Source organism: Flexivirga oryzae (assembly GCF_014190805.1).
GTDB lineage: Bacteria > Actinomycetota > Actinomycetes > Actinomycetales > Dermatophilaceae > Flexivirga > Flexivirga oryzae.
This window is the reverse complement of sequence record NZ_JACHVQ010000004.1, coordinates 224,320-336,488: the sequence shown is the minus strand read 5'-3', so window position 1 is coordinate 336,488 and position 112,169 is coordinate 224,320. Positions and strand designations below refer to the sequence as shown.

The 112,169-nt window shown below is 69.5% G+C and carries 108 protein-coding genes, 3 tRNA genes and 1 pseudogene (1 of these 112 running past the window's edge); 45 read left to right on the top strand and 67 right to left on the bottom strand.

The annotated features are described in order from the left end of the window. Positions 1 to 288: 288 nt before the first annotated feature. The 4 genes from FHU39_RS20845 to FHU39_RS20830 all read left to right on the top strand — a co-directional run bounded on the left by FHU39_RS20845 (position 289) and on the right by FHU39_RS20830 (position 3,411). The gene (locus tag FHU39_RS20845; RefSeq protein WP_183322638.1) at positions 289 to 1,554 is read left to right on the top strand and encodes an MFS transporter; all 1,266 of its coding nucleotides are present in this window, start codon (positions 289 to 291) and stop codon (positions 1,552 to 1,554) included. A gap of 60 nt (positions 1,555 to 1,614) precedes the next feature. Then, positions 1,615 to 1,824, top strand: a complete 210-nt coding sequence (locus FHU39_RS20840; RefSeq protein WP_183322637.1) for a hypothetical protein — start codon at positions 1,615 to 1,617, stop codon at positions 1,822 to 1,824. Between the two features lie 70 nt (positions 1,825 to 1,894). Beyond that, positions 1,895 to 2,437 carry a hypothetical protein gene (locus tag FHU39_RS20835; protein ID WP_183322636.1) on the top strand — a complete coding sequence of 181 codons (543 nt, stop codon included), beginning with the start codon at positions 1,895 to 1,897 and terminating at the stop codon, positions 2,435 to 2,437. Then, positions 2,434 to 3,411, top strand: a complete 978-nt coding sequence (locus FHU39_RS20830) for a threo-3-hydroxy-L-aspartate ammonia-lyase (RefSeq protein WP_183322635.1) — start codon at positions 2,434 to 2,436, stop codon at positions 3,409 to 3,411. The genes FHU39_RS20835 and FHU39_RS20830 overlap by 4 nt, the downstream gene beginning before the upstream one ends. On the opposite strand, the gene FHU39_RS20825 is transcribed toward FHU39_RS20830, so the two are convergent. Further along, positions 3,380 to 3,847, bottom strand: a complete 468-nt coding sequence (locus FHU39_RS20825; RefSeq protein ID WP_183322634.1) for a hypothetical protein — start codon at positions 3,845 to 3,847, stop codon at positions 3,380 to 3,382. The genes FHU39_RS20830 and FHU39_RS20825 overlap by 32 nt on opposite strands. A gap of 41 nt (positions 3,848 to 3,888) precedes the next feature. Here FHU39_RS20825 and FHU39_RS20820 point away from each other — a divergent pair, with 41 nt between their 5' ends. The 5 genes from FHU39_RS20820 to FHU39_RS20800 all read left to right on the top strand — a co-directional run bounded on the left by FHU39_RS20820 (position 3,889) and on the right by FHU39_RS20800 (position 6,045). After that, on the top strand, positions 3,889 to 4,935 hold the full coding sequence (locus FHU39_RS20820) for a PHP domain-containing protein (protein ID WP_183322633.1): 1,047 nt from the start codon (positions 3,889 to 3,891) through the stop codon (positions 4,933 to 4,935). A gap of 101 nt (positions 4,936 to 5,036) precedes the next feature. Beyond that, a tRNA-Glu gene (locus tag FHU39_RS20815) sits at positions 5,037 to 5,109 on the top strand. A 42-nt stretch (positions 5,110 to 5,151) separates the two neighbouring features. Continuing rightward, positions 5,152 to 5,228 (top strand) — tRNA-Asp (locus FHU39_RS20810). Positions 5,229 to 5,241: 13 nt separating this feature from the next. Beyond that, positions 5,242 to 5,317: transfer RNA gene (locus FHU39_RS20805), tRNA-Phe, on the top strand. A gap of 188 nt (positions 5,318 to 5,505) precedes the next feature. Continuing rightward, positions 5,506 to 6,045, top strand: coding sequence for a hypothetical protein (locus tag FHU39_RS20800; protein WP_183322632.1), 540 nt, complete (start codon positions 5,506 to 5,508; stop codon positions 6,043 to 6,045). Between the two features lie 104 nt (positions 6,046 to 6,149). Here the strand turns inward: FHU39_RS20800 and FHU39_RS20795 are convergent, their stop codons facing one another. Together FHU39_RS20795 and FHU39_RS20790 are read right to left on the bottom strand one after the other, a co-directional pair. Further along, the gene (locus tag FHU39_RS20795) at positions 6,150 to 6,815 is read right to left on the bottom strand and encodes a response regulator transcription factor (RefSeq protein WP_183322631.1); all 666 of its coding nucleotides are present in this window, start codon (positions 6,813 to 6,815) and stop codon (positions 6,150 to 6,152) included. After that, positions 6,808 to 8,070, bottom strand: coding sequence for a sensor histidine kinase (locus FHU39_RS20790; RefSeq protein WP_183322630.1), 1,263 nt, complete (start codon positions 8,068 to 8,070; stop codon positions 6,808 to 6,810). Before FHU39_RS20790 ends, FHU39_RS20795 begins: the two co-directional genes overlap by 8 nt. A gap of 162 nt (positions 8,071 to 8,232) precedes the next feature. Here FHU39_RS20790 and FHU39_RS20785 point away from each other — a divergent pair, with 162 nt between their 5' ends. From FHU39_RS20785 to FHU39_RS20775, 3 genes are all read left to right on the top strand, one after another. Further along, entirely contained in the window at positions 8,233 to 8,985 is a 753-nt protein-coding gene (locus FHU39_RS20785; protein ID WP_183322629.1) for a DUF4352 domain-containing protein, read from the top strand. Positions 8,986 to 9,083: 98 nt separating this feature from the next. Beyond that, complete coding sequence (locus FHU39_RS20780) at positions 9,084 to 9,398, top strand: hypothetical protein (RefSeq protein WP_183322628.1); 315 nt, start codon at positions 9,084 to 9,086, stop codon at positions 9,396 to 9,398. Between the two features lie 154 nt (positions 9,399 to 9,552). Further along, entirely contained in the window at positions 9,553 to 9,747 is a 195-nt protein-coding gene (locus FHU39_RS20775; protein ID WP_183322627.1) for a DUF3073 domain-containing protein, read from the top strand. A gap of 22 nt (positions 9,748 to 9,769) precedes the next feature. Here FHU39_RS20775 and purM read toward each other — a convergent pair whose 3' ends face one another. From purM to FHU39_RS20760, 3 genes are read right to left on the bottom strand one after another with little or no spacing between them, the layout of a single operon-like run. After that, positions 9,770 to 10,879 (bottom strand): phosphoribosylformylglycinamidine cyclo-ligase, encoded by a 1,110-nt coding sequence (gene purM / locus FHU39_RS20770; RefSeq protein ID WP_183322626.1) that lies wholly within the window; start codon positions 10,877 to 10,879, stop codon positions 9,770 to 9,772. Positions 10,880 to 10,907: 28 nt separating this feature from the next. Next, positions 10,908 to 12,497 carry an amidophosphoribosyltransferase gene (gene purF / locus FHU39_RS20765; protein WP_183322625.1) on the bottom strand — a complete coding sequence of 530 codons (1,590 nt, stop codon included), beginning with the start codon at positions 12,495 to 12,497 and terminating at the stop codon, positions 10,908 to 10,910. 34 nt (positions 12,498 to 12,531) lie between these two features. Next, entirely contained in the window at positions 12,532 to 12,816 is a 285-nt protein-coding gene (locus FHU39_RS20760) for a hypothetical protein (RefSeq protein ID WP_221185761.1), read from the bottom strand. A gap of 152 nt (positions 12,817 to 12,968) precedes the next feature. Between FHU39_RS20760 and FHU39_RS20755 the strand changes: the two genes are divergently transcribed. Beyond that, positions 12,969 to 14,582: a sunset domain-containing protein gene (locus FHU39_RS20755; RefSeq protein ID WP_183322624.1), complete on the top strand. Its 1,614-nt coding sequence runs from the start codon at positions 12,969 to 12,971 to the stop codon at positions 14,580 to 14,582. Between the two features lie 67 nt (positions 14,583 to 14,649). Here the strand turns inward: FHU39_RS20755 and FHU39_RS20750 are convergent, their stop codons facing one another. The 3 genes from FHU39_RS20750 to FHU39_RS20740 are packed head-to-tail and all read right to left on the bottom strand — an operon-like array spanning position 14,650 to position 16,884. Beyond that, on the bottom strand, positions 14,650 to 15,519 hold the full coding sequence (locus FHU39_RS20750) for an LLM class flavin-dependent oxidoreductase (protein WP_183322623.1): 870 nt from the start codon (positions 15,517 to 15,519) through the stop codon (positions 14,650 to 14,652). A 9-nt stretch (positions 15,520 to 15,528) separates the two neighbouring features. After that, a complete protein-coding gene (locus FHU39_RS20745) occupies positions 15,529 to 15,891 on the bottom strand; it encodes a sterol carrier family protein (RefSeq protein WP_183322622.1) in 363 nt (120 codons plus the stop codon). An 18-nt stretch (positions 15,892 to 15,909) separates the two neighbouring features. Continuing rightward, positions 15,910 to 16,884, bottom strand: coding sequence for an LLM class flavin-dependent oxidoreductase (locus tag FHU39_RS20740; RefSeq protein ID WP_221185760.1), 975 nt, complete (start codon positions 16,882 to 16,884; stop codon positions 15,910 to 15,912). Positions 16,885 to 17,049: 165 nt separating this feature from the next. Here FHU39_RS20740 and FHU39_RS20735 point away from each other — a divergent pair, with 165 nt between their 5' ends. Continuing rightward, the gene (locus FHU39_RS20735) at positions 17,050 to 18,573 is read left to right on the top strand and encodes an HNH endonuclease (RefSeq protein WP_183322621.1); all 1,524 of its coding nucleotides are present in this window, start codon (positions 17,050 to 17,052) and stop codon (positions 18,571 to 18,573) included. 6 nt (positions 18,574 to 18,579) lie between these two features. Here the strand turns inward: FHU39_RS20735 and FHU39_RS20730 are convergent, their stop codons facing one another. Next, positions 18,580 to 18,816, bottom strand: coding sequence for a DUF2283 domain-containing protein (locus FHU39_RS20730; RefSeq protein WP_221185759.1), 237 nt, complete (start codon positions 18,814 to 18,816; stop codon positions 18,580 to 18,582). Positions 18,817 to 19,246: 430 nt separating this feature from the next. Between FHU39_RS20730 and FHU39_RS20725 the strand changes: the two genes are divergently transcribed. The 3 genes from FHU39_RS20725 to FHU39_RS20715 are packed head-to-tail and all read left to right on the top strand — an operon-like array spanning position 19,247 to position 21,638. Further along, the gene (locus FHU39_RS20725; RefSeq protein ID WP_183322619.1) at positions 19,247 to 20,173 is read left to right on the top strand and encodes a transglutaminase domain-containing protein; all 927 of its coding nucleotides are present in this window, start codon (positions 19,247 to 19,249) and stop codon (positions 20,171 to 20,173) included. After that, positions 20,170 to 20,796, top strand: a complete 627-nt coding sequence (locus tag FHU39_RS20720) for a DUF4241 domain-containing protein (protein WP_183322618.1) — start codon at positions 20,170 to 20,172, stop codon at positions 20,794 to 20,796. Before FHU39_RS20725 ends, FHU39_RS20720 begins: the two co-directional genes overlap by 4 nt. A 41-nt stretch (positions 20,797 to 20,837) precedes the next feature. Beyond that, positions 20,838 to 21,638: a fused MFS/spermidine synthase gene (locus FHU39_RS20715; protein WP_183322617.1), complete on the top strand. Its 801-nt coding sequence runs from the start codon at positions 20,838 to 20,840 to the stop codon at positions 21,636 to 21,638. A 49-nt stretch (positions 21,639 to 21,687) separates the two neighbouring features. Here the strand turns inward: FHU39_RS20715 and FHU39_RS20710 are convergent, their stop codons facing one another. Both FHU39_RS20710 and FHU39_RS20705 read right to left on the bottom strand, forming a co-directional pair. Then, positions 21,688 to 22,350 carry a response regulator gene (locus FHU39_RS20710; RefSeq protein ID WP_183322616.1) on the bottom strand — a complete coding sequence of 221 codons (663 nt, stop codon included), beginning with the start codon at positions 22,348 to 22,350 and terminating at the stop codon, positions 21,688 to 21,690. Next, entirely contained in the window at positions 22,347 to 23,981 is a 1,635-nt protein-coding gene (locus FHU39_RS20705) for an ATP-binding protein (protein ID WP_221185758.1), read from the bottom strand. The genes FHU39_RS20710 and FHU39_RS20705 overlap by 4 nt, the downstream gene beginning before the upstream one ends. Before the next feature lie 189 nt (positions 23,982 to 24,170). Between FHU39_RS20705 and FHU39_RS20700 the strand changes: the two genes are divergently transcribed. The 6 genes from FHU39_RS20700 (at position 24,171) to FHU39_RS20675 (ending at position 28,845) form a co-directional block, all read left to right on the top strand. Further along, positions 24,171 to 24,974, top strand: coding sequence for an ABC transporter ATP-binding protein (locus FHU39_RS20700; protein WP_183322615.1), 804 nt, complete (start codon positions 24,171 to 24,173; stop codon positions 24,972 to 24,974). Next, positions 24,964 to 25,860 carry an ABC transporter permease subunit gene (locus tag FHU39_RS20695; protein WP_221185757.1) on the top strand — a complete coding sequence of 299 codons (897 nt, stop codon included), beginning with the start codon at positions 24,964 to 24,966 and terminating at the stop codon, positions 25,858 to 25,860. Before FHU39_RS20700 ends, FHU39_RS20695 begins: the two co-directional genes overlap by 11 nt. A 44-nt stretch (positions 25,861 to 25,904) precedes the next feature. Then, on the top strand, positions 25,905 to 26,957 hold the full coding sequence (locus FHU39_RS20690; protein WP_221185756.1) for an ABC transporter substrate-binding protein: 1,053 nt from the start codon (positions 25,905 to 25,907) through the stop codon (positions 26,955 to 26,957). A 169-nt stretch (positions 26,958 to 27,126) separates the two neighbouring features. After that, complete coding sequence (gene panD, locus FHU39_RS20685) at positions 27,127 to 27,540, top strand: aspartate 1-decarboxylase (protein ID WP_183322614.1); 414 nt, start codon at positions 27,127 to 27,129, stop codon at positions 27,538 to 27,540. 3 nt (positions 27,541 to 27,543) lie between these two features. Continuing rightward, positions 27,544 to 28,380, top strand: a complete 837-nt coding sequence (locus FHU39_RS20680) for an Fpg/Nei family DNA glycosylase (RefSeq protein WP_183322613.1) — start codon at positions 27,544 to 27,546, stop codon at positions 28,378 to 28,380. Between the two features lie 39 nt (positions 28,381 to 28,419). Then, positions 28,420 to 28,845: a PPOX class F420-dependent oxidoreductase gene (locus tag FHU39_RS20675; protein WP_183322612.1), complete on the top strand. Its 426-nt coding sequence runs from the start codon at positions 28,420 to 28,422 to the stop codon at positions 28,843 to 28,845. Between the two features lie 6 nt (positions 28,846 to 28,851). On the opposite strand, the gene FHU39_RS20670 is transcribed toward FHU39_RS20675, so the two are convergent. The 8 genes from FHU39_RS20670 to FHU39_RS20635 all read right to left on the bottom strand — a co-directional run bounded on the left by FHU39_RS20670 (position 28,852) and on the right by FHU39_RS20635 (position 38,495). Then, a complete protein-coding gene (locus tag FHU39_RS20670) occupies positions 28,852 to 30,099 on the bottom strand; it encodes a flavin-containing monooxygenase (protein ID WP_183322672.1) in 1,248 nt (415 codons plus the stop codon). 11 nt (positions 30,100 to 30,110) lie between these two features. Next, positions 30,111 to 31,643 (bottom strand): amino acid permease, encoded by a 1,533-nt coding sequence (locus FHU39_RS20665; RefSeq protein WP_221185754.1) that lies wholly within the window; start codon positions 31,641 to 31,643, stop codon positions 30,111 to 30,113. Further along, the gene (locus FHU39_RS20660) at positions 31,640 to 33,745 is read right to left on the bottom strand and encodes an oxidoreductase (protein WP_183322611.1); all 2,106 of its coding nucleotides are present in this window, start codon (positions 33,743 to 33,745) and stop codon (positions 31,640 to 31,642) included. The genes FHU39_RS20665 and FHU39_RS20660 overlap by 4 nt, the downstream gene beginning before the upstream one ends. Then, the gene (locus FHU39_RS20655; RefSeq protein WP_183322610.1) at positions 33,745 to 34,872 is read right to left on the bottom strand and encodes a M20 family metallopeptidase; all 1,128 of its coding nucleotides are present in this window, start codon (positions 34,870 to 34,872) and stop codon (positions 33,745 to 33,747) included. The genes FHU39_RS20660 and FHU39_RS20655 overlap by 1 nt, the downstream gene beginning before the upstream one ends. Then, the gene (locus FHU39_RS20650; protein WP_183322609.1) at positions 34,865 to 35,539 is read right to left on the bottom strand and encodes a DUF1028 domain-containing protein; all 675 of its coding nucleotides are present in this window, start codon (positions 35,537 to 35,539) and stop codon (positions 34,865 to 34,867) included. The genes FHU39_RS20655 and FHU39_RS20650 overlap by 8 nt, the downstream gene beginning before the upstream one ends. Continuing rightward, the gene (locus FHU39_RS20645; protein ID WP_183322608.1) at positions 35,536 to 35,967 is read right to left on the bottom strand and encodes a RidA family protein; all 432 of its coding nucleotides are present in this window, start codon (positions 35,965 to 35,967) and stop codon (positions 35,536 to 35,538) included. The genes FHU39_RS20650 and FHU39_RS20645 overlap by 4 nt, the downstream gene beginning before the upstream one ends. Positions 35,968 to 35,978: 11 nt before the next feature. Continuing rightward, the gene (locus tag FHU39_RS20640) at positions 35,979 to 37,469 is read right to left on the bottom strand and encodes an aldehyde dehydrogenase (protein ID WP_221185753.1); all 1,491 of its coding nucleotides are present in this window, start codon (positions 37,467 to 37,469) and stop codon (positions 35,979 to 35,981) included. A 90-nt stretch (positions 37,470 to 37,559) separates the two neighbouring features. Continuing rightward, positions 37,560 to 38,495: a LysR substrate-binding domain-containing protein gene (locus FHU39_RS20635; RefSeq protein WP_183322607.1), complete on the bottom strand. Its 936-nt coding sequence runs from the start codon at positions 38,493 to 38,495 to the stop codon at positions 37,560 to 37,562. A gap of 120 nt (positions 38,496 to 38,615) precedes the next feature. Between FHU39_RS20635 and purL the strand changes: the two genes are divergently transcribed. Continuing rightward, a complete protein-coding gene (purL, locus tag FHU39_RS20630) occupies positions 38,616 to 42,527 on the top strand; it encodes a phosphoribosylformylglycinamidine synthase (RefSeq protein ID WP_183322606.1) in 3,912 nt (1,303 codons plus the stop codon). Between the two features lie 83 nt (positions 42,528 to 42,610). Here purL and FHU39_RS20625 read toward each other — a convergent pair whose 3' ends face one another. Together FHU39_RS20625 and purD are read right to left on the bottom strand one after the other, a co-directional pair. After that, the gene (locus FHU39_RS20625; protein WP_183322605.1) at positions 42,611 to 43,567 is read right to left on the bottom strand and encodes a phosphoribosylaminoimidazolesuccinocarboxamide synthase; all 957 of its coding nucleotides are present in this window, start codon (positions 43,565 to 43,567) and stop codon (positions 42,611 to 42,613) included. A 177-nt stretch (positions 43,568 to 43,744) separates the two neighbouring features. Then, a complete protein-coding gene (gene purD, locus FHU39_RS20620) occupies positions 43,745 to 45,019 on the bottom strand; it encodes a phosphoribosylamine--glycine ligase (RefSeq protein WP_183322604.1) in 1,275 nt (424 codons plus the stop codon). Positions 45,020 to 45,368: 349 nt separating this feature from the next. Here purD and FHU39_RS25130 point away from each other — a divergent pair, with 349 nt between their 5' ends. From FHU39_RS25130 to FHU39_RS20600, 4 genes are all read left to right on the top strand, one after another. Next, positions 45,369 to 46,385, top strand: coding sequence for a LuxR C-terminal-related transcriptional regulator (locus FHU39_RS25130; RefSeq protein ID WP_183322603.1), 1,017 nt, complete (start codon positions 45,369 to 45,371; stop codon positions 46,383 to 46,385). Between the two features lie 70 nt (positions 46,386 to 46,455). Next, positions 46,456 to 48,675 carry an AAA family ATPase gene (locus tag FHU39_RS20610; protein WP_183322602.1) on the top strand — a complete coding sequence of 740 codons (2,220 nt, stop codon included), beginning with the start codon at positions 46,456 to 46,458 and terminating at the stop codon, positions 48,673 to 48,675. 50 nt (positions 48,676 to 48,725) lie between these two features. Continuing rightward, positions 48,726 to 49,034, top strand: a complete 309-nt coding sequence (locus FHU39_RS20605) for a chorismate mutase (RefSeq protein ID WP_183322669.1) — start codon at positions 48,726 to 48,728, stop codon at positions 49,032 to 49,034. Then, positions 49,031 to 49,951: a cation diffusion facilitator family transporter gene (locus FHU39_RS20600; protein WP_183322601.1), complete on the top strand. Its 921-nt coding sequence runs from the start codon at positions 49,031 to 49,033 to the stop codon at positions 49,949 to 49,951. Before FHU39_RS20605 ends, FHU39_RS20600 begins: the two co-directional genes overlap by 4 nt. A 41-nt stretch (positions 49,952 to 49,992) precedes the next feature. Here the strand turns inward: FHU39_RS20600 and FHU39_RS20595 are convergent, their stop codons facing one another. The 14 genes from FHU39_RS20595 to FHU39_RS20530 form a co-directional block, all read right to left on the bottom strand. Next, a complete protein-coding gene (locus FHU39_RS20595) occupies positions 49,993 to 50,412 on the bottom strand; it encodes a type II toxin-antitoxin system VapC family toxin (RefSeq protein ID WP_221185752.1) in 420 nt (139 codons plus the stop codon). A 9-nt stretch (positions 50,413 to 50,421) separates the two neighbouring features. Beyond that, positions 50,422 to 50,652, bottom strand: coding sequence for a ribbon-helix-helix domain-containing protein (locus FHU39_RS20590; RefSeq protein WP_183322599.1), 231 nt, complete (start codon positions 50,650 to 50,652; stop codon positions 50,422 to 50,424). Positions 50,653 to 50,695: 43 nt separating this feature from the next. After that, positions 50,696 to 52,453 (bottom strand): lysine--tRNA ligase, encoded by a 1,758-nt coding sequence (gene lysS, locus FHU39_RS20585; RefSeq protein ID WP_183322598.1) that lies wholly within the window; start codon positions 52,451 to 52,453, stop codon positions 50,696 to 50,698. 48 nt (positions 52,454 to 52,501) lie between these two features. Continuing rightward, entirely contained in the window at positions 52,502 to 52,771 is a 270-nt protein-coding gene (locus FHU39_RS20580) for a hypothetical protein (RefSeq protein WP_183322597.1), read from the bottom strand. Position 52,772: 1 nt separating this feature from the next. After that, entirely contained in the window at positions 52,773 to 54,077 is a 1,305-nt protein-coding gene (locus FHU39_RS20575) for an adenylosuccinate synthase (protein ID WP_183322595.1), read from the bottom strand. A 164-nt stretch (positions 54,078 to 54,241) separates the two neighbouring features. Continuing rightward, positions 54,242 to 54,874: a dihydroxyacetone kinase subunit DhaL gene (dhaL, locus tag FHU39_RS20570; RefSeq protein WP_183322594.1), complete on the bottom strand. Its 633-nt coding sequence runs from the start codon at positions 54,872 to 54,874 to the stop codon at positions 54,242 to 54,244. Beyond that, on the bottom strand, positions 54,874 to 55,872 hold the full coding sequence (dhaK, locus tag FHU39_RS20565; RefSeq protein ID WP_183322593.1) for a dihydroxyacetone kinase subunit DhaK: 999 nt from the start codon (positions 55,870 to 55,872) through the stop codon (positions 54,874 to 54,876). The genes dhaL and dhaK overlap by 1 nt, the downstream gene beginning before the upstream one ends. 42 nt (positions 55,873 to 55,914) lie before the next feature. After that, positions 55,915 to 57,240 (bottom strand): TerD family protein, encoded by a 1,326-nt coding sequence (locus tag FHU39_RS20560; protein WP_183322592.1) that lies wholly within the window; start codon positions 57,238 to 57,240, stop codon positions 55,915 to 55,917. A 54-nt stretch (positions 57,241 to 57,294) separates the two neighbouring features. Further along, a complete protein-coding gene (locus FHU39_RS20555) occupies positions 57,295 to 58,248 on the bottom strand; it encodes a helix-turn-helix domain-containing protein (RefSeq protein WP_183322590.1) in 954 nt (317 codons plus the stop codon). 12 nt (positions 58,249 to 58,260) lie between these two features. Then, positions 58,261 to 58,665 (bottom strand): DUF3151 family protein, encoded by a 405-nt coding sequence (locus FHU39_RS20550; RefSeq protein WP_183322588.1) that lies wholly within the window; start codon positions 58,663 to 58,665, stop codon positions 58,261 to 58,263. Between the two features lie 11 nt (positions 58,666 to 58,676). Continuing rightward, complete coding sequence (fbaA, locus tag FHU39_RS20545; protein ID WP_183322587.1) at positions 58,677 to 59,702, bottom strand: class II fructose-bisphosphate aldolase; 1,026 nt, start codon at positions 59,700 to 59,702, stop codon at positions 58,677 to 58,679. 82 nt (positions 59,703 to 59,784) lie between these two features. Continuing rightward, entirely contained in the window at positions 59,785 to 61,104 is a 1,320-nt protein-coding gene (locus FHU39_RS20540; protein ID WP_221185751.1) for an RNA polymerase sigma factor, read from the bottom strand. Continuing rightward, positions 61,101 to 61,454, bottom strand: a complete 354-nt coding sequence (locus FHU39_RS20535) for a YciI family protein (RefSeq protein WP_183322586.1) — start codon at positions 61,452 to 61,454, stop codon at positions 61,101 to 61,103. Before FHU39_RS20535 ends, FHU39_RS20540 begins: the two co-directional genes overlap by 4 nt. Continuing rightward, on the bottom strand, positions 61,451 to 61,813 hold the full coding sequence (locus FHU39_RS20530) for a YciI family protein (RefSeq protein ID WP_183322585.1): 363 nt from the start codon (positions 61,811 to 61,813) through the stop codon (positions 61,451 to 61,453). Before FHU39_RS20530 ends, FHU39_RS20535 begins: the two co-directional genes overlap by 4 nt. A gap of 179 nt (positions 61,814 to 61,992) precedes the next feature. On the opposite strand from FHU39_RS20530, the gene FHU39_RS20525 reads away from it, so the two are divergent. Continuing rightward, positions 61,993 to 62,583, top strand: a complete 591-nt coding sequence (locus FHU39_RS20525; RefSeq protein WP_183322584.1) for a dihydrofolate reductase family protein — start codon at positions 61,993 to 61,995, stop codon at positions 62,581 to 62,583. Positions 62,584 to 62,637: 54 nt separating this feature from the next. Here the strand turns inward: FHU39_RS20525 and FHU39_RS20520 are convergent, their stop codons facing one another. Both FHU39_RS20520 and FHU39_RS20515 read right to left on the bottom strand, forming a co-directional pair. Further along, on the bottom strand, positions 62,638 to 63,306 hold the full coding sequence (locus tag FHU39_RS20520; protein WP_183322667.1) for a TrmH family RNA methyltransferase: 669 nt from the start codon (positions 63,304 to 63,306) through the stop codon (positions 62,638 to 62,640). A gap of 30 nt (positions 63,307 to 63,336) precedes the next feature. Then, on the bottom strand, positions 63,337 to 64,287 hold the full coding sequence (locus tag FHU39_RS20515; RefSeq protein WP_183322583.1) for a helix-turn-helix transcriptional regulator: 951 nt from the start codon (positions 64,285 to 64,287) through the stop codon (positions 63,337 to 63,339). Positions 64,288 to 64,374: 87 nt separating this feature from the next. On the opposite strand from FHU39_RS20515, the gene FHU39_RS20510 reads away from it, so the two are divergent. Next, positions 64,375 to 64,992, top strand: coding sequence for a mycothiol transferase (locus tag FHU39_RS20510; protein WP_183322582.1), 618 nt, complete (start codon positions 64,375 to 64,377; stop codon positions 64,990 to 64,992). A 363-nt stretch (positions 64,993 to 65,355) separates the two neighbouring features. On the opposite strand, the gene FHU39_RS20505 is transcribed toward FHU39_RS20510, so the two are convergent. From FHU39_RS20505 to FHU39_RS20495, 3 genes and pseudogenes are all read right to left on the bottom strand, one after another. Further along, positions 65,356 to 66,087, bottom strand: a complete 732-nt coding sequence (locus tag FHU39_RS20505) for an amino acid ABC transporter ATP-binding protein (RefSeq protein WP_343066046.1) — start codon at positions 66,085 to 66,087, stop codon at positions 65,356 to 65,358. Positions 66,088 to 66,243: 156 nt separating this feature from the next. After that, positions 66,244 to 66,696: pseudogene (locus FHU39_RS25125) on the bottom strand (ABC transporter permease subunit); the annotation flags it as partial. Positions 66,697 to 66,950: 254 nt separating this feature from the next. Further along, positions 66,951 to 67,445 (bottom strand): transporter substrate-binding domain-containing protein, encoded by a 495-nt coding sequence (locus FHU39_RS20495; protein WP_425484799.1) that lies wholly within the window; start codon positions 67,443 to 67,445, stop codon positions 66,951 to 66,953. 141 nt (positions 67,446 to 67,586) lie between these two features. Here FHU39_RS20495 and FHU39_RS20490 point away from each other — a divergent pair, with 141 nt between their 5' ends. Continuing rightward, a complete protein-coding gene (locus FHU39_RS20490) occupies positions 67,587 to 68,240 on the top strand; it encodes a DedA family protein (RefSeq protein WP_183322664.1) in 654 nt (217 codons plus the stop codon). Here the strand turns inward: FHU39_RS20490 and FHU39_RS20485 are convergent. The 4 genes from FHU39_RS20485 to macS form a co-directional block, all read right to left on the bottom strand. Further along, entirely contained in the window at positions 68,155 to 69,429 is a 1,275-nt protein-coding gene (locus FHU39_RS20485; protein ID WP_183322581.1) for an MFS transporter, read from the bottom strand. The two genes, FHU39_RS20490 and FHU39_RS20485, sit on opposite strands and share 86 nt — an antisense overlap. Before the next feature lie 107 nt (positions 69,430 to 69,536). Next, on the bottom strand, positions 69,537 to 71,216 hold the full coding sequence (locus FHU39_RS20480) for a DUF2339 domain-containing protein (RefSeq protein WP_183322580.1): 1,680 nt from the start codon (positions 71,214 to 71,216) through the stop codon (positions 69,537 to 69,539). Positions 71,217 to 71,339: 123 nt separating this feature from the next. Next, positions 71,340 to 72,008, bottom strand: coding sequence for a response regulator (locus FHU39_RS20475; RefSeq protein WP_183322579.1), 669 nt, complete (start codon positions 72,006 to 72,008; stop codon positions 71,340 to 71,342). Beyond that, on the bottom strand, positions 71,992 to 73,182 hold the full coding sequence (gene macS, locus FHU39_RS20470; protein ID WP_221185750.1) for a MacS family sensor histidine kinase: 1,191 nt from the start codon (positions 73,180 to 73,182) through the stop codon (positions 71,992 to 71,994). The genes FHU39_RS20475 and macS overlap by 17 nt, the downstream gene beginning before the upstream one ends. Before the next feature lie 48 nt (positions 73,183 to 73,230). Here macS and FHU39_RS20465 point away from each other — a divergent pair, with 48 nt between their 5' ends. Then, a complete protein-coding gene (locus tag FHU39_RS20465; protein ID WP_183322577.1) occupies positions 73,231 to 73,782 on the top strand; it encodes a winged helix-turn-helix domain-containing protein in 552 nt (183 codons plus the stop codon). Here the strand turns inward: FHU39_RS20465 and FHU39_RS25120 are convergent. From FHU39_RS25120 to FHU39_RS20410, 11 genes are all read right to left on the bottom strand, one after another. After that, a complete protein-coding gene (locus FHU39_RS25120) occupies positions 73,755 to 74,480 on the bottom strand; it encodes a CbiX/SirB N-terminal domain-containing protein (protein WP_183322575.1) in 726 nt (241 codons plus the stop codon). The two genes, FHU39_RS20465 and FHU39_RS25120, sit on opposite strands and share 28 nt — an antisense overlap. After that, positions 74,458 to 75,570, bottom strand: a complete 1,113-nt coding sequence (locus FHU39_RS20455; RefSeq protein WP_183322574.1) for a uroporphyrinogen-III synthase — start codon at positions 75,568 to 75,570, stop codon at positions 74,458 to 74,460. The genes FHU39_RS25120 and FHU39_RS20455 overlap by 23 nt, the downstream gene beginning before the upstream one ends. Continuing rightward, on the bottom strand, positions 75,567 to 76,661 hold the full coding sequence (gene cobA / locus FHU39_RS20450) for a uroporphyrinogen-III C-methyltransferase (RefSeq protein WP_183322573.1): 1,095 nt from the start codon (positions 76,659 to 76,661) through the stop codon (positions 75,567 to 75,569). Before cobA ends, FHU39_RS20455 begins: the two co-directional genes overlap by 4 nt. A gap of 64 nt (positions 76,662 to 76,725) precedes the next feature. After that, entirely contained in the window at positions 76,726 to 77,154 is a 429-nt protein-coding gene (gene nirD / locus FHU39_RS20445; RefSeq protein ID WP_183322572.1) for a nitrite reductase small subunit NirD, read from the bottom strand. Between the two features lie 120 nt (positions 77,155 to 77,274). Further along, the gene (gene nirB / locus FHU39_RS20440; RefSeq protein ID WP_183322570.1) at positions 77,275 to 79,827 is read right to left on the bottom strand and encodes a nitrite reductase large subunit NirB; all 2,553 of its coding nucleotides are present in this window, start codon (positions 79,825 to 79,827) and stop codon (positions 77,275 to 77,277) included. Beyond that, positions 79,824 to 81,380, bottom strand: coding sequence for an FAD-dependent oxidoreductase (locus tag FHU39_RS25115; RefSeq protein ID WP_343066044.1), 1,557 nt, complete (start codon positions 81,378 to 81,380; stop codon positions 79,824 to 79,826). Before FHU39_RS25115 ends, nirB begins: the two co-directional genes overlap by 4 nt. Next, a complete protein-coding gene (locus FHU39_RS20430) occupies positions 81,377 to 83,491 on the bottom strand; it encodes a molybdopterin oxidoreductase family protein (RefSeq protein ID WP_183322569.1) in 2,115 nt (704 codons plus the stop codon). The genes FHU39_RS25115 and FHU39_RS20430 overlap by 4 nt, the downstream gene beginning before the upstream one ends. Continuing rightward, complete coding sequence (locus FHU39_RS20425; RefSeq protein WP_183322568.1) at positions 83,488 to 84,909, bottom strand: MFS transporter; 1,422 nt, start codon at positions 84,907 to 84,909, stop codon at positions 83,488 to 83,490. The genes FHU39_RS20430 and FHU39_RS20425 overlap by 4 nt, the downstream gene beginning before the upstream one ends. A 187-nt stretch (positions 84,910 to 85,096) precedes the next feature. Continuing rightward, entirely contained in the window at positions 85,097 to 85,654 is a 558-nt protein-coding gene (gene pyrE, locus FHU39_RS20420) for an orotate phosphoribosyltransferase (protein WP_343066043.1), read from the bottom strand. After that, a complete protein-coding gene (locus tag FHU39_RS20415) occupies positions 85,651 to 86,418 on the bottom strand; it encodes an SDR family NAD(P)-dependent oxidoreductase (protein ID WP_183322567.1) in 768 nt (255 codons plus the stop codon). The genes pyrE and FHU39_RS20415 overlap by 4 nt, the downstream gene beginning before the upstream one ends. An 11-nt stretch (positions 86,419 to 86,429) precedes the next feature. Then, on the bottom strand, positions 86,430 to 86,813 hold the full coding sequence (locus tag FHU39_RS20410; protein ID WP_183322565.1) for a winged helix-turn-helix transcriptional regulator: 384 nt from the start codon (positions 86,811 to 86,813) through the stop codon (positions 86,430 to 86,432). A 94-nt stretch (positions 86,814 to 86,907) separates the two neighbouring features. Here FHU39_RS20410 and FHU39_RS20405 point away from each other — a divergent pair, with 94 nt between their 5' ends. The 4 genes from FHU39_RS20405 (at position 86,908) to FHU39_RS20390 (ending at position 90,561) form a co-directional block, all read left to right on the top strand. After that, positions 86,908 to 87,513, top strand: a complete 606-nt coding sequence (locus tag FHU39_RS20405) for an NAD(P)-dependent oxidoreductase (protein ID WP_183322564.1) — start codon at positions 86,908 to 86,910, stop codon at positions 87,511 to 87,513. 108 nt (positions 87,514 to 87,621) lie between these two features. After that, positions 87,622 to 88,413, top strand: coding sequence for an exodeoxyribonuclease III (locus FHU39_RS20400; protein WP_183322563.1), 792 nt, complete (start codon positions 87,622 to 87,624; stop codon positions 88,411 to 88,413). A 75-nt stretch (positions 88,414 to 88,488) separates the two neighbouring features. Further along, on the top strand, positions 88,489 to 89,019 hold the full coding sequence (locus FHU39_RS24450) for a superinfection immunity protein (RefSeq protein ID WP_246336774.1): 531 nt from the start codon (positions 88,489 to 88,491) through the stop codon (positions 89,017 to 89,019). Positions 89,020 to 89,076: 57 nt separating this feature from the next. Continuing rightward, positions 89,077 to 90,561 (top strand): flavin-containing monooxygenase, encoded by a 1,485-nt coding sequence (locus tag FHU39_RS20390; RefSeq protein WP_183322561.1) that lies wholly within the window; start codon positions 89,077 to 89,079, stop codon positions 90,559 to 90,561. Here FHU39_RS20390 and FHU39_RS20385 read toward each other — a convergent pair. Then, positions 90,534 to 92,255: an MFS transporter gene (locus FHU39_RS20385; RefSeq protein ID WP_246336773.1), complete on the bottom strand. Its 1,722-nt coding sequence runs from the start codon at positions 92,253 to 92,255 to the stop codon at positions 90,534 to 90,536. The genes FHU39_RS20390 and FHU39_RS20385 overlap by 28 nt on opposite strands. After that, on the bottom strand, positions 92,236 to 92,961 hold the full coding sequence (locus FHU39_RS20380) for an LppX_LprAFG lipoprotein (RefSeq protein WP_183322559.1): 726 nt from the start codon (positions 92,959 to 92,961) through the stop codon (positions 92,236 to 92,238). The genes FHU39_RS20385 and FHU39_RS20380 overlap by 20 nt, the downstream gene beginning before the upstream one ends. Before the next feature lie 118 nt (positions 92,962 to 93,079). On the opposite strand from FHU39_RS20380, the gene FHU39_RS20375 reads away from it, so the two are divergent. Next, complete coding sequence (locus FHU39_RS20375) at positions 93,080 to 94,333, top strand: AGE family epimerase/isomerase (RefSeq protein WP_183322558.1); 1,254 nt, start codon at positions 93,080 to 93,082, stop codon at positions 94,331 to 94,333. A gap of 129 nt (positions 94,334 to 94,462) precedes the next feature. Here FHU39_RS20375 and clpB read toward each other — a convergent pair whose 3' ends face one another. Beyond that, positions 94,463 to 97,072: an ATP-dependent chaperone ClpB gene (gene clpB / locus FHU39_RS20370; protein ID WP_183322557.1), complete on the bottom strand. Its 2,610-nt coding sequence runs from the start codon at positions 97,070 to 97,072 to the stop codon at positions 94,463 to 94,465. 698 nt (positions 97,073 to 97,770) lie between these two features. Here clpB and istA point away from each other — a divergent pair. Further along, positions 97,771 to 99,288, top strand: coding sequence for an IS21 family transposase (gene istA / locus FHU39_RS20365; RefSeq protein WP_246336362.1), 1,518 nt, complete (start codon positions 97,771 to 97,773; stop codon positions 99,286 to 99,288). Next, positions 99,285 to 100,016, top strand: coding sequence for an IS21-like element helper ATPase IstB (istB, locus tag FHU39_RS20360; RefSeq protein ID WP_343065740.1), 732 nt, complete (start codon positions 99,285 to 99,287; stop codon positions 100,014 to 100,016). The genes istA and istB overlap by 4 nt, the downstream gene beginning before the upstream one ends. Before the next feature lie 347 nt (positions 100,017 to 100,363). Here istB and FHU39_RS20355 read toward each other — a convergent pair whose 3' ends face one another. After that, on the bottom strand, positions 100,364 to 100,516 hold the full coding sequence (locus tag FHU39_RS20355; protein WP_183322552.1) for a hypothetical protein: 153 nt from the start codon (positions 100,514 to 100,516) through the stop codon (positions 100,364 to 100,366). Between the two features lie 82 nt (positions 100,517 to 100,598). On the opposite strand from FHU39_RS20355, the gene FHU39_RS20350 reads away from it, so the two are divergent. Further along, positions 100,599 to 101,495, top strand: a complete 897-nt coding sequence (locus FHU39_RS20350) for a LysR family transcriptional regulator (RefSeq protein WP_183322556.1) — start codon at positions 100,599 to 100,601, stop codon at positions 101,493 to 101,495. A 9-nt stretch (positions 101,496 to 101,504) separates the two neighbouring features. On the opposite strand, the gene FHU39_RS20345 is transcribed toward FHU39_RS20350, so the two are convergent. After that, entirely contained in the window at positions 101,505 to 102,554 is a 1,050-nt protein-coding gene (locus FHU39_RS20345) for a GNAT family N-acetyltransferase (protein WP_183322555.1), read from the bottom strand. Between the two features lie 132 nt (positions 102,555 to 102,686). Here FHU39_RS20345 and FHU39_RS20340 point away from each other — a divergent pair, with 132 nt between their 5' ends. Beyond that, positions 102,687 to 103,643 carry a lipase family alpha/beta hydrolase gene (locus FHU39_RS20340; RefSeq protein ID WP_183322553.1) on the top strand — a complete coding sequence of 319 codons (957 nt, stop codon included), beginning with the start codon at positions 102,687 to 102,689 and terminating at the stop codon, positions 103,641 to 103,643. Between the two features lie 101 nt (positions 103,644 to 103,744). On the opposite strand, the gene FHU39_RS20335 is transcribed toward FHU39_RS20340, so the two are convergent. Further along, positions 103,745 to 103,897, bottom strand: a complete 153-nt coding sequence (locus FHU39_RS20335) for a hypothetical protein (protein WP_183322552.1) — start codon at positions 103,895 to 103,897, stop codon at positions 103,745 to 103,747. A 409-nt stretch (positions 103,898 to 104,306) separates the two neighbouring features. Here FHU39_RS20335 and FHU39_RS20330 point away from each other — a divergent pair, with 409 nt between their 5' ends. From FHU39_RS20330 to FHU39_RS20315, 4 genes are read left to right on the top strand one after another with little or no spacing between them, the layout of a single operon-like run. Further along, positions 104,307 to 104,987 (top strand): RNA polymerase sigma factor, encoded by a 681-nt coding sequence (locus tag FHU39_RS20330; RefSeq protein ID WP_221185749.1) that lies wholly within the window; start codon positions 104,307 to 104,309, stop codon positions 104,985 to 104,987. Positions 104,988 to 104,998: 11 nt separating this feature from the next. Beyond that, positions 104,999 to 105,472 (top strand): hypothetical protein, encoded by a 474-nt coding sequence (locus FHU39_RS20325; RefSeq protein ID WP_183322551.1) that lies wholly within the window; start codon positions 104,999 to 105,001, stop codon positions 105,470 to 105,472. 21 nt (positions 105,473 to 105,493) lie between these two features. After that, entirely contained in the window at positions 105,494 to 107,080 is a 1,587-nt protein-coding gene (locus FHU39_RS20320) for a S8/S53 family peptidase (protein ID WP_183322549.1), read from the top strand. A gap of 7 nt (positions 107,081 to 107,087) precedes the next feature. Further along, the gene (locus FHU39_RS20315) at positions 107,088 to 109,535 is read left to right on the top strand and encodes a CHAT domain-containing protein (RefSeq protein ID WP_183322548.1); all 2,448 of its coding nucleotides are present in this window, start codon (positions 107,088 to 107,090) and stop codon (positions 109,533 to 109,535) included. On the opposite strand, the gene FHU39_RS20310 is transcribed toward FHU39_RS20315, so the two are convergent. The 5 genes from FHU39_RS20310 to dnaK all read right to left on the bottom strand — a co-directional run. Then, positions 109,517 to 109,807 carry a hypothetical protein gene (locus FHU39_RS20310; RefSeq protein ID WP_183322547.1) on the bottom strand — a complete coding sequence of 97 codons (291 nt, stop codon included), beginning with the start codon at positions 109,805 to 109,807 and terminating at the stop codon, positions 109,517 to 109,519. The genes FHU39_RS20315 and FHU39_RS20310 overlap by 19 nt on opposite strands. Before the next feature lie 9 nt (positions 109,808 to 109,816). Further along, the gene (locus FHU39_RS20305; RefSeq protein WP_183322546.1) at positions 109,817 to 110,269 is read right to left on the bottom strand and encodes a heat shock protein transcriptional repressor HspR; all 453 of its coding nucleotides are present in this window, start codon (positions 110,267 to 110,269) and stop codon (positions 109,817 to 109,819) included. Continuing rightward, complete coding sequence (locus FHU39_RS20300; RefSeq protein WP_183322545.1) at positions 110,269 to 111,273, bottom strand: DnaJ C-terminal domain-containing protein; 1,005 nt, start codon at positions 111,271 to 111,273, stop codon at positions 110,269 to 110,271. The genes FHU39_RS20305 and FHU39_RS20300 overlap by 1 nt, the downstream gene beginning before the upstream one ends. Positions 111,274 to 111,357: 84 nt before the next feature. Then, on the bottom strand, positions 111,358 to 112,023 hold the full coding sequence (locus FHU39_RS25110; RefSeq protein ID WP_343066042.1) for a nucleotide exchange factor GrpE: 666 nt from the start codon (positions 112,021 to 112,023) through the stop codon (positions 111,358 to 111,360). Further along, positions 112,020 to 112,169: the end of a molecular chaperone DnaK gene (dnaK, locus tag FHU39_RS20290; RefSeq protein ID WP_183322544.1), read on the bottom strand. Its footprint extends 1,737 nt past the window's final position; the window shows 150 of its 1,887 coding nt (coding positions 1,738–1,887); its start codon lies off the right edge, out of view; the stop codon is at positions 112,020 to 112,022. The genes FHU39_RS25110 and dnaK overlap by 4 nt, the downstream gene beginning before the upstream one ends.

The window sequence follows — 112,169 nt, the reverse complement described above, 5'->3', positions numbered from 1 at the left end:
CCGCGACCCCTGCCGTCAGAACCTCCCGCCGCGACACCGCCACAGCGCCCCACTCCCCTCGGGGTTGCCGGTGGGCCCTGCCCCGATGCCGGACCCACCACTCCCCACGGTGACAAAAGGATCGGCCGAACCCAAGCCACCACGCGGTGACGTAGCACACTCGTGATCTGGCCGGATCCGGCCGGTCACAGCGCTAGAATGGAGACACTACGTATTAGGGAACGCGCGCGACTGGTGGTGGGAAGTCGCGCCCGACGTGAGCCTTGTGCTCGAAAGGCGTTCCATCTCGTGTCACCTGCTGCGTCATACCGGCACCTCTTCGGATTGACCGGTCGCACCTACATCGTCGTGGCGTTCCTCGCCCGACTGCCCCTGGCCATGAGCCAGATGGGCGTCCTCCTCCTCATCGCCCACACCACCGGCAGCTTCGGCGCCGGCGGCGCGAGCGCCGGTGCGCTCGCCGTCGCGAACGCCGTCGGTGCGCCCCTGCTCGGCGCCGCCTCCGACCGGTTCGGTCAGCGCCCTGTCGTGCTGGTCCAGTCCTGGCTGAGCTCGCTCGGCCTGCTGGCCGTGGTGCTCGCCGCCGAGAGCGGCGTCTCCTGGCTGTGGGCTGCCGCCGCGGCCGCGTTCGGCGGCTTCTTCATCCCGCAGGCCGGGCCGCTCGCCCGGGTCCGCTGGCGCCCGATCATCAGCTCCCGGGACCGCACCGGCACGTCGGCGCGGTTGATCGACACCGCGTTCTCCTACGAGGGCTCCGCCGACGAGGCGTCGTTCGTGCTCGGCCCCGCACTCGTCGGCACGATTGCCTCGATCGTCGACCCCGGTGTCGGCATCTGCACCGCTGCGGTCCTGCTCGCGATCTTCGGCACCTGGTTCGCCATCCACCCGACGGCGCGGCTGCGCACGGCTCACGCCGCGACCGCCGGCACCGGTCGTCTGCTGACCCCTGCGCTCGCGACCTTGATGGCCGCCCAGTTCATCATCGGGATGATCTTCGGGTCCGTGCAGAACGGCACCACGGTGCTCGCCACCGAGGCCGGTCACGACGGACTGGCCGGGCTCGTGCAGGCGCTGCTCGGCATCGGCAGCGTCCTGGCCGGGCTGAGTATGGCGGCACTGCCTGCCCGGATCGGCTATGTCACCAGGTGGCGGGCGACCGCGGCCGGGTTGCTCGTGCTCACCACGCCGCTGCTGCTCGTCGGGTCGCTGGCCGCGCTCTGCCCGGTGCTGATCGTGCTGGGATGCTGCGTTGCGCCATACATGATCACGACGTTCACGCTCGGCGAGCAGATCACGCCACCGTCACGCACCGGCGCGGCGATGACGCTGCTCGCCGCCGCCACCGGCCTCGGGTATGCCGTGGGCGCCGCCGTCGCCGGCCACTTCGCCGACCTGTCCGGCGCCACCGCGGCGTTCGGCGTGACGGTTGCCGCGGGCGCGCTCGCCTGTGCCCTCGCCGTCGGCGCGGGTCCGCTGCTGCGGCGCGCCCACGCCGGGTCGGCGGCAATGGCCGCCACCCCCGAGACCCCCACCCCCTCCGCGAGCGCCGCCTGACCGGGCGGCGCGCTGCCGACGACGGCCGCCATCGGCCCATCGGACGGAGACGTCACGCTGATGCTCGACGTCTCGACCGACGGGTCGACGAAGACCGGACCCCTGCTCACCGTCGACGACGTCAGGGGCTGGATCGAGGGACGACGTGACCGGGTGTCGGTTGCGATGGCACCCGCCCAGATCCCCGGCGGCTGGTGGGCGGCCGTCACCGATCCGTTCGGCAACCCGACGTACGTGATCGACCAGAGCACCGCCGACCGGCCCGGGTGAGATCCGGGCAGTGGACGCGACAACCTTCGCCCTCGAGACACCGCCGAGACCCACCATCTAGGGTCGTGTCATGGCCCAGAAGCGCTCCCCTGCCCTCAACCTCGCCTCCGCCGCCGTCGCGGGTGCCATCACCCTGGTCCGCCCGACGCGCTTCCCCCGGTGGGCGCGCCGCGGACTCAGCCTCGCGAACACCGCCGGCACCGCCGGCGCCGTCTTCTTCGCGATCCGCGGTGAGGACGAGCTGCCGGAGGACCACCCACTGCACCGGGCGCTCACGGTCAGCGACCTCACCGCCGCCACGACCGGCGGCCTGATGCTGGTCACCTCCGGCCTCGGGGTGAAGGCCGACGCCAAGATCGAGCAGTTCCTCGTGCGGCACGGCGTGCGGCACCCGCGTGTGGTGATGGCCGTCGGTGTGGTCACGGTGCTCTTCATCGTCAAGACCGTGCAGGACAGGGCGAGCAAGCACGCGCCCGAACCCGTGGCCGGCACCCCGAAGCCGCCGGTGAGTGACAAACCGGCCAACAAGACCCTGCCGACGACCGGATCCGCCGGCGCGGCCCCGACCGAGCAAGCCGCGCAGCCCGAGGCCCAGGAGGATCCCGGTCAGTGAACGCGGTGACGCTCGCCGACGTCCAGGACGCGGCCACCGGGCTGGCGGGCGTCGCCCACCGCACACCGGTCGTCACGTCGTCACGGCTGGACGACGAACTCGGCATCCGGTTGCACCTGAAGTGCGAGAACCTCCAGCGGATGGGCGCGTTCAAGTTTCGCGGCGCCTACAACGCCCTGAGCAGGCTGGATGACGCGGCACGCGCTGCCGGGGTGGTCGCGTTCTCGTCCGGCAATCACGCCCAGGCGGTCGCGTTGGCCGCGCGGCTGCTCGGCATACCGGCCACGATCGTCATGCCGACCGATGCGCCGCAGATCAAACTCACCGCCACCGAGGGGTATGGCGCCCGCGTCGTGACCTACGACCGGATGACCGAGGACCGCGAGGCGATCGCCCGGGAGCTGGCGGACCGGGAGGGGCGCACCGTCATACCGCCCTTCGACAACGCGCACATCGCCGCCGGGCAGGGCACCGCCGCGCTCGAGTTGCTGCAGGACGTGCCCGACCTCGACGTCGTCATCGCGCCGCTCGGCGGCGGTGGCCTGCTCAGTGGCACCGCGGTCGCGACGCGCGGAACCCGGCCCGAGGCAAGGGTTTTCGGCGCGGAACCGGCGGCCGGGGACGACGGCAAGCAGTCGTTCGACGCGGGCGAGATCGTCACGATCCCGGTGCCCGAGACCCTCGCGGACGGTGCGCAGACGGCGGCGCTGGGCCGGCTGACGTTCCCGATCATCCGGGAGCTGGTCGAGGACATCGTGCGGGTCACCGACGACGAGCTGGTGGCCGGGATGCGCGCGCTCGCGCAAACCTGCAAGCTGGTCGTCGAGCCGACCGGTGCGCTCGCCTTCGCGGCAGCGATCTCGCTGGCGCCTTCCATGCCGGGTGCCAAGGTGGGAGTCATACTCTCCGGCGGCAACGTCGACCTGGACCGCTACGCGCGGCTCATCGGACGTGGTGCCACGCCAGGACGGTGACCGCAGCCAGGAGGATCAGCGAGCCGACGAACGCGAACGGCCGGCCAGCCCCCGCGATGGCCTCGGCGACCGGCGGTCGGGCACCGAGCTCGACGAGGCGGTCCTGGGGTGAGCGGCGCAGCTTCCCGATCCGCACCCGGATCGGGGCGAGCTGTGTGGCGAACGGCACGTAGAGCGTGATTACCAGCGCTGCGAACGGGATTCGCACCCAGAAGAGTCGGTGCGCCTGCTCGGCCCAGATCGCGACGGCGAGCACGACGACGGCCCCGACCGCGGCGAGCGCCTGACTGGACATGGTCACCGCCCGCGCCCGGCCGATGCTCTGCCGGGAACGCTGGATCAGCCAGGCCAGCTGGGCGCGCTGCATCCGGCGGCGGACCCACCAGGCCCAGACGACGCCGAGCACCAGGAGGGGCACCTCGATCCAGATCCGCACGGGTGGAGCGTACGGGAGACCGATCCGGCAAGCTGGGTCGTATGCCGCACGACGAGCCCATCGAGCCGATCGACGCGCTGCGCCGGATCGCCTTCCTGCTGGAGCGGTCCCGCGCGGGCACCTATCGGGTCAAGGCGTTCCGCCAGGCAGCCGACACCGTTGTCGCGACATCGCGCGAGGAACTCGACCAGCGCGCCGAGGACGGGACACTGCACGACCTGCCCGGCATCGGGAAGTCGACCGAGGCGGTCATCCGGGAGTCGCTGGCCGGCGAGCGCCCGGCGTACCTGACCAGCCTGGAGGCCAAGTCGCCCGAGCGGCTCGTCGAAGGCGGCGAGCGCTACCGCGCCGCGCTGCGCGGTGACTGTCACAGCCATTCGGACTGGAGCGACGGAGGTTCACCGATCCCCGAGATGGTCGCGACCGCGATGGAGCTCGGCCACGAATACCTGGTACTCACCGACCACTCCCCGAGCCTGCGTGTCGCGAACGGCCTCAGTGCCGAACGGCTCACCAAACAGCTGAAGCTGATCGACCGGATCAACGAACACACCGGCGACTTCACGCTGCTCAAGGGCATCGAGGTCGACATCCTCGAGGACGGCAGCCTCGACCAGCGCGCCGAGCTGCTCGAGAAACTCGACGTCCGGGTGGCGTCCGTCCACTCGAAACTGAGGATGGCCAAGGGCCCGATGACCACGCGGATGATCGCCGCCGTTCGCGACCCGCACACCAACATCCTCGGTCACTGCACCGGCCGGATGGTCGACGGCGAGCGCCGCGGCAAGGTGCTTCGCCGGGAGCAGTCCGCCTTCGACGCGGAGGCCGTCTTCGCCGAGTGCGCCGCGCACGACGTCGCGGTCGAGATCAATTCCCGGCCGGAGCGGGTGGATCCCCCGGACGAGCTGATCGCCGCCGCACTCGACGCCGGGTGCCTGTTCTCCATCGACAGCGACGCCCACGCACCCGGCCAACTGGACTTCGTGGAGTACGGCTGCGAGCGCGCCCAGCGCCTCGGCGTTCCCCTCGATCGCATCGTCGACACGTGGCCGAAGGACCGGCTGCTGGAGTGGTCGGGAGCACACTGAAGAACTCGTTTTGGTGGATTGCCCGATGCTCCCCTATAGTCATCTAGTCCTCGACACCAGCCGAGGTGGCTAACGCTTGAGGACTGGTCGTCGAAGATGAAGTCCCCATCGTCTAGCGGCCTAGGACCCCGCCCTTTCACGGCGGTAGCACGGGTTCGAATCCCGTTGGGGATACGCATCGCACATGCGATGATGCAGGTTGCAAGAAGGCCGCAAGGCCCCGTAGCGCAGTTGGTTAGCGCGCCGCCCTGTCACGGCGGAGGTCGCGGGTTCGAGTCCCGTCGGGGTCGCCATCCCTTTCCGAAGGGCCAGATAGCTCAGTTGGTAGAGCGAGCGACTGAAAATCGCTAGGTCGGCGGTTCGACCCCGTCTCTGGCCACCACGGTCGCACTGGCCGCACGAACGGACTCGCCCACGGGCGGGTCCGTTTTGGTATGTCGGGGCGTATGTCGCATCGGTAGGTCGCGCGCCGCTCGCCGAGAGTGCAGTTGGTGCCGCTTCCAGCGCCGCACACCGACCACAAGTGCACTCTGAGCGCGACTCCGGACCTTGCTGGTATTGGTAGGTCTCATGGACGTCCGGATCGAGACGGCTTCGGGCCTGCCGACGGAGGTTGCGACGGCTGCCGAGCTGTGTGCGCTGCTCGCGTCATACGACCTCCACGGGCTCGAATGGACCGACCACGTGATGGTCCAGGAAGGCGTCCGCTCGCACTCACACCCGAAACTCACGCTCAACACGCGACGCACCGGCGATTCGCTCCTGGCGTCGTACCTGCACGAACAACTGCATTGGTGGCTGGCCGAGCACGACCGGGTGGCGGCAGCCATCGACGCCACCCGCCAGGGATGGTCGACGACTCCGGGCCGGACCGAGGGTGGCGCACGAAACGACTGGTCCTCGCGGCTGCATCTGTTCGTCTGCTTCCTGGAGGACCGTGCGGTGCGACTCCTGACGACGCCACAGCGCGCGGCAGCCGTGCTCGACGCGCAGATCGAGGCCGGGATCTATCCCTGGGTCCGGCAGGAGATCCGAGATCAAGGGTCGACCCTCAGCACCCTCTGCGACCGCTACCAACTCTGGCCGCCGCGGTTACGCTCCCCACTCTGAAGCGGGGCGGTATGACGGCGCGCCGCTCGCCGAGAGTGCAGTTGGTGCCGTTTCCAGCGCCGCAAACCGACCACAACTGCACTCTCGGCGCGGCTTCGTGACAATCAGATCAGGCCGGCCTTGGAGGCGAGGACGGCCACCTGGACCCGGTTCGCGAGACCGAGCTTGCGCTGGGCCGAGGCGAGGTGGGTCTTGACGGTCGCCTCGCCGAGGAAGAGCCGGGTGCCGATCTCCTGATTGCTCAGCCCCTGGCCCATCAGCCGGACGACTTCCCGCTCGCGGTCGCTGAGCGTCCCGATCGCCTCGAGAGCGGCGGACCGCTGGGCCCCGTTGTCACCGACCTGTTCGAAGACCCGCCGTGCGCTGCGCGGCGACAATGCGCCGTCGCCGCCGTGGACGTTGCGGATCCCGTCGATGATGTCCTGTGCCGACGCGGTCTTGAGCAGGAACCCGGCAGCTCCCGCACCGATCGCCCGCATGACGATGTCGTCGGCGTCGAAGGTCGTCATCACGATCACCCGGGGCGGGTTGGGCAGCGCGCGCAACGCCTTGGTGGCAGCGATGCCGTCCAACCGTGCCATCCGGACGTCGAGCAGGACCACGTCCGGGAAGTGCTGGTGCACGGCTGCCACCGCTTCATCGCCGTCACCGGCCGTGCCGACGATCTGGATGTCGTCGGACCTGGACAGGATCAGCTCCAGCCCCGAGCACACCAGCGGGTCGTCGTCGATCAGCAGCACCCGGATCGGCTGCACCTGCGAGTCAGTCATCTGCGGTTCCTCTCGATCGCCACGGCAGCCGCACCAGCGTGCGGAACGCGCCGTCGTCGTCCACCCACACCCACGACTCGCCGCCGGCCTGCTGCACCCGCTCGTGCATGCCGGTCAGCCCGTTCCCGGGGCGGATGGTGTGATCGGCCGGGTCGGGTGCCCGGTTCGCGGTGCCGATCTGCAGGCCGCGGTCCGGGCCGCCCTCGATCTGCAGCCGCACCGGCGCACCCGGTGCGTGCTTGCGGGCATTGGTCAGCAGCTCCTGGGTGATCCGGTAGGCGCTGCGACCGACCTGGTCGTGCAGCTCGGCCCCGCGATCGAGGAAGACCGTCGCGGTCACCGGGCTGCCGGCCGCGAGCGACTCGTCGATCAGCTGCGGCAGATCGACCAGGGTCGGCAGTGCCTGACTGATGTCGGGGTCCCCCGGTTGCCGCAGCACCGCGAGCAACGAGCGCAGGTCGGCCATCGACTCCTGGGCGCCCTCCCGGACCAGGGCCGCGCTCTTGGCCAGCTTCGGGTCGTCGGCGGCCAGCTCCAGCCCCGAGGCGTGCAGGGACAGCAGCGACAGGCGGTGCCCCAGCACGTCGTGCACCTCGCGGGCGATCCGCTCCCGTTCGGCCTGCCGGGCCACCTCCTCGCCGAGGGCGTGCAGCTTGGTCTCGCTGCGACCTTCCTTGACCTTGCTGTCCCGCAACGCCTTGCGGCTGCGGACCAGCATCGCGAGTCCGACGGTCGCGCCGACGAGGATCACCGTCTCCAGCACCACCAGCCACCACGGGAAGTGGGTGCCGTCGTGCACCGAGAAGATCCCCCGGCTCCACGAGGAGAACTGTGGGCCGCTGCTGTCCCGCCATACGCTCACGAACTCCGCCACGGCAGCCAGCGTGACGCTCGCCCACAGCCACGGACCCGTGGTGACCAGCAGCACGGCATACAGCGCGAACAGCGGCGTGATCGCGCCGAGCGGTAGCGCGATCGTCACCGCGCTGATCCCCAGCGAGATCCACACCGGCCAGCGATGCCGCCAGACGAGCGAGGCCGCCAGCACGAAACCGACCAGCATGATCACGGCGAACCCGTTGGACAGCTCCATCGCATCCGCCGCCGCCTGATCGGTGATGCCGTCGTGCCGGTATTGCGCGAGGAGGGCCGAAACCCCCTCGAAACAGACGCACACCACCACGATCAGCCCGGTCACAACACCCCGCCGCAGGCGCGACGAACGCCACCACGGCGGGGCGAGATCGATGGGCATGACCGAACTGTAGAGCCGCGCACCGACGCGCCGGGTCCACCGGTCGGTGAGCGGCCGGTCCCCCGTTCGGTGGAGGTATGACGAGCCGCTCGCGGGAAGTCCCAGGACGGTCCCGGGCGGTCTGCTGAGGGCATCGCGAACAACAACGACGGAGGAGCAGCGATGACTCACTACAACGGACCGCAGGACCCCACCCAGTGGGGTGGACAACCGCCGCAGGGCGGCCCCTACCCGCCGGTGCCGCCCGGGCCGGCACCCAAGAAGAACTGGTTCGCGCGGCACAAGATCCTCACCGGACTGTTCGGGCTCGTCGCGCTGATCGTGGTCGTGAGCATCGCGACGAGCGCCGGGTCGTCCGGGAACTCCTCGGACGCCGCCGGCCAACCGGTGACCTCACCCGCGGCGACGAGTGCGGCGGCCGCACCCAACGCGGCCGTCAAGGACACACCCGCCGCACGGCAGACGAAGACGAAGGCGGCCGAGAAGACCACGTCGAAGCCGGCGCCCGCGAAGGACACCGCACCACACATCGGCACCCCGGTGCGGTCCGGCGACCTGCAGTTCACCGTCACCAAGGTCGTCCGCGACCAGACCTCCGTGGGCGAGGACTTCATGGCGGAGAAGGCGCAGGGTCGGTACACCCTGGTCTACGTCACCGTCCGGAACGTCGGTGACGACTCCGAGACGTTCTTCGACGACGACCAGAAGATCAAGGACGCCGACAGCAAGACGTACTCGCCCGACTCCGCCGCGGAGCTCGCGATGAAGAACAACGACGTCTGGCTGTCCGACATCAACCCCGGCAACGCCGTCGACGGAGTGCTCGTCTACGACATGCCGGTCGGGGTGAAGGCGACCGCGATCGACTTCAGCGGCGGGCTCTTCGACGACGCGAAGACGGTGCAACTGCACTGACCACGCAGCGCTGCCGGTGGCACGCCCGACACGGGTGCGTCACCGGCGCGGCAGCGCGTTGCCCGGCACGCCATACCCGGTGAGTAATAATCGGGCCCATGCGTGCCCGCCTCGGCCTCCTGGTCCTGCCCATGCTCCTCGTGGCCTTCCTGGGTATGGCGACCCCGGCGTTCGCGGCGCACGGGACGTCCGGGACTGCCACGGCATCCGCGACGGGTCTGCAACGCAGCAGCACCAACACCGACGACGGCACCAGCTGGGCCACGTCGGTGCCGAGCTTCCAGCAGCCGACCAATCGCACCAACAACGAACCGGTGCTGATCATCGGTGTCGCGGTGCTCGCCGTCGTCGTGATCGGCGGACTTGCGGCGTTGGTGCGGCTTCGCGCGCGGGGCGACAACGACGATCTGTGACGGCTCGCCCGGTCGATGCATGGAATGTCCGGCGGCTGAGGTACCGTTGACCTCACGACATATACCGAGGATCCCGGGGTCCGAGGGCGGTGACGTGCACGCACGTTCCCACCGCTTGATCGCACCCCGGCAACACACACGAGGGGGTCTCGCCATGGGGCGCGGCCGGGCCAAGGCAAAGCAGACCAAGGTTGCCCGGGAGTTGAAGTACTTCTCTCCCGACACCGATCTGAATGCACTCGAGCGCGAACTTCGCTCGAAGTCGCACGACCGGGCGGAGGACGCCGAGGAGTCGCGCGACGACGACGACTACGGCGACTACGCCGACTGGGCATCCCACAGGGGTTGAGCCGACGGCGCTGATCCGTCGATCAGGAAGCGTGCGCACCGATCAGCTGCGCGCCACCGGAGTGTGCTCCCTTGGCACCGCTGACGATTTCCGCGACACTCGCGTCGACCTCGTGTGTCGGCCGGACACCACCCATCACCCAACTGGGTAGCCCGCATTCGGCGAGCATCGCCAGCGCGTCGTCGACGGCAGTCTCCGGCAGCACCGCCGCGAACCCGACACCCTGGTTGAGGGTGCGTTCGAGGTCCTCCTGCGGGACGTTGCCGAGCTCGCCGATCACCGAGAACACCGGCGGCGGTGTCCAGCTGCCGCGGTCCAGCACCGCGGTCAGCCCGGTCGGCAGCACCCGCGCCAGGTTCGCGGCGAGGCCACCGCCGGTCACGTGCGACAGCGCGTGCACCGGGAGCGCCCGGATCAGCCGGAGCAGGTCGGCGGCATACACCCGGGTCGGGGTGAGCAGCTCCTCGCCCAGCGTGCGGCCGAACTCCGGCACGGTACGGTCCAGCTGCCAGCCGGCCGAGGCGATCACGCGGCGGACCAGCGAGAAGCCGTTGGAGTGCAGCCCGCTGGAGGGTATGCCGAGCACGACGTCGCCCGCCTGCACCAGCTCCGGCGTGAGCAGCTGCGACCGTTCGGCGGCGCCGGTGGCGGCACCGGCCACGTCATACTCGCTCGGCTCCAGCAGCCCCGGGTGTTCGGCGGTCTCGCCGCCGACGAGGGCGACGTTCGCCTGCTCGCAGGCGGCGGCGATGCCCTGCACGATCGCGGCGATCCGCTCCGGTACGACCTTGCCGGTGGCGATGTAGTCGGTCATGAACAGCGGCTCGGCGCCGCAGACGACGATGTCGTCGACGACCATGCCGACCAGGTCGAAGCCGATGGTGTGGTGCACGTCCATCGCCTGCGCGATGGCGACCTTGGTGCCGACGCCGTCGGTCGAGGTCGCGAGGACCGGGTGGGTGAAGCGGGCGATCGCGGACGCGTCGAACAGCCCGGCGAAACCGCCCAGCCCGCCGATCACCTCGGGCCGGGTGGCGCGCCGCACCGACGCCTTCATCAGCTCGACGGCCTTGTCACCCGCCTCGACGTCGACGCCGGCTGCGGCATACGTGATCTGCGGGGAGTCGGGCATCGGAGTCCTTCGGGTATGACGAGGCGGGTCAGGGATGCAGCAGGGAGTTCTCGGCGCCGCCGGACACACCGATCGACACGCCTTCGGCGTCCTGCCGGCGGTCCCGCTCGGCCAGGTCCACCGAGGTGTCGTGCCCGGTGCGCAACTCGATCGGCAGCGTCTCCAGGACGTGCTTGCCGATCCGGCCGTCCTCGGGCAGCGCGATGGGGTAGTCGCCGCTGAAGCAGGCGCTGCACAGTTGCGACTTCGGCTGCGCGGTGGCGGCGATCATGCCGTCCTCGGAGATGTAGCCGAGAGTGTCGGCGCCGATGGAGGCGCAGATCTCCTCGACCCCGAGGCCGTTGGCGATCAGTTCGGCGCGGGTGGCGAAGTCGATGCCGTAGAAGCACGGCCACTTCACCGGCGGTGAGGAGATCCGCACGTGCACCTCGGCCGCCCCGGCCTCGCGGAGCATCCGGATCTGGGCGCGCTGGGTGTTGCCGCGCACCACCGAGTCGTCGACGACGACCAGCCGCTTGCCCTTCACCGCGTGCTCGAGGGCGTTGAGCTTCAGCCGGATGCCCAGCTGGCGCAGGGTCTGACTGGGCTGGATGAAGGTGCGGCCGACGTAGGCGTTCTTCACGAACCCCTGGCCGAACGGTATGCCGGACTCCTGCGCGTAGCCGGTCGCGGCCGGCACCCCGGACTCGGGGACGCCGATCACCAGGTCGGCGTCGACCGGGTGCTCGCGGGCGAGTGCACGGCCCATCTCGACCCGGGCCTCGTGGACGACGCGGCCGCGGATCACCGCGTCCGGGCGCGCCAGATAGACGTATTCGAACACGCAACCCTTGGGCGTCGGCTCGGCGAACTTGTGGCTGCGCAGGCCGTATTCGTCGATGGCGATGAGCTCACCGGGTTCGACCTCGCGGACCACGCTGGCACCGATGGTCTGCAGCGCGGCGGTCTCGGAGGCCACCACCCAGCCGCGTTCGAGCCGGCCGAGGGCGAGCGGCCGGACACCGTAAGGGTCGCGCGCGGCATACAGGGTGTGCTCGTCCATGAAGACGAAGCAGAAGGCGCCGCGCAGCTTGGGCAGCACCTCCAGCGCCGTCTCTTCGAGCGGCTTGTCGGGGTTCTCCGAGAGCAGCGCGGTGACGAGCGCGGTGTCGGAGGTGTTGCCGCGGGCCAGCTCACCCCGGGCGGCGCGGCCGTCCAGCTGCTGATCGACCAGGTCACGCAGTTCGGCCGAATTGATGAGGTTGCCGTTGTGGGCCAGGGCCACGGTGCCGCGGTCACTGCCGCCGAGCGTGGGCTGGGCGTTCTCCCAGGTGCTGCCGCCGGTCGTGGAGTAGCGGGTGTGGCCGATCGCGAGGTGCCCGCGCAACGAGGTCAGGCTCGACTCGTCGAAGACCTGGGAGACCAGGCCCATGTCCTTGTAGACCAGGATGCTGTGGCCGTCGCTGGTCGCGATACCGGCCGACTCCTGCCCGCGGTGCTGCAGGGCGTAGAGCCCGAAGTAGGTGAGTTTGGCGACTTCCTCGCCGGGGGCCCAGACACCGAAGACACCGCATTCGTCCTGGGGTGCCTTCTCACCGGGATAGAGATCGTGCGTCAGCCGTCCATCTCCACGCGCCACGACACCAGTGTGTCATGTCCGGGAGGGTGCTCCGTCACTGCCGGTTGAGGAGGCGTTCCAACAGCAGGGCGACGATTGCCGCCAGGAGCGCACCGCCGGCGGCGAGGATCGCGCCGATGAGCACGATTCCGGTCTGCGCGGAGTAGCCGTCGGCATCTGCTCCGGAGGTGGCGATGATCGCTCCGACGATGAAACCGAGCACGGCGCCGGTGATGATGAAGCGGAGGAAGTTGGGCGTGCGGCGCACCGGGTAGCGCACGACGCGCTCCCGCGCGTCGTCCTGCTCGTCGGGTTTGCCCTGCTCTGTCACGTCCAGCACGGTAGCCGGTGTTCCTTCCGCTGTATGACGCCGCTCGCGCGAGCGGCTCGGCGACGTCGATTTTACCGACCCGTAGACGGTTCCTCGCTGCCTGCAGTCCACTGGCTAGGGTGATGCGCTAGTTCCGGTTTGCCCGTTCGAAGGTGTTGGACATGGTTTGGCTGATCCTGGTCTTGCTCGCCGTGGTGCTCGCGGTGGGCCTGTGGTTGTATCTGCGTGACCCCGAGAAGGGTGGCTCGGTCGGCATTCACGGCGTGACCGGGGCCCAGAAGGTCGGCGCCGCTGACGAGGCGGCGATCGAGGGCACCACACAGGAGACCACCGCGCAGCAAGACAGCGGTGGCCGAGTCGCGGAGGAGCGAAGCGGAGGAGCGGATCGAGGTCCCGCCTCGCATGACAGCGGTGGCCGAGTTGCGGAGGAGCGAAGCGGAGGAGCGGATCGAGGTCCCGCACAACCGGCCGCACCCGCCGCCGACGACTGGGACGCTCCCCCGCCCGCTCTGGACGACACCCCCACCGCGCAAGCCAGCGGTGGCCGAGTCGCGGAGGAGCGAAGCGGAGGAGCGGATCGAGGTCCCGCACAACCGGCCGCACCCGCCGCCGACGACTGGGACGCACCCCCGCCCGCTCTGGACGACACCCCCACCACGCAAAGCAGCGGTGGCCGAGTCGCGGAGGAGCGAAGCGGAGGAGCGGATCGAGGTCCCGCCGCACCAGCCTCCACCGGCGACGACTGGGACACCCCGCCACCCGCTCTGGACGACACCCCCACCGCGCAAGACAGCGGTGGCCGAGTTGCGGAGGAGCGAAGCGGAGGAGCGGATCGAGGTCCCGCCGCACCAGCCTCCACCGGCGACGACTGGGACACCCCGCCACCCGCTCTGGACGACACCCCCACCGCGCAAGCCAGCGGCGGCCGAGTCGCGGAGGAGCGAAGCGGAGGAGCGGATCGAGGTCCCGCCGCACCAGCCTCCACCGGCGACGACTGGGACACCCCACCACCGGCCTTGGACGACACCCCCACCGCGCAAGCCATCGGCGGCCCAGTCGCGGAGGAGCGAAGCGGAGGAGCGGATCGAGGTCCCGCCGCACCAGCCCCATCCGGCGACGACTGGGACACCCCACCACCGGCCTTGGACGACACCCCCACCGCGCAAAACAACGGTGGCCGAGTCGCGGAGGAGCGCCCCACCGCTCAAGACGGCGGTGGCCGAGTCGCGGAGGAGCGAAGCGGAGGAGCGGATCGAGGTCCCGCACAACCAGCCTCCACCGGCGACCACTGGGACACCCCACCCCCGCCGCTCGACGACGCCTCGGCGACACCAGCGGCCGCAGCCACCGCTCCCGAGCCAGTCGCCGAACCCACCCCCGAGCCGGTCGCCGAACCCGAACCTGAGCCGGCCACCGAACCAGAACCCGCCGCCAAGACCCCCGCTGCCTCCACCGGCGACGACTGGGATACCCCGCCGCTGCCTCTGGAGGCGTTCGGCGGTCAGCCGGAGTCCGCAGCCGCCGAGCCCGCAACCGCTGCGCCTGCATCGGCCGTCGACGTGTCCGAGGATGACGGTCCGCTCGGCCCAGGTTCTGCGGCACCTCACGACGACGGCACCGGTCCCGCCGGTTGGCTCAAGGGCAATGCCGACACGATGACATTCCACGGAACGGACTCTCCCGACTACGAATCCGTCGAGGCCGAGGTCTACTTCCGCGACGAGTCAGTAGCTGCCGCCGCAGGATTCCGGCACTGGGACCCGAGCAAGCGCTAGACGCGATCCGCCCAGCCCTGCGGGTCGATTAGGGCGAGCCCGCAAGGGCAAGTCAGTGTCGGGACTGCTATCGGTGGAGCTTCGGGAGCACCTGCGCGGCAACGGTTTCCAGCACCTCGACCGTTGCTTTGAATGGCGCGTCGGGACGCGGCCAGTGCGTGATGAGGTCGGTGAAACCAGCCTCTTGCGCACGGCCGATCGCATCCTCGAAGCGGTCGACACTCTCGTAGACCGAGCCGTGCCCGTCCGCGTTGAGGTGTCGCTCGAAGGTTGTCGTGTCCCGGCCGGCGGCTTCGAGCACTTCGGTCATCCGTGCGCCGGACTCACGCAAGCCACGCCACCAATCTTCTTCACCACCAGTCGGATTGCCGTAGGTCACCCATCCTTCACCCATCTCCGCGGCGAGCCGCATACCCTTGGGCGCGTTCGCGGCGATGATGAACGGGACACGCGGCTGTTGGACACAACCGGGCACGTTCCGCGAGTCGCGTGCGGAGAAGAACGTTCCGTCATACGTGACGTGATCCTCGGTGAGCACCTTGTCGAGCAGCCGTGCGAATTCGGCGAACCTGCCGGTGCGCTCCCCGACGGTGGGCGAGTCACCGAGCAACTCGGAGTCGAGGTCACCGCCTCGCCCCATGCCGCAGATGAACCGGCCGCCGGAGATGTCGTCGAGCGCGAGGACGTCACGTGCGAATGCGACCGGGTGGCGGAAGTTCGGTGATGTCACGAAGGTGCCGAGACGGATAGTCGATGTGACCATCGCCGCCGCCGTCAGCGTGGGGGTGGTACCGAACCACGGCGCGTCCGGGAGCCCGGCCCACACCAGGTGGTCGTAGGTCCAGGCGTGGTCGAAACCGAGTTGCTCGGCGGCCCGCCATTTGGGTGCGGCTTGGGGCCAGCGTTCTTCGGGCAGGATCGTGATACCAACGCGCATAGCTCAAGCCTACGGGCGTCGCAGCAGCGGCAGGTATGGCGACAGATCAGCACGCGAACCGGACGCCGACACCTGTCCGGCTTCCTCGGCCGCGTCCCAGGCGAGGTCACCGACAACGAGTTTCAACCACGAATCTGGAGAGAGCTCAACGACATTCGGTGGCGTGCCGCGTCGATGCGTTGGGCCTTCGATCACCTGGACCGCTCCGTACGGTGGCACGCGGACCTCGACGCTTCGTCCCGGTGCTTGCAGTTCGAGCTCCTGCAGGCTGAACCGCACCGCCATCGCCCGCATCGCACGTCCGACGTTGGGGTCGGCGCACCACGCCAGCACCGCCGCTCGACCCTGCTCCGGATCGATCTTCCGCGCCATCGATCACTCCTCTCGGAGTCATCCTCCCGCACGCAGCTCCCGCGCGATCGTGCCGGCCCTCTCCACCTGAGCATGCGCGATCTCGAGCTCGTCGGCAGGGAAGAAGCTGATGCCACGCACCCCGGCTTCGGTCATCGCACCGACATACTCCATCGCATCGTCGACGTTGCCGATGGCGCCGATGCGGGACCACCACTCCTCGGGCGCGTGATCGGCCCAGTCCGCGCCGTGCCGCTCCGTCAACTCGCGCAACTCGTCGTGGAAGTCCAATGCGGCGAGACCGGCGTGACCGTAGCCGACCATCTCCGCGAGGATTGGCGCGACGATGCGGCGTGCTTCCCGGCGGTCGGGCAGTACGCACAGGACGGCGAAACAGCGGTAGTCGAAAGAATCGACGTCACGACCGCACAACTCCTTGGCGCGAAGCACGTAGTCGACCGTGCACGGTGAGTCGAGCAGGACACCGTCAGCACTCCTGCCCGCGATCGCGAGGGACTTCGGACCGCGCACGCCCGCGACGACCGGCGGCGTCGGATCCGGGACATGCTCGAGCGTGATGTTCTTTGCGGTGACGTATTCGCCTGTGGTGTCGAGGGTTTCGCCGTTCAGCAGCGTCTGCACAGCGATCAGAACCTCCTCGAGGGCAGCCACCGGGGATGCTGGCCGCACTCCCATCTGCCGCATCCAGGGCTGGACCCCGTGACCGATGCCGCCGATGAGGCGTCCGGGCGCCATGCTGGCCAGGGTCGCGATCTCCATCGCGGTGAGTGCTGCGGTTCTGACGACGGCGGGCAGGATGCCGAGACCGACCCGCAGGGTCGTCGTGCTCGCCAGTGCTGCGGCGGCGAGTGGTGGTGCCGTCGTGAAGAAGCAGTCCTCGATGAGCCACAACTCCTCCAATCCGGCCGCCTCGGCACGTCGCGCATAGTCGGATGCCGCCGACGCGGGGAAAGTGCGGTCGAAGCAGATGCCGATAGCCGGTGCGTCACTCATGATCGTGAGCGTATGCCGCCCCACCGACAACCCATTCTGCCGACGCCGTTGTGCACATCCCCCTGGCGTGACCTGTGGACGATGAGCCGGTTTGCAGGGGATGTGGATAACAACTTGTTCCGAAAATGCTTGTGTTGCAGTAGTATTCGTGACATACTCGAACACATGGACGAGGAACCGCGGGACAACGGGCCGGGCGCCGGTGGCGTACTGGACGTGGCCGCGGTGCGCGCCTTCCACGACCGCCTCGACGCACCCCTGACCGCCGGTGACGGCGCCGACGTGGAGGCGCTGGTGGAGGAGTTACGGGTGCTGGACGAGTTGCGCAACGCGATCACCGCCCGGCAGGCGCGGGCGGTCGTGGCAGTGCACGACGCCCAAGCCGCCCGGGACGTCCCGCGCGGGATCGACCCGGCGGACACGACCCGGGTGGTCGGCTCGCAGGTCGGGTTCGCCCGCCGGTGCACCCCACACCAAGGTGCCGCGTTCGTCCACCTCGCGCACGCACTGGTGGGGCACATGCCGCACACCCTGGCCGCGCTGGCCGCCGGGGTCATCAGTGAGTGGGACGCGACCCGGATCGTGCGGGAAACCACCGGCCTGACCGGTGACCAACAATCCGGCGTCGACGCCGGGATCCGCGACCACCTCGGCACCGCCGCCAGCACCCGCCTGGCCGCCCTGGCGAAGGAGCAAGCGATGCTGGTGGCCGCCGAGGCGGTCGCGGCCCGCCGCCGCGCCGCTCACGCCCGGCGTGGGGTGAGCCTGCGACCCGCCGGCGACACCATGGCCTACCTGACCGCCCTGTTACCGGTCAAGGACGCCCTGGCCTGCATGACCGCCCTGGAAGACGCCGTCACCACAGCGCGTGAAGCCGCCGCCGACGCCGGGGCAGACCCCGGCAGTGTGCACCGGGGGCAGGTGATGGCCGACACCCTGGTCGAACGCGTCACCGGCAGGGCGAAAGCGCACGACGTGTTCGGGGTGACGGTGAACCTGCTCATGCCCCTGGACACGCTGCTGGGCGACACGCCCGCGCACGTGCCCGGGTACGGGCCGGTCCCGGCGGACCTGGTGCGTGAATGGGTGGCCACCGGGGACCCGACCGGTCCGCGGCTACGCCGGTTGTTCACCCACCCCGGCACTGGCGACATCATCGGCATGGAGTCTCGTGCCCGCCGCTACCCGGGGTTGCTGGCCCGGCTGATCCTGTTCCGGGACCAGACCTGCCGCACGCCCTGGTGCTCGGCTCCGGTGCGGCACACCGACCACGTCACCAGGCACACCGACGGTGGCGCCACCAGTGAGCGCAACGGGCAAGGACTGTGCGCCCGGTGTAACTACGCCAAAGAACACCCCGACTACCAGGTCACCGGCCACGCCGGACACACGAGCACCACGATCGGCGGGCTCACCGCAGCCAGCAGGCCACCGGCACCACCAGGCATGCCACCACCCACCGACTCCCACCCCGAACACACCCTGATGACCATCATCTGGGACCACAACCTGTCCCAACGCGACCAGCAGATCCGGCACCAACAGGACAAGCAAGACCGCGAGAAACGCCGACCCGAACCAGGCAGCGACACCAACACCGACACCGACCATCAACCAGGCACCGACCCGACACCAGACGACTGGGCATCCGACGACTGGGAAACCGACGACGAAAACGACGACGGCTGAAGCAGCTCAGCGCCTGCGGTCGATGCGTTCCGCACCCTGCAAGGTCTCCTCCTTCAGCGCCCGACCGGCACCGAGCACCTCGATGCCGAGCAGGCGACCGTCGGCGTCGAAGTCGAGGTTGATCGAGTTCAGAGCCGGCGATCCGTGCCCGGCGACGGAAGTCTTCGCGACCTCGCCCTGCCCGATCCGGTCAATGAGATAGATGTACGCCGCGTCCGCGTTCCCGTCGTAGGTGATCCGCATGATCGACATTCTGCGCGCTCACGGATGCGCGTATGACTGACTTCCCCGCTTCCGCTCGATCACAGTGTGATAATCCCCTTGTGAGTGGGGAACTGATCTGTGACATCGGTGCAAGGGACGAACATCAGGTGCCCGACTGATGCGCCCCGCTGACCGTGACTTGGCCGAACTTCGCCTGAAGGCGGAGACCGCCCTCCGTACCGACGATTGGCCACAACTCGTGGCTCTCACGAGGGACCTTCGTGCGCATGATCGCGAGTGGTGGCCGCACCTCTGGGCACCTTCCGTGGCGCTGGGAGTCCAGAAGTCGGGTGGCGACGGTTGGCCCGATCTTGTGGCGGCCGTAGATGCGGGTTTCCGACAGCCCGAATTGCTCCCTATCGCAGAGACTTTCGGCTCGCATGAAGGCTGGTCCGAGCTGTGTGCCCGAATGTCGACACCCGCTCCGCCCGATCGTTGGACAGTCTGCACCTGGCCGTCCGTCGACTACGGGCCGCCGCTGGTCCTCGACACCATCACAGAGGATCGAGCGGAAGGTCTTCGCGCACTCATCCCAGCAGCACGGACGAGCGCCTGGGAGACCGCGGTCCAACTTCTCGAGTGGACGACGACTCGGTGGGAGCATGCCAACGACCACGTCGACAACGGTGACGCGACCGACGTTCTCGAAGGAGTTGCGGCCGGCCGCCGGTTCGCTTGTGTCGAGTACTCGATCGTCCTCTCGCAGGCGTTGAACGCTCTCGGCATACCAGCACGGCGACTTGCGTTGCGCAGCCGCGACTCGCATGTCGGCTTCGGCAGGGGACACGTCGTCTCCGAGGCGTGGATCGACGACCTCGGCAAATGGGTCCTGCTGGACGGCCAGAACGGCGCATGGTGGGGCTCCGAGTCCGGACCGCTCGGTTATTCCGAACTGCACGCGCTCTTCTCGAGCGGCGACGAGCGGCCCCGGATGGTCCCGACAGCTCGCGCAATCTCGGCGCAGGACGAGAACATCTGGTGGCTCTACTTCGACTCGGCGATCTCATCCGGTATGGCATGGTCGAAGCCATACGTCGCCACCTTCCAGGGCAACCCAGCGCCCGTGCGGCTGCTCGCTGCACCCGATGCGATCGTCTACCCGGATCTGAGCCAGCTGGCGACCGCGATCGTCGAGCTTCCCGATGGTTGCGGTGCCGCCTTCACCCCGATCCATCCGTACGCCAATGCGGTTCAGGCGGGGCCGGACCGCCTCGCCATCGGCGAATCTGTCGAGTTCGCCTACCTGTTCGGTGAAACGGCAGTCGCAGACATCGCGACTGTCACGCCATACGGCACCCTGGACGCACATCTGCTGAGCTTGGAGACCACCTCATGACCACGTTGCCGGCCACTCAGTACCGTGCCGACCCATCCGATCTCTGGTGGAAGAAACGGGCGCAGTGGATCTACGAGTCGATTCTGTCCGAAGAGATCGTCGATCACGACGACGTCGAGCCGACGACCCACCGAGTCGTTATCGAACAGATCGGTCGCCTCTCGTTGCCCGGTGGCCGGTTCGTCGCAGCCGACCCGTACATCATGGATGTCGAGACCAACGCCGTTCGAGCAGACTCTGCCGACCGAATCGGCGGAGGTCGTCGCGGCGCGCGCCCAGATCGGGCCCGACCACGACCGGACGGCCGCGCTGATGCTGCGCTCGGAACGAACGCCACCATCAGCTCCTGGTCCATGGCCACCACTCGCGGCCAGGACGTCACGACACTCGCTGGCGAGGGCTCCTTCGGCTACGGGGTCGACGCAGGTACCGGCTCGTTCGGCGGAGTCGATGCGATGGCCGTCGCCTGTCGCGTCCTCGCCGAGGACGCGGGCATGCTCGAGGACCCGATTTCGCTGGCAGTTGAAGCCGAGGAGACAGGTCCGGCGCACGCTCTGTGTATCGCGCCCGAGGCCGGTGCCGTGCCGATTGCGGTCTGCGGCTCCGGATTCGGACGCCGCTAGGACGCCGACGGCGGCGCGATGCTCCCACATACGCTGATCCCGTGACCGACGAGCCGCACTTCGAATTCCGACCTGACGACCGAGGTGGCGTCACCGTGCTCCGTGACGGCCACCCGCAGTCACACGTCGACCTGCACGACCCGGAGTTGCTCGCCTTCGAGTACGTCGCACAACTCGCGATCGGCATCGACCTGCTGCCACCGGGACCGGCCGGTGTCACGCACATCGGCGGTGCCGGACTGACCCTCCCGCGCTATGTGCAGCACGCCCGCCCGGGTTCGCCCCAGATCGTCCTGGAGCCCGACACCGCACTCACCGAGGCCGTCCGCCGCGAGCTGCCGCTCCCCCGCAACCACCGCATCCGCGTGCGCCCGCAGGACGGGGCAACCGGGGTCCGCGCGTTGCGGGAGGACTCCGCGGACGCCGTCGTCGTCGATGCGTACGACGTGGGCCGCGTCCCCGCCGATCTGATCTCACCGGCAACGATCGTCCACTACCGGCGCGTCCTGAAACCCGCAGGACTGCTGCTCCTCAACCTTGCCGACGAACCGAACCGGCGGCACCTTGCACGCGTGTTGGCAACGCTCGCAATGGTTTTCGCCGATGCTGCGGTGCTCGCTCTCGCCGACGTCATGAAGGGCCGACGCTTCGGCAACTACGTCGTCCTTGCGGCCGACCAGGCCCTCAACATCGACGAGATCCGCCGCCGTGCAACGCGGTTGGCCGCTACCACGAGCGTCCGGGCAGCGAAAACGCTGCAAGGCACCGCGAAGCCCTTCACCGACGACGACGTCATCCCCTCTCCGACGCCGCCGGACCTCGGCGCCTGGCGCGTGCGTTGAAGTTCAACGGCGCCATCCTTCAATACGCCCTCCGCAAGCTCCGGGCTACTCAGCGGCGCCATTCGTATTCGTGCTCCGGGCGGCCCGTACCGCCATACCGGAGCCGCATCACCGCAACCCCTTCATCCACCAGACCTGCCAGGTAACGCTGCGCCGTGGCACGAGCGATGCCGAGGGTTGTGCCGAGGTCGGCCGCCGACAGGGGTTCGTCGGATGCCTCGAGCGCGTCCCGCACCAGCGAAGCAGTCACCGGCGACTGGCCTTTGGGCATCTGTGGTCGGTCACCCTCGTGCAGCGCCCGCATCGCCGTGTCGATCTGGTCCTGATCGAGCAGCCCGTGCCCCACCCGACCCCGGTACCGCTGCCACGCCTTCAGCCGGCGGGTGAGCTGTTCGGCGCGGAACGGTTTCACGACGTAGTTGACCGCACCGGCCGACAGCGCCGCGTGCACCGACTCGGCCGCCCCGTCCGCGGTGATCATCATGACGTCGCACGACTCCCCGGCCAGCTGCGCGCACAGCTCGAGTCCGGGCTGATCCGGCAGATAGTTGTCCAGCAGCACCAGGTCCGGCTGCAGCTCCGTCACCGCACGCAGTGCATCAACCGCGGTGTGCGCGACGGCCACGACCTCGAGACCATCGACCTCCGAGACGTATGACGCGTGCACGGATGCCACTCTGAAGTCGTCGTCGACGACCAGGACGCTTCTCATAGATCTTCCTGAATCTCGCCAGTTTCCAGCACGTTCGGCAACGTCGCCACGAAGACCGTGTCCGAGTCCTCCGCCCCGAGCGAGGTTAGTCGCACTTCTCCACCGAGTCCTTCGGCAGTGGCTCGCGCGATCGCCAGTCCCATTCCACGTCCGGTTCCCCGGGAGCTGACGCCGCCGACGAAGATCGACTCTGCGCGGTGCTCCGGAATGCCGTCGCCGGTGTTCGCCACGGAGATCACCAAATCGTTCCTGTCGGTGAGCAGGTCGACCTCGACCCTGGCCGGCCGTGCCGCCGAACTGCGGGCCGCCTCGATCGCGTTGTCGACCAGGTTGCCGAGCACCGTGATGACCTCGACCGGTGCAACCAGCTTCTGCGGCACCCAACTCTGCTCCGAGAGCGTCAGCGTGACACCGGACTCGGCGGCCGCAGACTGCTTTCCTGCGAAGAACGCCCGAATGGTGCTCGATCGCACCGCAGGGTTCTCGCTGATCTCTTCGTTCGTCGCGAATTTCACACTGTCCGAGAGGTATTCGATCGCGTCATCGACGCTCGCCGTATGCAGCAACCCCATCACCGTGTGCATCCGGTTGGCGAATTCGTGGCGTTGCGCACGCAGTGCGCTCGTCATACTCCGCACGCCCGCCAGCTCACTGGTCAACTCCTCGAGCTCGGTCCGGTCCTGCACCGTCAGGACGCCACCCAGATCGGTGCCGTCCGCGAGCGCCACCGGCCGGTGGGTGGCCACGAGCACCCGGCTGCCGGAGACTGCGGTGACCGCCCGTCGGTCCTCCTGCGGGTGGCTCATGAGGCGTTGCAGATCCGGTGCGAGCGCTAACTCGTCCAAGTCGCTGCCGATCGGAATCTCCTTACCCAGCAAGCGAATCGCCTCCGAGTTGCACATCGTCACGCGGTGGTCGGGGTCGACCGCGAGCACGCCTTCGGAGATGCCGTGCAGCACCGCCTCACGCTCTCGCACCAGGTCTGCCACCTCGGACGGCTCCAATCCCAGCGTCAGCCGCTTGAGACGGCGCCCCAGTAACGCCGTCAGCAGCACCGCGATCAGCACGGCCGCAAGCGCCCACGGCAGCACGATGAACACCACCCGCCAGAGTGCGTCGCTGATGTCGGTGGCCGCGAAGCCGACACTGACCTCGCCGACGATGCGGCCGTTCGAGTCGCGCAACGGGACCTTGCCTCGTGCGGACAGCCCGAGCGTCCCGCGCTCGATGGACACGTTGTCCTTGCCGGCGAGCGCCTCGTCCGGATCGGTGCTGACCACCTTGCCGATCTCGTCCGGGTTCGGGTGCGCGAGCCGGACGCCCCGGTCGTTGGTCACCACGACGAAGAGCGCCCGGGTCGCGTGTTCCTGCGCCGCGGCGATGGCCTCCACCTGCGGCTGCTTGCCCTTCACCACGAGATCACCGAGGCCCTGGTCGGCGGCGATGCCTCGCGCGACCGCCAGCGCCCGCTGTTCGTACTGGTGCTGCAGCGAGGCCCGCAGGAAGAAGCCGGCGACGAGCAGGCTGACCACACCGAGAGCTGCCACGACGGCAACCTGCAGCAGCATCATCTGGCGGGTGAAGGGCAGCCGCCGCAACCCGCGGCCGCCGCGCCGCTGTGCACGGGTCATGGCCGACAACGATAGGGCGTCGGCCTGCATTCGCGCCCTGGATGCAAAACGCGCAAAACGCGCTCAGCGCGCGAAAACCGGGCAACGCACGCAAGGCAGACAGCCGCTCCCCGTGACCCATAGCGTCCTGCACCGTGCCTCGCTCGATGTGAGCGCAGTCACAGCACTCCCATCAGAGAAAGGACGCGTATGTCGCATCTCGTCGAACTTTCACACGCGACGAAGCGCTTCGTGAAAGCCGGTGGCGGCACCCACACCGCCGTCTCCGACATCACCATGACCGTCGACCCCGGTGAGTTCGTCGCCGTGGTCGGCCCGACCGGTTGCGGGAAGTCCACCACGCTGTCCCTGGTCTCCGGGTTGGAGCCACCATCCGAGGGCAGCGTGCAGGTGAACGGCACTCCGGTCCAAGGCATCCCGGACGGCGTCGGCTACATGTTCCAGGCGGACGCGATGCTGCCCTGGCGCAACGTGCTCGCCAACGTGGCGGCCGGGCCGATGTGGCGCGGCACCCCCAAGTCAGCAGCGCACGCCATGGCGATGGACTGGATCAGCCGCGTCGGCCTCGCCGGATTCGAGAAGTCCTACATGCACCAGTTGTCCGGCGGCATGCGCAAGCGTGTCGCGCTGGCCCAGACCCTCGTCAACGAGCCGAAGATCCTGCTGATGGACGAGCCGTTCTCCGCACTCGACGTCCAGACCCGGGCGCTGATGCAGAACGAACTGCTCGACCTGTGGTCCGGCACGGGGACCGCGGTCATCTTCGTGACCCACGACCTCGAGGAAGCCATCGCCCTCGCCGACCGGGTCGTCGTCATGACGGCCAGCCCCGCCCGGATCAAGGACGACTTCCGCATCAACCTGCCGCGGCCCCGCAACGTCGAGGAGCTGCGCCTCACCCCCGAATTCATCGAAACCTATTCCAAGATCTGGCAGTCGCTGTCCTCCGAGGTCGAGACTGCCCGAGCACAAGGAGCATCCCGTGTCGCCTGACACCCTCGACGCGCCCGGCACCGCGACGTCCGGCGCCATGACCGGCGCAGTCCCCGCACCGGCCGAGCAGGCCCACGACCCACGTGCCCGCCTGCGCAAGCACAAGGCTCTCGTCTACAGCCTGCGGGTGCTCGTGCTCGTCGGTGTGCTGGCCTTCTGGGAGTTCTCGGTCCGCCTCTGGCTGGACCCGTTCTTCTACTCGCAGCCCAGCCTGATCTGGAAGAAGCTGGTCACCTGGTTCACCGACGGCACCGCGCAGGGACCCATCTGGGAGCAGATCTCGGTGACCCTGCAGGAGGCCGTCTACGGCTTCCTGATCGGTGCGGTCGCGGGCGTCGTGCTCGGCATACTCCTCGGCCGTGCCCGGTTGCTCGCCGAGGTGCTCTCGCCGTTCATCCAGGCGGCGAACGCGGTGCCGCGCATCGTGCTCGCGGCGATCTTCATCATCTGGTTCGGCCTGGGCATGGAGTCCAAGATCGCGACCGCGACCGTGCTGGTCTTCTTCCCGGTCTTCTTCAACGCCTTCCAGGGAGCACGGGAGGTGGACCGCAACCTGGTCGACAACGCCCGCATCCTCGGCGCCGGGCGGTTGCAGGTGTTGCGATCGATCGTCGTGCCGAGCGCCACGTCCTGGATCCTCGCGTCGCTGCACACCGCCTTCGGGTTCGCGCTGATCGGCGCGATCGTCGGTGAGTTCGCCGGTTCCACCAAGGGCATCGGCCTGCTGATCTCCACCGGCCTGGCCGCGTTCGACTCGGCCGCCATCTACGGCGGCATGGTCATCAGCACCGTCCTCGCCCTCATCGCCGAGCTGTTGCTCGGCTACCTGGAGCGCCGACTGCTCAAGTGGCGTCCCCCGTCGCAGATCGAGACCGTCGCGGTCTGACCGCCACCACCCACATTCATTTCGCAGAGTCAGGAAATCCATTGATGCACAAGAAATTCGCCGGAATCGCCGCCCTTGGTATGGCGGGTGCGCTCGCCCTCACCGGCTGCGCGACCAAGAAGGACAACGCCACGGGCGCCGACGGCGGCGGCTCGTCCGGCACCGTGAAGATCATGGTCGGCGGCATGAGCAAGGTCATCTACCTGCCCGCCGCGCTCACCCAGCAACTCGGCTACTTCAAGGACCAGGGCCTGGACGTCCAGCTCATCGACACCCCGGCCGGCGTCACCGCGGAGACCTCGCTGATCGCCGGCAAGGCGCAGGGCGTCGTCGGGTTCTACGACCACACCATCGACATGCAGTCCAAGGGCAAGTGCCTGGAGAGCGTCGTGCAGTTCGCCAACGTCCCCGGCGAGGTCGAGATGGTGTCGAAGAAGGACGCCGCGACCATCACCAGCGCCAAGGACCTCAAGGGCAAGAAGCTCGGTGTGACCAGCCAGGGCAGCTCGACGGACTTCCTCACGCAGTACCTCACCGGCAACGCGGGCATTTCCACCAAGCAGTACACGACCGTCAAGGCGGGGGCGGACGCCACCTTCATCGCCGCGATGAAGTCCGGTGGCATCGATGCGGGTATGACGACAGACCCCACCGTCGCGCAACTCACCAAGACCGATGAGGGCAAGGTGCTGTTCGACATGCGCACCGAGGCCGGCACGCGCAAGGCGCTCGGTGGCCTCTACCCGGCCAGTTCCTTGTACATGTCGTGCGACTACGTCAAGAAGAACCCCGAGACGGTGCAGAAGGTCGCCAACGCGTTCGTGAAGACGCTGAAGTGGATCAACAGTCACAGCGCGCAGCAGATCTCCGACAAGATGCCCAACGACTACAAGGGCAGCGACCCGGCGCTCTACGTGCAGGCGCTGCAGGGCACGAAGGGCATCTTCAACGACACCGGTGTGATGGACGCGGCCGGCGCCAAGAACGCCCTCAATGTGCTCGGTTCGTTCTCTCCGTCGGTCAAGCCGAAGAAGGACCAGATCGACATCAGCAAGACCTACACCACCCAGTTCGCCAAGAAGGCGGACGCCAGCTGAGTCTTCTGGCTCCGCTCCTCACGGGGCTGGTGGGGAAGCACGTCACTGCGTTCGTGTGCTTCCTCACCAGTCCTGATCGTCGCTGCGCCGGGCCGTCGGCTTGTCGTTCGGTCGCCAGATCCGGGCCGCCGCCCTTCGGCGAACCGCTTGCCCTCGGTACCCTTCTCCCATGCTCCGGACGATGATGAAGTCCAAGATCCACCGTGCGACGGTGACCCAGGCCGACCTCGACTACGTCGGGTCCATCACGATCGACGCGGACCTGCTGCAGGCGGCCGACCTGCTGGAGGGCGAGAAGGTCGACGTCGTGGACATCACCAACGGCAACCGGCTGTCGACATACGTCATCACCGGCGAGGCGGGTAGCGGGATCATCGGCATCAACGGCGCGGCAGCGCACCTGGTCAAGCCCGACGACCTGGTGATCATCATCGGCTACGGCCAGGTCGAGGACGCCGAGGCACGCGATTTCAAGGGATCGGTCGTCTTCGTCGACGCCGCCAACCGCCAGGTCTCCATCGGCGACGACCCCGGCTTCGCACCCGCCGGAAGCGGCCTGAAGTCGGCGCGCGCCGCGTCCTGACGTATGCCGGAGGGACATGTTACCCACCGGATCAGCGGTGAGTTGAACCGTGAGTTCGGGCACCGGGAGGTCCGCTCGACGTCACCGCAGGGCAAGTTCACCGGGGCCGACGTCCTCGACGGCCGGGTGTTCGAAACGGCGCAGGCCTTCGGCAAGCACATGTTCATCGGCTTCGAGGAGCTTCCGGAGCAGGTGCACATCCACCTCGGCCTGATCGGCAAATTCTTCTTCTTCCCCGAGGCCGACCCACCCACCGAGAACGCCCGATGGCGGCTCACCGCCTTCTCCCCCGACGTGACGATGGAGTTGCGCGGCCCGAACATCTGCGAGCTGAGCACGCCGGAGCAGATCGACACGATCGTCGCCAAGCTCGGCCCCGACCCGCTGCGACCGGACGCCGACCCGGAGGTCGCCCGAGCCCGGATCCGCAGGTCCAGCAGCCCGATCGGGGTGCTGATGATGGACCAGCAGATCTTCGCCGGCGTCGGCAACATCTACCGCGCCGAGACGCTCTACCGACACCACATCGACCCGTTCATGCCCGGCAAGTTCCTGCGTGGCGCGGAGTTCGACCTGCTGTGGGACGACCTGGTCGAGCTGATGCCGCTGGGCGTCCGCGACGGCCGCATCGACACCGTCTATCCGGAGCACATGCCGGAGGCGATGGGCCGTGACCCGCGCGTGGACAAGCACGGCGGGGAGGTCTACGTCTACCGCCGCGACGGTCAGGCATGCCTGGTCTGTGGCACTCCGGTCAGCACCCAGGTACTCACCGGCCGGAACCTCTTCTGGTGCAAGAAGTGTCAACCCCGTTCGCGACGCCGGACGGTCAAGGACTGATTGCCCGGCATACCCTGGAGGCGACCCGTAGGAGGCCCCATGACCGACGACACCGCACTCCGCGACCTCATCGCCGGAAGCCATCTGGCGACCCTCGCCACGATCAGGCGCGACGGCCGACCGCAGCTGTCGAACATCAGCTACACCTACGACCCGGAGCAGGACCTGATCCGCGTCTCGGTGACCGACGGTCGCGCGAAAACCGCCAACCTGCGCCGTGATCCGCGGGCGACCGTTCTCGTCAACGGCAGCTCCGGCTGGTCGTATGCCGCCGCCGACGTGACCGCCACCGTGCTGCCGGTGGCCACGGCGGAGGACGACGCCAGCGTCGAGGAACTGATCTCGATCTACCGCGCCATCTCCGGGGAGCACCCCGACTGGGACGACTACCGGCGGGCGATGGTCGCCGACCGGCGGGTGCCGCTGCACCTGCATGTCGACCACCTCTACGGCCTGGTGCGGTGAACCCTCTCAGCTGGTCCCGTACAGGGCGTAGCTGCGCTGGATGCCGATCTGGTCGGCGATGAAACGCGCGTCGTGCCAGACGCCCCAGATGAAGCTGGAGCCGCGACGCGACAGCCACGGCAGGCCGAGGAAGTAGACGCCGGGCTCGCTGGACACGCCCCGGCGGTGCCGTGGGCGACCCTGCTCGTCCAGCGCGTCGACCTTCAACCAGCTGTAGTCCGTGGTGAATCCGGTCGCCCACAGCACGGTCGTGATGCCGGCGTCCGCGAGATCCAACTCGGACAACGGATGCGTGATGCACTCCGGGTCCGGCAACAGCGCACGTGCCTCCGGCTCGGGCGGCAGATCCAGGCGGTTGCGCTCGATGTACGCGTCCGCCGCGTCCATCAGCGCGAGCATGTTGGCGTCGCCGCCCCGGATGTTGTCGGCCAGGTCGGACGCGAAACGCAGCACGCCGTCCTGGTACGACGCGGTCCGCCCGACCAGGGTGATGCCGCTCTGCGCAAGTGCCCGGAAGTCGACCGTCCGGCCACCGCCCGCACCGCTCACCGCGATGGTGACGTGCTCGGCGCCGTGCGGCGGCGTCTCCATGTCCCAGAGCCCGAGAACACCCAGCCACCAACAGAAATCGCGGTCCCGGTAGCTCCGCGGCGGGCGGTCGTGCGGACCGACGGACAGGTAGACCTGGCGACCCGACCGGCGCAGTTCGTCGGCGATCTGCACACCGGACGATCCGGCGCCGACGACCAGCACATTGCCGTCGGGCAGCTGGCCCGGATTGTGGTAGTCACTCGAGTGCAGCTGATGTATCCCGGTGTCCGACGGCAGGATCGGCGGGATCGACGGATTCTGGAACGGTCCCGTCGCGGCGACCACGAACTGCGCATCGATCGTGCCGTCCGAGGTCTCCACCCGGAAGCCGGGGCCGTCGGTTCGCCGCTCCACCGAGAGCACCTCGACACCGGTGCGGATCGGCGCCTCGATCTGCTTGGCGAAGGTCTCGAAGTAGTGCGCCATCTGGTCCTTGGACGCGAAACCGTCCGGGTCGGCGCCCTCGATCTCCATCGTCGGGAAGCGGTCGTGCCAGGCGGGGCCGTTGGCGACCAGCGAGTCCCACCGTCCGGTGCGCCACTTCTCGGCGATCCGGTCACGCTCCAGCACCAGGTGGCCGATACCGGCATTACCCAGGTGTTCACTCATCGCCAGGCCCGCCTGGCCGCCACCGACCACCAGGACCTCAACGTTGTCGTTCATCTCAATTCCCATCAGCCTTGCGCCTTTTCGTTTGCTTCCAGCTCGGCGATGATCGCCGCGCTGAAGTCGCCTGCACCGGTGTCGGTCCTGCGTCCCACCAGGTAACCGGCGAGGCAGCAGATCGTGATGACGGCCAGCGTGCCGAGCGTGAAGACCTCGAAGGTCAGCCTGCTGACGCCCCAGCTGTCCTCGAAGTCGTAGCCGACCCCGAAGAGCCGCTCGATGGTGTCCGGGAAGACCGTCGTCCACGATCCGACAGCCACCCAGGCGTAGATGACGAAGGTCGCGACGCCCATCCCGATCCGCCCACCGGGCACCCGGTAGGGCCGCTCGGCGTGCGGGTACTTCCGCCGCAGGATCCACGCCGCCAGGAAGATCCACAGATAGCTGAGCAGCAGGGTGCTGACGGCCACGTTGAGGACGACTTCGAAGGCGGCGCCGGCGGATCCGCTGGTCACCTTGGTGGCCACGATTGTGAAGACGGTCGCGACGACGCCGGAGAGGATGTTCACCCGCAGCGGTGTCCCGAGGTTCTTGCTGAAGACCCCGAAGTAGCGCGGGAACGTCCCGTCCGCACCGGCGATCGCCTGCACCCGGTCGGACGCGATCATCCATGCCGCGCCCTGGGTGAACAACACGAAGATGAACAGGATCGCGACCAGCTTCAACAACCCGGTGGAGGCACCGCCATACACCGAGAACACGGTCCGGATCGCGTCCATGAAGCCGGCAGCACCGCTGATCTTGTTACTGGGCAACACCATCAGGATCCCGAAAATGGGCACCAGGTAACACAATGCGGACACCAGGGCGGAGGAACCGATCCCGACCGGCACATCCCGCTTCGGGTTGCGCATCTCTTCGGCGGCGCCGTTCTGCGCCTCGAATCCGACCACCGCGAACAGGATCACCGGGGCACTGGCGAGGAAGCCGCCCGTCGTCGGTGAGAAGTCGCCGGCGGCGTACCCGTGCACGCCGTGCTGGCTCGCGTAGACGATGAGCGTGACGACGAAGACCACCACGAGGCCGACCTTGACGATCGCACCGATGTTGAGCAGCCACTTGCCGTAGCGCAGGCTGCTGATCGCGGCCACGATGGCGGCCCAGATGAAGATCAGTTTGAAGGCGTAGTCGCCGAAGCTGCCCGAGCCGGTCTTGACGATGAAGTCACTCCAGGTCGCCATCGCGAGGAACGCCAGCGAGCCACCCAGCCACACCGGGTTCGTGACCCAGTAGAGCATCGTCGAGAGTGCGGCGTGGAATCGCCCCATTGCCAGTCGAACCCAGACATATGGGCCACCCTCCTGCGGGAACGAGCTGCCCAGCTCGGCCATGATCAGCCCGTAGGGCAGCATGAACGTCAGCGCGATGACGGCGGTCCAGGTGAACGCCTGGGCGCCACCGTTCGCGGCGATCTGGCCGATCGTGTCGATCGACAGGGTGGCCGCGATCGACATCAGGATGATGTCGAACCGCCCCAGGCTCGGCCGGAAGCGCGAGTCGTGCTCGCTGACGGCTTCCTCCTGCTCGACGACGGTGCTCACTTCCCGGCTCCGGTTGCCTGCAGGGTGACACCCGGCCAGATCGGGTCGAGCGCGGTCACCTCGCGCCGGAACTGCACCTCGTCATTGGGTTTCAGGTCCATCTCGAACTCCTCTGCTGCTCGGCGGCCGGACCAGACGGCGGCCGCGATGGTGCCCGGTGCCCAGGCGTCGCCGATGCCTCGGACGGTCAGCAGGTCGCTGTCGCCGATGCGTGCCTCGAGCTGGGTGAACAGCTCGTCCTTCGGCAGCCGCGCAGTCACCATGACCAGCGCGTCGGCCTCGAGTTGCGTTGTCTGCTCGGTGTATACGCTCGAGATCGTCACCCCGCCGGCAGCGGCCGAGACTACTGCGTGGTCGGTGTGGCGGACGATGCCCGCCTCGATCAGCCGGCGCTGGATCTTGCCCACCTCGAAGGTGTGCACCGTCCATTGCGACACCTGCGCGGACGGCGTCACGATGCTCACGTCCTTGCCGGCGGCACGCAGCGCCTCGGCGATGACGCCGCCCATGTAGTAGTAGTCGTCGTCGTACACGACCACGCGCTGACCGGTCGGCAGTCTGCCGGCGAGTACGTCGGTGGGTGTGCAGACCTCGATACCGTCGACCGGGATCGGCGTCGTGTGGAAGCGACCGACGCCGTCGGCCCGCCAGGTGGATCCCGTTGCGACCAGCACGTGTTCGAAGCCGAACTCCAGGACATCCTCGGCCGTCACCGGGCTCTCCCGGAAGACCTCGACGTTCGGCATGGCCTCGATAGCCAGCACCCGGTAGTCACGCACCCGGTTCCATGCGGACAGTCCGGGCAGCTTCGACTCCAGGGTCACCCGGCCACCGAGCTCACGGCCGGCCTCCAGCAGGTTGACGTCGTAGCCGCGGACACCGAGGGCGCGCGCCGCTTCCAGCCCGGCCGGTCCGGCACCGATCACAGCGACCCGTGCGTCCGACGTCTTGGGCTTGACCCGCTCCGGGTGCCACCCACGGCGGTACTCCTCGCCCATGCTCGGGTTCTGGGTGCAGCGGATGATCGACATCGTCTGATCGCCGGTGACGCAGATATTGCAGCCGATGCACTCGCGGATGCTCTCCAGCTGCCGGTCCCGGATCTTGTTGGGCAGGAACGGGTCCGCGATCGAGGGACGCGCAGCGCCGATCAGATCGAGCAGGCCCTTGCGGATCTGCCGGACCATCGCGTCCGGTGACGTGAAACGGCCGACGCCGACGACCGGCTTGCTGGTCAGTGCCTTCAGGCCGGCGACGTGCTCCTCCTGGCTGCCCTCCGGCCCGAAGCGGGAGGTCAGCGAGTCCTCCTCCCAGGAGCCCATCGCGAAGTCCCACAGATCGGGCAGCTCGCCGAGCTCGGTCAGCACGCCCTGGATGTCCTCGCGGTGCACGCCGTTCGGGCCGTACTCCCCTTCGACCGCGATACGACAGGCGATGGCCGCCTTGCCGTCGGCGATCTCCATGGTGTCCTCGAGCACCTCGCGCAGCAGCCGCATCCGATTGGCCAGCGAGCCGCCGTATTCGTCGGTGCGCTGGTTGTAGCGTGGGGACAGGAAGTGGTGCAGGCCCGAATAGCCGTGGGCGGCATACACATAGACCAGGTCGTAGCCGATGTCGATGGAGCGGCGCACGGCGGTGCGGTGCCACCGACGCAGATCGGCGATGTCGCGCTTGGTCATCGCCCGGGCCTGGATCGGGGCGATGGTGTCGGGTGCCACCGGCAGGTGCATGGGGCCGAGCGGGATCTCGCGGCTGTAGAGGTTGGGCGCGTTCATCCCGTTGTGCGCCAGCTCGATCCCCGCGAGCGCCCCGCCTTCGTGGATGGCCTCGGCGATCCGCGCCAGGTGCGGCAGGTCCTGGTCGTCCCAGATCCGCAGCTCGATGAACGGTGCGATATCGGAGGTCGGGTGGATCTCGACCTGCTCGGTGTTGACGACCGACCAGCCGCCCTCCGCCTTGATGCGCCGCATCGCGGCCTGCGCGCTCGGGTCGCGGTAGCCCATGCCGTTGCAGTGCGGCACCTGGTAGAAGCGGTTCTTGGTGGTGACCGGCCCGATCTGCACGGGCTCGAAAAGGATGTCGTACGGCGATGATTCGGTCATCAGTTGCTCCTCGCGAATCGGTCGATGGCGGTCCAGGCGAGCGCAGTTGCCCCGTCCAGGAGCGCACGCTCTGCGGTGGGTCCGACGCACGCGGCGGCGAACTCTTTCTGATGGTTGACGGCGGGCAGCGACCCGATCCCGATGTAGGGGTGGATCGCGTCGACGACCTGCGAGACATTCGCGAAATCGGTGGACGCCCGGCTCATGGTGCCGGGGCCGTCGGGTATGACGCGCCCGAGCTTCTCCAGGTTCGCCGTGTAGAGCGCCAGGGTGCGCTGATCCGTGCGCATCTCGCTGTACGGCTGGCTCTCCGGCGTGATCTCCAGGGTGCAGCCGGTCGCCAGCGCACCGGCCTCGAAGCATTTCCAGACGCGTTCCTCGGTCCGGTGCAGCTCCTCGAGGGTCTCGGCACGGACGTACCAGCGGCCCTCGGTGTGTTCGGCTATCGCGTTGGGCGCCTCACCGGCATTGGTGACCACGCCGTGCACCCGCACCGAGGCGGGGAGTTGTTGCCGCAGGAGTCCGATGGCGGTCTGCGCGATGGTGAAGGCGTCCGCGGCGTTGACGCCCTCCTGCGGTGCACCTGCGGCATGGGCGGCCTTGCCCCGGTAGCTGATGCGCGAGTGCGACACCGCGAGGGCGGCCGGGTCGGGATCGTCCTCGGGTGCGGGGTGGGCCATCATCGCCAGATCCAGCTCGGTGAACGCGCCGCGGTCCAGCAGCTCGCACTTTCCGCCGAGCCCTTCCTCCGCGGGTGTCCCATAGACCACGACCGTGAGCCCGACCTCGTCGGCCACCGCGGCGAGCGCGAGCGCGGCACCCACGGTCATGGCGGAGATGAGGTTGTGGCCGCAGGCGTGGCCGAGACCGGGCAGGGCGTCATACTCCGCACAGAGGCCGACCGTGTGCGGTCCGCTGCCGAAGCCGGCCCGCAGCGCGGTGTCGAGGCCGAGATAGGGACGCTCGACGGTGAACCCTGCGTCAGCGAGCGCGTCGGCGACCCAGCCGCTGGCCAGGTGCTCCTGCCAGCCGAGCTCGGGGGTGGCGTGGATCCGCTCGGACAGCTCGACGAGTTGAGCTTTTCGGCGCGAGATTGCCTCGGCCGCAACAAATTTCGGGTCACTCATCGCCGGGCACCCCGTAGGCGGGCGCGAGGCGCGGGTCCAGCCCGCGGGTGATGTAGTCGGCGGCCTGCGGCGCCCACAGCTCCCACAGCCGCCCGAGCTCGCCGATCGGGTCGTCGTGGAAGTCCACGCGCAGGTCGGTCACCGGCCAGGGCGCGTCCCCGATGACCAGCAGGCCGACGGAGTGCACGGGGCCGGCCTCACCGCCGGCATCCAGTGCCACGCGCAGCACCGACAGCAACCGCTCCTCCAGCGGCAGCGCTCCGGTGTGTGCGAAGTCGTCGACCATCGACTGCGGGATCTGCGCCGACGACAACAGATTTCCTGCGGCCGCCACATTCGGCCCGGTGGCGCTGCCGTGGATCCCGAGGGTCTTGTCACCGCTGAAGGTCGCGGCACGACCGGATGCATCGACGACGGTGAGTTGCCGATAGGCGCTGAACTCCTCGCCGGCCACGACCGCGTCGAGGGCCCCCTGTGCGTTGTCACCCGCCGCGAGCCGGTCCAGCATCGCGGGCCCCAACTGCGGGTTGGTGATGTTCTGGCTGCACGCGGCGCCGACCCCGCCACGGACGAAGGCGCACCGGGCGGCGACGGCGGGGCTGGATGAGCTGACCGCGACGCCGAAGGCTCCGGTCCGCTCGCAGCGCGCGGCGATCGAGAAGGTCACGGGAGCACCGCCGTGACCTGGACCTCGACGAGCCACTCGGGCCGTGCCAGACCTGCCACGGTGATCCCGGTGGACACGTAGAAGACGCCGGCGAGGCGCTCACCGAGCACGCGGTAGATGGCTTCGCGGTAGCGGATGTCGACGAGGTAGATGTTGCAGGAGACGATGTGCTCCGGTTTCGCCCCGGCTTCGTCCAGCAGCATCAGGATGTTGTCGGCGACCTTGTGTGCCTGCCCGACCGGATCGCCGACGGCGACGTTCTCGCGGGTGTCCAGGTCCTGGGCGATCTGTCCACGCAGGTAGACGGTGTTGCCCGCGACGACCGCCTGGCACAGGTCGTTCGCCAGCTTCTGCTCCGGGTAGGTGTCTCGGGTGTTGAACGGGCGGATCCGGGTGTGTCCGCCGACCACGATGGGTGCGCTTGCCATGTCGATCTCCGTCAGTTGTGGTGGTGCCAGGTCGTTTTCAGCCCGGTGAACTTGTCGAGTGCGTGCAGCGAGAGGTCCCGTCCGAAACCCGACAGCCCGAAGCCGCCGAACGGTGTCGTCACGTCGAGTGCGTCGACACAGTTGACCGAGACGGTGCCGGCGCGCAGGCGCTGCGCCACTCGGTGCACCCGCGAGTGGCTGTCGGACCAGACCGAGGCGGCGAGCGCGTATGACGAGCCGTTCGCCAATGTGACCGCCTCCCGTTCGTCGCCGAATCCGAACACCGCGAGGACCGGCCCGAAGACCTCCTCCTGCGCGATCCGTGCGTCCGGTGCGATGTCGTCCACGACGGTGGGCTGCAGGAACGCGCTGGTCGGGCTGCCGGCAACCCGGTCCCCGCCAGTGCGGATCCGGCCCTCGCCGCGCGCGACCTCGATCAGGCCCATGACCCGATCGGCGTGCTCGGCGCTGACCATCGGGCCCATCTGGCTGCTCTCGTCGAGCGGGTCACCGACGCGGATCGCCTCGGCACGGGCGACGACCCGCTCGAGCAGTGCGTCCTTGATGCTCTCGTGCACCAGGAGTCGTGAGTTGGCGGAGCAGACCTGTCCGCCGCAGGTGAAGATCCCGGCGCACACCGCCTCGGCCGCCGCGTCCAGGTCGGCGACGTCCGGGAAGACCAGGTTCGCGCTCTTGCCGCCGCACTCCAGCCAGACCTGCTTCATGTTGGAGGCGCCGGCGTACTGCAGGAACAGCTTGCCGACCTCGGTGGAGCCGGTGAAGGTCAGTGCGTCGACATCCGGGTGCAGTCCCAGGGCGCGACCGGCCGTCGGCCCGTCGCCCGGCACGACGTTGAGAACGCCCTCGGGCAGGCCCGCCTCCAGGGCGAGCTGACCGAGCCGGAGCGCCGAGAGCGGAGAGTTCTCAGCGGGTTTGAGCACGACACTGTTTCCTGCGGCGAGCGCCGGCGCGAGCTTCCAGACCGCCATCTCCAGCGGGTAGTTCCAGGGAACGACGGCGCCGACCACGCCGAGCGGCTCCCGTGTCACCAGCGCCAGCTCCGTGCTCGCGGTCGGCGCGATCTCGCCATACAGCTTGTCGATGGCCTCGGCATACCACTGGATGATCGCGGCGGAGCCCGGGACGTCGACCTGGGTGGTGTCGCTGATCAGCTTGCCCGCGTCCAGGGTGTCCAGCAGGGCCAATTCGTCGGCGTTCGCAACGATGAGTTCGGCCAGGCGTTGCAGCACCCGCTTGCGGCTACCCGGGTCGGCCTGTGACCAGCTGCCGGACTCGAATGCTGCACGGCCGGCGAGCACTGCTGCGTCGATGTCCTCGGCACCGCATTCGGAGACCTGCGCGAGCACCGTGCCGGTGGCGGGGTTGATCGAGTCACGTCGGCGCCCGCTGCGGGCAGCGGCCAGCTCGCCGCCGATCACCGCGTCCGTCACCGGACGCACCGCGCCGGCCCGGGCGGCCCAGGTCAGTTCCTGCGTTGTCACTCTCACACCTCATGGAAGTCGCCTGCGTCTGTAGGCAACTATGAGGGCGTTCGCGGTGGGGTGGGTAACACCGTTTTCCGGTCGCTTGGATCAGTTTTTCTGATGCAAGCTGGTCATGTTGGCGAATTCACCGGTGACCGTGTGCCGGAACGCACGCGCTCGGCGGGACAGGCGGGTGCTCTTCATCCAGGCCAGCACGATCTCCAGGTCACGGACCTGGTCCTGGATCCGCAGCGGCACGACGCGGCCCCCGTCATACGTGACGTCGTCGGCCGGCAACTGGTTGAGCAACGCGAAACCGTGCCCGTGCGCGACGAACGAGCGCACCGTCTCGAACCCGGGCGTGCTGTGGCGGACCTGCGGGCGGATCCCGGTGGCGTCGACGACCGTGCCGAGGAAGTAGTCGCGTGTGTGTGGCAGGTCGAGCAGGATGAGTTGGTCGGTTTCGACCAACTCCGCGAGCCGGACCCGTTTGCGGCGTGCGAGCCGGTGCTCCGACGAGACGATCACATAGGGACGCAACCGGTGCACGACGACGCGCTCGATGTCGTCCTCCAGGTCGTAGCCGTACATCAGTGACAGCTCACACTCCCCGGAGCGCAGCGCCGCCTTCAGGCCGGAGTGTTCGCCTTCGGCCACCTGCAGTGTGGTCGCCGGATGCGCTTTCTCGAAGGCGGTGATCAGCCCGGGCAGGAAGAAGGGCGCCAGGGTCGCGAAGCAGCCGACATACAGCTCACCGGCCAGGTCTCCACCGGCCCCACGCGCGACGTTCTCGAGATCTGCTGCGTGGCTGAGGAATTCGCGAGCTTCGCGGAGGAAGGCCGTTCCGGCCCGCGTCGGGGTCAGGCCGCGGGCATGGTGCCGCAGGAAGAGCTGCACGCCGAGATCGTGCTCCAGCCCGGCGATCGCGGTCGAGATCGCCGACTGCGACACCAGCAAGGACTTGGCAGCGGCCGTCATACTGCCGTGCTCGGCGGCCGCGACGAAGTAGCGCAACTGCACCAGGGTGAACGCCGGATCTGCCACCGGTCAATCTTGGCCGAAGGTATGGCGGGTCGGCCACCCGTGCCGCACGCGCGGGCGTCCCGACGGCGCCCGATATCCTGGATGCGTCGATCCCGCCTCGCCGAGGAGCCCCCACATACCATGACGCCGACCCACGGCCCGGTGCTCACCACGTTCGACGGAGGCTCGGCACTCTCGCCGTTCCGTCGAGCGGCTCTGCTCTCCCACCTCCAGCGGCTCGCGCCGCAGGTCACCGCGGTCGGAGCGCGCTTCGTGCACCTTGTCGCGACCGACGGTCCGTTGGATGCGGGCGCTGAGGAGCAGGTACGCCAGTTGCTGACCTACGGCCCGGCATACGAGCCGGTCGAGGGCGCTACCGAGACCTTCGTGGTCAGCCCGCGCATCGGCACCGTCTCGCCGTGGGCGTCCAAGGCCACCGACATCGCGCACAGCTGCGGCCTCGCCGTGCAGCGCGTCGAACGGATCACCGAGTTCACCCTGGCCGGCGGCGCGCTCAGCGACCCGGAGCGGGCTGAGATCGCCGCGGCACTGCACGACCGGATGACGCAGAGCGTGCTGCCCTCCCGGACCGCGGCCGGTGTGCTCTTCGACGAGCCGGACACCGAGCCGATGCAGCGCATCGACGTGCTCGGCCAGGGCCGGACGGCACTGGAGACCGCGAACACCCAACTCGGTCTCGCACTGTCCGACGACGAGATCGACTACCTGGTCGACTCGTTCAACGGGTTGCACCGCAACCCGTCGGACGTCGAGCTGATGATGTTCGCCCAGGCGAACTCCGAGCACTGCCGGCACAAGATCTTCAACGCCGACTTCGTACTCGACGGCGAGCCGCAGACGACCTCTCTGTTCGGCATGATCCGGCACACCGAGCAGGTCGCCGGCGAGGGCACGGTGGTCGCCTACAAGGACAACGCGTCGATCATGCAGGGCGGTCCGGTGACCCGCTGGCTCCCCGAATCCCCTGACGCACCCAGCAAATACGTCGAGCGGCCCGACGACGTGCACGTCCTGATGAAGGTGGAGACGCACAACCACCCGACCGCGATCTCGCCGTTCGCGGGCGCCGCCACCGGTGCCGGCGGCGAGATCCGTGACGAGGGTGCGACCGGCCGGGGTTCGCAGCCCAAGGCGGGTCTCACCGGTTTCGTGGTCTCCAACCTGCACCTGCCCGGCACCGACGAGTCGTGGGAGCGCGAGCCGTATGGCGCCCCCGGCCACCTGGCCACCCCGCTGGACATCATGCTCGACGGGCCGATCGGTGCCGCAGCGTTCAACAACGAGTTCGGCCGGCCGGGGTTGGGCGGGTTCTTCCGGGTCTACGAACAGACCGTGGACGGCATCCGCCGCGGCTATCACAAGCCGATCATGAGCGCTGGCGGCCTCGGCGCGATCAGCGCCGACCAGACCGAGAAGATCCGGTTCGAAAGCGGTTCCCTGCTGGTGCAGCTGGGCGGTCCCGGTATGCGGATCGGGATGGGCGGTGGCGCCGCCTCGTCGATGGCATCCGGTGACAACGCCGCCGAGCTCGACTTCGACTCGGTGCAGCGCGGCAACCCGGAGATCGAGCGGCGCGCGCAGGAGGTCATCAACCACTGCTGGTCGCTCGGTGCGGACAACCCGATCCTGGCGATCCACGACGTGGGTGCCGGCGGCCTGTCCAACGCCTTCCCCGAGCTGGTCGACGACGCCGGCCTCGGCGCCCGCTTCGACCTCGGTGCCGTGCCACTGGAGGAGAAGGGCCTGTCGCCGAAGGAGATCTGGTGCAACGAGTCGCAGGAGCGTTATGTGCTTGCGATCGCACCGGATTCGCTCGAACGCTTCGCTGAGCTCGCCGACCGCGAGCGCTGCCCGTACGCCGTCGTCGGCACCGCCTTGGACGACGGTCTCCTCGTCGTCGACCGGGAGAGTCGGTCGGGTAGCGACGAGGGAGCGTATCGAGACCACGCGACGGACACCCCCATCGACATCCCCATGGAGGTACTGCTCGGCAAGCCTCCGCGGATGACCCGCGACGCCACGCGCGTCGACCGCGCGGCCGCCGACCTGGACCTGTCCGGCGTCGACCTGCGTGAACTGTCGTATGCCGTACTGCGCCACCCGAGCGTCGCGAGCAAACGCTTCCTGATCACCATCGGCGACCGCACCGTCGGTGGCCTGACGCACCGCGACCAGATGGTCGGCCCGTGGCAGGTGCCGGTGGCCGATGTCGCCGTAACCCTTTCCGACCTCGTCGGATTCACCGGCCAGGCGATGAGCTCCGGCGAGCGGACGCCGATCGCTGCTGTGGACGCCCCGGCCTCCGGGCGGATGGCCGTCGGTGAGGCGATCACCAACCTCATCGCAGCACCGGTCGACGCGCTGCGTGGCGTGAAGCTGTCCTGCAACTGGATGGCCGCCTGTGGTCGACCCGGTGAGGACGCCGCGCTGTTCGACACCGTGCATGCCGTTGCGATGGAGCTGTGCCCGGCGATCGGGGTGAGTGTCCCGGTCGGCAAGGACTCCTTGTCGATGAGCACCCGCTGGACGGACGGCGGCGAGGAGCGTGAGGTCCGGTCGCCCGTGTCGCTCGTGGTCACCGCGTTCGCCTCGCTGCCCGATGTGCGCGGCACCCTCACTCCGCAGTTGCACGCGGAGGACGGCACCGAGCTGCTGTTGATCGACCTGGGCGCGGGCCAGGATCGCCTTGGCGGGTCGATCGCGGCGCAGACCCGAGGCGAATTCGGCGGAGCGGCAGCGGATCTCGACGATCCGCGGCGCTTGCTCGGACTCGTCGAGCTGGTGGCGCGACTGCGTCGCGACGGGCTGGTGACGGCATACCACGACCGCTCGGACGGCGGCCTGCTGGCAGCCGTGGCCGAGATGACGTTCGCCGGTGGTTGCGGCGCGCAGCTCACGGTGCCGTCCGCCGATGCCCTCTTCACCGAGGAACTCGGTGCGGTCCTCGAGGTGCCGGCCGCACGGCGGGCCGACGTCGAAGCCGCGCTGCGAGACGCCGAACTCCTCGAACTCGCCCACTTCGTCGGTCGGCCCAGGGTCGAGCCGACACTGCAGGTGAGCGTCGGTGACGCGGTCGCCCTGCGTGAGTCGACTCATGATCTGGCGCGGGCGTGGGACGAGGTCTCGTGGCGGGTCAGCGCACTACGTGACAACCCGGAGTGCGCCGACGAGGAGCACGCCGACGTCGCGTCCGCGCGTCCCGGTCTGGTGGTGGCGCCGTCGTTCGACCCGGCGGACGATGTCACTGCGCCATACCTGGGCCTCGGTGCGAAACCACGCGTCGCCGTGCTGCGCGAGCAGGGCGTCAACTCGCACGTGGAGACGGCATTCGCCTTCCACCGCGCGGGATTCGAGGCGGTCGACGTGCACATGACCGACCTCCAGTCGGGCCGGCACGACCTCACCGATGTTGTCGGCCTGGTCGCCTGCGGCGGCTTCTCCTACGGCGACACACTCGGCGCCGGCGAGGGCTGGGCGCGCTCGGTGCTCTTCAACGACCGGCTGCGCGAGACGTTCGCGGGGTTCTTCGGCCGGCCGGACACGTTCGGCCTCGGCATCTGCAACGGCTGCCAGATGTTCGCCGCACTGGCGGACCTGATCCCGGGCGCGGACAACTGGCCGCGCTTCACCCGTAACCTCTCGGAGCAGTATGAAGCCCGGCTCAGCCAGGTCGAGGTGCTCGACTCCCCGTCGATCTTCTTCACCGGTATGGCGGGCAGCCGCCTGCCGATCGCGGTAGCGCACGGCGAGGGCCGCGCAGACTTCTCCGTGCGCGGCGACCTCGAAACCGTCGAGCGGGCAATGCGATTCGTCGACCCGACGGGCAATCCGGCGCGCAGCTACCCGCTGAACCCCAACGGTTCACCCGACGGGCTGACCGCCGTGACGACGCTGGACGGCCGCTTCACCGCGATGATGCCGCACCCCGAGCGGGTGCAGCGCAATGTGCAGCTGTCCTGGACCGACGGCCCGCTGGACGAGCCCAGCCCGTGGCTGCGGATGTTCCGCAACGCCCGGGTCCACGTCGGCTGACCGAGGGGAGCACATACCGAGCGATCGGAGTACGAAATCGTGCTGAATTCGTACTCCGGTCGGCGCGTTGCTACTCCTCTCGATCAGGAGAAGGTGCGGCCGGTGAGGGCCTCATAGGCCTCGACGTACTTCGCGCGCGTCTGCTCCACGACGTCGTCGGGCAACGCGGGCGGCTCCGCGCCGGAGTTACGGTCCCAGCCGCTCGCCGGTGAGGTCAGCCAGTCGCGTACGAACTGCTTGTCGTATGACGCCTGGCGCCGTCCCGGCTCCCAGTCGGCCGCCGGCCAGAAGCGCGACGAGTCGGGCGTGAGCACCTCGTCGGCCAGCACCACCGTGCCGTCCGCGCGGTAACCGAACTCCACCTTGGTGTCCGCGATCAGGATGCCGCGAGGTGCGGCGATCTCGTTGCCCCGCGCGAGGATGCGCACGGTGAGGTCGCGCAGCTGGGCCGCGCGGTCGGCGCCGACCTCGGTCACCACATCGGCATACGGCATCGGCTGGTCGTGCTCGCCGAACGGCGCCTTGGTCGACGGAGTGAAGAGCGGCTGATCGAACTTCGAGGCGTCCACCAGACCCGGCGGCAGTTCGAGCCCGGAAACCGTTCCGGATGCTTCGTATTCGGCGAGTCCGCCGCCGGTCAGGTACGCACGGGCAACACACTCGATCGGCACCATGTCGAGCCGCTCGACGAGGACCGCCCGCCCGGCGACCGCATCGGGCACGTCGGTGGAGACGATGTGGTTCAGCACCAACGACTCCAGTTGCTCGAACCACCACAGCGACAGCTGCGTCAGCACCTTGCCCTTGTCCGGGATCGGGGTGGACAGGATGTAGTCGTAGGCCGAGATCCGGTCGGAGGCGACCAACAGCACCCGGTCGTCACGGGGAGCACCGGAGTCGTCCAGCGGCGCGTAGAGGTCACGGACCTTTCCGGAGTAGACGTGGGCATAACCGGGAAGCTCGATCGGGCCGGTCGGGGTCCCCGCGGAGTGCTCGGAGGAGCGCAGCGGAGGAGAGACTTCGTCGGGTGACCTGGTCATGGCAGCAGTCTCCCAGCGCCACCGGGCACGAGCCGGACCGGGTACCCCGACCATCACTTCACCGACAGGCCCACTTACGACCGACAGGCCCAGTAAGACGGCCCGAAATGGCGATCGTGGGCCCCGGGTTCCTGAGCCCCTCGGTCATTGCTGAGCCTTTCGGCAGATGAGGAGCGGTCAGGCGAAGGTCAGCGTGCCGTCGGCGGCGGCCTGGGCGATGTCGGAGCGGTGGTGCGAGCCGCGCAGCGAGACGGCGCCGACGACGCCGTAGGCCGCGGCGCGCGCCGCCGCGAGGTCCGGACCCGTGCCGACACACGACAGCACCCGGCCGCCCGCCGACACCAGTGCGCCCGAATCGTCGCGCGCGGTGCCGGCGTGCAGCACGTAGGACTCGCCGTCCCCGTCGGTCAGCCCCTCGATCGGGTCGCCGGTCCTCGGCGTGGCCGGGTACCCCTCGCTCGCGACGACCACCGTCACGGCAGCGTCCTCCCGCCACACGAGCGGTGGCTGTTGATCCAGCTCGCCGGTTGCGGCCGCACGCAGCAGACCACCGAGCGGGGTCCGGAGCCGGGCCAGCACCACCTGCGTCTCGGGGTCGCCGAACCGGGCGTTGAACTCGATGACGCGCGGCCCGGACGGGGTGAGCGCCAGCCCGACATACAGCACCCCGGCGAAGGGGGTGCCGCGCCGCCGCATCTCGTCGACGGTCGGCTGCGCGATGCGGGCGACGACGTCGTCCACCAACCCCGCGGGTGCCCACGGAAGCGGCGAATACGCGCCCATACCACCGGTGTTCGGCCCGGCATCACCATCGCCGACCCGCTTGAAGTCCTGCGCCGGCGCGAGCGGCACGACCGTCGTGCCGTCGGTGATGCAGAAGAGCGACACCTCCGGCCCGGAGAGGAACTCCTCGACGACCACCGAGCCACCCGCGGCGAAGCATCCCCGCGCGTGAGCCAGCGCCGCATCCATCGAGTCGGTGACCACGACACCCTTGCCGGCCGCGAGACCGTCGTCCTTCACGACGTATGGCGCCCCCGTCGCCTCCAGCGCTGCCGCGGCTTCGGTGTCGTTCGTGCACACGTAGCTCCGGGATGTCGGGACGTCGGCGGCGGCCATGATCTCCTTGGCGAACGCCTTGCTGCCCTCCAACTGCGCCGCCTGCCCGGACGGGCCGAAGACCGTGATGCCCGCGTCGCGCAGCGTGTCGGCGACGCCGGCGACCAGCGGCACCTCGGGGCCGATCACGACCAGGTCGGTGTCGAGTTGCTGCGCGAGCCGAACGATCTCCGCGGCGTCGGTCACGCCGTCCGGCAGCGGGTGACACGTCGCGACCTCCGCGATGCCCGGGTTGCCCGGTGCGGCATCGACGCGGCCCACCTCGGGATCGGCCAGCAATGCGCGGACGATGGCGTGCTCTCGGGCACCTGAACCGATGACAAGGGCGTTCACGTGCCCAGAGCCTACGCGGAACCGGGTGTGGCCGGCGTCGAGGTCCAGCGACCCGGCAACGCACCGGACCGACGACAGAGCGGAGAACTTCGTCGAGGGGTTAAGGCGGTGGGGCCCTCCCGAAAGTCAGGGGGGAGGTCTCTCGGGAGGGACCCACCAACGAGGCACAGGGTCAGCCGGAGGGGGACTCGGCGACGCTTCCGCGCTCGTCACGACACAAGGTCGTTGAACCCACTATGACATGGACGGGCCGATCTTGTTAATCGACGCGTGACGGAAGTTGGTCAATGTCGGCAATCCGCCATATTCTGACCAAGACCGTCGTCGCGATCTACGACCTGGAGGTGCCGTGCCCACGTCCCGGGCCAAACCCAGGAACACCCGCCGCACCACCGCGGAGCCGCCCGACGATGCGACCGCACCGCTCTACCTGGCCATGCTGCAGATGCCCAACCCGTCCGTGGATCTGCTGCTCGCCCAGGGGTTTTCCAGAGATCAACTGGACGAGATGCTACCGGTCCTCGAGCAGCGCCGGATGATCCAGCGGGTCACGTCGGACACCTGGACGGTCGTGCCGCCGGACGTGTCGCTGCCGGCATACGCGGCACAACTCGAGGCGCGCGCACGGATGCTGCGGACCACGTCTCAAGCAATGGCCCGCGTCTACCTGCGCAGTCGGTCCGCGAACCGCACCGCCGCCAGTTCCGGGGCCGTGCTGCTCAACTCCCTGGTCGACGTCGCGCAGGCGCTCCACCAGGTCACCACCGGCGCGCAGGAGTGGGTGCTGTCCAGCCGCGTCGATTCGCCGCTGTCGCGTTACCTGCTCCAAGCGCCGCGGCCGGTGTCGACGACACCGTTCCTCGGCAGTCACGGGGCGCCACTGGAGGTGCGGCTCGCCATCGATCCGGTGCTCCTGCCGGAGGCGAACGTCGTGGACATCATGCACGCCCGGGCCGCCAGCGGTGACGCCATCCGGCTCACCCCCGGGCTGCCCTTCACCGGTGCCGTCAACGACCAGGGGCTGGCCATGGTCGACCTCGGCGACGACGGAGGCTCACCGGTCGGCATCCTGCTCGACACGGCCGCGGGCAGCGGCCGCGTGAAGGCGATGCTCGAGTTCGTGTGGCACCTCGGCACCCCGTGGCGCCCCGGGACCACGCCGTCATCCGACTACGACCTGCTGGATCCGCGCGACCGCAACATCCTCCGACTGATGGCGGGCGGGGTGAGCGACGCGGCGATCGCCCGCCAGCTCGGCATCTCCTCGCGCACCGTGGAGCGCCGGGTCAGGGTGCTCCTCGACCGCCTCAACGCCACGACCCGATTCCAGGCCGGCGTGCTCGCTGCCCGCCAGGGTCTGATCTGACATCTCCCTCTAGACTTGGCAGTTCGCTGCATGCGCAGCGCACTGTTCCACCCACTGTCATGGGGGCTTCGTGAGTGTTTCGAGTGGTCGCGCGGACGCGCCCGGTGTGTCGGACGTCGTCGCCGCGGAGATCGCCGCCGAGCAGGCGCACGTCGATCAGGTGTATGCCGAGCTGACCAAGGCCGGCGAACGCGCCGCCCTGGTCGAGGCGGAGGGCCTCGCGCGCGGGCGCACCGACCGCACCGGCGAAGCGCGGGAGGAGGAGATCACCGGCCTGTTCGAGCGGGACGCCCTGGTCTTCAACGCCGGTCGCCGCCGGCAGAGCCTGGAGACCCAGTACGAGGGTCTCGTCTTCGGTCGTCTCGACCTGGAGCACGAGAAACCGGACGAGCACGGCGACACCCGCGAGGTGCGCTACATCGGCCGGCTCGGCGTGCGCGACGACCACTACGAGCCGTTGGTGATCGACTGGCGGGCACCCGCCGCGGCGCCCTTCTACCGGGCGACCCCGGTCGACCCGCAGGGTGTCGTGCGCCGGCGGGTGCTGCGCTGCCGCGACTCACGCGTGCTCGGCGTCGAGGACGACCTGATGGTGGCCGAGGCCCCGGAGGGCATGGTCGTCGTCGGTGACGGTGCGCTGATGGCCGCGCTGACCCGCTCGCGTGGATCCCGGATGCGCGACATCGTCGCCACGATCCAGCGACACCAGGACGAGGCCATCCGCGCCGACAGCTCCGGCGTCACCGAGATCACCGGTGGTCCCGGCACCGGCAAGACCGTGGTCGCGCTGCACCGTGCGGCCTACCTGCTCTATTCCCAACGGCGGAAGTTCGAGGCGGGCGGCATCCTCGTGGTCGGCCCGTCCGCGGCATACACCGCCTACATCGAGCGGGTGCTGCCGTCCCTCGGCGAGGACAGCGTCACACTGCGCTCGCTCGGCGACCTGCTGGACGGTATGACGGCAACCCGCCTCGACTCGCCCGACGCAGCCGAGGTGAAGGGGTCCACCCGGGTCCGGCAGGTCCTCGCCCGCGCGTCACGCGACATCGCACCGGGGGCCGCCACACAGTTCCGGGCGATGGTCGCCGGGCACCCGATCCGGATCGACGCACCCGAACTCACCCGCATCCGCCGTCAGGTGCTGCGGCACCACCAGCACAACGCGGCGGCGAGTGCGGCCACCGCCGCGCTCGCCGAAGTCGCGTGGACCCAGGTCGGGACCGGGGAGAGACCCGACTTCATCGACCGGTTCACCGATCACCGGGAGGTCGAGGCGTTCGTCCGGGACTGGTGGCGACCGATCGATCCCCGCGAGGTCCTGTTGTGGCTCGCCGATGCCGACCGGGCGAAGAGCTACACGCACGGCATCCTCACCGACGAGCAGGCCGTGCTGCTGCGCGACTCCATGCAGGTCGCCCTGACCACCGGCACCTGGTCGGTCGCGGACATCGCGCTGGTCGACGACGTGCTGTCCCGGGTGGGCCCGGTCGCGGACGCCCCGCGGGAGGAGCGGGGGTTCTACGAGATCGAGGAGCTCGACACCCTCGGGGTCGCCGAACTCGGTGCGCAGCAACGGATCCCGGTGTCGGACGTCTCCTACCAGATCACCCCGGCCGACCCGCGCGAGCGCCTGCTCGTCGGCAAGGTGACCCGCTCGGACGAATACGCGCACGTGCTCGTCGACGAGGCACAGGACCTCTCCCCGATGCAGTGGCGGACCCTCGGACGTCGCGGTCGCTACGCGTCCTGGACGGTCGTCGGCGACGCCGCCCAGAGCTCGTGGCCGCTCGCCCAGGAGGCCATCGCCGCCCGGGACGAGGCGTTCGGCACCAAGCAACGCCGCCGGTTCCACATGGACACCAACTACCGCAACGCGCGGGAGATCTTCGACTACGCGGCCGAGCAGATCCTGCCCGTCGTGCCCGACGCCGACATCCCGAACGCCGTCCGCGAGACCGGTGTCCGACCGGTCGAGCTGACGGCGGCCCCCGACACGTTGCGGGAGACCGTGCGCGGTGCCACCGAGCGGCTGCTCGGGGAGGTCGAGGGCAGCATCGCGATCATCACGCCCGAGCGACACCGCCACCTGCTGGACACCGTCGCTGCCGAAGCGCCGAATCGCGTTATACTGGCCGACCCGATGTCGACAAAGGGTCTGGAGCACGACGCCACCGTCGTGGTGGACCCCGCGGAGATCATCGCCGAGTCGCCGGGCGGCGCGCGCGTCCTGTATGTCGCACTCACGCGTGCCGCACACCGCATGACCATCGTGGAGGTGCAAGACGTATGACGGACGATACGTCCGACCGAAGGTCGGCAGAAGTCATCGAGGACGAGTCGATGGTGAGGGATGAACCGTCGGCTCGGCTTGCGGCATACCGCCGCTCGATCGACAACTTCGACGCGGCCCTGATCCACATCCTCGCCGAGCGCTTCCGCACCACCAAGGCGGTCGGCGAGTACAAGGCGACCCACGAGCTCCCACCGGCCGACCCGGCCCGCGAGGAGAAGCAGATCGCCCGACTGCGAGCGCTGGCAAGCGAATCCGGCCTCGACCCGGAGTTCAGTGAGAAGTTCCTGCGGTTCGTGATCGACGAGGTCATCCACCACCACGAACGCATCCGCGAAGCGGGTAGCAGGGGCCAGTGACCGACCACGACCACGCCGGTCACTCGCACGGCGTGCGCCCGGACGCCGACGGTCGTTACCTGTGGTCGGCGCTGGGACTGCTCAGTGCGTTCCTGATCGCGGAGGTCGTCGTCGCGTTCCTCTCCGGTTCGCTCGCCCTGCTCTCCGACGCCGGGCACATGCTCAGCGACGTCGGCGCGATCGGTATGGCGCTGTGGGCGATTCGCCTCGCCGCCCGGCCTGCTGCCGGCAACTGGACATTCGGCTGGAAGCGCGCCGAGATCCTGTCCGCCGCGGGCAACGGCATCACTCTGCTCGTGGTGTCCGGCATCGTCACCTTCGAAGCAGTCCGGCGCCTCATCGACGGCCCCGACGTCGAGGGCGCGCCGATGCTGGTCGTCGCACTCGTCGGGGTCGCGGTCAACATCGCCGCCGCCTGGCTGCTCGCCCGCGCCAACCGCACGAGCCTCAACGTCGAGGGCGCCTACCAGCACATCCTCACCGACCTCTACGGATTCATCGGCACCGTCATCGCCGGAGTCGTCATACTCCTCACCGGCTGGACGCGCGCGGACCCGATCGCGTCGCTGATCGTGGTCGGGCTCATGCTGTATGCCGCCTGGGGCCTCCTGCGGGACAGCGGCCGCATCCTGCTGGAGGGTGCGCCGCGCGACGTCGACCTGGACGACCTGCGCGCCCACCTGCTCGCGACCGACCATGTGCAGGCCGTGCACGATCTGCACGTCTGGACCGTCACGTCGGACCTGCCGGCGGTGTCGGTGCACGTGGTCGTCGAGGACGAGTGCTTCGTCGACGGCCACACCCCGGTGCTGCTCGACCAGCTGCAGGCGTGCCTGCACGGTCACTTCGACGTCGAACACTCGACGTTCCAGCTGGAGCCGGCCGGCCACGACGAGCACGAACGCGGCATGCACTGAGCCCTCTCGGACTCGGAGCGCAACGGGCGGTTCGTCCTCCGTTATGTGGGGACCGTCCAGGTGAGTCCGGGGAACCGTGCGAAGTCCCGGTCGAAGGACACCCAGGTCGCCCCAGCCTCGATCGCGGTCGCCGCGTGTGCTGCGTCGGCCACCAGATTTCCCTTGGCCGCAGCACCCTTGCACAACTCGCAGAAGATCGACCAATGCCGCCGGCCGGGCGCCACGGACAGCACGCCGTCGGCCGCCCGCAGAGCGTCGGCTTGGGCAATCGCCTGCGTCAGTGGGGTCGGCGCGGCGAAGACCCGTGGATGCGTCACGACTCGGACGAATCCGGACAGCACGGCGTCGGTGATCCCCACCGCTTCGACCCCGGAAACATGCACTTCGAGCCAGTCTCGCGCGACGTCGTGATGCGGCCCATCGGTGCGGTATGCCTCGACCAAGACATTGACGTCGGGCATCAGCACTGGTCAGCCACCCATCCGGTCGAGCAGATCGGCAGAGTCGTCCAGATCAACGCCTGGCTGCAACCCCGTGCCGTCGAAGGGCTCCACGCGAAATGCCGTCGGCTCGCCGTCCGACTCGGCCAGGCGTCGGCGCAACGCGTCCTCGACAAACGCCGTGAACGTCGTGTCCTCGGCATGCGCTCGCTCCCGGACGGCCCGGTAAAAGTCGTCCGACAGCCTGATGGTCGTTCTCATATGTCATATCGTCATATCGCGTATGTCGATATGTCAAGACTCACTAGTCGTCGTTGGGCGAGCCGCCCAGCAGCGAGTGCACCCGCTCCGCGCCGATCGCCAGCAACAGCGTCGGCAGCCGGGGGCCGGTGTCCTTGTCGACCAGCAGGTTGTAGAGCAGCTTGAAGAACTGCCGCTGGGCGGCGCCGAGCTCCTTGTCGCCCTTGACGATCTGGTCGGCCGCGAGGCCGCGCTGGACCTTCGGCACCCCGTAGACCTGATGCGTCAGCCCGTCCAGCGACCAGGCGTCCTCCAGCCTGGGCAGCTGGGAGTCCTTGCCGTTCAACAGGATCGCGACCGCTTCGCGCTCCTGGTCGGTCAGCGCGCCGAGCCGCCCGTCGTCCGGCGACGTGCGCACCACGGTGCGGTCCTCCTCGGCCATCTGGGTCTCCACCCAGTGCTCGACGCACGTCAGCCGCGGCCGCAGCTCGTCGAGCGACGCGACCGGATCGTCGGCGTCCAGCTCACCGACGATCCGCAGCGTCTGCTCCTCGTCGCCGGTCGTGAGGTCCACGATCGACGCGAGCGTGCGGTAGGACACCGGGCGGGGCGTGTCCGGCAGGGTGCCGATGGCGGTCGACGTCGCGCGGGTGTATGCCGCGACGTCGCCCGGCTGCCCCTTGTCCGACCCGACCTTCTTGGCGAGCGAGTCCCACTCGTCGTACATCCGCTCGACCTCGGCGTCGAAGGCGACACTGAACGCCTGGGCCGGCTTGCGGCGGGCGTAGAGCCAGCGCAGCAGCTGCGGCTCCATGATCCGCAGCGCATCCGCCGGGACCGGCACACCACCGCGCGAGGACGACATCTTCGCCATGCCCTTGATGCCGACGAACGCGTACATCGGGCCGAGCGGGCGCTCCCAGCCGAACATCGGCGCCAGCTCCTTGCCGACGACGTATGACGAGCCGGGTGACTGGTGATCCACGCCGGACGGTTCGAAGGTGACCTTCTCGTAGGCCCAGCGCATTGGCCAGTCGACCTTCCAGACGAGCTTGCCGTGGCGGAACTCGCGCAGGTTGACGGTCTCGGTGAAACCGCACTGGCAGGTGTAGGTCATCTCGGTCGTGGCGTCGTCATACGCGGTGACCGTGGTGAAGTCCGTGCCGCACTCGCTGCAGTACGGCTTGTAGGGGTAGTAGCCGCTCTCGCCGCGGCCGTCGTCCTCGGCCGCGGCGCCGGAGCCCTCCTCGGCCTCGGCGGCCGCGGCCGCCTCCTCCTCGGACAGCTTCGGCTGCTTCTTGGCCTTCTTCGGGCCGAGCGTGCGGTACTGGTCGAGGACCTTGTCGATCTCGCTGCGCTGCGACATCGCGAAGAGGATCTGCTCGGTGTAGGCGCCGGACAGGTACTGGCCGGTCTGGCTGATGCCGCGATAGGTGATGCCGAGCTCGTCGAGGCTGCGTTCCAGCTGGTCGCGGAAGTGTTCCGCCCAGCTGGTCGCCGCCGAGCCAACGGGCGGCGGGACGTCGGTCAGCGGCTTGCCGATGTGCTCCTCCCAGGAGCTGTCGACGCCCGGCACATTGGGGACCTTGCGGAAGCGGTCGAAGTCGTCCCAGCTGATGATGTGCTCGACCTCGATGCCGCGCCGGCGGACCTCGTCGGCGACCAGGTGCGGCGTCATCACCTCGCGCAGGTTGCCCAGGTGGATGGGTCCGGACGGCGAAATTCCGGACGCGCACACGACCTTGGTGCCCTTGGCCTTCGCCTCGGCGATGGCCTCGTCGGCGAGTCGGGACACCCAGTCGTCACGTTGCTGATCGGTCACAACCCGCTATTTTACGGGCCGGCCAGTACCCCCTCGACCACGCCCGGCTCAGCTGACCTGGATCGCCCAGTCGAGCAGGAAGAGGCCGACGAGCAGGGCGGGTATGGCGCCCACCATCATGCAGCCGGCCTGCGCCGACCGGCCCTGCCGTTCCTGGCCCTCCGGCATGCCCTGCGCCTGCTTCCGGAACCGCCACCAGGTCACGGCACCGAAGACGGCGAGTCCGAGGAAGAGCACGACGAGCGTCCACAGGGTGATGCGGAACGCCAGCGGCGGCGTCTTGCCGCTGACCGTGCGGGCCGCGAAGTCAGCGAGCACCTCAGTCCTCGAGCAGGTCGTGCCGCACGATGACCTCGGAGCGGCCGGGGCCCACACCGATCACCGAGATACGCGCGCCGATGCGCTGCTCGACGAACTCCACATAGGCGCGGCAGTTGGCCGGCAGCTCGTCGTAGCTGCGGCAGTGCGAGATGTCCTCGAACCAGCCGGGCAGCTCCTCATAGATCGGCGTCGCGTGGTGGAAGGCGCTCTGGTCGGCCGGCATCTCGTCGTACCGGACACCGTCGACGTCATACGCGACACAGACCGGGACCTTGTCCAGCCCGGACAGCACGTCGAGCTTGGTGAGCACGAAGTCGGTGATGCCGTTGATCCGGAAGGCGTAGCGCCCGATGACCGTGTCGATCCAGCCGCACCGACGCGGCCGGCCGGTGGTGACGCCGAACTCGGCACCGGTCTTGCGCAGGAACTCGCCGGAGTCGTCGAGCAGTTCGGTCGGGAACGGGCCCTCACCGACACGGGTGGTGTAGGCCTTGAAGATGCCGATGACCCGGGTGATGCGGGTCGGGGGTATGCCGGCGCCGGTGCACGCGCCACCCGCCGTCGCGTTCGACGAGGTCACGTAGGGGTAGGTGCCGTGGTCCACGTCCAGCAGCGTCGCCTGCCCGGCCTCGCACAGCACGATCTTGCCGTCGTCGAGCGCGTTGCTGATCTCCAGCGACGTGTCGGCGACCATCGGCCGCAGGCGGTCGGCATACGACAGCAGCTCGTCGACGACCTCACTGACCGGGATCTCCCGGCGGTTGTAGAGCTTGACGAGGATCTGGTTCTTGACCTCGAGCGCCGCCTCTACCTTCTGCTTCAGGATCGACTCGTCGAACAGGTCCTGCACCCGGATGCCGGTGCGGTTCATCTTGTCGGCGTAGGTCGGGCCGATGCCGCGGCCGGTCGTGCCGATCTTCTTCGAGCCGAGGAAACGCTCGACGGTCTTGTCGAGCACCCGGTTGTAGCTGGCGATGACGTGCGCGTTGCCGCTGATCCGCAGCGCCGAGGTGTCCAGGCCGCGTGCCTGCAGGCCCTCGAGCTCCTCGAACAGGACCGACAGGTCGACGACCACACCGTTGCCGATCACCGGGGTCACCCCCGGCGACAGGATGCCGCTGGGCAGCAGGTGCAGGGCGTACTTCTCGCGCGTGCCGTCCGGCTGCTCGACGACGACCGTGTGGCCGGCGTTGTTGCCGCCGTTGAACTTCACGACGTAGTCGATGCGGTCGCCCAGGAGGTCGGTCGCCTTGCCCTTGCCCTCGTCGCCCCACTGGGCGCCGACAAGCACAACTGCTGGCATTGCTGCCCCTATCCGTTCGAGATCGAGCATGGACCGGACGGTCGGCTGCTCGCTGTCAGCAATGCCTCAGGCTACCGGGCGGGCTGTATGGCGCCCGCAGTGGTCGCGCACTCCGCCGATCGCGTTACCGAGGGTCGTGCCGTCTGCGACGACGACGATCCCGATCACGACGCAGCGAGGGTCGCGGCCGCGGACTCGATCAGCAGCACCGTCGAGGTCGCACCGGGATCCTGGTGACCTGCGCTTCGCTCGCCCAGATAGCTCGCACGCCCCTTGTGCGCGACCAGTGGCGTGGCCGAGTCCCGGCCTCGCGCGGCCGCCTCGGCGGCCGCCCGCAGAGCAGCAGCGAGCCCGTCACCTCGCGCATCGTCATACGCCTGCACCGCGGGCATCCAGGCGTCGACCATGGTCTTGTCCCCGACCTCCGCCTTGCCGCGTTGCACGATGCCGTCGATGCCGGCGTGCAGGGCGGCCCCGAGGGCCGTGACATCGGCGTCACCCTCCCCCAGAGCACCGCCGAAGCGCAGGAAGAAGGTGCCGTAGAGCGGACCGCTCGCACCGCCGACCGAGCTGACGAGCGTCATCCCGACCTTCTTGAAAAGCGCTGGGGCGGAGGCGAACTCATCCGCATCGAGGGCAGCGGCAACCGCCGTCATCCCGCGGTCCATGTTGGAGCCGTGGTCGGCGTCCCCGATCGCCGAGTCCAGCTCGGTCAGCTCCGCCGCGTGCTCGTGTATGGCGCCGGCGAACGCCCGCAGCCATGCGGTGAACCGGTCGATGTCCACGCTCTCCGTCATCAGGACCACCGTAGCGCCGGGGTGTCGACCGGTGCGTCCCACAGCGCGAGCAACTCCTCGTCCGCCTTCACCAGGGTGACCGAGCAGCCGGCCATGTCCAGCGAGGTGATGTAGTTGCCGACCAGGCACCGCGCGACGTGGATGCCGGCCTGCTGGAGCAATCGATGCACTTCGCCGTACATCAGGTAGAGCTCCAGCAGCGGCGTGCCGCCCATCCCGTTGACCATGGCGATCACCGCATCACCGGTGCCGTACGGCAGGTCGCCGAGAACGGGGTCGACGAGCAACTGCGCCGCCTCGGCGGCCGAGGCGAGCGGCACCCGGCTCCGGCCGGGTTCACCGTGGATGCCGATGCCCAGCTCCATCTCGTCGTCGCCGAGCTCGAACGTGGGTCTACCGGCGGCCGGCACGGTGCAGGAGGTGAGCGCGAGGCCCATGCTGCGGCCGACGGAGTTGATCCGCGTGGCCAGCTCGAGCAGCTGATCCAGCGGTCGGCCGCTCTCCGCAGCCGCTCCGACCAGCTTCTCCAACAGCACCGTCGTCCCCACTCCGCGGCGCCCGGCCGTGTAGAGGCTGTCCTGGACCGCGACGTCGTCGTCGACGACGATCGAGCGCACCTCCGTGCCGTTGTCGGCGGCGAGCTCGGCCGCCATCTCGAAGTTCATGACGTCGCCGGTGTAGTTCTTCACGATGTGCAGTACGCCGGCGCCGCCGTCCACCGCCGCCGTCGCGGCCAGCATCTGGTCGGGGACGGGCGACGTGAACACCTCGCCGCAGCACGCCGCGTCGAGCATGCCGACGCCGACATACCCGCCGTGCAACGGTTCGTGCCCGGTGCCGCCGCCGGAGACGAGACCGACCTTGCCGGCGCGGGGTGGTCCGTTGCGGTAGATCACCTTGTGTTCGTGGTCGATCCGCAACCGATCACCATGGGCTGCCTCGATCCCGATGAGCGCTTGCGAGACGACGTCGGCGGGCTCGTTGATCAGCTTCTTCACCTTCTCATCGGACCACGCTCGACCGAGTCCGACAAGGCCGCGTCAGGGCGCCAGCGCGTGCGCCTCGGCGGGCTTGACCAGCTTCTTCACCGTGCGGCCGTCGTGGAACTCCCCGATCGCCCGCATCTGCCAGGTCTGCGGGCCGGTGCGGCGCATGGCTGCCATGAGCACCCCGGTGGCCGGCTGTGACTCGGACAGGTCGAAGCGCACCAGCTCCTGCCCGGTCGCGTCGTCGACCAGCCGGCAGAACGCTCGCCGGATGCTGGTGAACTTCTGCCCACTGAACGAATTGATGGTGAACACAAGGGTGTTCACCTGCGGCGGCATACCCAGCAGGTCGACCTTGATCTGTTCGTCGTCGCCCTCACCGGCGCCGGTCACGTTGTCCCCCGAGTGCTGTATGGCGCCGCCGAACTCTTGTCTGTGCATGAACCAGACGATCTCCAGCTTCTTGCCGGAGGCGTCGTACGCGATGACAGAAGCGTCCAGGTCGATGTTTCCCCGACCGGGGGCCGGGTCCCACCCGAGCCCCATGGTGACCCTGGCCAGCGGCGGGGCACCGGTCTTGGTCAGGTCGACCCTGGCCTTCTTGGTCAGGTCGACCCGGCCCTTGTCGAGGTTGACGACGCCGACGGCGCCGGCCGGCTGGGGAGCCGGCGGCGGGGGCACGGCACCGGCCGGGGGTGTCATCGCCGCGGGCGGAGGAGGCATCGGCGCCGGTGCGCCCTGGGGCGGTGGCAGCTGGGCGGCCGGTGGCCCCTGCGGCGGTGCCATCGGCGCCGCGGCGGGCGGTGCAGCCTGCGGCGGCGGAGGGGGCGTCGGCCCTTGCGCAGGTGCCGGTGCGGGCTCGGGGTCTCCTTCCACCGAAATGCCGAAATCTGTTGCCAGACCGGCAAGCCCGGAGCTGTACCCCTGAGCGACGGCGCGCAGTTTCCACTGGCCGCCCCGCTGATAGAGCTCTCCGCTGACGAACGCCGTCTCGTTCTCGGCGGCCATGTCGAAGGTGGCCAGTTCGGCGCCGGATGCCGCGTCGGAGGCGACGAGCCGCAGACCGGGCACCTGGCCGAACGCACCGCCGTCCGCGGACGCCGCCAGCACCACGCGCGGGATCTCCGCGGGCAACCGGCTCAGGTCCACCTCCAGGGCATCGGCACCCGGCTGCTTGCCGAGATGGCGCACGGCACCGCTGGGGTGCGACGGCTGGTTGTAGAAGACGAAGTCGTCATCCGAAGCGACCTTGCCGCTCTCCCGGAGCAGGAGCGCGGACGCGTCGACGTCCGGGACCCCCGGGCCGGGCTGCCATTGCAGGGTGATCCGGACCTGCCCGGCGTCGATCGGCGTGTTCGATCCCTTGGTCAACTGGGTCATACGGTCATCCTCACATGCGCTCGGTGCGCTGCCGACTATCTCCTGAGAGGGACGTCAGGACCGGTGCCGTCGTTCCGCGATCCGCAGCGCCAGTTGGAAGCGGGTGGTGACGTCGTGCTCACTCATCAGCGCTGCGATGCGCCGCCGGACCGTGCGCAGTGACACGCCCATTGCCCGTGCGATCGCTTCGTCCGTCAGCCCCTGCTGCATCCAGTCGACCAGAGCGTTCGACGACGGGTCGTCGGTGTGTTCGGCCGGTGTCGCAGCGGCCCAGAGCCGGTCGAAGAGCGCGATGAAGGCCGCGACCACCATCGGGTCGCGCAGCACGACGTAGTCGCCGCCGTCCTGTCCCCACTCGGTCGAGCCGATCGCGACCTCTTCGCCGAACACGACGAATTCCGAGGGCAATCCACCGACGACCCGTTGCTCCTCACCGAGCTCGGCCCAGTCGGCGAGCGCCCCGGCATACTCGTGCAGGGCGTCGGGGAGATAGAGCGTGCGCTGCTCGCGTCCCGACTCCAGCTGTTGCCGCACGGTCGGGAAGTCCCCGGTGGCGCGCGGACCGCCGGGCTTGGCCTGCCGGATGACCCCGACGGTGGACGCCACAAGGTGCTCGTAGACGGAGCTGAACACCGCCTGGTCGACGCGTTCCCTCAGCGGCTGATCGGAGGACTGGGCCTCCTGGCCGGCCCGGTGGTCGGTCACGAAGGCGTCGATCGCGTCCCGCACCCGCGCCAGGTCCTGCCGGCGCGTCGCCAACCTGGCCTCCTCGGCGCTGACCACCCGCTCGAGCGCCGCCCGGGGGTGATCGGCCACCACCTCCCCGAGGTTCGTCACCCGCACCAGCCGCCGCGCCCGCAGTTGCTCGATGGCGTGCTCCGCCTCGTAGTCGGTCCAGCCGAGTTGCGCGACGTGCGCTGCGAGCGTGAGTCCGGGGGCGCGCAGCACGTGCCGGTAGAGCTCCTCGCCCTGCGGCCCGACCCCGAGCACCCCGAGCCGTCCATCCATCGGACCGGCCTCCTACAGCCCCAACTCCCGGGCCCCGGTGGCCGAGGAGTCACGCAGGAAGTCGGCGCAGCGGCGCTGTTCGTCGGTCTCGCCGATCTCACCGGCCGCCTTCGACAGCGCTCCGAGCGCCCGCAGGAAACCACGGTTGGGCTCGTGCTCCCACGGCACCGGACCCTGCCCGCGCCAGCCCGACCGGCGCAGCGCGTCGAGGCCGCGGTGATAGCCGGTGCGCGCGAAGGCGTAGGCCTCGATCGCGTCACCGTCGGCCAGCGCGTCCTCCGCAAGCGTCGCCCAGGCGAGCGACGACGCCGGGTAGGACCGCGCGACGTCACGCGGGTCGACCCCTTGGTCCAGCGGCGAACCGGCTGGATCCGTAGGGAGATTCGTCTCGGGTATGCCGAGCAGGTTGTCACTCACGAGCGATCCGACTACTCGTGCTGACCAGCGGAGCCGAGGTTCTCGCAGGCCTCGACCACACGCGCCGACATACCGGCCTCGCCCGCCTTGCCCCAGGCGCGCGGGTCGTACTGCTTCTTGTTGCCGACCTCGCCGTCGACCTTCAGCACCCCGTCGTAGTTGCCGAGCATCCAGCCGGCGACCGGTCGGGTGAAGGCGTACTGCGTGTCGGTGTCGACGTTCATCTTCACCACGCCGTACGAGACAGCCTCGGCGATCTCCTTCGGGTCGGAACCCGAGCCGCCGTGGAAGACCAGGTGGAACGGCTTGTCGTCAGGGGTGTTGAACTCCTGGTGCACCGTGTCCTGCGCCTTCTTCAGCACCTCCGGGCGCAGCTTGACGTTGCCCGGCTTGTAGACGCCGTGCACGTTGCCGAAGGTCAGCGCGGTCATGTAGTAGCCCTGCTCGCCCGTGCCGAGCGCACGCGCGGTCGCGACGGCGTCCTCCGGGGTGGAGTAGAGCTTCTCGTCGATCGCACCCTCGACACCGTCCTCCTCGCCGCCGACGACACCGACCTCGATCTCGAGGATGATGTGCGCCGCCTTGCACTGGGCGAGCAATTCTTCTGCGATCCGGAGGTTCTCGTGCAGTTCAACAGCGGAGCCGTCCCACATGTGCGACTGGAAGTAGGGCAGCCCGCCCTGCTTGACGCGTTCGGCGGACGCCGCGAGCAGCGGCCGCACGAAGCCGTCCAGCTTGTCCTTCGGGCAATGGTCGGTGTGCAGGGCGATGTTGACGTCATACGCCTTGGCCACCTCGTGCGCGAAGGCCGAGAACGCGAGCGAGCCGGTGACCATGTTCTTGACGCCCTGGCCGGAGAAGTACTCCGCGCCACCGGTGGACACCTGGACGATGCCGTCGCTGCCGGCGTCGGCGAACCCCTTGATCGCGGCGTTCAGGGTCTGGCTGCTGGAGACGTTGATGGCCGGGTAGGCGAAGCCGCCCTTCTTGGCCCGGTCGAGCATCTCGGCGTACTTCTCGGGGGTCGCGATCGGCATGGAGGCCCTCCTGCAGGGGTCGGCGAACGGTGCGTCCCCACTATCCAACCATCCGCCTCGCGCCGCGTGGAGTGACTGTTCATCAGATGAGGCGCAACGCGGCGCGGCGGAAGCGCAGCTGGTCGCGCTCCGGCTCGTGCGCACACCGTTCGATCGCCAGGTCGTATGCCGCCGCCGCTTCGGTATGCCGCCCGGCCCGCGACAGGAACTCGGCGCGCACGGCAGGCAGGCGGTGCGAGTGCGGCAGCGCCTCCTCCAGCCCGTCGAGCAGTCCGAGCGCGTTGTCGAGGTCGCCGGCCTCGGCGACCGCGACCGCCCGATTGAGGCGCACGACGGGGGAACCGGTGAGAGCCTCGAGTTGCCGGTAGTAGTCGGCGATGGCGAGCCAGTCGGTCTCCTCGGCGCCGGCGGCGCGCGCGTGCTCGGCGGCGATGAGCGCCTGCAGCAGGTACTCGGCCGCGAGCGCGCTCTGCAGCGCCACTCCGTCCTCAGGCGCTGGTCGAGTAGGGCGAGGAACGAGCGCCACTCCGCCCTCAGGCGCTGGTCGAGTAGGGCGAGGAACGAGCCCGTATCGAGACCCGCCGGTCAGCGCGCCCACCAGCGCCAGCCCCTCGTCGATCTCGTCCCGGTGCCACGTGCTGCGGTCCTGCGCGGGCAGCAGCACCAGGGCGCCTTCGGCGTCGACCCGCGCGTCGCGGCGCGCGTGCTGCAGCAGCATCAACGCCAGCAGCGCGGTGAGTGCGGCGTTCCCTTCCGCGACTCGGCCGGTCGCGCGGACCAGGCGCACCAACCGGATCGCCTCACCCGCCAGGTCGGCACGCACGACGTCGGCGCCGCTGCCCGGCGCATAACCCGCGGTGAACGCCAGATACGCCACGCGGGCAACGGTTTCCAGCCGCTGCGGCAGGACCTCGTCGTCCGGTATCGCGAGCGGCACACCCGCCGCCACCACCTTCTTGCGGGCCCGGGTCAGCCGGGCCGCCATCGTCGGCTCGGGCACCAGGAAGAGGCGCGCGATGTCGGCGGTCGAGATGCCCAGCACCAGTCGCAGGGTCAGCGCGGCGCCGGCCTCCTCGCTGAGGGATGGATGCGCAGCGAGAAGCACCAACCGCAACAGGTCGCCCTCCCCGTGCCGCTGCCCCTCCTCCACCGCCAGCAGCGGCTGCTTGCGCGCGGCCACCGCTTCGGCACGCAACCGGTCCAGAATGCGCCGCCGTGCGGCGGTGAGCAGCCAGGCGGGAGGGTTGTCCGGCACACCAGCCTCCGGCCAGGCGCGTGCCGCACGCTCGAACGCATCGGCCAGCGCATCCTCGGCCAGATCCAGCCGGCGCGTCTGCGCGACGAGCAGGGCCAGCAGGCGGCCCCACTCGTCGCGCCATACGGCTTCGATCGGCTGGATCAATCGGTGAGTCCTTCGATCCGGATGCACGGGCGGATCTCCAGGGAGTAGATCTCCGGCAACAGCGTGCACCACTTCACGACCTGGTCGAGGTCGGAGGCCTCGACCAGGTAGAAGCCGCTGATCTGCTCGGCCGTCTCCGCGAACGGGCCATCGGTGAGCTGCACCGTGCCGCTGCGGCGCCGCACCGTGGTCGCCGTACTCGCCCCGTCCAGCGCTTCACCGGCCAGGATCGCCGAGCCGACCTCGCGACCGAAGGCGACGTGGTCCTGGTGCCAGCGTTCCCGATCCGACGGGTCGGCGTCGTTCCACTCATCGGCGGTACCCGCGATGAGGATCAGGTACTTCGTCACGACGCGCGCTCCTGCGGCGTCACGGTGCGACGGATCTCGACGCCCTCACCGATCGCGGTGAGGATCTTGCAGCACTCCATCACGTCGCCCACGTCATCGGTCTCGACGAGGAAGAACCCGCCGACCTGCTCGGTCGATTCGGCGAACGGCCCCTCGGTCACCGCACCGGTGTTCGGCGCGATGCGCTTGGCCTCGCTCGTGGCGTGCAACTCGGCACCGCCGGTGATCTTGTGTCCCCGCTCGACCAGCTCCTGGGAGAAGCGCCCGTATTCGGCATACCCGTGCGCGCGTTCCTCCGGCGTCATCGTGGTCCACCAGCGGTCTGCGTCCCCGACGATCACGATCATGTATTCGCTCATGGTCACTGATCCTTCCGATCTGTGGTGTGTACATCCTCTGACAGCACGATGACGGGTGGGCTGGAGCCGAATCGACAACCTGCCCGAAATCTTTTCCACTCCGCCGCCCATGAGGTGTCCATACCGTCGTGTCCCGTCCGTCGTCAGTGCGTACGGTCCGGTCCAGGAAAGGGATCATCATGGGCAAACTCGTGCTCTACTCCATCTGCTCGCTCGACGGCGCGGTCGACGACCCCAACCGGCTCTTCCCGCCCGACACGACCGAGCCGGCGCCGCCGGAGTTCGACGACGCGATGCACAGCCGCTTCCAGGGACTCCTTCGGAGCCAGACCGCGGTGCTTCTCGGCCGGGGAATGTATGACGAATGGGCGCGCTTCTGGCCCACCTCCGACGATCAGCCGTTCGCGGACTTCATCAACACGGTCCCGAAGTACGTCGTGACGTCGAGCCGACTCGACGGTCGCTGGGCGAACGCGCAACCGATCTGCGGGCCCCTGGCCGAGATCGTCGCCACGGTGAAAGCAGGTACGACCGGTGACGTCGGGGTCCACGGAAGCATCACGCTCGCGCAGTCACTGCTCGCCGAAGGGCTGGTGGACGAGGTGCAGTTGACCGTCGCGCCGGTGTTCGACCCGGTCGGGCGCCGGCTGACCGAGCGGGTCACCACTCTCACCCCACTCGCCCTCACCGACGCCCTGGTCACCCCGAGCGGTGCGATGTGGCTGACGTACCGCCTCGGCACCACCGTTGACGGTCGAACCGGCGGTTGACCCCCCAATTGCGCCGTCAATGACCGTTTCGAGCGTCAACGGCGGGTTCGAGCGTCAGCGGTGAGCCGCGAAGCCGTGCACGTGCCGCAGCACCCACACGTGCATCGCGATGGCGGCCGCGGCGCCGGCGTTGATCGACCGGGTCGAGCCGAACTGCTCGATGTGCAGCACGTCGACGCAGACCTGCTGCATCTGCGGGGTGAGCCCCGGCCCCTCCTGCCCGAAGACCAACACGCAGCGTCTCGGCAGCTCATACGTCTCGATCGGCCGGCTGCCGGGCAGGTTGTCGATGCCGATCAGGGGCAGCCCCTCCTGCGCGGCCCACGCGGCCAGCGCCGCGACGTCCGGGTGGTGGTGCTCGTGCTGGTAGCGGTCGGTGACCATGGCACCGCGGCGGTTCCAGCGCCGCTTGCCGACGATGTGAAAAGCCTTGGCACCCATGGCATTCGCGGTGCGGATCACCGAGCCGATGTTGAAGTCGTGCCCCCAGTTCTCCACGGCGACGTGGAAGTCGTGCCGACGGGTGTCCAGGTCGGCGACGATCGCCTCGTGCGTCCAGTAGCGGTAACGGTCCTCGACGTTGCGCCGGTCGCCCTGGGCCAGCAGTTCGGGGTCGTACCGGGGGTCCGGCGTGCCATCGGGCAGCGCCGGCCACTGCCCGTCGTACGGTCCGACGCCGACGTCGCGGGACGTCGAGACGCTCGTACCTCGCTCCTCGGCCACCGCAAAGTCCCGCGCTTCGTCCACAGTCACTCAGTGTGACGGCGCGCCGGCGAGCTGTGCCGTCCGGGTCGCCAGGCGCTGGTATGCCGCCACCAGCTCCTCGTTGTCGAGCACCTCGAAATCGTGCGGCAGCCGCAGCAGCCACCAGGCCATCATGTCGAGGTTCTGCGAGCCGACCTGCAGGTCGCAGTGCCCGTCGTCGACGGCGGTGAGTGTGCCCCACCGGCCGACGTAGTCCTCCACCTCCGGCAGGCCGCACTGCAGACGCACGGTCGCCTCGTTGTCCCATCCGGAGCGCACCGAGCGTCGGATGTACTCCTCCGCGTCGGGCGCCTCCCGCGGTGTGAAACCGAAGGTGGAGGCACGCACCTCGGTCATCCGGTCGAGCCGGAAGGACCGCCAGTCGTCCCGGTCGAGGTCGAATGCCATGAGATACCAACGCCGTCCGGTCGCGATCAGTCGGTAGGGTTCAACCCGCCGGTATGACGCCGCACCGTCCCGCGCCGTGTAGTCGAAGCGGGCCTGATGGCGCTCACGGACGGCGCGCGCCAGCGCCAGCAGTGCGTCCGAGTCCACCGTCGCGGCCTGATAGTCGACCGTGACGGTGGCCTCCTGCACGGCCGCCACGTGCGCGCGGATGGCGGCCGGCATGACCTGGTCCAGCTTCGCCATGGTGCGCAGCGCAGCCTCCCCCACCCCGGCGACCGTCCCGCCTGCGGCCAGCCGCAGACAGACCGCCACCGCGACCGCCTCGTCCTGGTCGAGCAGCAACGGCGGCAGTGCCCGGCCGGCGCCGAGCTGATAGCCCCCACCGGTGCCGCGACTGGACTGCACCGGGTAACCGAGCTCGCGCAGCCGGTCGATGTCGCGCCGGACGGACCGGGTGGTCACGCCGAGGCGGTCGGCGAGTTCCTCCCCGGTCCAGACCGCCTGCGCCTGGAGCAGACCGAGGAGTTGGAGCAGGCGTGCCGTCGTGGTCATGGACCCATCATCGGTGATAAAGCGGACAGAAGCTGTCCGCAAGGTCCGGGATGCTTGTCGCACCAACCACCCGAAAGGACCGATGCGATGCCTGCTCACGCACCCCAGACCGACCACGAGGGCGAACTCCTTGCCGGGTACATCACCCAGCAGTTGCTCGGCCTGAAGTCCGCCGCTTACGGACTCACCGACGATGAGTTGCGTGCGACACCAACGGTTTCCAGCCTCAGCGTCGGGTCCCTCGTCAAGCACGGCACGCGGTGCGCGGCGTCCTGGCTGGACCGGGCCGCCGCCGCACCCGGCGTCTGGCCGCCTGCTGACGACGACACGCCGCAGGAGGAGCGGATCAAGCAGCACTACGGCGAGTTCCAGCTCACCGAGGCGGACACCGGCGACGTGCTGCGCTCGAACCTGGACGACCTGATCGAACGCGTGGCCCGGGAGGTCCCGTCCTACGACCTCGCCGAGCGGGTTCCGGTGCCGACCGACGCGCCGTGGTGGCCGAAGGACGTCGAGTCCTGGACGATCCGCTGGACACTGCTGCACGTGATCGAGGAGATCGGGCGGCACGCCGGCCACGCCGACATCATCCGCGAGTCCATCGACGGCGCCACGATGTACGAACTGCTGGGTGCCGTCGAGGGCTGGCCGGCCAGCGAGTGGTTCACCCCGTGGACGCGCAAGGTCGACAACGCGGCCGTATGACGTCTTGAGGCCCTGCCATCTCATACATGGCAGGGCCGCGGTCCCAGTGAACCGAGCGGACCCGAAGGGCGCGTGACGACACACCGAACACGGGGAAAATCGCCCGCGAACTTCGCGGCCCCAACGACCCCGCGGGCCCCGCTGGTCACGCACACAAGGCGACACGCCGATGCCGCGAAAAATCTTTGGCGATTCCCTTGCGCGGCGCCACGCGCACAGGGTAGAAATATCGAACCGCACCGCTTCGGCGGTCGGTTTCCGAATCACTTCGGTGGCTCGGAATTGTTCGGGTCACCTCGGTGACGCGGACGCCGAAGGCCCCGGAAACTCATACTTTCCGGGGCCTTCACCTTTGTCGGGCACTCAGTGGAGCAGCCGCGAGAGGAAGCGCTGCGTCCGCTCCTGCTGTGGCGCTCCGAGCACCTCCTCGGCGGGGCCTCGCTCGAGGATCACGCCGTCGGACAGGAAGCACACTTCGTCGGCGACGGAGCGGGCGAAACCCATCTCATGGGTGTTCAGCACCATCGTCATGCCCTCCTCCCGCAGACCCTGCAACAAGTCCAGCACCTCGCCCACGAGCTCGGGATCCAGGGCCGAGGTGACCTCGTCGAGCAGCAGCAGGCGGGGCGCATTGACCATCGCGCGCGCGATCGCGACCCGCTGTTGCTGACCGCCCGACAGGTCGTCGGGTCGGGCGTTCGCCTTGTCCGCCAATCCGACCCGCTGGAGGACGTCGTGCGCGCGCTCGAGTGCCTGCGCGCGTGGAACACCGTGCACCCGGACCGGCGCGAGCGTGATGTTCTGCAACACGCTCAGGTGCGGGAAGAGGTTGTAGGACTGGAAAACCATGCCCATCCTCGAACGCACCTCATCGCCGTCGACCCGCGGATCGGTGATGTCCTGCCCGTCGAGTTCGACGACCCCGTCGTCCACGACCTCCAGCAGATTGATGCAGCGAAGCAGCGTCGACTTGCCGGACCCGGACGCCCCGATCAGGACGACGCACGCCCCTTCCTGCACCTCGAGAGACACATCCGCCAGCACCAGGTGCGCGCCGAAAGACTTGCGAACCCCCTTCAGCGACAACAGACTCACAGCGGTCCACCCACTCCCTGGAAGCCGTGCCGTCGCGCGTACCAGTCGGTGAAACGGGCCATCGGGATCGTCAGGCAGATGAACAGCAGGCCAGGCAACGACATACGCGGTGAAGTTGAAATTGACCGCCTCGCGGATCTGTGCCTCCCGGAGCGCATCGACCACACCGATGACCGCGAGCAGCGCCGAGTCCTTCTCCAGCGAGATCAGGTCGTTCATCAGCGCCGGCATCACCCGGCGCACGGCCTGCGGCAGCACGACGAAACGCAGTGTGGCGCGGTACGACAACCCCAACGATCTGGCCGCCGCGCGCTGCGACGGGTGCACCGACTCGATGCCCGCGCGCAGCACCTCCGCGACGTAGGCCGAGTAGGACAGCGTCAACGCACAACCGCCCCAGAAGAGCGGGGAGTTCGGCAACCCGGTCAATTGGAGTGCGGGAACACCGAATCCGAGCAGGAAGACCACCAGCAGCAGCGGCAAACCGCGAAAGACGTCGACGTACACCACGGCGAACGCCCGCAGCGGGAAGAAGACCGGGCCGCGCAGTGTCCGCAGCACGGCAAGCAGCAACGACCAGACCGCGATCGCAAGACCGCACACCACCATGACCCGGACGTTCAGCCACAGACCGCGGAGCACCACCGGGAACGACTGCACCGCTTCGTGGGGGTCGAAGAACGTGCTGTGGAAGCGTTGCCAACCCGGACTGGTCACCAGCACCACGAGCACCACTGCGACGACCACGATCGTGCTGATCGCTCCGATCACGAAGGACCGCCGCCGTTGACGCGTCCGGTATGCCGCCCGCTCCCGCTCGACCTCCGACGGCCGCCACGGGTCACGCTTGCCGACCGTCTGCGTCACGACAGCTTCGGAGCTCCCTGGCCGGTGAGCCACTTGTTCGCCAGCTTGGTCAGCGTGCCGTTGCTGCGCAGGGTGTTCACGGCCTTGGTGACGCAGGGCGTGAGCGGTGACCCCTTGGTGAGCACCGCGCCGAACTGCTCCGGCTTGCCGGTCGTGGGCAACTGGCCGATGATGACGCCGGACTTCAGCTGGGCCGAGGTCATGTAGAACGCCGTCGGCAGGTCGACGACGATCCCGTCGATCTGGTGGTTCTTCAGGGCCTGCACCGCCTGGTCGTTGGTGTCGTAGACCGCCGGCTGGCTCGCCGGCTTGATCTGGTCGACGATCGCGTTGTACGACGTGGTGCCGACCTGGGCGCCGAGCTTGGCGTTCCGCAACGCCGCCACCGTCTTCGCGCCGGCGATCTTGCTGCCCTTCACCGAGATCACGGCCTGGGTGACATCGAAGTAGCCGCTGGAGAAGTCGACCGCCTTCTTCCTGGCCGCGGTGATCGAGACCTCGTCCAGGTCGAGGTCGAACGAATGGGTCGAGCCTGCGACGACCGAGTCGAAGGGCGGGGCTTCACCGGCCAGGTCGCTGCAATCCGCCGCAAAGCGTCCCCTCAGCGTCGCTCACGTACGCTTGCGCGCGTGATGCACACCCTCGGCCCGAGCTTCATGGACCCGACGTACCTGCTGGACCAGTTCGGTGGTGCGTTCTTCGGCATCGCGCTGCTGATCGTGTTCATCGAGTGCGGGGTCCTCTTCCCGATCCTCCCGGGTGACTCGCTGCTCTTCGCGATCGGGCTGTTCAGCTCCAGCTCCAAGTACAACTTCCACGTGCCGCTCTACGTGTCGGTGCCGCTGCTGATGGTCGTGGCGTTCGCCGGCAACGTCGTCGGTTACGAGATCGGCCGCGCCGTCGGGACGCCCATCTACGAGCGGGACGGCAAGATCCTCAAGAAGGAGTACTTCGACAAGACGACCGCGTTCTTCGACAAGTACGGCAACAAGGCGCTGGTCATCGGCCGGTTCGTCCCGATCGTGCGCACCTTCATCACCCTGGTCGCCGGCGCGAGCCGGATGGACCGCAAGCGGTTCTTCACCTGGAGCGCCGTCGGCGCCGTGCTCTGGGTCGCCATCGTCGTCGCCGCCGGGGTGTTCCTCGGCAAGGCCTTCCCCGGCCTCGGGGACAAGATCGACGTGGCGATCATGGTCGTCGTCATACTCTCGGTGATCCCGATGGCCTACGAATACCTGAAGCATCGGCGGCAGGCACGTGCCGCAGGGGCGACGAGCGGGGAGTAGTCCGCAGCACCCGCACCGCGGCCAGCAGGACCACCGCCACCGACAGGGCACCCGCCACGAGATAGGTGTTGCGCACCCCCAGCGTCGTGCCGACCGCCCCGAAGACCACCAGCGACGTCACGTTGGTCGCCTGCATCAGCCCGTTGACCGTCGAGGAGACCCGGCCACGCAGCGCGTCCGGGGTCCGCGTCGTGAAGAGCGTGCCGAACGCGGCGTTCATCACCCCGAGCGCGACGCCGATCTCCAGGCACAGCAGCAGGATCAGCCAGTATGACGGGGCCAGACCGAAAGCCAGCACACCCAGCGCGATCGCCAGGAATCCGACGACGGTCGCGCGCACCCGCGTCCGGTCAGAACCGATCCCTCCCGTCACCACGGACCCGGCGACCGCCCCCACCGTGAAGGCCACCTCGGTCACGCCGTACCAGCCGGACGACATGCCGAGGTCGTCCCGGATGAGGAACACGTCGAGCACGTTCGTGCCACCGGCCACCAGCACCATCGCCAGCGCCGCCACCAGCAACGGCCAGACCAGCCGGTCGGCTCGTAGGGTGCTCAGACCGGTCGCCGCCGAAGGCACTCCACCGTCCCGCAGGGCTGTGTCGGCGGTCCCGCCCCGCCGCGTTCGGACCGCGAACGCGCTCCCGAGCAGCAACGCGAAGGTCGCGGCGTCGATGAGGATGACCGGGCGCGCGCTCGCGCCGGCGTAGAGGACGCTGCCGACCGCGGCGCCGATGGGCAGCAGCGCCATGTTGAGCCCCTGTTGCAGCGCCACGATCTTGCCGAGCGCTTCGTCACCGACGACCCGCGGCACCAGGGCGCTCCAGGTCGGACCGCTGAAGGCCTGGCCGGTCTGCACCAGGAGCGTCAGTGCGTAGGTCGCCGCCAGGTCGTCGACGCCGGCGAGGACGAGGCAGCCCAGGACCTGGCCGGTCAGCGCGAGGGTCAGGATGCGGCGGGAATCATGGCGGTCGGCCACCCGGCCGGCGACGCCGATGAGCAGGATCAGCGGCAACCCCTCGCAGACGAGCAGCCCCGTCACGCCCCACGGCCCCACCCCGGAGTCGTAGACGCGCAGCAGCAGGACCACGGACAGCAGCCCGTCGCCGAAGACGGACAGCGCCCGGGCCGGCACGATCCACCGCACATCGCGGTGCCGCCATGGCGAACTCTGAAACTGTTCCTTCATAACTATGAAACTACTACTTCAGAATTCGGAAAGCCAGAGGCACGGGAAAGCGGTCCGACCTTCCCCCTGAAAGGTCGGACCGCTGGTCCCGTGCCGCGCTCGGCGGATCAGTGCTGGCCGAGTGCCTCCATCGGCCGGCGCTCACCCCGCACCTCGCCGCGCATCCGGGCGAAGGCCTGGGCGTAGCGGGAGCCGGCGAAGAGCAACACCAGGCCGACGACGATGAAGGTGGCCGCGCGGGTCGCGCCGCCCATCTCCTGCAGGTCGAAGAGGAACAGCTTGGCGATCGCACATCCGGCGAGCGTCAGGCCGCCGGCGAGGTAGGCCGCCGCGTATCGCGGGAAGCGCAGGCCGAGTGCCATGAGGGACATCGCCACCGACACCCACACGACGGTCACCCCGAGGTGTGCGCTGTGGAAGCCCTGCGTGGCGCCGACCGAGGAGCCGAAGGAGATGATGGCGGCGGTCGCGCCGTACAGGCCGACCACACCGGCGCCGGTGGCGGCCATGGTGAGCGGCACCTTGAGCTCGGACCGCACCAGGGCCGGTGCCAGCACCACGGCCCAGGCGGCCAGCAACAGGCCACCGACCATGGTCGCGAAGGAGAGGTTCGCGTCGGCAAGTCCGCTGGAGGCGAGCGATGCCGGGTCGGCGAAACCGATGTATGCCGCGCCACCGACGACGCCCAGGAACACACCGGCCACGGTGGCGAGCAGGGACCGGGTGGAGACGGCCGCGGCCGTCACGACCAGGCCGGGCACCAGCAACAGCACCGGCAGCCACGAGCCATGGGTGAAGGTGAAGCAGGCCTGCATGCCGACGCAGATGGCGACGGCGCCGACCGCACCACGCCGCCACACGCCCAGCGACCGCAGCACCACGGCGATCGCGGCCAGCGCGACCGCGAGCGCGCCGCCGGTGATCAACGCTGCCGGGCGGTCCAGGTAGGTCAGCTGCACGAAGACCGGCAGCGCACCGACCACGAACGCGGCGCTGTGCAGCTCGTCGTCCTGGCCGGTCGACAGCACCAGGGTCACGACCGCGAGGGCGACCACGGTGAGCACAGCGGGCAGCGAGGCGATCGACTGGACCTCGGCCGCGTAGGCGACGGCCACGAAGACCGCCGGAACGGTCCGCACCAGGCCGAGGAAGTGCCAGTTCCGCAGCCGCTCCGGGACGAGGCCGGCCGCTTGCAGGATGACCATGAACCACACGAGCGAGACCGTCACACCCTCGGTCAGCACCGGCGCGAGAGCCGCCACGGCGACGGTGACGCAGATGGCGAGCAGCTCGCTGCGCCACCGGACCGCCAGTGCGCCGGCGGCGGCCGCGACCGCCCCGGCCAGCGCCAGGCCGCCCAACGCCGGGATCCACTCGTAGAACGACGTGATCGCGACCGTCACGATGAACAGGCCTGCGATACCCGTGCCGGCCAGTGCGACTCCCCCGATGGTGCCGCCCGGCCGACTGTGGATGCGCATCCCGCCCGCGACCAGCAGGACGGAGAGCAGTGCGCCGCCGGCGACCCGCAGCTGCGGGCTGAGCAGCCCGGCCTGCGCGGCGATCACCAGCAGCATGACCACGCCGATGAGGGTGATGGCGCCGCCGGTCAGCACGAGCAGCTTGCTGACGACGCCTTCGCGCTGCCACCACGGTGCCTTGCGGGGCATCATTGGGTACGGCGCTGCGGGTCCGGGCGTTCCAGCCTGCGGGAAGGCCGGACCGGCATACGGATTGGCCGGGGTCGGGCCCGGCACGGGACCTGAGTGGTGCGGTGTCGTGTTCATGCCCCAAGCCTGCGAGAACCGGGGCTTGCGGGCCTGAGTACGACTACTCAGGACACCTAGGGATTGTCGGCAGCGGCCGACCGTGCAGCGTCACGCACTTCGGCTGCGCAGTGGCCCCCGGCCTCAGTCCAGTTCGTGCTCGATCGCGTAGCGCGTCAACTCGATCCGGTTGGACAGCTGCAGCTTGCGCAGGGTCGCCTGGACGTGGTTCTCCACGGTGCGGTGGCTCACGTCGAGACGCCGGCCTATCTGCTTGGCGCTGAGGCCTTTTGCGACCAGACGCAGCACCTCGAGCTCACGCGGGGTGAGTGTGGGCGCCGGCTCTTCCCCGGCCGGGGTCGGTTCGCTCGCCATCCGCCGGTACTCACCGAGCACCAGTCCGGCGAGCCCGGGGGTGAAGACCGCCTGGCCCGCGGCCGTGGCATTGACCGCCTCGATCAGCTCGGCCGCCGAGGCGCTCTTGACCAGGTAACCGCAGGCGCCGGCCTTGACCGCCTGCAGGACGTCGTCGCGCTCCGAGGAGGCCGACAACACCAGCACGTTGGCACCCGGTGCGGCTTCCAGCACCCGCGCGGTCGCGTCGGCGCCGTTGCCGTCGGGCAGCTGCATGTCCATCAGCACGACCTGTGGTGTCGTCGCCTTCGCGCGGGTGGCCGCGGCAGCCACACTGTCGGCGGTCGCGACGACGACGAAGCCGGCGGCGGTGAGATCGCGGCTCACGCCGTCGCGCCACATCGGATGGTCGTCGACGACCATGACGGTGGTCCCCTCTGAATCACTCACGACCCTCATCCTGCCCGTCGATCCGCGGCACGTGCAGTTCCCACTCCGTGCCGAGGTCCGGTCCGGTCTCCAGCAGCGCCTCGCCGCCCAGGTCGGCCATCCGGCCGCGGATCGACTTGCTGACGCCCATCCGGCCCTGTGACTCCGCCTCCGCCAGGCGCCCGTCGGGTATGCCGACACCGTCGTCCCGCACCGTCAGCACCACCTCGTCGCCGAGGTCCTCGAGCAGCAGGAACGTCCTGGCACCGTCGCCGGCGTGCTGCTCGACGTTGTCCAGGATCGTACGCACGACGGCCACCAGTTCGGTGACCACGGGGCTCGGCAGTTGGACGGCGTCGGCCGGCGCCGAGAAGTTGGCGTCGGTGGGCAGCGCCGCCTGCAGCTGGCTGCGCAGGTCGGTCGACTCGTCGATGCCCGGCACCGGCGCCTGCTCGCTGATCAGGGTGCGCAGCGCCTGCTCCTGCTGGCCGGCGAGCCGGCCCAGCTCGGCCGCCTCCCCGCCCAGATCGGCGCCGCGGCGACGCATCAGGGCGAGCACCTGCAATGTCCCGTCGTGCACCTCCCGCGACAGTCGTTCGCGCTCCTTGGTCGCCGCCTGCATGCGCACGGCCGCGGACAGTTCCTGCTGGGCACGCGACACGATGCGCGCACCGATGCCGAGCGTGACGCCGACGGTGAGCAGGATCGGGGTGGTGGCGTCGGTGACGATGTTGTGGAACTGCTGCTCGATGCCGAGGCTGAGCAGCGAGAAGCCGACCCCGGTGACGCCGCCGGCGATCGGGCCCCACAGCAGCGCGACCGACACGACGGCGTTGGTGATCCAGAACGTCGACGGCAGGCTCTGGTGGTGGTGGAAGTATTCGGGTCGGACGACCCAGACGGTGGAGATCGTCAGCAGCGCGGTGATGACGAGCTCCAGCACCACGATGGGTGCCCGGGGCGCGAGTTCGAAGGCGTAGATCAGGCCGCTGACGCCGGACCAGATCACCAGCAGCGCGATGAGCATCCAGCTGATCAACGGGTGGCTGTACGCCCGGATCCCCGAGTGGTTGAAGGTGTCGGCGTTCACCGACACGATCTGGGCGCCGATCGCGTAGGCGACCGACGCGAACCGGAAGACCTGGGCGCCACGCCAGAAGGGCAGCGTGGCGTCCGAATCGATCTGCACCACCACGCGTTCCACGCTCCGACCGTAGAGCACCCGGGGCGGGAAGTGCGGCACGATGGACCCATGACCGATCGGCGAACGCTGACGCTGACCGACCCGCGTGCCATCCGCGTGCTCGCGCACGAGGTCCGGCAACAGTTGCTGGACGAGCTGAGCGGCGGCACCGTGCTGACCGCGACCGAGGCGGCCAAGCGGTGCGGCATCACACCGTCCGCGATGAGCTACCACCTGCGGGCGATGGAGCGCTGGGGGCTGGTCGAGCGGGTCGACAGCGCTGACGGCCGCGAGCACCCGTGGAAGCTGGTCGCCGACTCGATCAAGATCGACGATGCGGCGAGCGCGGGCATCACCGCCAGCGTGGCGAACTCGCTGCTCGGCACCTTCGTGCGCCGCCTCAGCCGGACCGTCGAGGAGATGATCGAGCGGAACGACCCCGACGAGCACGCGACCATCGTCCAGTTGGGCGGGGTCTACCTGACCGACGACGAGGTGCAGGAGCTGGACCGGATCGTCGACGAAGCCGTCCATCGCTGGGAGGACCGGCACGACCCGGCCAACGCGCCCGAGGGCGCGCGCAGGCGCGACATCTACTGGCTGAACCTGCCGCGCGCGTAAGCGGCCAGGTAACGCGCACGGACCAGTTCGGCCAGCTGCGGGTGTCTGCCGATCGGTTCGCTGACGACCGCGTCGTGGCTGCGCAGCTTGTCGTGGAAGAAGCCGCGCCCGAGCAGGTATGACGCCACGGCCACCCGGCGGCCGTCGGTGCCGGCCGCGGCGAGCGCCTCCTCGACCGACGGGCGGGCTGCGGAGATGTACGCGGCGGTGACGTGTCCGGGTCGTGCCGCGTCGAGCAGTTCGGTCTGGCGGCGTACCGCGGTCACACCGGTCTCCCTCGACGACCCGGCCGCCGCGAGCAGCACCGGCTCCTCGGGTGCGACACCCGCCTCCGCCAGGCGGTCGAGGAGGATCCCGGTCAGGATCGGATCGGGTCCCAGCGGCGGGGCTGCGGTCACCAGCTCCGACCGCGCGACGGTGCGCGCGATGTCCACCTCGACGTGATAGCCGGTGGACAGCAGGTCCGGCACGATCACTGTCGGAATCCGTTGCTGCACGAGCTGTTCCACGACATCGTGCAGCCGGGGCTGCTGCACGTCGACATACGCGTCGAGCACCCGCACACCGGGCAGGAGTTCGGCGACCCGGTCGCGCAGCCAGGTGACGGTCGCCTGACCCTCGGGGTTGTCGGTGCCGTGTGCCACGACGACGAGTGCGCGTCCGTCGCCCGTTGCGTCAGAGGGTGAGTCGGTAACCACGCTTGACGACCGTAGTCACCAGCGGCCGGCCACGCGTCGCCTCCCTGAGCCGTGAGATGGCGACCTCGGCCGCGTGCGCGTCGCTGGAGTCGCCGGGCAGCGCGTCCAGGATGTCGCCGCGGGACACCACCGAGCCGTTCGCCTCGGCGAGCACCCGCAGCACCGCGAGCCCGGACGGCGACAGCGTCAACACCTCGCCGTCGAGCAGTGCCGCGCCGCTGAGGACCCGCAGTTCACCCGCGGCGGTCTGCACCCGCAGCCCGTGCCGCCCGGCCAGCTCCCCGACGAGAGTGCGCACCAGGGCACCCATCCGGAACCGATCGGGCACCAGTGGTTCGATGCCTTCGGCACGCAGTGGAGCGGCCGTGGTGTCGCCGACGGCAGCGGCGAAAACCCCTGCGGGGTCCGTGAATGCGAGGACCACCTCGGTCAGCAGACCCTCGCTCCGTGCGGCGTCCAGGAATGCCGCGGCGCCCGGCGCGGCGGTGAAGGCGACGGCATCGCACTCACGCCGTGCGACGGCCTGCACCGCCGCACGGACCGCCTCCGGGTCCGGCGCCGGCCCCCATCGGTAGATGACGACCGAGCTGACCTCGGCGCCCGCCTCCTGGAACGCCTCGTCGAGCCCGTCCGAGCCGGCACCGTGGTGCTGCACCGCTATCCGGCGACCGGCGACACCCTCGGTGAGCAGGAAGTCCCGGATCTCGGCGCTCGTCTCGGAGTCGGCGACCCAGTCGGCGCTCAACCCCGCGGCCTGGATGGCGCCGCGCGCCTTGGGGCCGCGGGCGATCAACCGGCTCGCGCGCAGCATGTCCAGCAGCGGCTCGGCCAGTCCGGCGGCGTCCGCGGCCTCGACCCAGCCGGTGAACCCGACACCCGTGGAGATGACCGCGATGTCCGGTGGATTGTCGATGAGCTCCTTGGTCCGGGCCAGCAGTTCGGCGTCGTCGACGTGCGGCACGACCGACAGCGTCGGGGCGTGTTCGACGGTCGCGCCGCGGCGTTCGAGCGCGGCCGCCAGCTCGGCGGACCGGCGCTGCCCGGTGAGGATCACCCGGCAGCCGAGCAGTTGCCCGCCGGACGGGTTCATGTGCTGTCCGGTCGTTCGGCCAACACCGCGGCCACGTCGCCGATCACGATGACGGCCGGGTTGCCCAGGCCCTCGAGGTCGACCCGGTCGGCGATGCGCTCCAGCGAGTCCGACACCTGGCGCTGCCGGTCGGTCCAGGCGTGCTGCACCACGGACACCGGGGTGTCCGGGGACTTTCCGGCACGGATCAGGTTGGCGGTCAGCTCCCGCAGCCGGCGCATGCCCATCAGCACCACGATCGTGTGCTTCCAGGCGACGAGCGCCGGCACGTCGAGCTCGTCGTGCCCGGAGATGACGATGACGCCGTGCGCCACCCCGCGGTGGGTGACCGGCACCCGCCCGGCCGCGGGTGCGGCGAACGCCGACGTCACGCCCGGGACCAGGTCCACGGGCACGCCCGCGGCGCGGCAGGCGAGGATCTCCTCCCCGCCGCGGCCCAGCAGGAAGGGATCACCGCCCTTGAGGCGCACGACATACTGCCCGCGCCGGGCCCGGTCGACGAGCAGTTCGTTGATCTGTTCCTGCGGCACCGGGTGGTGGTGCGGCGTCTTGCCGACGTCCACGACCTCGACGTCGGGCCGCAGGCGACGCAGCAGGCCGAGCGGCGCCAGCCGGTCGACGACCACGATGTCCGCCCGGGACAGCTCACGCAGCCCGCGCACGGTGATCAGGTCCTCCGCGCCGGGGCCGCCGCCGACCAGCACCACCCGGCCCGCCCCGTCCAGACGCGCCGTCGAGCCATCGGCGGGGACGATCACGTCGCCGTCGACCTCGGCCGTCACTCCCTCGACCCAGATCCGGCGCTCCTGCGCCCAGGCCGCCAGCGTGGCCCGGTCCGCGGCGCGCGGGTCGGCCGCGACGAGCCACCAGGCGTCGTCCAGGTCGGTCGCCCGCACCGCCCGGGGCAGCAGCTCGAACGCGGTGCGGTCGGCGTCATACAACCGTTGCAGCTCGAGCCCGACGGCCGGTGCGACGACACGCACCGACGCACCGTCGCCGAGCAGTTCCGCGACCCGTTCGGCTGCGCGGGCGTCGCCACCCACCACCACGACCCGTCGTCCGGCCAGCGACAGTGCGACGGTTTTACTCATGACCGGCCCCTCGTGCCTCGGGTCCCGTCATTCGTCTGAGCCCACGGTCGCTCGCTGCGCTCGCTCATGATGTGGTAGCCACCTCGGTGTCGGTCGGGCCGTCTGCTGCGGTCGCCGAGCCGGCCCCGACCCGGGTGGGACCGATCTCGACGTCCCCACCATGTAACCGCACCTCCCACGTCGCCAGCACGGCACCTCGATCGGTGAGACAACGCCCGTCGCGCAGGTCGTAGACCTGTTTGAACATCGGCGAGGTGATCGTGGGCACCTCGACCCCGTCCACGGTGGCCGACCCGACGATGCCGCGGGCCATGACGTTCGCGCCGCTGACAGGGTCGCGGTGGCTGACCGCGTACAGGGTGTCGTCGGCGAGCCGGACCACGGTCACCTGCGCATCGCCGACCAGCACCGCCACCGCACCGTCACGCGGCACCGCGTCGAGCGCGCACACCCTGATCCAGTCCACCGCGCCCTCGCCCGGGGTGATCTTCATCGGGGCCCCCGCGAAGTATCGGAGCGACGAAGGAGCGGAGAACTTCGTGGGGTGATCTTCATCGGGGCCCCCGCGAAGTATCGGAGCGACGAAGGAGCGGAGAACTTCGTGGGGTGATCTTCATGACCGGACCTCCAGACGGTCACCGGAGATCAGTACGGGCCGGCGCTGGCCGCGGGTGGTTTCGTAGCGCAGGTCCGGGTCGGGCACCTCCGCCGCGTTGACGAACGAGGTGAAGCGGGCGAGCTTCACCGGGTCGTCGAGCACGTCACTCCATTCGTCGCGGTATGACGCCACGTGGCGCTCCATCGCCGCGTCCAGCTCCGCGGCGATCCCCAGGCTGTCGTCGAACACCACCTCCCGCAGGTGCTCGATGCCACCGGGCAGCTCCTCCAGCCAGGCGGCGGTGCGCTGCAGCCGGTCCGCGGTGCGGATGTAGTAGATGAAGAAGCGGTCGATCGCCCGGATCAGGCCGTCGTCGTCCAGGTCCTCGGCGAGCAGGGTGGCGTGTCTGGGGGTGAAGCCGCCGTTGCCTCCGACATACAGGTTCCAGCCGTTGTCGGTGGCGATGACGCCGGCGTCCTTGCCGCGGGCCTCCGCGCACTCGCGGGCGCAGCCGGAGACACCGAGCTTGAGCTTGTGCGGCGATCGCAGCCCGCGGTAGCGCAGCTCCAGCAGGACGGCCATGCCGACGGAGTCCTGCACGCCGTACCGGCACCAGGAGCTGCCGACGCACGACTTCACCGTGCGCAGGGACTTGCCGTAGGCGTGGCCGCTCTCGAAACCGGCGTCGACCAGCTGTCGCCAGATCGCCGGGAGTTGCTCGACCCGGGCACCGAACAGGTCGATCCGCTGACCGCCGGTGATCTTGGTGTAGAGGTCGAATTCCTTGGCGATCCGGCCGATCTCGATCAGCCCGTCCGGCGTGACCTCGCCGCCGGGGATGCGCGGCACGACCGAGTAGGTGCCGTCCTTCTGCAGGTTGGCGAGCATGTGGTCGTTGGTGTCCTGCAGCGTGCCGCGGTCGTCGCCGAGGATGTGCCCGGTGCCGAGGCTGGCCAGGATCGAGGCGACGACCGGTTTGCAGATGTCGCAGCCGCGGCCCCGGCCGTGCCGTTCGATGATCTCGCTGAAGGTGCGCAGTCCGGTCACCTGGACCGCGTGGAACAGCTCGGCGCGGGTCAGTTCGAAGTGCTCGCACATGCCCTTGGCGACCGAGATCCCGGCGTCCTCCAGTGCCCCGTCGGTGAGTCGCTTCACCAGCGGCAGGCAGGAACCGCAGCTCGTACCGGCGCGGGTGCAGGCCTTGACCTCGGCGACCGAGCAGCAACCCTGGTCGGTCACGGCGCCCCGGATGGCGCCGGCGCTGACGTTGTTGCACGAGCACACGGTGGCGTCGTCGGGTAGGTCGTCGCCCGGTGGCGGCCCGTCGGTCGCGGGCACCAGGTAGGCGCTGGGATCGGTGCGCAGTTGCTGCCCGACCATCGGCCGCAGGGCGGCGTATGACGAGGCGTCGCCCACCAGGATGCCGCCGAGAAGGGTGCGTGCGTCGTCGGACAGGACGAGTTTCTTGTAGACGCCGGCGACCGCGTCCGCGTAGGACACCTCCAGGCAGCCCGGGGCCGACCCGAACGCGTCACCGAACGACGCGACGTCGACGCCGAGCAGCTTGAGCTTGGTGGAGGAGTCGGCGCCGGGGAAGCTCGCGTCGCCGCCGAGCAGTCGATCGGCGGCCACTTCGGCCATCGTGTACCCGGGTGCGACAAGGCCCCAGACCCTGCCCTCGATGCAGGCGACCTCGCCGATGGCGCTGATCGCGGGGTCCTCGGTGACGCACGACGCGTCGACCACCACGCCGCCCCGTTCACCGACGGAAAGTCCTGCGCTGCACGCCAATTCGTCGCGTGGCCGCACGCCCGTCGCGAACACCACGACATCGGCGGGGAGCGAGCTGCCGTCCGCGAACCGCATGCCTTCCACGACGCCGCGCCGCTCACCGAGCACCTGGGAGGTGGCCGTGTCGGTCAGCACGGACACGCCGAGGTCCTCGATCAGGCTGCGGAGCACGGCGCCGCCGCCGTCGTCCACCTGGAGCGGCATCAGCCGTGGCGCGAACTCCACGACGGTGCTCTTCACTCCGAGGGCCTGGAGTGCGCCGGCCGCCTCGAGCCCGAGGAGACCGCCGCCGACGACGACACCGTGCAACGGCCGGTCGCTGTGGGCGCTGCGCAGCGTCTCGACATACCCGCGCAACTCGGCGACGTCGTCGATGGTGCGGTAGACGAAACAGCCGCGGAGGTCCCGGCCCTCGACCGGCGGCCGGGCGGCGTACGACCCGGTGGCGAGCACGAGGTGGTCGTAGTCCACGCCCTCGCCCCGATCGGTGGAGACCCGCTGCGTGTCCCGGTCGACGGCCACGACGGTCGTCCCCTTGCGCAGCGTGACGTGTGGGTCACGCCAGATCTCGTCGCCACCGAGGTGCAGGTCCTCCGGGTCGCGGCCGGTGAAGTAGGTCGTGAGGGCCACTCGGTCGTACGGCGGTCGGGGTTCGTCACCGATGACGGTCACCCGGAAGCGGTCACCGTCGTCGCGCGCCCGCAGCGCCTCCACGAAACGGAAGGCGACCATGCCGGCCCCGGCAACCACGACGTGTTGCTGGCTTTGTGAAGTCATCGGGAGATCTCCTTCTGTGTTGTGCAGGACGTTACGGCGCCAAAGTTTCCGGGGTCGTTTCGTGAATGTTTCCGATGTGCAACGTCATTCGAGGGTTCGACGTCATTCGGTGGATTGACGTCGTCCATCCAGGCCAGCAGTCCGCAGACGACCTCGGTGCAGCCGCCGCAACCGGTGGTCGCGCGGGTGCGTGCGGCCACTGCGGACAGGTCGCGATCGCCCGCGACGTGCGCGTCGACGATGTCCTTCTTGGTGACGCCGTTGCACCGGCAGACGGTCGTGGCCGACGGCATCGTCGTCGGGTCGTCGGTGGCCGACACCGTGGCGGTCGGCAAGCCGTCGAGCAGCAGCAGCGCCGGGTCGGGCGGCACCGGGCCGCCGCGTTCGTAGGCCGCGGTGAGATCCGCCGCGACCCGTTTCGCACCGACGCAGCACGCGGCCACCACCCGGTCGTCGGCCACCGAGACCTGGACGTGGCGTCTGCCCATCGGGTCGCTGAGCGTGACGGTGTGTGCGCCCGCAGGCGGTTCCGGGCCGTCGCCGATGGTCACGACGTCGACACCGACCGCCTTGAGCTTCACCACGGCGTTCGGAGCGGGCGCGGTCGGCACCGGGGGAAGACCGGCCAGGTCCCGCGCGAGCCGGTCGGCCTGCGCCCAGCCGGGTGCCAGCAGCCCGGGACAACCGTCCGGCGTCTCGGCGCAGTCGCCGATCGCCGCAACCCTGGGGTCGGCAGGGCTGCGCAGGTCATCGTCGACCACGATGCCGGTGCGGACCGGCAGCCCTGCCCGTGCTGCGATTTCGGTGCGCGGCACGACCCCGGCGCTGGCCACGACCAGGTCGGCCGGCAATTCACGACCGTCGCGCAGCCGCACCCCGACCAGCCGGTCATCGTCGCGCCGCACCGACTCCAGGTCCGCCTCGGTGAGCACCTCGACCCCGGCATGTGCGAGTGCCGCACCGGCCACGGCACCGGCGGCCGGCGGCAACTGGCGGTCGAGCACGTGGGTGCCGCGGTGCAGGACCTGCACCGCGGCGCCGCGGCCGGCCAGACCGCAGGCGATCTCCAGGCCGAGCAGGCCACCACCGACGACGACCGCCCGGCGTGGGTAGGAGCAGGCGGCCAGCAGTTCGCGGCAGTCGTCGATGGTGCGGAGCATCCGCACACCTTCGTCCGCGCAGCCCGGCAGCGGCTCACGGGCAGCCGACCCGGTCGCGAGAACCACCGTGTCGTAAGGGTGTTCACTGCCGTCGTCGCAGTGCACGACCCGACGGTCGCGGTCGAGCACCGTCGCGGCGACGCCGCGCAGCACGCGCACCGTCATACCGGGGCTGCCCGTCGGCTCGGGCAGCGTGAGCCGGCCGAGTTCGGCGCGCCCGGCGAGCACCTCGCTGAGCAGCAAGCGGTTGTAGGGGTCGTGCGGTTCGTCCCCGACCACGGTGACGTCCAGTGGCGTCGGTCGCTCGGTCGTCACCCGGCCGAGCTGGTCGAGCAGCCGGACCGCCACCATGCCGTGCCCCACGAGCACGATGCGACGGGTGGGTGTCGTCACGCCGTCACCCCCTCCACGTCCACCCGGGACACCTGGACCGCGCACACCTTGAACTCCGGCATGCCGGAGATCGGGTCGGTCGCCGGGTTGGTCACCGCGTTGGCGGCGCCCGGACCGGAGAAATGGAAGGGCATGAAGACCGTGTCCCGGCGGATGTCGGACGACAATCGCGCGACCCCGCACGCGCTGCCCCGCGCGGAGGTGACACGCACGGTGTCACCCTCCGCGATGCCCAGGCCCGCGGCCAACAGCGGGTGCAACTGGACGAACGAACGCGCCTCTCCGCGCACCAGTTCGGGGACCCGCCGGGTCTGCGCGCCGGACTGGTACTGCTGCAGGATGCGGCCGGTGATCAGGTAGATCGGTGCGTCGCCCCGGACATCGTCGTCGACCGGAGTGACGTCGACCGGGATCATCCGGGCCCGGCCGTCCGGTGTCGCGAAGCGGTCCAGGAAGAGGCGCGGCGTCCCGGGGTGACCCGGCTCCGGGACCGGCCAGTACAGCGACGCCCCCGCGTCCAGGCGGGACAGATCCACACCCGTGTAGTCGGCGATGCCACCGGCGCTGGCGCGTGCCAGCTCGTCCAGCACGAGGACCGGATCTGCCGCGAACTCGGTTGGGGCGTCGAGCAGTCGGGCCAGATCGTGCCAGATCTGCAACTCGTCGCGCACCCCGGCCGGCGGTGGTATGGCGCGGCGGCGTCGCAGCACCCGGCCCTCCAGCGAGGTCATGGTGCCCTCCTCCTCGGCCCATTGCGGCACGGGCAGCACCACATCCGCCAGGAGCGCGGTCTCCGACGGCACGAAGTCGGCGACCACCAGCAGGTCCAGCTGGGTGAGCTTCGCGCGAACCCGGTCCGAATCCGGAGCACTGACAACCGGGTTGGCGCCGTGGACGAGAAGCGCCCGTGGCCCGCCCGGTGCACCGATCGCGTCGAGCAACTGCACGGCCGGCAGACCCGGGCCGGGGATGTCCTCCGCGGGCACGCCCCAGACGCCGGCGACGTGCTCGCGCGCCGCGGGGTCATTGATCGACCGGTACCCGGGCAACTGGTCGGCCTTCTGCCCGTGCTCGCGGCCGCCCTGCCCGTTGCCCTGCCCGGTGATGCAGCCGTAACCGGAGCCGGTCCGGCCGGGCAGCCCGAGTGCGAGTGCGAGGTTGATGGCCGCCGACACCGTGTCGGTGCCGTGCGCGTGCTGCTCGGCGCCGCGTCCGGTGAGCACGTAGGCGCCGCTGCCATGGCCGGCGGGGCTTGCCGCCACCAACAGCGCTGCGGCCGCTCGTAGTCGGTCGACGGGCACACCACTCGCCTGCTCGACGCGCTCGGGCCACCACAGGGTCGCCGCGTCACGCACCCGCCCCCAGCCGGTCGTCCGGGCGGCCAGATAGTCCTCGTCGCCGTGCCCGCCGAGGACCACCAGGTGGAGCAGCCCGAGCAGCACGGCGATGTCGGTGCCCGGCACCGGCTGCAGGTGCACGCCACCGCCGGAGTCGGTCAACGCAGCCGTCGCCGATCGGCGCGGGTCGACGACGATCAGCCCGCCGCGCTCCCGGACGCCGGTCAGGTGCTGCAGGGACGGCGGCATCGTCTCGCTGAGGTTACTGCCGACCAGTAGCACGGCAGCGGCGCCGGCCAGATCGGTGAGCGGGAAGGGCAGTCCACGGTCCAGCCCGAAGGTCCGGTTCACCGCCGCCGCGGCGGACGACATACAGAAGCGGCCGTTGTAGTCGATGCGCGACGTGCCGAGCGCGACCCGGGCGAACTTGCCCAGGGTGTATGCCTTCTCGTTGGTGAGACCGCCGCCGCCGAAGACAGCAACGGCGTCGGGTCCCCCAGCCGCCTGCGCCTCTCGGACGCCGGAGACGATCCGCGCATACGCCTGGTCCCAGGTCGACTCGACCAAGGAACCGGACTCGTCGCGCACCAGCGGAACGGTCACCCGGTCGGGCACGCCCAGCAGCTGAGCCGCCGTCCAACCCTTCTGGCACAGTCCGCCGCGATTGGTCGGGAAGTCGCGCGGTTCGAGGTGCACCGCGCCGGATTCGTCTGCTGTCAAACGGATCCCGCACTGCAGCGCGCAGTATGGACAGTGCGAGTCGACACCGGTCATACCGGTTCCGTCCCGGAACCCTTGCGGCCGTACACCGCCCAGGTCACGACCGCCATCAGCAGGTAGCAGGCGAGGATCGCCCAGAGCGCGGGCACGATGGTCCCCGTCGGATGGGCGGCGCCGTGCGTCGCCGATTTCGAGAGCGAGAAGACCTGCGGGATCACGAATCCACCGAGGGCGCCGACCGCTCCGACGATGCCGATCGCTCCGGCAGCGACCTTGCGGGCGACAGCCACCTCCCGCGTCGAGCTACCGGCCGAACGGGCGAACACGGCAGGGATCATCCGGTAGATGGAGCCGTTGCCGATCCCCGTCCAGGTGAACATCCACAAGAAGGCAACCATGAACCAGCCGAAACTCTTGGCGGACAATGCGATCGCGACACCGGCGGCACCGAGCGCCATGGCCGTGAAGCTGCCGACCGTGACCCGCCAGCCGCCGACCCGGTCGGCGACGATGCCGCCGAGCGGGCGCGACATCGAGCCGACCAGCGCGCCGAGGAAGGCCATCGTCATACCGACGCCGAGCAGCGCATACGTTCCGCGTCCGGGGAAGGCGTCGTTCATCAGTTTGGGGAAGACTCCGGAGAAGCCGATGAACGATCCGAACGTCCCGAAGTAGATGAACGACAGGATCCAGGTGTGCCGCGAACGCGTCGCCGCGGCATACGTGCCGGGCTCCGAACGCGCCTCCGCGAGATTGTCCATCCGGAGCCACGCCGCGATCGCCGCCAGGACCACCAGCGGCACGAAGACCCAGCCCACCACGGGCACGTTCGGGTGGCCGACGGAGACGCCGGCACCGGCGGTGACGATCACCGGCGCCGCGAACTGCACCGCTGCGGTGCCGAGATTGCCGCCCGCGGCGTTGATCCCGAGCGCCTTGCCCTTCTCCGCGGCGGGGTAGAAGAACGAGATGTTGGTCATCGACGACGCGAAGTTGCCACCGCCGACCCCGGCGAGGGTCGCCATCGCCAGCAGCACCGGGAAGCCGGCGTGCTGACCGATCGCCAGCGCCAGCCCGATCGTCGGCAGGAGCAACAGCAGCGCAGAGACGACCGTCCAGTTGCGCCCGCCGAAGCGGGTCACCATGAACGAGTACGGGATCCGCAGACTTGCGCCGACCAGCGTCGGGATCGAGATCAGCCAGAACTGCTGGGGGTCGGAGAGCGCCGACGCCCCGGTGTAACCGTATTTCGGCAGCAGCGGCACCACGACGCTCCAGATCGCGAAGACGCCGAAGCCGAGGAACTCGGTGAACACCGACAACGCGAGATTGCGCTGTGCGGTCCGGCGGCCGAACTCCTCCCACTGCGCGGGGGCCTCCGGGTTCCAGCCGGAGATCCACCGTCCGGGGCCGATGATGACACCGGGTGCGACCCGGCGGCCGCCGGCCTCGAGATCCGTCGCGAGCGCCATCTCCACCTCCGTGTGCGGTGCCCCGGGTTGGGGCTTCTGGCACTCGAAGGTAGGAACCGGATGTTTCCGAAAGCGGTGTCGTCGTGTTACCTGGAGGTCACGGCGATCTCACCGGACCTGCTGCGGCAGTGAGAGATTCACCGTGCGTGGCGCCGCAGAACCGCAGGACTGCGCGGAGAACGGGTGCTTATGCGAGCCCGAGGTCGGCCAGCCCGTAGGCCGTGAGATAGGACACACCCGCCTGCTCGATGCGCTCGCGCGCACCCGTCGACCGGTCGGCGATTACCGCGACGGCGACCACCTCGGCACCCGCCTCCTGCACAGCGGCGACGGCTTCGAGCGCGGAGGCGCCGGTCGTGGAGGTGTCCTCGACGACGACGACGCGCCGGCCCTTGATCGACGGGCCCTCGATGCGCTGCTGCAGACCGTGCGCCTTGCCGGCCTTGCGGACGACGAAGGCGTCGAGCGCGCGCCCCTGCGCCGCGGCGGCGTGCAGCATGGCGGTCGCCACCGGGTCCGCGCCCATGGTGAGACCGCCGACGGCGTCATACGAGAGGTGGGCGGTGAGGTCCAGCATCACCTGACCGACCAGTGGCGCCGAGACACCGCTCAGGGTGATCCGGCGCAGGTCGACGTAGTAGTCCGCCTCTTTGCCGGAGGACAACGTGACCTTCCCGTGCACGATGGCCTGTGCCTTGATCTGCTCCAACAACTCCTGCTTGGCCAACGCCAACTCCTCGCTCACTGGGGACGGTGCTTGCGGGCGAGCTTGCCGGCCCGCACGATCGGACGTGGCAGCACCCGCAGCGCGGTCGCGGCCACCTTGTACTGCGGGCCGGGGATGGAGATGACCTTCCCGCGGTCGACATCTTCCAGGCACGCCTTCACCAGCGAATCCGCCTGCAGCCACATGAAGTCCGGGATGCCGTGGCCCTTGATGCCGGCGCGCTCGTGGAACTCGGTGCGGGTGAAACCGGGGCAGAGCGCGGTCACCGTCACTCCGGTGCCGCGCAGTTCACTGGCCAGGCCCTCGGAGAAGACGGTGACCCAGGACTTGGCCGCCGAGTAGGTGCCCGATGCGAGGTAGCCGGCCACCGACGAGACATTGACGATCGCGCCGTTCCCGCGCTGCCGCATCGACAGGGCGGCGGCGTGGGAGAGCACCATGACCGCCCGGACCAGCACGGTCAGCATCTCCTCCTCGTCGCGGATCTCGCCCGCCAGGAACGGCTTCTTCAACCCGAAACCGGCGTTGTTGACGAGCAGGTCGACCGGCCGGTCCGGGTCGGCGAGCCGGTCCGCGACCAGCTGCATGTCGAGCCGGTCGGACAGGTCGGCGGGGAGCACCTCGACCGACACCGAGTGCTGCTGCTCGAGCTCGGCCTTCAACCGCTCCAGGCGGCTCGTGGTGCGCGCGACGAGCACGAGGTCGTGACCGCGTGCTGCGAGTTGGGTGGCGAAGGTCCTGCCGATACCGGCGCTCGCGCCGGTGACGAGTGCGGTGGCCATGGGTGGTGAGTCTATTGGTCGTGCTCCTCGTCGAACTCCTCGCGGTGGGCGACCACCTGCGCGATGTGCTGCTCGGCCCACGTTCGCAGGACGTCCAGCGGCGTCTGCAGGGACCGCCCGAGGTCGGTCAGCGAGTACTCGACCCGCGGCGGGATCTGCGGGTATGCCGTGCGTATGACGAGCCCGTCGCGCGCGAGCGCCCGCAGCGTCGCGGTCAGCACCTTCCCGGACACGCCACCCACCCGGTCACGCAGCTCGGTGAAGCGCAGCGGGCCGTCCGCGAGCGCCCCGATGACCAGCACCGTCCATTTGTCGCCGACCCGGTCCAGCAGCACCCGGGTCGGGCACTGCGGGTCGTAGCCGTCACCGACCCAGCCGGAGACCGCTGCCGTCATACTCGTCACACTCCGCTTTAGTTACCTTGAGGTACCAGGATACCAAAAGTTACTGTTGTCGCATCACGAACAGTCCGTCTTCCAAGGAGCAGGCATGAAGGTTGCAGTCATCGGAGCCAGCGGCATGGTGGGTTCGCGCGTCGTCGCGGAGCTCGTCGGTCGCGGTCACACCGTCACGGGCGTCACCCGGTCGGGCACGCAGGTGCCGGGCGCCACGAGCGCCCAGGGCGACCTCGGCGACGCCGACTTCGTCCGGTCGCTCGCCGCGGACCACGACGTCATCGTGTCCGCCACCGGCCCGAGCCGCACCGGCGAGGACCACCAGATCTGGCTCGACGCGTTGCAGACCGCCGAGACCAATGCCGGCGACAGCCGCCTCTTCGTCGTCGGCGGCGCCGGTTCGCTCCTGGTCGACGGCGGCCGCCTGGTCGACCAGCCGGGCTTCCCGGAGGCATACAAGCCGGAGGCGCTCACCGCCGCCAAGGCGCTGGAGGCCATCCGGCAGGCGCCCGACGGCCTCGACTGGGTGTTCCTCTCCCCCGCCCCCGAGATCGCGCCGGGCGAGCGGACCGGCAACTACAAGACCGCCGACGACTCGCCCGCCGGCGAGCACATCAGCGCCGAGGACTTCGCGGTCGCGATCGCCGACGAGATCGAGCAGCCGAAGCACCGCCGGGCCAGGTTCACGGTCGCCAACTGAGCCTTCTTGCTCGACTCCTCGCAGGCCGGACCGGGTGCCCGGCCCGCGAGCTCGCTCGGTCCGCTGCCCGCCCTGGTCGTCGTCTGGCGTGCCACGTAGGTTGGGCGGGTGCGCATCGCGACCTGGAACGTCAACTCCATCCGCTCCCGCATCGACCGTGCCGTCGGGGTGCTGGAACGCCACGACCTGGACGTGCTGCTGCTCCAGGAGACCAAGTGCCGGGACGACCAGTTCCCCGAGATGCCGCTCTCGGCGGCCGGGTACGAGGTCGCGATGCACGGGCTCAACCAGTGGAACGGCGTCGCGATCATCTCCCGGGTCGGACTCGAGGACGTGACGATCGGCTTCCCCGGCATGCCGTCGTACGGCGAGCCGCCGGTCGCCGAGGCGCGCGCCATCGGCGCCACCTGCGGGGGCGTGCGGGTCTGGTCGCTCTACGTGCCGAACGGCCGGGAGATCGGCCACGCGCACTACGCCTACAAGCTCGACTGGCTCACCCGGCTGCGCGACGTCGCCGCCGGGTGGCTGGCGGACGACCCGCAGGCCCAGGTGGTGCTCGCCGGCGACTGGAACATCGCCCCGCTCGACGAGGACGTCTGGGACATGGCCTTCTTCGAGGGCAAGACCCACGTGACCGACCCCGAACGGGCCGCGTTCCGCGCCGTCGTCGACGCCGGGTATGCCGACCTCGTCCGCCCGTACACCCCCGGTCCGGGCACCTACACCTACTGGGACTACACGCAGCTGAGCTTCCCCAAGCGCCGTGGCATGCGCATCGACTTCGCGCTCGGCACCCCCGCGCTGGCGGCACGGGTCACGGACGCGTCGATCGACCGCGAGGAGCGCAAGGGCAAGGGCGCCTCCGATCACGCACCGGTCATCGTGACGCTGGCCGACTGACGCTGGCCGACTGACGCTGTTCCGTCGCGTCGCGCGACGGCATACAGTGACGGCAACGAACTTCAAGGGGGCACCATGACAGAGGACGACGAGTCGACGGTCGAGCTGCGCCGGCAGAAGGCCGAGGAAGCGGCGAGCACGCAGCGCCTGGATGCGACGCCGCAGACCCAGCGCCTCCCGCAGGCAGCGCCGGCGCCGTACCAGGCGCCGTACCAGCCGCAGCAGCAGTACGCCCCGAGCACTTACCAGGCGCCCGCCGGCCAGTACGGTCCCCCGCCGCCCGCCTACCCGATGCAGCAGTACGCGCCGCAGCCGATGATGCCGCCGCCCCCGGCATACAACTCGGTCGTGATGACCGGCCGGCCGCCCGCCTCCGGTGTGGTGGTCGCGATCGCCTGGATCCTGGCGGTGCTGTCCTTCCTCTACCTGCTGCCGTGGGCGATCGCCGCGACCCGCAACAAGTCCAACCAGGGCGCGATCTTCCTGCTCAACTTCTTCCTCGGCTGGTCGTTCATCGGCTGGATCGTCTCGCTCGTGATGGCGTGCAGCGCCGAACCGCAGACCAACGTGGTGGTCGTCAACCACGCGCCGCAGTACTACCGCTGACGCGTCCCGGCGTTTCGCGCAGCGGCCGGCACCCGGACCCGAAGTAGCCTGGTAAATATGAGTGCTCGCGTCGACCACGACCTGGTCATCGTCGGCTCCGGCTTCTCCGGGATCGGCATGGCGATCGCGGCGAAGAACCGCGGCCGCGACTTCGTCATCCTGGAGAAGGGCGACGAGGTCGGCGGCACCTGGCGTGACAACCGCTACCCGGGGTGCGAGTGCGACGTCCCCAGTCACCTCTACTCCTTCTCGTTCGAGCTCAACCCCTACTGGTCGAAGGCGTACGCGACCGCCGACGAGATCCAGGACTACCTGCTCTATTGCGTGGAGAAGTACGGGCTGCGCGAGCATGTGCGCCTCGGCAGCACCGTCGCCCGGATGACGTATGACGAGGGCCTGGCGGCCTGGCACCTGACCGTCACCGACCGCGGCGGCGACAGCCGCCAGCTCGTGGCCGGCGCGGTCGCGCTGGGCGTCGGCACGCTGCACGAGCCGAAGATCCCCGAGATCCCGGGCATCGAGCAGTTCCGCGGCGAACTCATGCACACCGCGGCCTGGGACGAGGGCGCGACGATGGTCGGCAAGCGGGTCGGCATCGTCGGCACCGGCTGCAGCGCCGTGCAGGCGATCCCGCACCTGGCGGAGGACGCGCGGCACCTCACGGTCTTCCAGCGCACTCCCGCCTGGGTGCTGCCGAAGGTCGACCCGGCATACCCCGACTGGCTCATCGACCAGTACGAGAAGCGCCCCTGGATGATGAAGGCACACCGCACCAAGCTGCGTGCCGCCGGTGACCTGCGGGTCGGTGGGTTCACCCGGGCACCGGCCGCGCTCAAGGCCGCCTCGAAAGCCGCTCTGGCCAATATGCATTCGGCGGTCAAGGATCCCGAGCTGCGCCGCAAGCTGACCCCTGACTACACGATGGGGTGCAAGCGCGCGACGCTGTCCAACAGCTACTACCCGGCGCTCGCGCGCGACGACGTGACGGTGGAGACCTCGCTGATCGAGCGCGCCTGGCCGGGTGGCGTGACGACGGCTGACGGCACCGACCACGACCTCGACGCACTCGTGTTCGCAACGGGCTTCGACGTCACCGGGTCCTACCGGCACCTGCACGTCACCGGCCTCGACGGACGCACCCTGGACGACGACTGGGCGACCGACATCGAGACCTACTTCGGGGTGACTGCGCCCGGCTACCCCAACCTGTTCTTCCTGCTCGGCCCCAACACGGTGCTGGGCCACACGTCCGTCATCCTGATGATCGAGGCGCAGATCGGTCTGGTGACCCGGCTGCTCGACGAGCGCGACACGCGTGGCGCGACGGCGGTGCAGGTGCGCCCGGAGATCGTTCCGGCGCACATGCAGCAACTGGACGCGCGCAGCGCCCGGTCGGTGTGGCAGGAGGGCGGCTGCAGCAGCTGGTACCTCGACGAGCAGGGCCGCAACCGCATCCTGTGGCCCGGCAGCGTCGGCGATTACGAGCGCAAGCTGGCCAAGCCGGAGCTGATCGACTACGAATTCACCGGCTCGGCAAGCTGATCCGCCCGCTCGGCCACCCGGTGCACGTGCCGGCCGAGCAGCATCGCGACCGCGGCCGCCACCAGCGCCACGACCGCTGCGCCGAGGAACACCGTCTGCACCTGCAGCACGCCGGCGTCGGTCACCTGCGCCTTGGTCGGGTTGTGCAGCGACTGCACCCGCCCGTAGAACCGGTGCAGCCCGATCGCGGTCAGCAACGCCAGGCCGACGACCATCCCCACCATCCGCGCGACCACCAGCAGCGAGGACGCGACGCCGTGCGCGTCCTGTGGCGCGTCGTGCAACGCCGCGTCGTTGACCGGGGCGATGGCCAGCCCGACGCCGAGACCGGCGAGCACCAGCATGGCGGTCGGCAGCAGCCACGAGTGGAGTGCGTCGGCGTCCCAGGTGGACATCTGCAGCAACGCGAGGCCGGTCACCAGCAGCCCGGGGGCGGCGATCCAGGCCGGCCCGAGGCGCCGGAGCAGCCAGCCGCCGACGAGGGCGCCGATCGGCACCGCGACCAGGAAGCGCAGCAGCACGAGGGCGGCCGTGGTCTGCGACGTGGTCACGGTCAGCCGCGCCAGCACCGGTATGTCGACGACGATCGCCACGATGGCCGTACCCACGCAGATCGACACGAGGAGCGCCGGGCGTACCCTGCCGACCACAACGCCCTTGGCGATCAACGGGTTTCGTGTCGTCCGCTGACGCCATACACACAGCGCAGCGGCGACCGCGGCGACCGGCAGCAGCCACCAGCCCAGCGGGCCGACGACCTGCTTCTCCGGGTTGGACGCGGCGAAGGTCAGGACGAGCGCGCCGAGCGCGATCGCGATCAGCAACGCGCCGAGCACGTCGACCCGGCGCACGATCGGCCACCAGTACCGCACCGACAACGCCAGGAGGACGACCAGCGCGGCCAGTCCCCACACCCCGATCGGGGTGAGCAGTCGCGCCGTGTGGTCGCCGTAGGGCACGAACGGGCCGCCCCACCGGATCGAGGTGGTGAGCGACTCGGGCGCCCACAACGCCAGCCCGAGGACGGCGACCGTCGCGAGCGCCGCGAGCCCGGTCACGGCGTGCCACCACCAGGGCAGCTGCGACCCGACGCGTTCGCCACCCCGGGGACCGCCGGTCACGGCGACACCGACGGCGAGCAGGATGCCCAGCAAACCGTTGAGCCAGAAGATCATTCGCCAGTCGGAGACGGCCAGGATCAGCGCGCCGAGCAACGGCCCGACCACGCTGCCGATCTCCTGCACCGCACCGACGACCCCGAACGGCGTGCCGCGTTTACCGGGCGGCCAGATGTCGGCGACCAGGGCGAGTGTCGCGGGCACCAGGCCGCCGCCGCCGATGCCCTGCAGGAACCGCCCGGTGACCATCACCGGGAGGTCGGCGGAGATCGCGGTCACCGCCGAGCCCACCACGAAGAGCGCCAGGCAGGCCAACAGGATCCGTTGCCGGTCGACCAGGTCGGCGAGCCGACCGATCAACGGCAGCATCGCGATGTAGCCCAGCAGGAAGCCGGAGATGATCGGCGTCGCCTTCTGCAGCGCGTCGACCCCCAGGCCGACGCCGTTCATCATGTCCTGCAGCGCCAGCACGACGACATAGGTGTCGGCGGCGGCGAGCGCCACGGCCACCGACGCGGTCGCGAGCAGCGTCTTGTCGCGGCCGGAGGCGACCGCCTCAGGGCTTGGAGACTGCAACCTTCTCGCCGTACTTGCTGAACTCGACGGTGTATGATGTGTCATTGGTACCCTGGTAGAACTCACCCGTCAGCTGCGCCGAACGCAACTCGCCCGAGTCGGTGATGAGGTAGACGGCGTCGTAGGTCTGGTCCGCCTTGCCGAAGCTGAGCGTCTTCTTGATGACCGAGCCCGGGAGCGTGCCGGTGACCGTCTGCGCGATGTCCTTGCCGTCGCGCTTCTTGGCGCCGAACTTCGGTGACTTGGTCGCGACCAGCAGGGACGAGAAACCGCCGTCCTTGGCGAAGATCTGTGCCGGGTCGGGTGCGCCGAACTGCTTCGGGTCGACCTTGGACATCTTCGGGCTGAGCGGGGTCTTGGCCCACACCATGCCGTCGACCGCGACGACCGGCACGCTGATGGTGCCGGCGACCGCTATCCGCACCCCGATCTTGCCCTTGAACGCCGGAGCGTGGGAACCGTCGCCCTCACCGCTGATCAGGCCGTTCTGCTTGGCCGGCACCTTCGCCGAGGTCAGGTTGAGGTGCACCCCCGAGGTGTCGTCCAACGTCTGCTTCGCCTTCGCGAGCGTCGCCGCGGGAGTCACCGCAGCAGCGGAGGTGCCGCCGGACGGGGCGTCCTTCTTGCTGCTGCCGCTACTGCAGCCGGTCAGCGCGATCGTGGCCGCGAGAGCGACAGTGCCGGTGGCGGTCAGAGTACGTCGCATGCAGAGCAACCTATCTTTCCCGAGAGTTGAGGTGAGACGTGTCCCTTGGTTGACGCGCAGGACGGCTTGCGGGTTCCCCGACACGTCGCGGCGGCCGGCGCTCCGGAAGAATGGCGACATGCCCGAGCTACCCGCGCAGCGCGCGACCATCAGGGACGTCGCCCCGCAGCTGCGTGCGGAGGCGGATCGGTTGCTGGACTTCGCGCTGAAGTCGCAGGTCGAGCACGGCTTCGGTTGGCTGGACGACGCGGGTGGGCTGCTCGACCGGCCGCTGGAGCTGTGGGTGACCTGCCGTATGACGCACTCGGCCGCCCTCGGTCTGCTGACCGGCCGGACGGAGTTCGCGGCGATGGTCGACCACGGGGTGGGTGCGCTGCGGACGGCGTTCCGGGACGCGGAGCACGGCGGCTGGTTCGCCCGGATCGACGCCGCCACCGGCGCCGTGGTCGACGGGTCCAAGGAGGCCTACGCGCACGCGTTCGTGCTGCTGGCCGCCAGCAGCGCCGTCGTCGCGGGCCGGCCGGGCGCCGCGGAACTGCTCGACGAGGCGCGGCGGGTGCACGAGGCCCACTTCTGGCTCGAGGCGAAGACCCGGGTGCGGGAGTCGTTCTCGGCCGACTGGGCGACCGCGGAGCCCTACCTCGGCATCAATTCGGTCATGCACACCGTCGAGGCGTTCCTGGCGGTGCACGACGTCACCGGCGAGACGCTCTACCTGGACCGCGCCGAGGCGATGACCCGGCAGATGGCCGGCTGGGCGCGGACGCGTGACTGGCGCATCCCGGAGCACTTCGACGGCAACGGCGCCGTGCTGCCGGAGTACAACCGTGACCGTCCGACGGACCCGTTCCGGCCGTACGGCGCGACGGTCGGTCACGGCCTGGAGTGGTCGCGCCTTGCCCTCTCGGTCGTGGCGGCGCGCAGAACGCGCGGGGCGTCATACAACTCGGACGTGCTGGTGGCGGCGGCGACCGGGCTCGCCGAGCGTGCGGTCGCCGACGGGTGGGCGGCAGATGGCGCGGACGGTTTCGGCTACACGACCGACTGGGCCGGCCGGCCCGTGGTGCGCGCCCGGCTGCACTGGGTGGTCTGTGAGGCGATCGCCGCGGCATACGCCATGCACGAGGAGACCGGTGACGAGCGGTGGGCCGGCGACATCGTCACCTGGTGGCGTTACGCGCAGCAGTACCTGATCGACACCGCGCAGGGCTCGTGGCACCACGAACTGTCGGCGGGCAACCAGGTCGCGCACGAGACGTGGGAGGGCAAACCGGACGTCTACCACGCGCTGCAGATGTGCCTGCTCGTCGGCGACGGGTTGCCCCTCGCCCCCTCCTTCGCGACGGCCCTCGCCGCCCGACGCCGCAACTGATCCGCCGAGAGGCCCAGAAACACACCGAAAGGCCCAGTAATTCGAGCGGATCCCGCTCGGATTACTGGGCCTCTCGGCGTTAGGTGGGCCTGTCGGTGGGGAGGGTCAGGCGACGGTCGGTGAGGAGGGTCAGGCGACGTCCGCCGGGTCGGCGCCGGCTTCGACGCCGGCCGGGGCGAGGGTCAGGCCGTCGCCGTCGGCCGCCTTGTCCACCGTGACGGTCTCGCCGTCACGGATCTCACCGGCGAGCAGGGCCTTGGCCAGCCGGTCACCGATCTGCTTCTGCACCAGCCGGCGCAGCGGCCGGGCACCGTATGCCGGGTCGTAACCCTCGTCGGCAAGCCACTGCTTGGCTGCGTCGGTCACGTCCACGGTGATCCGCCGCTCGGCGAGCCGCAGCGCGATCGCGTCGACCTGCAGGTCGACGATCCGGGTCAACTCCTCCTTGGTCAGCGCCTCGAAGATGATGACCTCGTCGAGCCGGTTGATGAACTCCGGCTTGAACGACTGCCGCACGGTCTGCATGACCGATTCCTGCTTCTGCTTCAGGTCCAGCGTCGGGTCGACGAGGAACTGCGAGCCCAGGTTGGAGGTCATGATCAGGATCACGTTGCGGAAGTCGACCGTGCGGCCCTGGCCGTCGGTCAGCCGACCGTCGTCCAGCACCTGCAGGAGTATGTCGAACGTCTCCGGGTGCGCCTTCTCCACCTCGTCGAGCAGCACCACCGAGTAGGGGCGACGACGCACCGCCTCGGTCAGCTGGCCGCCCTCCTCGTATCCGACATACCCCGGAGGCGAACCGATCAGCCGCGCGACCGCATGCCGCTCCGAGTACTCCGACATGTCGATCCGCACCACGGCCCGGGGATCGTCGAACAGGAAGTCCGCGACGGCCTTGGCCAGCTCGGTCTTGCCGACACCGGTGGGGCCGAGGAAGAGGAACGAACCGGACGGCCGGTCGGGTTCGGAGACGCCGGCGCGGCTACGGCGCACCGCGTCGGACACCGCCTGGACGGCGCTCTTCTGTCCGATCACGTGCTCGCCGATCCAGTCCTCCATGCGCAGCAGCTTCTCGGTCTCGCCCTCCAGCAGGCGCCCGGCGGGTATGCCGGTCCACGACGAGATGACATCGGCGATGTCGTCCGGGCCGACCTCCTCCTTGACCATCGGCGCCTCACCGCCGGCGGTCGAGCTGGTCGACTCCGCGGCCTGTGCGTCCGCCAGTTGCTTCTCCAGCGCGGGCAGGTCGCCGAAACGGATCTTGGAGGCCCCGCCGAGGTCGCCGTCGCGCTCCAAACGGTCCGCCTGGGTGCGGAGTTCGTCGATCTCGCTCTTGAGGTCACCGACCTTGTTCAGGCCGGCCTTCTCCTGCTCCCACCGCGCGGTGAGGGCGTTGAGTTCGTCCTGCTTGTCGGCCATGTCGGAGCGCAGCTTGGCGAGGCGCTCCTTGGAGGCGTCGTCGGTTTCGTTCTCCAGGTGCAGCTCCTCCATCTTCAGCCGGTCGACGGCACGACGCAGTTCGTCGATCTCGACCGGCGAGGAGTCGATCTCCATCCGCAGCCGGGACGCGGACTCGTCGATCAGGTCGATCGCCTTGTCCGGCAGCTGCCGGGAGGTGATGTAACGGTCGGACAGCGACGCGGCGGCCACCAGCGCGGCGTCCGAGATGGCGACCTTGTGGTGCGCCTCGTAGCGCTCCTTCAGACCACGCAGGATCGCGATGGTGTCCTCGACCGACGGCTCACCGACGAAGACCTGCTGGAAGCGCCGCTCCAGCGCCGGGTCCTTCTCGATGTGCTCGCGGTACTCGTCGAGGGTGGTGGCACCGACCATTCGCAGCTCGCCCCTGGCCAGCATCGGCTTCAGCATGTTGCCGGCGTCCATCGACGAGTCGCCGCCGGCGCCCGCGCCGACCACGGTGTGCAGCTCGTCGATGAAGGTGATGACCTCACCGTCGGAGCCCTTGATCTCCTCCAGGACGGCCTTCAGCCGCTCCTCGAACTCGCCGCGGTACTTCGCACCGGCGACCATCGCCCCGAGGTCGAGGGAGATCAGCCGCTTGTCCCGCAACGACTCGGGGACGTCCCCGGCGACGATGCGCTGCGCGAGGCCCTCGACGACGGCGGTCTTGCCGACGCCCGGCTCACCGATCAGCACCGGGTTGTTCTTGGTACGCCGGGAGAGGACCTGCACGACGCGGCGGATCTCGGAGTCACGGCCGATGACCGGGTCGAGTTTGCCCTCCCGGGCGACCGCGGTCAGGTCGGTGCCGTACTTCTCCAGCGCGTCGAAGCTGCCCTCGGGCTCGGCGCTGGTCACCTTGCGGCCGCCACGGGTCTGCGGGATCGCCTCGGCCAGGGCGTCGCCGTTCAGGCCGAAGTCGCCGGTCTTCGCCAGCGCGACGAGCAGGTGGTCGGTGGACACGTACGTGTCGCCCATCGACTCCATCGTCTGGCGCGCCTGCTCCAGCACGTTGGCGAGCGTGCGGGACATCGTCGGCTGCGCGACGGAAGCGCCCTGCGCGGCGGGCAGCGAGCGGATCGCCTGCTCGGCGGTGGCCCGCACAGCCTGCGCGGACGTGCCAACGGCTTCGAGCAACGGGCCGGTCGTCGTGTCGGTCTGCTCGGTCAGCGCGAGCAGCAGGTGGGCGGGCTCCACTTGGGGGTTGCCCGATCGGGTCGCCAGTTGGACGGCGTTCGAGGCGGCTTCTTGCGCCTTGGTCGTCAGCTGCAGATCCACGTCAGTCGGTCTCCTTCGTCAGGGTCGGTCAGGTCGTATGCCGGACCGCGGCGCCAACCACTTCAAGCTCCCCGTCAACCCTGACGTGTCACGTGCAAGCGGGCAAGGGCGTCCGGTCCGGTACGTCTTGTCCTCAGTGTCAACCATGTCGAAGTTGAGTCTATTCCGCTCAACTTTGATCGGATGCGGACCCACCGCCTTTCCCGCGCCCGTCCCCACCCCCCGACCGTCGGCACTTCGGGACGCCTCCGCACGCCATACCCGTCCCGACACCCCGACCGTCGGCACTTCGGGACGCCTCCGGACGCCATACCCGTCCCGACACCCCGACCGTCGGCACTTCGGGACGCCTCCGCACGCCATACCCGTCCCCACACCCCGACCGTCGGCACTTCGGGACGCCTCCGCACGCCATACCCGTCCCCACACCCCGACCGTCGGCACTTCGTGTCTGTGATCAACTTTCTGTAGGCCGTTTTGGCGGGGTTTTCCTGCCGAGGTAGTGGCTGGTTTCCTGCCAAAAGAGCGCTAAGAATCCGGCCACTGGACTGCTGGACGCGGTAGTCGGTTCGGTCCTTTTGATTCCCCTTGCTGGTGACCGCTGCCTGGCGTGCACCACCGACCTCCATAGGTTTCCTTCATTGTTCCCGGTGTGACGGGTGATGCGTGGAGGAGCCGGAAAGTAGATGACGATCAGCATGTCCGTTCAAGAAGAGATCCGCCGGTTGGACTCCGAGGGAGTCCCGGCCCGTCAAATCGCCCGGGACCTGGGTATCAGTCGCGACTCGGTGACGAAATACGCTGACATCAGTGACTATTCGCCCCGGCCCGCGACACCGGTACGCCGCCCGGGGGCGTCGGTGTTGACCGGGTACATCGACGTGATCGAGGGTTGGTTGGCCGATGATGCGCGCCGTCCGCGTAAGCAACGCCACACTGCCCGGCGGATCTTCGACCGCCTCGTTGCCGAACACGGGTACGCCGGGTCGTACTCGCCGGTGCAACGGTATGTGAAGGCGTACCAGCAGGACCGCCGCGGCGCCGGGGACGGGTATGCCGAACTGTCCTGGCCTGCTGGGACCGCGCAGGTCGACTTCGGCCAGGCGAACGCGGTCATCGCCGGCGTGCTGCAGGTGCTGCACGTGCTGGTGGTCACGTTCCCGTTCTCCAACATGCGTTTCGCGCAGGCCTACGCCGGGGAAACCGCCGAGTGCGTGTGCCACGGGCTACGCACCATCTTCGAACACGCCGGCGGCGCGCCTCGGCAACTGGTCTTCGACAACGCGACCGGCATCGGCCGCCGGGTCGGCGCGCAGGTGGTCGAGTCGAAGTTGTTCGCCGCGTTCAAACTGCACTACCGGTGCACCGCACGATATTGCAACCCGTACTCCGGCAACGAGAAAGGCAACGTGGAAAACGCGGTCGGGTTCCTGCGCCGCAACTTGATGGTCCCCGAACCGGTCGCCGCGACCCTGACCGGGCTCAACCAGGTGTTGCTGGCCCAGTGCGACCAGCTGGGCGCCGGCGTCCACTACCGCAAAGGCGTCCCGATCGGTGACCTGTTCACCGACGACGTGACCGCATGCCTGGCGCTGCCGACGGCCGGGTTCGACCCCGTCCGGTACGAAACCCGGGTCGCGGACAAGACAGGCAACCTGCTCATCGACGCCAACACGTACGCCGCCGGGACAGCGTTCGGAGGACGGAAAGTGACCGTCGGGATCCGCCACGACCGCGTCGAGATCCTCGACGAACACGCCCGCCCCGTGGTGACCTTGCCCCGCGCGTTCGGACACCAAGCCGACACCGTGTTCGACCCGATCAGCCTGCTACCGGTGCTGATTGCCAAACCCGGCGCCTGGACCCACTCCCCGGCCCGAGCCACCGTCACCGACCCCGTGCGCGACTGGCTCGATACCGCGGACACCACCGACCGGCGGCAACTACTGGCCGCGTTGCACGCGGCCGGCACCGCCGCGGGGTACCAGCACGCCATCACCGCCGCCGACACCCTCATCCGCGCCGGTGACGACCCCGGCACCGCCGCGATCGGGATGCTCGCCCGCCGCCTGGCCACCGGCACCGAACCAGCCGCCAGCACCGTCGACCTGCACGTCTACGACACCCTGACCACCGGCCAGCACAACCACGGCGACCAACCCGACGTCGAGCACGACGACCAGCAGCACGACCAGCACAGCGGGGTGTGCGCGTGAGTACCGCCAGTGTGCAAGAGGTCATCGACGCCGGCCGCCGCGCCTCCTTGACCTCCGCCGTGCTGGAACACTGGGCGACCAAGGGCACCCCGAAGCAACGCGAGTACCTGCTCGGGCTACTACAGGCCGAGCACGACTCCCGGCAAGAATCCCGCCGGCAACGCCTGCTCAAAGCCGCCAAACTCCCCGCCCGTAAAACCCTGGACGGCTACGACTGGTCCGCGATCAGCTTCCCCGCCGACTACGGCCGCACCCAACTGACCAGCCTGGACTTCCTCGGCCGCGCCGAAGACCTAATCCTGTTCGGCGACGTCGGCACCGGCAAAACCCACCTGGCCACCGCCCTAGCAGCCGCGGCCTGTCAGGCCGGGATCCCGGCCCGCTACTTCACCACCAGCTCCCTGGTCATGCAGCTACGCCACGCCAAAGACACCGGCAGGCTGGACCACCAACTGGCCGCCCTGGCCCGCAACCAACTCCTGGTGATCGATGAGCTCGGCTACCTACCCATCGACACCGATGGTGCCCGGCTGCTCTTCCAAGTCATCGCCGGCGCCTACGAACAACGCTCCCTGATCATCACCACGAACCTCGAATTCTCCCGCTGGGGAAGCGTATTCGGCGACGACAACATCGCCGCCGCGATCATCGACCGCCTCGTCCACCACGGCCGACTCCTGCAATTCCGCGGCGAGTCCTACCGCGTCAACCACGCCCTCATGAAATAACCACCCACCAAGAACAGCCACACAGCTCACCCGGCCGGAAACCCCGCCACCCTGGCCGGAAAATTAGCGCTCAAACGGCCGACAACCAGTTGACAAAACACACACTTCGGGACGCCTCCGGACGCCATACCCGTCCCGACACCGCGACCGTCGGCACTTCGGGACGCCTCCGCATGCCATACCCGTCCCGACACCCCGACCGTCGGCACTTCGGGACGCCTCCGGACGCCATACCCGTCCCGACACCGCGACCGTCGGTACTTCGGGACAACGAGAAGTCCCCTGACCCGGCGGGGGTCAGGGGACGTGATGGTGGAGGTCGGAGGTGCCGCCCGAGGCGGTCGCCGTCAGCGGCGGCTGAGCCACGGGGCCTGCTTCTCGAGCAGCAGCTCGTGCGCGTCCTGCTGCTCGCGGAAGAAGGCCCGGACCTTGCCGGAGAAGCCGGCCTCGGACCGGCCCTGGTGGGTGTGCTTGCCATTCAGTGACTGTGTCGTGTTCATGTTGTCTATTCTGACCGACTTAATCGTTGAGCACAAGCTGTGATTTCTACACCACCGTTCAGTTTTGCTGTACTATCGAATCATGCTCGACACACACCGCCTCCGGGTCTTCCGGTCCGTCGTCGCCAGCGGTTCGGTACAGGCCGCCGCGACCCACCTCGGCTACACACCGTCCGCAGTCAGCCAGCACATCAACCAGTTGCAGCGCGAGACCGGTCTGACGCTCTTCGAGCGTGCCGGTCGCGGCATCGCGCCCACCGCCGTGGGCCGGATGCTCGCCCAGGAGAGCGACGAAGCCATGGCGGCGCTGTCCCGACTCGGCGACCTGGTCACGGACATGCGCAGTGGCCGCACCGGCAGCCTGACCATCGCGTGCTTCGCTTCGGCGGGCGAGGAGTGGATCCCACGACTGGTCGCACAGTTGCAGCGGGAGTACCCCGACGTCGTGATCACCGTCGATCTCAACGAGTTGAACAACGACGGCAAGGCGACCACCGATCTCGACATACGCACCGAGAACCCGAACGAGAACCATTCTGCCCCAGCGGGTTACACGCGCTACGAGCTGATGTCCGAGCCGTATGTCGCGGTGCTTCCTGCCGATCACGAGCTGGCGCCGCGGGAGACGCTCACGCTGGCCGAAGTCGCCGAGCAGCCCTGGGTCGACGAGAGCATCGCCGAGCAGACCTGCAGCCGGATCATCCGCCGCGCGCTGACCCAGGTCGGCGCCAAACCGCGCATCGTCGCACGCTGCCAGGACCATCACACGGCGTTCGCGCTCGCCGCCGCCGGCGTTGGCGTCACACTCGTCCCCACGCTCACGACCGGCGCTCTGCCCAAGGGCGCCACCGCTGTCCCGGTCTGCGACCCGGAGATCCGGCGCGGCATCTCGGTCCTCGTGCGTGATGCGGCCGCAGGAAACCCGGTGGCCGGGCGCGCCCTGGAGCTGCTCCGGGAGATCGCCGCGCCGACGGAATAGGCAGCGGGACTAGCTGCCGATCGCGCTCGGGGCGGGCGCTCCCCGATCGCCGGCCGGCGCGATGTCGATGGTCCACTCGGTGAGCACCTCGACGACCTCGAAACCGAGCTGCACGTTGATCGACACCATGTGGTCGTTCGTCTCCGCGTTCATCGTGCGCACGAACCGGACATCCGGTCGATCACGGTGCAAGCGCCGCAGATTGGCAACCTTGACCGCCATACCCAGGCGCTTGCCGCGATGTGCGCGGTGCACGAACGTCCCGAGCTGATTGGCATGCTCGACGCCGGCATCGATGGTCAGGTCGCTCTGCGCCGCCACCACCCCGGTGCTGCGATGAATCGCCAGAGCGCTCAGGTGCGTCCGTCCCTGCTCGCGCTCGCGGGCAGCCATTCGGCGCAGCCGGTCGGGCGTGACCGCCTCGGCCTCGAACTCGATGTCGCCGGAGGGCGCGTCGACCGCCAGCAGGCTGAGGAGTTCGGCAAGCCCCGCCAGGTGCTGCTCCGGCACTCCGTCGACGAACACCTCGATGTCGTAGTCGCCGACGTGTGCCGCAGTGGCAGTCGCCAGCTCGTCGAGCCGCTCCGGAGGCACCGGCAACGACAGATGCCGGGCAACTTCGTCCCACCCGGCCGAGAATCCCGTGGCTCGTGCGAATTTCACGAAGGGGTGGTCAGGGTCGGCAACGCCCGGCACGAGCGTCTCCGCGAACAGCATCGAGCGCCCCAACTCGCCGGCGCGCTGCACGTTCCGCTCGACGAGGGCCCGCCCGACCCCGTGCCGGCGGTGCTCCGGCGCGACGTCGACCACGGAATAGACCTTGTCGGTGTTGTCCTGCAGCGGAATGAACAGCAGACTCGACCCCAGGCATCGACCGGCAGGGTCGAAGAAGCCGTACAGCTCTTGGGCGTCCTCCGGGTCGGGCCGCCGCATGTGGATCAGCCACGAGTCGAGGCTGATCGGGGCGAACCACTGCTGATCATGTGATTTCGCAGCGATCCCGACCTCGAAGATCTGGCGCATGTCGTGGTCGTCCGCAACGTCGATGAGTCGAATCACCCGAAACACGCTAAGCAAGGATGCGGCGCCGGGCGATCGAATTTCGTCGGCACGAGAGCCACCAAACGTTGTTACTCACCAGTAACATGGTGGTGAGCGAGCCAGCCCCCTCACCACGGAAAGTGAGCGACGATGTCAATCCTGCGACGTCTGACCCTCGGCACCGCCATCGCCACCAGCGCCGCCTTCGCGGTCACCGGCACCGCAACAGCCGCAGCCGACCCCGTCGGCCCGGCGCAGTCCGGTTTTTACCCGGCGCTGGCCTACAGCCTCGCCCACCCGACCGCCCTGCCACCCGGCATGAACGACTGGTCGTGCAGGCCGTCCGCGGCTCATCCGAACCCGGTGGTCCTGGTGCAGGGCACCTGGTCCAGCCGGTACGACAGTTTCGCGGCACTCGCCCCGGCCCTGGCGCAGCAGGGCTTCTGCGTGTTCGGCGAGAACCTCGGCGACAGCGACGCCGCTGCGAGTCAGATCCCCGGGGTCTACCTGACCGGTCCGGTCAAGGACTCCGCCCGCGAGCTCGGCCAGGAGGTCGACAGGGTGCTCGCCGTGACCGGGGCGCGGAAGGTGGATCTCGTCGGGTGGTCCCAGGGCGGGATCGTCGCGCGCGGCTACCTGAAGTTCTTCGGCGGCGCCGATGCTGCCGATCCGGCAGCTGACAAGGTGGCGCACGTGGTCACCATGGGCGCCACCAATCACGGCACGACCTTGTCCGGACTGGCAACACTGGCAAAGGTCTTCGGGATCAACCCGGCGCTGCCGAGCACGATGGGGCAGGCCGCGGTGGACCAGGAGATCGGTTCGACGTACCTCGCCGAGCTCAACGCGGGAGGCGACACGCTGCCGGGCGTGGACTACACGGTCATCGGCAGCAGGTACGACGAGGTGAGCACGCCGTATCAACGCACCTTCCTGACCGCCGGCGCCGGAGCCACCGTGCACAACGTCACACTGCAGGACGGCTGCCCGATCGACCTCAGCGACCACATCCAACTGCCGTATTCACCACGCGTGATCGGATTGACCGAGAAGGCCCTGGGGGCGAACGTCTCGGTACCCTGCACCCTCCGCACACCCATCGGCTGAGGCGGCAGGACGCACCCCCGACGAACGAGAAGTCCCCTGACCCGGCGGGCGTCAGGGGACGTGATGGTGGAGGTCGGAGGTGCCGCCCGAGGCGGTCGCCGTCAGCGGCGGCTGAGCCACGGAGCCTGCTTCTCGAGCAGCAGCTCGTGCGCGTCCTGCTGCTCGCGGAAGAAGGCCCGGACCTTGCCGGAGAAGCCGGCCTCGGACCGGCCCTGGTGGGTGTGCTTGCCATTCAGTGACTGTGTCGTGTTCATGTTGTCTATTCTGACCGACTTAATCGTTGAGCACAAGCTGGGATTTCTACACCACCATTCAGTTCTACTGCATTGTTCTGCTCGCTCGACACGCCTGCCACGGCTGGTGTGGGTTCGCCGCCGACCGAGGGTTCCGGACCGTCCGGCGCGCGCCGAAAAGTTTTTCCTCCCCGGATGTATCAGAAGCGCCGGTCACGCCTCCTGAACGGCGTCCAGGACTTCGACAGTGACGGTTGGGAGGTCGCCGTCGGTCAGCCGCCTCGGCGGTGTCGGTCCCTGGACGCGAAGGGTGCGCCTCGGGGGGTCCGGGCCCACCTCGGCACCGCCTGCACCCGGGTCCACGGGGGATGATCCGGGTGCAGGCCCCCGGGCGGGCAAAGGGCTCGTCCACTACGGTCAGGAGCGAGGTATGCGGGCTGTCATCGGTGGTTGCCTGCGTGCCTCGCAGACCGTGCACCAGCCACCGCCCAAGCCGATGAGCGACATGATGACCGCAGCGGATCAGCCGGACGACGAAGAGCGCAGCCCGGACGGTGATGTATGGCGTCCCGCCGGCATCCGCTTCGCACAGTTCCGGGCCGGCGATCGTTCGGCGCTCGACGACCTGGTGCGGCTGCTCAACCCGGTGCTGTGGCAGGTCGTGCGAGCCTACGGGCTGGACAGCACGCATGCCGAGGATGTCGTGCAGCAGACCTGGCTGACCCTTGTGCGGCGCCAGGCAGCGATCCGTGACCCGCAGGCGGTGTCCTCCTGGGTGATCATCACGGCCCGCCGCGAGGCGTGGCGGGTCGCCAACCGCGACAACCTCGTGACCCCGGTGGAGGACGAAGTGCTCGAACGGCGAGCCGCCGTGGGCAAATCCGCGGAGGCTCAGGTCCTCTCCCGAGACGCGGCGCAGGAGATGTGGCAGGCGGTCGCCACGCTCGGTGAACGCTGCCGACGGCTGCTGCGGGTCATCGCCTTCGACGACCGCCCCGACTACCACGGACTCGCGGAAGAACTCGCGATGCCGATCGGCAGCATCGGCCCCACCCGCGGCCGCTGCCTCGCCAAACTCCGAGCCGCTCTGAACGACGGCGACAGGCAATGAAGGAGACACCGATGGCGCACGGTGACGACGATCCGCTGTGGCAGGACCTGCGCGAGATGTGGCAGACGCTCGACCCGCCGCCGGACGACCTCAACGCGAAGGTCCTCGCGGCCATCGCGGTCGAGGACCTCGACCGCGAATACGAGTTGCTCCACCTCGTGGAGTCCAGCGCCGAACTGGCGGGCACCCGCGCGGCCGGCTCGGACACGAGCGGTCTCGTGCGCGCGATGACCATCGAGTTCAGCCACGACGAGATCAGCGTCCTGCTGCGGGTGGGCGGGCTCGACGACGGGCGACGCCGCATCGACGGGTGGATCGCGCCGGCCTGCGGGACAGCGGTCGTGATGCGCGGCGACAACCGGAGTTGGCGTGCCGCGATCGACGAGTCCGGGCGGTTCGAGTTCGGCTCGCTCCCGCCCGGACGGGTCCGGCTGTGGCTCGAGGGAGCCGAGCGCTCCTTCACCACCACCATGTTCGAGATCTGATCGGCACGAGCGGAGGCACCGATGAGCACCAGGCAAGGCAACGGCCGGCACACGCCGGAGGGACCCTCGCGTATCGAGTGGCGTCAACTGGACCCTGCCACGGCCGTGACCGTCGCCGGCGTCGAGGCGGGACCGACCGTCTATGCCGCCTCCCGCCTGCTCGTGTCGACGCTGCGCGACCTCGACCCGGTCCTGACCCTGCTGCGCGCGACCGCGGCCGGGCTCGGCTGGTCCGTGACCGTCGACGAGGAGTGCACGCACGCCCGGCTCACCGAGCCGGAGCCGGTGAAGACGGATCGGTGTCAGCGCCTGTCCTGGGCGCAGCACGGTGAGCTGGGCATCCACCGGCTGCTGCTGTCGGTCGCCGACGGCCACGCGAGTGAGGTGCCGGATGCGTGGGATCTGCTGCAGCAGGCGCGCGGCCAGCACGGGCTCGCGGCGCTCGCCGGGGTCGGGCTGGACCATCTCCTGTCGCCGGCGCCGTTCACGACCTCCAACCCGTTCACCACGTCCAATCCGTTCACGACGTCCAATCCGTTCACCACGTCCAATCCGTTCACGACCTCCAACCCGGTGTCGTCATACGGCGCTCTCGGCCTGGGCGGGCGGCAACCGATCGCCTACACCGGCGCCGCGCCGCACCGGACTCCGGACCGCGAGCTGAAGCGGCGCCGGCCCGTCGTCGCGCTGCTGGATACCGGCTGCGGCTCGCACCCATGGCTCGACCCGGTGGTGCGCACCGACGTCAAGCTCGACGGACGGCCGATCGGATACGCCGACCCGGCGACCGATCCCGAGACCCACCCCGACCAGTCCGGTCCGCTCGACGGCATGCTGGACATGCTGTCCGGGCACGGCACCTTCCTGGCCGGCCTGGTCCGCCAGAACTGCCCGGACGCCGACATCCTGTCGTGGCGCGTCACACCCTCGGAAGGGCCGATCGCCGAGTCCGACTGGATCGAGGCGTTGATCCAGATCTCCGAACTCGCCCGGCGCGGTCGCGCCGGGGAGCATGGCGGCCGGCCCATCGACGTGCTGTGCCTCGCGATGGGGTACTACCACGAGACGCCCGAGGACGAGATGTTCGATCCGACGATCCACGAGGTCCTCACGTCACTGACCAGGACGGGCACCGCCGTCGTGTGTTCGGCGGGCAACGACGCCACCACCCAGCGCTCGTTCCCCGCGGCGTTCGCCGCGACGTCGGCCGACGCGGGCGAGGGTGCCGGTGCGGCACCGATCCTCTCGGTCGGCGCCCTCAACCCCAGCGGCCGATCGGTTGCACTGTTCTCCAACACCGGCGACTGGGTGACGACCTACGAGCCGGCCGCTTCGGTGATGAGCACGATGCCGGCGTTCCAGGGTGGGCTCGAGCCCGTCGCCCGGACCGAGGCCGAGGGACACATCCGTGAGGCCATCGACCCGGACAACTTCGAGGGACAGTTCGCGGTCTGGAGCGGAACATCGTTCGCCGTTCCGGTGCTGGCGGGTCGGCTGGCCAGCGAGTTGCACGCACATCTGCCGACCGCCGGCGGCAACGACACGGCGAAGCGGGCCGTCCACCGCAGCTGGGCCGCCTTGCCGGCCGTTCTTCGCGCCAAGCCATGATGGAAGGGTGCTGAGCGCGGACGAACTTCACCGACGCGGCCTGGCCGCGATCAACTCCGGCCGTCCACCGCTGGCAACCCGGCTGCTGGATCTCGCACTCAGCCGTGCGACCGACCCTGATCTGCAGGACCGCATCGACATCAGCCGCGCGTATGTCGCCTCCGAACGCGGCGATCTGCACACCGGCACCCGACTGTGTGAGTCGGTGCTGGAGCGCGCGACGAACGCCACCGTGCGCGACCTCGCGCACAGTCAACTCGGTGTCCTCTACACCCGGGCCGGTGAGGGTGAGTTGGCGCTGCAGCACCTGCAGCAGGCCATGGCCGGACGTCGGCTGATCGGCGTCGATCGTGCGCGAGCGTTGATGAATCGCGGGGTCGTGTGGCTCCAGCGCGGCGACATGCCGTCTGCCATCTCAGACTTCGATGCCTCGTCGGAAGACTTCCGAGAGGCGGGTATGCCGGTCGAGGCCGCCCAGGCGCTGCACAACAGCGGCTACGCGCTGATGCTCGCCGGCGACCTGCCACAGGCACTGCAGCGCATGGACAGCGCCCGGCCCGTGCTGGCCCCGCTGTCGGCGAACTTCCGCGCGGTGTGCGATCAGGACCGGGCCGAGGTGTTGGTCGCTGCCGGGCTGCACCACGAGGCGCACGAGACGGTGGCGAGCGTCGCAGCGGCGTACGGGAGGATGCACCTCTCGCAACAACAGGGTGAGGCGGAGTTCCTCCTCGCGCGGTTGCTCCTGCTGGACGATCCGGCCCGGGCCCGCGTCCTCGCACGCCGGGCTGCGCGACGATGGCGGCGGCGCGGCAGCGACGCATGGGCCGATCGTGCCGATGGCATCGAGCTCGCTGCCGAAGCGGGTCTTCGGCGCCGTTCCGCCGACCTGTCGACCCGAGCCGACGAGATCGCGGAACGGCTGGCGCACAACGGGTTACGCAACGACGCCAACACCGTCCGGCTGCACGCTGCGCGCATCGAGCTCATGCGGGGCGACCCGGACTCGGCGCGGCGCCGGCTACGGGAGGTCCGGCTGCGCACTCAGGCACCCATTGCGGGGCGGCTCCTGCGCCGGCAGGTCGAGGCAGAGCTCGACGCCGCCTCGGGCCGGCCGGGTTCAGCGCTGCGCCGGGTGCGCCAGGGGCTGTCGGACCTGCACGAGTGGCAGTCATCGTTCGGCAGCCTCGACCTGCAGAGCTCGCTCGCCGGACACGGCCGGGAGCTGGCCCTGCTCGGCATCCGGGTCGCCCTCGAGGGTGGCCGGCCGGAGTCGGTCTTCGAGTGGTCGGAGCGGGCGCGCGAGCTTTCTCGCCGCGTGCTGCCGATCCGTCCACCGGCGAGCGCGGACACCGCGCGCGACCTGGTCGAGCTGCGGCAGTTGCGGGCGGGCAGCGGGCCGGACGAGATCTCGGGCCGCGAGCGCGAGCTGCGGCAGCACATCCGCCAGCGCGCCTGGCAGGATCCTGGCTCCGGTGTCGTGACCGAGCCGGTCGGCTTCGACCAGTTGACAACGGCATTGGGCGACGACACGGTGCTGCTCGCGCACTTGGCGGTGGACGATGAGTTGCACCTGCTGACCGTCAGCGCGCAGGGCGCCGATGTGACCGCGCTGGGCCCGACGGCGCCGGTCCGCGAGGCGATGGCCGGGCTCCAGGCAGACCTGGACATGTCGGCGAGCAACCTGCCGCGGACGCTGCAGACCGCGGTCCGGTCGTCGCTGCTGCGGCGCCTGGAGCGACTCGACGATGCGCTGCTGGCGCCGGTGCGCACAGCCCTCCGGCGCAGTGCGGGAGGACGGGTCGTGCTGACGCCGACGGGCGTGCTCGCCGGCGTCCCGTGGAGCATGCTGCCGACACTCTCCGGGCATCCCGCATGTCTTCCGCCGAGTGCATCGCGCTGGGTCGAGCGCGGGATCGCGCCACCGTTGCGCTCGGCCGCTTTCGTCGCCGGGCCCCGAGTGCCGCGCGCCGGTGAGGAGGTCGTCCGCTCGTCTGCCGCGCGGCCCGGCTCCACCGTGCTCACCCCTCCGGAGAGCACCAGCGCGGCCGTGTCGCGTCTCGCAGCCACGGTCGACGTGCTGCACCTCTCCGCGCACGGTCGGCATGCCGCCGACAACCCGCTCTTCTCCGGCCTGCAACTCAGCGATGGGACGTGGTTCGGCTACGACATCGACCAACTCGAGCGCATCCCGTCATTGGTGGTGCTGTCCGCGTGCGAGTTGGGCCGCTCCTCGGTGCGCTGGGCGGAGGAGACCCTCGGTATGACGACGGCGTGGCTGCATGCCGGCGCCCGCTGTGTCATCGCCGCTCCCGCGGCCGTCAACGACGACGAGGCCTGCGACCAGCTGACCGAGGCGCACCAGCTGATCGCCGGCGGCGTCCCGCCCGCGGACGCGTTGTCCCGGACGGCACCATCCGGCGGATCGCGTTTCCAGTGCTACGGATCCGGCTGGTAACCGTCCACCGAGCGATCGTTGTCCAGCCAGCCGTCGTGATCCTGCGCCACGGTGCTGAAGCGTTCGGCGATCTCCTGCGCCCGTGGCCCGGTCGGGTCGTCGAGGTGGTCCGCCACGACGTGCACGACCCAATCCACGTCCTCGGCGTCGTCCTCACCGGCCAACGCCTCGGACACGACGCGCACCGAGGCGAATCCGCCCTCCTCGACGAGTTCGTCGGCTACGTCCTGGGCGGCTTCTCGGTCCGGAAAGACCATCAGGAATTCGATCATCTGAGTCCGTCAACTCCGTTTGCGCCATACGACCAGGGCGCGCTCTGCCCGGACGGGCTGCACACGCTCCCCCGGTCGCAAGGGGGTGATCTGGCCGTCGGGCGAGGCCGCGAAGACGCGGCGGAGCCCCTTGTCGCGCTCCCGCTGCAGCTCGTCGGCGAGCTCGCGCACCCGAGACCGCAGTGCGTCGACCTGGTCCTCGAGCTCCAGGATCCGGCGGATGCCGGCCAACGACACGCCCTCCTCCTGGGAGAGTCGCTGGACCTCGGCGAGCACCTTCAGGTCGTGGACGGAGTAACGTCTCCCGCCGCCCTGTGTCCGGGAGGGTGTCACGATGCCCAATCGGTCGTACTGGCGCAGGGTTTGGGCGTGTATGCCGGCCAACTGCGCCGCCGCCGAGATCGCGTAGATCGGCGCGTCCTCGGGGGGTGGCGTGTCACCGCGCCAGAACGACCGGACCATCAGAGCGCGGCTTTCGCGGTCAGCTCAGCGCGCGGGTCGATGCCACTCTCCCGATCCTGCTCGGCGAGCGTCTCGACGGCCTTCTTGGCGTCGCTGTTCAGCTTCTGCGGCACGAGCACCTGGACGGTCGCGATGAGGTCGCCCGTGGAGGTCTTGCCCTTGATGCCTTCACCCTTGACACGCAGCTTGCGCCCGGACGGGGTTCCGGCCTTGATCTTGACCTTGACCGCCCTGCCGCTCAGCGTCGGCACGGAAACCGTTGCGCCCAGGGCTGCTTCGGCGAAGGTGACGGGAAGGTCGACCGTCAGGTTGTTGCCGTCACGATGGAAGACCGGGTGGGGCTGGACCGTGACGTGCAGCAGCAGATCACCGGCCTGCCCGCCGTTCGGGCTGGGCTGTCCCTTGCCGCGCAGCCGGATCGTCTGACCGTCCTTGACCCCGGCCGGGATGCGTGTCTTGATCGTCTGACCGTCCGCGGCCTGCAGCGTGATGGTCTCGCCCGCGGCGGCATCACGGAAGCTCAGCGTCGTACGCGCCTCCATGTCGGCGCCCTTGCGCGGCCCGGCCTGGTAGCCGCCGTACGGCGAGCCGTAGCCACCGCCGCCGCCGAAGCGCCCGAGGATGTCGTCCAGGTTGATCTGGTCCCCGCCACCGGTGGAGAAGCGGACGTGCTGCCCGCCGCCGCCGAACATGGAGCCGAAGAGGTCCTCGAACCCGCCGGCGCCGCCGGCACTGCCGGGACCACCCGCGGTGAAGCGGGCGCCACCACCGACCATCTGCCGGAGCTGGTCGTACTCCTGGCGTTTCGCCGGGTCGGACAGCACCGAGTTGGCCTCGCCGATGTCCTTGAACTTCTGCTCTGCTGCGGTGTCACCGGGGTTCTGGTCCGGGTGCCACTTTCGGGCGAGCTTGCGGTACGCCTTCTTGATGTCGTCCTCGGACGCGTCCTGTGAGACGCCGAGGATCTTGTAGAAGTCCTTCTCGAGCCAGTCCTGACTAGCCATCAATCACTCCAATCGGGTCGAAGTCTCCTGCCGAGCGGGGTGTCCGCTGTCGCGCACCCCGCTCGGCAGAAGACCTGGGCTGCATCAGGACGGGTCCGCGACCGCGACGCGTGCGGGACGGACCATGCGGTCACCGAGCCGGTAGCCCGGCTGCATGACCTGCACGATGGTTGTGCCCTCCGCACCCTCCGGCACCTCGGCCTCGATGTGCATCAGGGCCTCGTGGTGCGTCGGGTCGAAAGGCTCACCGACTGCGCCGAACTCGGTCAGACCCAGCTTGCTGAGCGTCGCCTGCAGCTTGTCGGCGATCTTCTCGAAGGGAGTCCCCTCCAAGTCGCCGTGCTCGCGCGCCAGGTAGATGTCGTCGAGCACCGGCAGGAGCGCCTCGAGGACGCGCGCCGTGGTGGCGTCCCGCTGGGCTTCCCGGTCGCGCTCGATGCGCTTCTTGTAGTTGACGTATTCGGCCTGCACCCGTTGCAGGTCCGCGAGCCGTTCGGCTGCGAGGACCGTGTCCGGGTGCTCGTCATCAACGGCGGGACCGGTCCCGGCGGACGCGCCGGCCGGCTCTGCGGGAGCCTGCGGTGCGTCGTCGGAAACGGCTCGCACATCACCGTTCTCGTCGATCCGGCGCTTGTCGCGGATGATCGGGCCCGACTGAGCCTCCTCATCCTCCGGCCGCCGGCCGGGCTCCGCCGAAGCGGAACCCGGCTGCGAACCCGTGGGCTGGGAGCCCTTGATGGGGTCGGTCACTTGTTGTCACCCTCGTCGTCCACGACCTCGGCGTCGACCACGTCGTCATCGTCGGACGACGCGGAGGCACCGGCGTCGGCGGGCTGCTCGGCACCGGCCGTGGCGGTGTCGTCACCGGACTGCTGCTGCGCGGCATACAGGGCGGC

Excerpts from the sequence above, each read along its gene's own strand:
- FHU39_RS20840 (WP_183322637.1), top strand. The coding sequence starts at position 1,615 with ATGCTCGACGTCTCGACCGACGGGTCGACGAAGACCGGACCCCTGCTC.
- FHU39_RS20835 (WP_183322636.1), top strand. The coding sequence starts at position 1,895 with ATGGCCCAGAAGCGCTCCCCTGCCCTCAACCTCGCCTCCGCCGCCGTC.
- FHU39_RS20820 (WP_183322633.1), top strand. The coding sequence starts at position 3,889 with ATGCCGCACGACGAGCCCATCGAGCCGATCGACGCGCTGCGCCGGATC.
- FHU39_RS20800 (WP_183322632.1), top strand. The coding sequence starts at position 5,506 with ATGGACGTCCGGATCGAGACGGCTTCGGGCCTGCCGACGGAGGTTGCG.
- FHU39_RS20795 (WP_183322631.1), bottom strand. The coding sequence starts at position 6,815 with ATGACTGACTCGCAGGTGCAGCCGATCCGGGTGCTGCTGATCGACGAC.
- FHU39_RS20790 (WP_183322630.1), bottom strand. The coding sequence starts at position 8,070 with ATGCCCATCGATCTCGCCCCGCCGTGGTGGCGTTCGTCGCGCCTGCGG.
- FHU39_RS20785 (WP_183322629.1), top strand. The coding sequence starts at position 8,233 with ATGACTCACTACAACGGACCGCAGGACCCCACCCAGTGGGGTGGACAA.
- FHU39_RS20780 (WP_183322628.1), top strand. The coding sequence starts at position 9,084 with ATGCGTGCCCGCCTCGGCCTCCTGGTCCTGCCCATGCTCCTCGTGGCC.
- FHU39_RS20775 (WP_183322627.1), top strand. The coding sequence starts at position 9,553 with ATGGGGCGCGGCCGGGCCAAGGCAAAGCAGACCAAGGTTGCCCGGGAG.
- purM (WP_183322626.1), bottom strand. The coding sequence starts at position 10,879 with ATGCCCGACTCCCCGCAGATCACGTATGCCGCAGCCGGCGTCGACGTC.
- FHU39_RS20755 (WP_183322624.1), top strand. The coding sequence starts at position 12,969 with ATGGTTTGGCTGATCCTGGTCTTGCTCGCCGTGGTGCTCGCGGTGGGC.
- FHU39_RS20750 (WP_183322623.1), bottom strand. The coding sequence starts at position 15,519 with ATGCGCGTTGGTATCACGATCCTGCCCGAAGAACGCTGGCCCCAAGCC.
- FHU39_RS20745 (WP_183322622.1), bottom strand. The coding sequence starts at position 15,891 with ATGGCGCGGAAGATCGATCCGGAGCAGGGTCGAGCGGCGGTGCTGGCG.
- FHU39_RS20740 (WP_221185760.1), bottom strand. The coding sequence starts at position 16,884 with ATGAGTGACGCACCGGCTATCGGCATCTGCTTCGACCGCACTTTCCCC.
- FHU39_RS20735 (WP_183322621.1), top strand. The coding sequence starts at position 17,050 with ATGGACGAGGAACCGCGGGACAACGGGCCGGGCGCCGGTGGCGTACTG.
- FHU39_RS20730 (WP_221185759.1), bottom strand. The coding sequence starts at position 18,816 with ATGCGGATCACCTACGACGGGAACGCGGACGCGGCGTACATCTATCTC.
- FHU39_RS20725 (WP_183322619.1), top strand. The coding sequence starts at position 19,247 with ATGTCGACACCCGCTCCGCCCGATCGTTGGACAGTCTGCACCTGGCCG.
- FHU39_RS20720 (WP_183322618.1), top strand. The coding sequence starts at position 20,170 with ATGACCACGTTGCCGGCCACTCAGTACCGTGCCGACCCATCCGATCTC.
- FHU39_RS20710 (WP_183322616.1), bottom strand. The coding sequence starts at position 22,350 with ATGAGAAGCGTCCTGGTCGTCGACGACGACTTCAGAGTGGCATCCGTG.
- FHU39_RS20705 (WP_221185758.1), bottom strand. The coding sequence starts at position 23,981 with ATGACCCGTGCACAGCGGCGCGGCGGCCGCGGGTTGCGGCGGCTGCCC.
- FHU39_RS20700 (WP_183322615.1), top strand. The coding sequence starts at position 24,171 with ATGTCGCATCTCGTCGAACTTTCACACGCGACGAAGCGCTTCGTGAAA.
- FHU39_RS20690 (WP_221185756.1), top strand. The coding sequence starts at position 25,905 with ATGCACAAGAAATTCGCCGGAATCGCCGCCCTTGGTATGGCGGGTGCG.
- panD (WP_183322614.1), top strand. The coding sequence starts at position 27,127 with ATGCTCCGGACGATGATGAAGTCCAAGATCCACCGTGCGACGGTGACC.
- FHU39_RS20680 (WP_183322613.1), top strand. The coding sequence starts at position 27,544 with ATGCCGGAGGGACATGTTACCCACCGGATCAGCGGTGAGTTGAACCGT.
- FHU39_RS20675 (WP_183322612.1), top strand. The coding sequence starts at position 28,420 with ATGACCGACGACACCGCACTCCGCGACCTCATCGCCGGAAGCCATCTG.
- FHU39_RS20670 (WP_183322672.1), bottom strand. The coding sequence starts at position 30,099 with ATGAACGACAACGTTGAGGTCCTGGTGGTCGGTGGCGGCCAGGCGGGC.
- FHU39_RS20660 (WP_183322611.1), bottom strand. The coding sequence starts at position 33,745 with ATGACCGAATCATCGCCGTACGACATCCTTTTCGAGCCCGTGCAGATC.
- FHU39_RS20655 (WP_183322610.1), bottom strand. The coding sequence starts at position 34,872 with ATGAGTGACCCGAAATTTGTTGCGGCCGAGGCAATCTCGCGCCGAAAA.
- FHU39_RS20645 (WP_183322608.1), bottom strand. The coding sequence starts at position 35,967 with ATGGCAAGCGCACCCATCGTGGTCGGCGGACACACCCGGATCCGCCCG.
- purL (WP_183322606.1), top strand. The coding sequence starts at position 38,616 with ATGACGCCGACCCACGGCCCGGTGCTCACCACGTTCGACGGAGGCTCG.
- FHU39_RS20625 (WP_183322605.1), bottom strand. The coding sequence starts at position 43,567 with ATGACCAGGTCACCCGACGAAGTCTCTCCTCCGCTGCGCTCCTCCGAG.
- FHU39_RS20605 (WP_183322669.1), top strand. The coding sequence starts at position 48,726 with ATGGTGAGGGATGAACCGTCGGCTCGGCTTGCGGCATACCGCCGCTCG.
- FHU39_RS20595 (WP_221185752.1), bottom strand. The coding sequence starts at position 50,412 with ATGCCCGACGTCAATGTCTTGGTCGAGGCATACCGCACCGATGGGCCG.
- FHU39_RS20590 (WP_183322599.1), bottom strand. The coding sequence starts at position 50,652 with ATGAGAACGACCATCAGGCTGTCGGACGACTTTTACCGGGCCGTCCGG.
- FHU39_RS20575 (WP_183322595.1), bottom strand. The coding sequence starts at position 54,077 with ATGCCAGCAGTTGTGCTTGTCGGCGCCCAGTGGGGCGACGAGGGCAAG.
- dhaL (WP_183322594.1), bottom strand. The coding sequence starts at position 54,874 with ATGACGGAGAGCGTGGACATCGACCGGTTCACCGCATGGCTGCGGGCG.
- FHU39_RS20560 (WP_183322592.1), bottom strand. The coding sequence starts at position 57,240 with ATGACCCAGTTGACCAAGGGATCGAACACGCCGATCGACGCCGGGCAG.
- FHU39_RS20555 (WP_183322590.1), bottom strand. The coding sequence starts at position 58,248 with ATGGATGGACGGCTCGGGGTGCTCGGGGTCGGGCCGCAGGGCGAGGAG.
- fbaA (WP_183322587.1), bottom strand. The coding sequence starts at position 59,702 with ATGCCGATCGCGACCCCCGAGAAGTACGCCGAGATGCTCGACCGGGCC.
- FHU39_RS20530 (WP_183322585.1), bottom strand. The coding sequence starts at position 61,813 with ATGAGCGAATACATGATCGTGATCGTCGGGGACGCAGACCGCTGGTGG.
- FHU39_RS20525 (WP_183322584.1), top strand. The coding sequence starts at position 61,993 with ATGGGCAAACTCGTGCTCTACTCCATCTGCTCGCTCGACGGCGCGGTC.
- FHU39_RS20515 (WP_183322583.1), bottom strand. The coding sequence starts at position 64,287 with ATGACCACGACGGCACGCCTGCTCCAACTCCTCGGTCTGCTCCAGGCG.
- FHU39_RS20510 (WP_183322582.1), top strand. The coding sequence starts at position 64,375 with ATGCCTGCTCACGCACCCCAGACCGACCACGAGGGCGAACTCCTTGCC.
- FHU39_RS20490 (WP_183322664.1), top strand. The coding sequence starts at position 67,587 with ATGCACACCCTCGGCCCGAGCTTCATGGACCCGACGTACCTGCTGGAC.
- FHU39_RS20485 (WP_183322581.1), bottom strand. The coding sequence starts at position 69,429 with ATGAAGGAACAGTTTCAGAGTTCGCCATGGCGGCACCGCGATGTGCGG.
- FHU39_RS20480 (WP_183322580.1), bottom strand. The coding sequence starts at position 71,216 with ATGAACACGACACCGCACCACTCAGGTCCCGTGCCGGGCCCGACCCCG.
- FHU39_RS20475 (WP_183322579.1), bottom strand. The coding sequence starts at position 72,008 with ATGAGGGTCGTGAGTGATTCAGAGGGGACCACCGTCATGGTCGTCGAC.
- FHU39_RS20465 (WP_183322577.1), top strand. The coding sequence starts at position 73,231 with ATGACCGATCGGCGAACGCTGACGCTGACCGACCCGCGTGCCATCCGC.
- FHU39_RS20455 (WP_183322574.1), bottom strand. The coding sequence starts at position 75,570 with ATGAACCCGTCCGGCGGGCAACTGCTCGGCTGCCGGGTGATCCTCACC.
- cobA (WP_183322573.1), bottom strand. The coding sequence starts at position 76,661 with ATGAGTAAAACCGTCGCACTGTCGCTGGCCGGACGACGGGTCGTGGTG.
- nirD (WP_183322572.1), bottom strand. The coding sequence starts at position 77,154 with ATGAAGATCACCCCGGGCGAGGGCGCGGTGGACTGGATCAGGGTGTGC.
- nirB (WP_183322570.1), bottom strand. The coding sequence starts at position 79,827 with ATGACTTCACAAAGCCAGCAACACGTCGTGGTTGCCGGGGCCGGCATG.
- FHU39_RS20430 (WP_183322569.1), bottom strand. The coding sequence starts at position 83,491 with ATGACCGGTGTCGACTCGCACTGTCCATACTGCGCGCTGCAGTGCGGG.
- FHU39_RS20425 (WP_183322568.1), bottom strand. The coding sequence starts at position 84,909 with ATGGCGCTCGCGACGGATCTCGAGGCCGGCGGCCGCCGGGTCGCACCC.
- FHU39_RS20415 (WP_183322567.1), bottom strand. The coding sequence starts at position 86,418 with ATGGCCACCGCACTCGTCACCGGCGCGAGCGCCGGTATCGGCAGGACC.
- FHU39_RS20410 (WP_183322565.1), bottom strand. The coding sequence starts at position 86,813 with ATGACGGCAGCGGTCTCCGGCTGGGTCGGTGACGGCTACGACCCGCAG.
- FHU39_RS20405 (WP_183322564.1), top strand. The coding sequence starts at position 86,908 with ATGAAGGTTGCAGTCATCGGAGCCAGCGGCATGGTGGGTTCGCGCGTC.
- FHU39_RS24450 (WP_246336774.1), top strand. The coding sequence starts at position 88,489 with ATGACAGAGGACGACGAGTCGACGGTCGAGCTGCGCCGGCAGAAGGCC.
- FHU39_RS20390 (WP_183322561.1), top strand. The coding sequence starts at position 89,077 with ATGAGTGCTCGCGTCGACCACGACCTGGTCATCGTCGGCTCCGGCTTC.
- FHU39_RS20380 (WP_183322559.1), bottom strand. The coding sequence starts at position 92,961 with ATGCGACGTACTCTGACCGCCACCGGCACTGTCGCTCTCGCGGCCACG.
- FHU39_RS20375 (WP_183322558.1), top strand. The coding sequence starts at position 93,080 with ATGCCCGAGCTACCCGCGCAGCGCGCGACCATCAGGGACGTCGCCCCG.
- istA (WP_246336362.1), top strand. The coding sequence starts at position 97,771 with ATGTCCGTTCAAGAAGAGATCCGCCGGTTGGACTCCGAGGGAGTCCCG.
- FHU39_RS20355 (WP_183322552.1), bottom strand. The coding sequence starts at position 100,516 with ATGAACACGACACAGTCACTGAATGGCAAGCACACCCACCAGGGCCGG.
- FHU39_RS20350 (WP_183322556.1), top strand. The coding sequence starts at position 100,599 with ATGCTCGACACACACCGCCTCCGGGTCTTCCGGTCCGTCGTCGCCAGC.
- FHU39_RS20340 (WP_183322553.1), top strand. The coding sequence starts at position 102,687 with ATGTCAATCCTGCGACGTCTGACCCTCGGCACCGCCATCGCCACCAGC.
- FHU39_RS20335 (WP_183322552.1), bottom strand. The coding sequence starts at position 103,897 with ATGAACACGACACAGTCACTGAATGGCAAGCACACCCACCAGGGCCGG.
- FHU39_RS20330 (WP_221185749.1), top strand. The coding sequence starts at position 104,307 with ATGCGGGCTGTCATCGGTGGTTGCCTGCGTGCCTCGCAGACCGTGCAC.
- FHU39_RS20325 (WP_183322551.1), top strand. The coding sequence starts at position 104,999 with ATGGCGCACGGTGACGACGATCCGCTGTGGCAGGACCTGCGCGAGATG.
- FHU39_RS20320 (WP_183322549.1), top strand. The coding sequence starts at position 105,494 with ATGAGCACCAGGCAAGGCAACGGCCGGCACACGCCGGAGGGACCCTCG.
- FHU39_RS20310 (WP_183322547.1), bottom strand. The coding sequence starts at position 109,807 with ATGATCGAATTCCTGATGGTCTTTCCGGACCGAGAAGCCGCCCAGGAC.
- FHU39_RS20305 (WP_183322546.1), bottom strand. The coding sequence starts at position 110,269 with ATGGTCCGGTCGTTCTGGCGCGGTGACACGCCACCCCCCGAGGACGCG.
- FHU39_RS20300 (WP_183322545.1), bottom strand. The coding sequence starts at position 111,273 with ATGGCTAGTCAGGACTGGCTCGAGAAGGACTTCTACAAGATCCTCGGC.